This window comes from uncultured Sneathiella sp. (assembly GCF_963973085.1).
Taxonomy (GTDB): domain Bacteria; phylum Pseudomonadota; class Alphaproteobacteria; order Sneathiellales; family Sneathiellaceae; genus Sneathiella.
Genome location: NZ_CAXAXA010000003.1, coordinates 1 through 113,174, shown reverse-complemented (window position 1 = coordinate 113,174; position 113,174 = coordinate 1). Strand labels below are relative to the sequence as shown.

General features: G+C 52.8%; 115 protein-coding genes and 1 pseudogene (1 of these 116 running past the window's edge). 75 read left to right on the top strand and 41 right to left on the bottom strand.

Translation table 11 applies throughout. The features are described from left to right. The 4 genes from AACZ19_RS08510 to AACZ19_RS08495 all read right to left on the bottom strand — a co-directional run. Positions 1-604 carry the 5' end (the start) of a long-chain fatty acid--CoA ligase gene (locus AACZ19_RS08510; RefSeq protein WP_339632949.1) on the bottom strand. The gene continues 923 nt to the left of window position 1, outside the view, so only the first 604 of its 1,527 coding nucleotides appear in the window; its start codon is at positions 602-604; its stop codon lies off the left edge, out of view. Between the two features lie 4 nt (positions 605-608). Continuing rightward, positions 609-1,919 carry an MFS transporter gene (locus AACZ19_RS08505; protein WP_339632947.1) on the bottom strand — a complete coding sequence of 437 codons (1,311 nt, stop codon included), beginning with the start codon at positions 1,917-1,919 and terminating at the stop codon, positions 609-611. Between the two features lie 66 nt (positions 1,920-1,985). Beyond that, positions 1,986-2,447 (bottom strand): cyclic nucleotide-binding domain-containing protein, encoded by a 462-nt coding sequence (locus AACZ19_RS08500; RefSeq protein ID WP_339632945.1) that lies wholly within the window; start codon positions 2,445-2,447, stop codon positions 1,986-1,988. Between the two features lie 19 nt (positions 2,448-2,466). Continuing rightward, the gene (locus AACZ19_RS08495; RefSeq protein WP_339632943.1) at positions 2,467-5,121 is read right to left on the bottom strand and encodes an ABC transporter transmembrane domain-containing protein; all 2,655 of its coding nucleotides are present in this window, start codon (positions 5,119-5,121) and stop codon (positions 2,467-2,469) included. A gap of 201 nt (positions 5,122-5,322) precedes the next feature. Between AACZ19_RS08495 and AACZ19_RS08490 the strand changes: the two genes are divergently transcribed. The 10 genes from AACZ19_RS08490 (at position 5,323) to AACZ19_RS08445 (ending at position 16,902) form a co-directional block, all read left to right on the top strand. Further along, positions 5,323-6,597, top strand: coding sequence for a glycosyltransferase family 4 protein (locus tag AACZ19_RS08490; RefSeq protein ID WP_339632940.1), 1,275 nt, complete (start codon positions 5,323-5,325; stop codon positions 6,595-6,597). Next, on the top strand, positions 6,594-7,721 hold the full coding sequence (locus AACZ19_RS08485) for a glycosyltransferase family 4 protein (RefSeq protein WP_339632938.1): 1,128 nt from the start codon (positions 6,594-6,596) through the stop codon (positions 7,719-7,721). The genes AACZ19_RS08490 and AACZ19_RS08485 overlap by 4 nt, the downstream gene beginning before the upstream one ends. After that, positions 7,721-8,302: a histidine phosphatase family protein gene (locus AACZ19_RS08480; RefSeq protein WP_339632936.1), complete on the top strand. Its 582-nt coding sequence runs from the start codon at positions 7,721-7,723 to the stop codon at positions 8,300-8,302. Before AACZ19_RS08485 ends, AACZ19_RS08480 begins: the two co-directional genes overlap by 1 nt. Then, positions 8,299-9,462 carry a glycosyltransferase gene (locus AACZ19_RS08475; protein WP_339632934.1) on the top strand — a complete coding sequence of 388 codons (1,164 nt, stop codon included), beginning with the start codon at positions 8,299-8,301 and terminating at the stop codon, positions 9,460-9,462. The genes AACZ19_RS08480 and AACZ19_RS08475 overlap by 4 nt, the downstream gene beginning before the upstream one ends. Further along, positions 9,459-10,265: a polysaccharide deacetylase family protein gene (locus tag AACZ19_RS08470; RefSeq protein ID WP_339632932.1), complete on the top strand. Its 807-nt coding sequence runs from the start codon at positions 9,459-9,461 to the stop codon at positions 10,263-10,265. Before AACZ19_RS08475 ends, AACZ19_RS08470 begins: the two co-directional genes overlap by 4 nt. Next, positions 10,262-10,783, top strand: a complete 522-nt coding sequence (locus tag AACZ19_RS08465; RefSeq protein WP_339632930.1) for a hypothetical protein — start codon at positions 10,262-10,264, stop codon at positions 10,781-10,783. The genes AACZ19_RS08470 and AACZ19_RS08465 overlap by 4 nt, the downstream gene beginning before the upstream one ends. Further along, positions 10,780-12,672, top strand: coding sequence for an ABC transporter ATP-binding protein (locus tag AACZ19_RS08460; protein WP_339632928.1), 1,893 nt, complete (start codon positions 10,780-10,782; stop codon positions 12,670-12,672). Before AACZ19_RS08465 ends, AACZ19_RS08460 begins: the two co-directional genes overlap by 4 nt. Further along, positions 12,669-14,567, top strand: coding sequence for an ABC transporter substrate-binding protein (locus AACZ19_RS08455; RefSeq protein ID WP_339632926.1), 1,899 nt, complete (start codon positions 12,669-12,671; stop codon positions 14,565-14,567). The genes AACZ19_RS08460 and AACZ19_RS08455 overlap by 4 nt, the downstream gene beginning before the upstream one ends. A 125-nt stretch (positions 14,568-14,692) precedes the next feature. After that, the gene (locus AACZ19_RS08450; RefSeq protein WP_339632924.1) at positions 14,693-15,721 is read left to right on the top strand and encodes an ABC transporter permease; all 1,029 of its coding nucleotides are present in this window, start codon (positions 14,693-14,695) and stop codon (positions 15,719-15,721) included. Then, positions 15,718-16,902, top strand: a complete 1,185-nt coding sequence (locus AACZ19_RS08445; protein WP_339632922.1) for an ABC transporter permease — start codon at positions 15,718-15,720, stop codon at positions 16,900-16,902. The genes AACZ19_RS08450 and AACZ19_RS08445 overlap by 4 nt, the downstream gene beginning before the upstream one ends. An 8-nt stretch (positions 16,903-16,910) precedes the next feature. Here the strand turns inward: AACZ19_RS08445 and AACZ19_RS08440 are convergent, their stop codons facing one another. Together AACZ19_RS08440 and AACZ19_RS08435 are read right to left on the bottom strand one after the other, a co-directional pair. Further along, positions 16,911-18,260: an adenylate/guanylate cyclase domain-containing protein gene (locus tag AACZ19_RS08440; protein WP_339632920.1), complete on the bottom strand. Its 1,350-nt coding sequence runs from the start codon at positions 18,258-18,260 to the stop codon at positions 16,911-16,913. A 46-nt stretch (positions 18,261-18,306) separates the two neighbouring features. Beyond that, entirely contained in the window at positions 18,307-19,158 is an 852-nt protein-coding gene (locus AACZ19_RS08435; protein ID WP_339632919.1) for a class I SAM-dependent methyltransferase, read from the bottom strand. Positions 19,159-19,265: 107 nt separating this feature from the next. Between AACZ19_RS08435 and AACZ19_RS08430 the strand changes: the two genes are divergently transcribed. After that, positions 19,266-20,021, top strand: a complete 756-nt coding sequence (locus AACZ19_RS08430) for an enoyl-CoA hydratase/isomerase family protein (RefSeq protein ID WP_339632917.1) — start codon at positions 19,266-19,268, stop codon at positions 20,019-20,021. 9 nt (positions 20,022-20,030) lie between these two features. Here the strand turns inward: AACZ19_RS08430 and hslU are convergent, their stop codons facing one another. Then, entirely contained in the window at positions 20,031-21,341 is a 1,311-nt protein-coding gene (gene hslU, locus AACZ19_RS08425) for an ATP-dependent protease ATPase subunit HslU (protein ID WP_339632915.1), read from the bottom strand. Next, the gene (gene hslV, locus AACZ19_RS08420) at positions 21,334-21,894 is read right to left on the bottom strand and encodes an ATP-dependent protease subunit HslV (protein WP_339632913.1); all 561 of its coding nucleotides are present in this window, start codon (positions 21,892-21,894) and stop codon (positions 21,334-21,336) included. Before hslV ends, hslU begins: the two co-directional genes overlap by 8 nt. Positions 21,895-22,066: 172 nt before the next feature. On the opposite strand from hslV, the gene AACZ19_RS08415 reads away from it, so the two are divergent. From AACZ19_RS08415 to AACZ19_RS08380, 8 genes are all read left to right on the top strand, one after another. Next, positions 22,067-22,333: a hypothetical protein gene (locus tag AACZ19_RS08415; protein ID WP_339632911.1), complete on the top strand. Its 267-nt coding sequence runs from the start codon at positions 22,067-22,069 to the stop codon at positions 22,331-22,333. 109 nt (positions 22,334-22,442) lie between these two features. Then, complete coding sequence (hisB, locus tag AACZ19_RS08410) at positions 22,443-23,042, top strand: imidazoleglycerol-phosphate dehydratase HisB (protein ID WP_339632909.1); 600 nt, start codon at positions 22,443-22,445, stop codon at positions 23,040-23,042. Positions 23,043-23,084: 42 nt separating this feature from the next. Next, a complete protein-coding gene (gene hisH / locus AACZ19_RS08405) occupies positions 23,085-23,726 on the top strand; it encodes an imidazole glycerol phosphate synthase subunit HisH (protein WP_339632907.1) in 642 nt (213 codons plus the stop codon). Next, positions 23,727-24,278, top strand: a complete 552-nt coding sequence (locus tag AACZ19_RS08400) for a GNAT family N-acetyltransferase (protein WP_339632905.1) — start codon at positions 23,727-23,729, stop codon at positions 24,276-24,278. Continuing rightward, positions 24,275-25,012, top strand: a complete 738-nt coding sequence (gene hisA, locus AACZ19_RS08395) for a 1-(5-phosphoribosyl)-5-[(5-phosphoribosylamino)methylideneamino]imidazole-4-carboxamide isomerase (RefSeq protein WP_339632903.1) — start codon at positions 24,275-24,277, stop codon at positions 25,010-25,012. Before AACZ19_RS08400 ends, hisA begins: the two co-directional genes overlap by 4 nt. Beyond that, on the top strand, positions 25,005-25,778 hold the full coding sequence (gene hisF, locus AACZ19_RS08390) for an imidazole glycerol phosphate synthase subunit HisF (RefSeq protein ID WP_339632901.1): 774 nt from the start codon (positions 25,005-25,007) through the stop codon (positions 25,776-25,778). Before hisA ends, hisF begins: the two co-directional genes overlap by 8 nt. Then, a complete protein-coding gene (locus tag AACZ19_RS08385; protein WP_339632899.1) occupies positions 25,775-26,119 on the top strand; it encodes a phosphoribosyl-ATP diphosphatase in 345 nt (114 codons plus the stop codon). The genes hisF and AACZ19_RS08385 overlap by 4 nt, the downstream gene beginning before the upstream one ends. Beyond that, positions 26,119-26,487 (top strand): histidine triad nucleotide-binding protein, encoded by a 369-nt coding sequence (locus AACZ19_RS08380; protein ID WP_339632897.1) that lies wholly within the window; start codon positions 26,119-26,121, stop codon positions 26,485-26,487. The genes AACZ19_RS08385 and AACZ19_RS08380 overlap by 1 nt, the downstream gene beginning before the upstream one ends. Before the next feature lie 12 nt (positions 26,488-26,499). Here AACZ19_RS08380 and AACZ19_RS08375 read toward each other — a convergent pair whose 3' ends face one another. Together AACZ19_RS08375 and AACZ19_RS08370 are read right to left on the bottom strand one after the other, a co-directional pair. After that, the gene (locus tag AACZ19_RS08375; RefSeq protein WP_339632895.1) at positions 26,500-28,212 is read right to left on the bottom strand and encodes an adenylate/guanylate cyclase domain-containing protein; all 1,713 of its coding nucleotides are present in this window, start codon (positions 28,210-28,212) and stop codon (positions 26,500-26,502) included. A 25-nt stretch (positions 28,213-28,237) separates the two neighbouring features. Beyond that, complete coding sequence (locus AACZ19_RS08370) at positions 28,238-29,251, bottom strand: adenosine kinase (protein WP_339632893.1); 1,014 nt, start codon at positions 29,249-29,251, stop codon at positions 28,238-28,240. 102 nt (positions 29,252-29,353) lie between these two features. Here AACZ19_RS08370 and AACZ19_RS08365 point away from each other — a divergent pair, with 102 nt between their 5' ends. The 3 genes from AACZ19_RS08365 (at position 29,354) to AACZ19_RS08355 (ending at position 32,017) form a co-directional block, all read left to right on the top strand. Then, positions 29,354-30,757, top strand: coding sequence for an amidase family protein (locus tag AACZ19_RS08365; RefSeq protein ID WP_339632892.1), 1,404 nt, complete (start codon positions 29,354-29,356; stop codon positions 30,755-30,757). Between the two features lie 80 nt (positions 30,758-30,837). Continuing rightward, complete coding sequence (locus tag AACZ19_RS08360) at positions 30,838-31,530, top strand: EI24 domain-containing protein (protein ID WP_339632891.1); 693 nt, start codon at positions 30,838-30,840, stop codon at positions 31,528-31,530. Continuing rightward, positions 31,523-32,017, top strand: coding sequence for a hypothetical protein (locus AACZ19_RS08355; RefSeq protein ID WP_339632890.1), 495 nt, complete (start codon positions 31,523-31,525; stop codon positions 32,015-32,017). The genes AACZ19_RS08360 and AACZ19_RS08355 overlap by 8 nt, the downstream gene beginning before the upstream one ends. Positions 32,018-32,032: 15 nt before the next feature. On the opposite strand, the gene nth is transcribed toward AACZ19_RS08355, so the two are convergent. After that, entirely contained in the window at positions 32,033-32,668 is a 636-nt protein-coding gene (gene nth / locus AACZ19_RS08350) for an endonuclease III (RefSeq protein ID WP_339632889.1), read from the bottom strand. A gap of 58 nt (positions 32,669-32,726) precedes the next feature. On the opposite strand from nth, the gene AACZ19_RS08345 reads away from it, so the two are divergent. After that, complete coding sequence (locus AACZ19_RS08345) at positions 32,727-33,263, top strand: DUF2244 domain-containing protein (protein WP_339632888.1); 537 nt, start codon at positions 32,727-32,729, stop codon at positions 33,261-33,263. Here the strand turns inward: AACZ19_RS08345 and dapB are convergent. The 5 genes from dapB to hrcA all read right to left on the bottom strand — a co-directional run bounded on the left by dapB (position 33,227) and on the right by hrcA (position 39,275). Continuing rightward, positions 33,227-34,039 (bottom strand): 4-hydroxy-tetrahydrodipicolinate reductase, encoded by an 813-nt coding sequence (gene dapB, locus AACZ19_RS08340; protein ID WP_339632886.1) that lies wholly within the window; start codon positions 34,037-34,039, stop codon positions 33,227-33,229. The two genes, AACZ19_RS08345 and dapB, sit on opposite strands and share 37 nt — an antisense overlap. A 78-nt stretch (positions 34,040-34,117) precedes the next feature. Continuing rightward, positions 34,118-35,251 carry a molecular chaperone DnaJ gene (gene dnaJ / locus AACZ19_RS08335; RefSeq protein WP_339632884.1) on the bottom strand — a complete coding sequence of 378 codons (1,134 nt, stop codon included), beginning with the start codon at positions 35,249-35,251 and terminating at the stop codon, positions 34,118-34,120. Between the two features lie 101 nt (positions 35,252-35,352). After that, on the bottom strand, positions 35,353-37,272 hold the full coding sequence (gene dnaK / locus AACZ19_RS08330) for a molecular chaperone DnaK (protein ID WP_339632882.1): 1,920 nt from the start codon (positions 37,270-37,272) through the stop codon (positions 35,353-35,355). A 317-nt stretch (positions 37,273-37,589) separates the two neighbouring features. Next, positions 37,590-38,234, bottom strand: coding sequence for a nucleotide exchange factor GrpE (gene grpE / locus AACZ19_RS08325; protein WP_339632881.1), 645 nt, complete (start codon positions 38,232-38,234; stop codon positions 37,590-37,592). A gap of 12 nt (positions 38,235-38,246) precedes the next feature. Beyond that, the gene (gene hrcA / locus AACZ19_RS08320; protein ID WP_339632879.1) at positions 38,247-39,275 is read right to left on the bottom strand and encodes a heat-inducible transcriptional repressor HrcA; all 1,029 of its coding nucleotides are present in this window, start codon (positions 39,273-39,275) and stop codon (positions 38,247-38,249) included. Positions 39,276-39,403: 128 nt separating this feature from the next. On the opposite strand from hrcA, the gene rph reads away from it, so the two are divergent. From rph to hemW, 3 genes are read left to right on the top strand one after another with little or no spacing between them, the layout of a single operon-like run. Further along, on the top strand, positions 39,404-40,120 hold the full coding sequence (gene rph, locus AACZ19_RS08315) for a ribonuclease PH (RefSeq protein WP_339632878.1): 717 nt from the start codon (positions 39,404-39,406) through the stop codon (positions 40,118-40,120). Beyond that, positions 40,117-40,740, top strand: coding sequence for an RdgB/HAM1 family non-canonical purine NTP pyrophosphatase (rdgB, locus tag AACZ19_RS08310; protein WP_339632877.1), 624 nt, complete (start codon positions 40,117-40,119; stop codon positions 40,738-40,740). Before rph ends, rdgB begins: the two co-directional genes overlap by 4 nt. Then, positions 40,718-41,899, top strand: a complete 1,182-nt coding sequence (hemW, locus tag AACZ19_RS08305; RefSeq protein ID WP_339632875.1) for a radical SAM family heme chaperone HemW — start codon at positions 40,718-40,720, stop codon at positions 41,897-41,899. Before rdgB ends, hemW begins: the two co-directional genes overlap by 23 nt. On the opposite strand, the gene AACZ19_RS08300 is transcribed toward hemW, so the two are convergent. Next, the gene (locus AACZ19_RS08300) at positions 41,891-43,345 is read right to left on the bottom strand and encodes a penicillin-binding protein activator (RefSeq protein ID WP_339632873.1); all 1,455 of its coding nucleotides are present in this window, start codon (positions 43,343-43,345) and stop codon (positions 41,891-41,893) included. The two genes, hemW and AACZ19_RS08300, sit on opposite strands and share 9 nt — an antisense overlap. Positions 43,346-43,464: 119 nt before the next feature. Here AACZ19_RS08300 and AACZ19_RS08295 point away from each other — a divergent pair, with 119 nt between their 5' ends. The 4 genes from AACZ19_RS08295 to AACZ19_RS08280 all read left to right on the top strand — a co-directional run bounded on the left by AACZ19_RS08295 (position 43,465) and on the right by AACZ19_RS08280 (position 47,163). Continuing rightward, a complete protein-coding gene (locus tag AACZ19_RS08295; RefSeq protein ID WP_339632872.1) occupies positions 43,465-43,854 on the top strand; it encodes a YraN family protein in 390 nt (129 codons plus the stop codon). Positions 43,855-43,923: 69 nt separating this feature from the next. Further along, entirely contained in the window at positions 43,924-44,517 is a 594-nt protein-coding gene (locus AACZ19_RS08290) for a BON domain-containing protein (protein WP_339632871.1), read from the top strand. Between the two features lie 76 nt (positions 44,518-44,593). Further along, positions 44,594-45,550 (top strand): glutathione synthase, encoded by a 957-nt coding sequence (gene gshB, locus AACZ19_RS08285; RefSeq protein ID WP_339632869.1) that lies wholly within the window; start codon positions 44,594-44,596, stop codon positions 45,548-45,550. Positions 45,551-45,660: 110 nt separating this feature from the next. Then, complete coding sequence (locus AACZ19_RS08280) at positions 45,661-47,163, top strand: YifB family Mg chelatase-like AAA ATPase (protein ID WP_339632867.1); 1,503 nt, start codon at positions 45,661-45,663, stop codon at positions 47,161-47,163. A gap of 5 nt (positions 47,164-47,168) precedes the next feature. On the opposite strand, the gene AACZ19_RS08275 is transcribed toward AACZ19_RS08280, so the two are convergent. Continuing rightward, the gene (locus AACZ19_RS08275) at positions 47,169-47,951 is read right to left on the bottom strand and encodes a hypothetical protein (RefSeq protein ID WP_339632865.1); all 783 of its coding nucleotides are present in this window, start codon (positions 47,949-47,951) and stop codon (positions 47,169-47,171) included. Positions 47,952-48,023: 72 nt separating this feature from the next. On the opposite strand from AACZ19_RS08275, the gene AACZ19_RS08270 reads away from it, so the two are divergent. From AACZ19_RS08270 to AACZ19_RS08255, 4 genes are read left to right on the top strand one after another with little or no spacing between them, the layout of a single operon-like run. Further along, positions 48,024-48,749, top strand: a complete 726-nt coding sequence (locus AACZ19_RS08270) for an SIMPL domain-containing protein (RefSeq protein WP_339632864.1) — start codon at positions 48,024-48,026, stop codon at positions 48,747-48,749. A gap of 1 nt (position 48,750) precedes the next feature. After that, positions 48,751-49,617: an SDR family oxidoreductase gene (locus AACZ19_RS08265; protein ID WP_339632862.1), complete on the top strand. Its 867-nt coding sequence runs from the start codon at positions 48,751-48,753 to the stop codon at positions 49,615-49,617. 42 nt (positions 49,618-49,659) lie between these two features. Then, positions 49,660-50,244: a TetR/AcrR family transcriptional regulator gene (locus AACZ19_RS08260; RefSeq protein WP_339632861.1), complete on the top strand. Its 585-nt coding sequence runs from the start codon at positions 49,660-49,662 to the stop codon at positions 50,242-50,244. Beyond that, complete coding sequence (locus tag AACZ19_RS08255; protein ID WP_339632859.1) at positions 50,241-50,555, top strand: hypothetical protein; 315 nt, start codon at positions 50,241-50,243, stop codon at positions 50,553-50,555. The genes AACZ19_RS08260 and AACZ19_RS08255 overlap by 4 nt, the downstream gene beginning before the upstream one ends. Here AACZ19_RS08255 and AACZ19_RS08250 read toward each other — a convergent pair. After that, positions 50,550-51,107 (bottom strand): TlpA disulfide reductase family protein, encoded by a 558-nt coding sequence (locus AACZ19_RS08250; RefSeq protein ID WP_339632857.1) that lies wholly within the window; start codon positions 51,105-51,107, stop codon positions 50,550-50,552. The two genes, AACZ19_RS08255 and AACZ19_RS08250, sit on opposite strands and share 6 nt — an antisense overlap. Positions 51,108-51,161: 54 nt before the next feature. On the opposite strand from AACZ19_RS08250, the gene argH reads away from it, so the two are divergent. Genes argH through AACZ19_RS08225 form a run of 5 tightly spaced genes read left to right on the top strand, consistent with a single transcriptional unit; the run spans position 51,162 to position 57,529 of the window. Beyond that, entirely contained in the window at positions 51,162-52,562 is a 1,401-nt protein-coding gene (gene argH / locus AACZ19_RS08245) for an argininosuccinate lyase (RefSeq protein ID WP_339632855.1), read from the top strand. Next, positions 52,559-52,684, top strand: coding sequence for a lipoprotein (locus AACZ19_RS08240; protein ID WP_339632853.1), 126 nt, complete (start codon positions 52,559-52,561; stop codon positions 52,682-52,684). The genes argH and AACZ19_RS08240 overlap by 4 nt, the downstream gene beginning before the upstream one ends. A gap of 21 nt (positions 52,685-52,705) precedes the next feature. Next, positions 52,706-53,971, top strand: a complete 1,266-nt coding sequence (gene lysA, locus AACZ19_RS08235; RefSeq protein WP_339632851.1) for a diaminopimelate decarboxylase — start codon at positions 52,706-52,708, stop codon at positions 53,969-53,971. An 11-nt stretch (positions 53,972-53,982) separates the two neighbouring features. Beyond that, positions 53,983-56,499, top strand: coding sequence for a TIGR02302 family protein (locus AACZ19_RS08230; protein WP_339632849.1), 2,517 nt, complete (start codon positions 53,983-53,985; stop codon positions 56,497-56,499). A gap of 31 nt (positions 56,500-56,530) precedes the next feature. Beyond that, entirely contained in the window at positions 56,531-57,529 is a 999-nt protein-coding gene (locus tag AACZ19_RS08225) for a glycosyl transferase family protein (RefSeq protein ID WP_339632847.1), read from the top strand. Positions 57,530-57,550: 21 nt separating this feature from the next. Here AACZ19_RS08225 and AACZ19_RS08220 read toward each other — a convergent pair whose 3' ends face one another. Together AACZ19_RS08220 and AACZ19_RS08215 are read right to left on the bottom strand one after the other, a co-directional pair. Then, complete coding sequence (locus AACZ19_RS08220; RefSeq protein ID WP_339632845.1) at positions 57,551-59,332, bottom strand: extracellular solute-binding protein; 1,782 nt, start codon at positions 59,330-59,332, stop codon at positions 57,551-57,553. A 6-nt stretch (positions 59,333-59,338) separates the two neighbouring features. Continuing rightward, the gene (locus AACZ19_RS08215; protein ID WP_339632843.1) at positions 59,339-60,823 is read right to left on the bottom strand and encodes a PLP-dependent aminotransferase family protein; all 1,485 of its coding nucleotides are present in this window, start codon (positions 60,821-60,823) and stop codon (positions 59,339-59,341) included. 175 nt (positions 60,824-60,998) lie between these two features. On the opposite strand from AACZ19_RS08215, the gene msrA reads away from it, so the two are divergent. After that, positions 60,999-61,481 (top strand): peptide-methionine (S)-S-oxide reductase MsrA, encoded by a 483-nt coding sequence (msrA, locus tag AACZ19_RS08210; RefSeq protein ID WP_339632841.1) that lies wholly within the window; start codon positions 60,999-61,001, stop codon positions 61,479-61,481. A gap of 17 nt (positions 61,482-61,498) precedes the next feature. Here the strand turns inward: msrA and AACZ19_RS08205 are convergent, their stop codons facing one another. Both AACZ19_RS08205 and phaR read right to left on the bottom strand, forming a co-directional pair. Beyond that, positions 61,499-61,930, bottom strand: coding sequence for a hypothetical protein (locus AACZ19_RS08205; RefSeq protein ID WP_339632839.1), 432 nt, complete (start codon positions 61,928-61,930; stop codon positions 61,499-61,501). 226 nt (positions 61,931-62,156) lie between these two features. Next, positions 62,157-62,771: a polyhydroxyalkanoate synthesis repressor PhaR gene (phaR, locus tag AACZ19_RS08200; RefSeq protein WP_339632837.1), complete on the bottom strand. Its 615-nt coding sequence runs from the start codon at positions 62,769-62,771 to the stop codon at positions 62,157-62,159. Positions 62,772-63,011: 240 nt separating this feature from the next. On the opposite strand from phaR, the gene AACZ19_RS08195 reads away from it, so the two are divergent. The 4 genes from AACZ19_RS08195 to AACZ19_RS08180 all read left to right on the top strand — a co-directional run bounded on the left by AACZ19_RS08195 (position 63,012) and on the right by AACZ19_RS08180 (position 67,317). Then, positions 63,012-64,247 carry an alpha/beta fold hydrolase gene (locus tag AACZ19_RS08195; RefSeq protein ID WP_339632835.1) on the top strand — a complete coding sequence of 412 codons (1,236 nt, stop codon included), beginning with the start codon at positions 63,012-63,014 and terminating at the stop codon, positions 64,245-64,247. A gap of 146 nt (positions 64,248-64,393) precedes the next feature. Continuing rightward, on the top strand, positions 64,394-65,563 hold the full coding sequence (locus AACZ19_RS08190; RefSeq protein ID WP_339632833.1) for an acetyl-CoA C-acetyltransferase: 1,170 nt from the start codon (positions 64,394-64,396) through the stop codon (positions 65,561-65,563). 30 nt (positions 65,564-65,593) lie between these two features. Beyond that, on the top strand, positions 65,594-66,316 hold the full coding sequence (gene phbB / locus AACZ19_RS08185) for an acetoacetyl-CoA reductase (RefSeq protein ID WP_339632831.1): 723 nt from the start codon (positions 65,594-65,596) through the stop codon (positions 66,314-66,316). Between the two features lie 92 nt (positions 66,317-66,408). Continuing rightward, positions 66,409-67,317, top strand: a complete 909-nt coding sequence (locus AACZ19_RS08180; protein ID WP_339632829.1) for an EamA family transporter — start codon at positions 66,409-66,411, stop codon at positions 67,315-67,317. Here the strand turns inward: AACZ19_RS08180 and AACZ19_RS08175 are convergent. Beyond that, positions 67,314-67,757 carry a cupin domain-containing protein gene (locus AACZ19_RS08175; RefSeq protein ID WP_339632827.1) on the bottom strand — a complete coding sequence of 148 codons (444 nt, stop codon included), beginning with the start codon at positions 67,755-67,757 and terminating at the stop codon, positions 67,314-67,316. The two genes, AACZ19_RS08180 and AACZ19_RS08175, sit on opposite strands and share 4 nt — an antisense overlap. 3 nt (positions 67,758-67,760) lie before the next feature. Further along, positions 67,761-68,531, bottom strand: coding sequence for a hydroxyacylglutathione hydrolase (gloB, locus tag AACZ19_RS08170; RefSeq protein WP_339632826.1), 771 nt, complete (start codon positions 68,529-68,531; stop codon positions 67,761-67,763). Positions 68,532-68,600: 69 nt separating this feature from the next. Between gloB and AACZ19_RS08165 the strand changes: the two genes are divergently transcribed. After that, a complete protein-coding gene (locus AACZ19_RS08165) occupies positions 68,601-69,365 on the top strand; it encodes a methyltransferase domain-containing protein (RefSeq protein WP_339632824.1) in 765 nt (254 codons plus the stop codon). Here AACZ19_RS08165 and metW read toward each other — a convergent pair. Together metW and AACZ19_RS08155 are read right to left on the bottom strand one after the other, a co-directional pair. Next, positions 69,362-70,000 (bottom strand): methionine biosynthesis protein MetW, encoded by a 639-nt coding sequence (metW, locus tag AACZ19_RS08160; protein ID WP_339632822.1) that lies wholly within the window; start codon positions 69,998-70,000, stop codon positions 69,362-69,364. The two genes, AACZ19_RS08165 and metW, sit on opposite strands and share 4 nt — an antisense overlap. Continuing rightward, positions 69,997-71,142, bottom strand: coding sequence for a homoserine O-acetyltransferase (locus AACZ19_RS08155; RefSeq protein ID WP_339632820.1), 1,146 nt, complete (start codon positions 71,140-71,142; stop codon positions 69,997-69,999). The genes metW and AACZ19_RS08155 overlap by 4 nt, the downstream gene beginning before the upstream one ends. A 164-nt stretch (positions 71,143-71,306) precedes the next feature. On the opposite strand from AACZ19_RS08155, the gene AACZ19_RS08150 reads away from it, so the two are divergent. From AACZ19_RS08150 to AACZ19_RS08140, 3 genes are read left to right on the top strand one after another with little or no spacing between them, the layout of a single operon-like run. After that, the gene (locus tag AACZ19_RS08150; protein WP_339632818.1) at positions 71,307-72,173 is read left to right on the top strand and encodes a chorismate mutase; all 867 of its coding nucleotides are present in this window, start codon (positions 71,307-71,309) and stop codon (positions 72,171-72,173) included. A gap of 20 nt (positions 72,174-72,193) precedes the next feature. Further along, the gene (hisC, locus tag AACZ19_RS08145; protein ID WP_339632817.1) at positions 72,194-73,282 is read left to right on the top strand and encodes a histidinol-phosphate transaminase; all 1,089 of its coding nucleotides are present in this window, start codon (positions 72,194-72,196) and stop codon (positions 73,280-73,282) included. Positions 73,283-73,285: 3 nt separating this feature from the next. After that, complete coding sequence (locus tag AACZ19_RS08140; RefSeq protein WP_339632816.1) at positions 73,286-74,227, top strand: prephenate/arogenate dehydrogenase family protein; 942 nt, start codon at positions 73,286-73,288, stop codon at positions 74,225-74,227. A 5-nt stretch (positions 74,228-74,232) separates the two neighbouring features. Here AACZ19_RS08140 and AACZ19_RS08135 read toward each other — a convergent pair whose 3' ends face one another. Further along, complete coding sequence (locus AACZ19_RS08135; RefSeq protein ID WP_339632815.1) at positions 74,233-75,279, bottom strand: DUF2125 domain-containing protein; 1,047 nt, start codon at positions 75,277-75,279, stop codon at positions 74,233-74,235. Positions 75,280-75,378: 99 nt separating this feature from the next. Here AACZ19_RS08135 and AACZ19_RS08130 point away from each other — a divergent pair, with 99 nt between their 5' ends. Both AACZ19_RS08130 and AACZ19_RS08125 read left to right on the top strand, forming a co-directional pair. Then, positions 75,379-76,287: a DMT family transporter gene (locus tag AACZ19_RS08130; protein WP_339632812.1), complete on the top strand. Its 909-nt coding sequence runs from the start codon at positions 75,379-75,381 to the stop codon at positions 76,285-76,287. Then, positions 76,284-76,886 (top strand): gamma-glutamylcyclotransferase, encoded by a 603-nt coding sequence (locus tag AACZ19_RS08125; RefSeq protein ID WP_339632810.1) that lies wholly within the window; start codon positions 76,284-76,286, stop codon positions 76,884-76,886. Before AACZ19_RS08130 ends, AACZ19_RS08125 begins: the two co-directional genes overlap by 4 nt. Positions 76,887-76,909: 23 nt before the next feature. On the opposite strand, the gene AACZ19_RS08120 is transcribed toward AACZ19_RS08125, so the two are convergent. The 7 genes from AACZ19_RS08120 to ftsE all read right to left on the bottom strand — a co-directional run bounded on the left by AACZ19_RS08120 (position 76,910) and on the right by ftsE (position 83,249). Beyond that, the gene (locus AACZ19_RS08120) at positions 76,910-77,338 is read right to left on the bottom strand and encodes a VOC family protein (RefSeq protein ID WP_339632808.1); all 429 of its coding nucleotides are present in this window, start codon (positions 77,336-77,338) and stop codon (positions 76,910-76,912) included. A 28-nt stretch (positions 77,339-77,366) separates the two neighbouring features. Beyond that, positions 77,367-79,697 carry an adenosylcobalamin-dependent ribonucleoside-diphosphate reductase gene (locus tag AACZ19_RS08115; protein WP_339632806.1) on the bottom strand — a complete coding sequence of 777 codons (2,331 nt, stop codon included), beginning with the start codon at positions 79,695-79,697 and terminating at the stop codon, positions 77,367-77,369. Between the two features lie 87 nt (positions 79,698-79,784). After that, positions 79,785-80,513, bottom strand: coding sequence for a lysophospholipid acyltransferase family protein (locus AACZ19_RS08110; RefSeq protein ID WP_339632804.1), 729 nt, complete (start codon positions 80,511-80,513; stop codon positions 79,785-79,787). 21 nt (positions 80,514-80,534) lie between these two features. Beyond that, the gene (locus AACZ19_RS08105) at positions 80,535-81,116 is read right to left on the bottom strand and encodes a YdcF family protein (protein WP_339632802.1); all 582 of its coding nucleotides are present in this window, start codon (positions 81,114-81,116) and stop codon (positions 80,535-80,537) included. Positions 81,117-81,119: 3 nt separating this feature from the next. After that, positions 81,120-81,665: an HAD-IIIA family hydrolase gene (locus AACZ19_RS08100; RefSeq protein WP_339632800.1), complete on the bottom strand. Its 546-nt coding sequence runs from the start codon at positions 81,663-81,665 to the stop codon at positions 81,120-81,122. Between the two features lies 1 nt (position 81,666). Further along, entirely contained in the window at positions 81,667-82,554 is an 888-nt protein-coding gene (locus AACZ19_RS08095) for a hypothetical protein (protein ID WP_339632798.1), read from the bottom strand. Further along, positions 82,551-83,249 carry a cell division ATP-binding protein FtsE gene (gene ftsE / locus AACZ19_RS08090; RefSeq protein ID WP_339632796.1) on the bottom strand — a complete coding sequence of 233 codons (699 nt, stop codon included), beginning with the start codon at positions 83,247-83,249 and terminating at the stop codon, positions 82,551-82,553. The genes AACZ19_RS08095 and ftsE overlap by 4 nt, the downstream gene beginning before the upstream one ends. 124 nt (positions 83,250-83,373) lie before the next feature. Here ftsE and AACZ19_RS08085 point away from each other — a divergent pair, with 124 nt between their 5' ends. Genes AACZ19_RS08085 through AACZ19_RS08075 form a run of 3 tightly spaced genes read left to right on the top strand, consistent with a single transcriptional unit; the run spans position 83,374 to position 85,115 of the window. Beyond that, positions 83,374-84,081: a DUF3426 domain-containing protein gene (locus tag AACZ19_RS08085; RefSeq protein ID WP_339632794.1), complete on the top strand. Its 708-nt coding sequence runs from the start codon at positions 83,374-83,376 to the stop codon at positions 84,079-84,081. A 53-nt stretch (positions 84,082-84,134) separates the two neighbouring features. Continuing rightward, the gene (hpt, locus tag AACZ19_RS08080; protein ID WP_339632792.1) at positions 84,135-84,674 is read left to right on the top strand and encodes a hypoxanthine phosphoribosyltransferase; all 540 of its coding nucleotides are present in this window, start codon (positions 84,135-84,137) and stop codon (positions 84,672-84,674) included. A gap of 12 nt (positions 84,675-84,686) precedes the next feature. Beyond that, positions 84,687-85,115 carry a response regulator gene (locus tag AACZ19_RS08075; protein ID WP_339632790.1) on the top strand — a complete coding sequence of 143 codons (429 nt, stop codon included), beginning with the start codon at positions 84,687-84,689 and terminating at the stop codon, positions 85,113-85,115. A gap of 11 nt (positions 85,116-85,126) precedes the next feature. Here AACZ19_RS08075 and AACZ19_RS08070 read toward each other — a convergent pair whose 3' ends face one another. Next, complete coding sequence (locus tag AACZ19_RS08070) at positions 85,127-85,648, bottom strand: prepilin peptidase (RefSeq protein ID WP_339632788.1); 522 nt, start codon at positions 85,646-85,648, stop codon at positions 85,127-85,129. Between the two features lie 295 nt (positions 85,649-85,943). Here AACZ19_RS08070 and AACZ19_RS08065 point away from each other — a divergent pair, with 295 nt between their 5' ends. The 6 genes from AACZ19_RS08065 (at position 85,944) to AACZ19_RS08040 (ending at position 94,115) form a co-directional block, all read left to right on the top strand. Then, positions 85,944-87,083 carry an integrase arm-type DNA-binding domain-containing protein gene (locus AACZ19_RS08065; protein ID WP_339632785.1) on the top strand — a complete coding sequence of 380 codons (1,140 nt, stop codon included), beginning with the start codon at positions 85,944-85,946 and terminating at the stop codon, positions 87,081-87,083. A 199-nt stretch (positions 87,084-87,282) separates the two neighbouring features. Further along, entirely contained in the window at positions 87,283-88,545 is a 1,263-nt protein-coding gene (gene dcm / locus AACZ19_RS08060) for a DNA (cytosine-5-)-methyltransferase (RefSeq protein ID WP_339632783.1), read from the top strand. 12 nt (positions 88,546-88,557) lie between these two features. Continuing rightward, positions 88,558-89,016, top strand: coding sequence for a DNA mismatch endonuclease Vsr (gene vsr, locus AACZ19_RS08055; protein WP_339632781.1), 459 nt, complete (start codon positions 88,558-88,560; stop codon positions 89,014-89,016). Then, complete coding sequence (locus AACZ19_RS08050) at positions 89,013-90,410, top strand: MvaI/BcnI family restriction endonuclease (protein WP_339632779.1); 1,398 nt, start codon at positions 89,013-89,015, stop codon at positions 90,408-90,410. The genes vsr and AACZ19_RS08050 overlap by 4 nt, the downstream gene beginning before the upstream one ends. Positions 90,411-90,575: 165 nt before the next feature. Beyond that, on the top strand, positions 90,576-92,735 hold the full coding sequence (locus AACZ19_RS08045; protein ID WP_339632777.1) for an ATP-binding protein: 2,160 nt from the start codon (positions 90,576-90,578) through the stop codon (positions 92,733-92,735). A 3-nt stretch (positions 92,736-92,738) separates the two neighbouring features. Then, on the top strand, positions 92,739-94,115 hold the full coding sequence (locus AACZ19_RS08040; protein ID WP_339632776.1) for a hypothetical protein: 1,377 nt from the start codon (positions 92,739-92,741) through the stop codon (positions 94,113-94,115). 67 nt (positions 94,116-94,182) lie between these two features. On the opposite strand, the gene AACZ19_RS08035 is transcribed toward AACZ19_RS08040, so the two are convergent. Next, on the bottom strand, positions 94,183-95,397 hold the full coding sequence (locus tag AACZ19_RS08035) for a type IV secretion system DNA-binding domain-containing protein (RefSeq protein WP_339632774.1): 1,215 nt from the start codon (positions 95,395-95,397) through the stop codon (positions 94,183-94,185). 109 nt (positions 95,398-95,506) lie between these two features. Between AACZ19_RS08035 and AACZ19_RS08030 the strand changes: the two genes are divergently transcribed. The 6 genes from AACZ19_RS08030 (at position 95,507) to AACZ19_RS08005 (ending at position 100,842) form a co-directional block, all read left to right on the top strand. Next, positions 95,507-95,677: a hypothetical protein gene (locus tag AACZ19_RS08030; protein ID WP_339632772.1), complete on the top strand. Its 171-nt coding sequence runs from the start codon at positions 95,507-95,509 to the stop codon at positions 95,675-95,677. 1,209 nt (positions 95,678-96,886) lie between these two features. After that, a complete protein-coding gene (locus tag AACZ19_RS08025; protein ID WP_339632770.1) occupies positions 96,887-97,363 on the top strand; it encodes a hypothetical protein in 477 nt (158 codons plus the stop codon). Positions 97,364-97,596: 233 nt separating this feature from the next. Next, positions 97,597-98,268 carry a hypothetical protein gene (locus AACZ19_RS08020; RefSeq protein ID WP_339632768.1) on the top strand — a complete coding sequence of 224 codons (672 nt, stop codon included), beginning with the start codon at positions 97,597-97,599 and terminating at the stop codon, positions 98,266-98,268. An 85-nt stretch (positions 98,269-98,353) separates the two neighbouring features. Next, positions 98,354-98,902, top strand: a complete 549-nt coding sequence (locus tag AACZ19_RS08015) for a hypothetical protein (RefSeq protein WP_339632766.1) — start codon at positions 98,354-98,356, stop codon at positions 98,900-98,902. A 304-nt stretch (positions 98,903-99,206) separates the two neighbouring features. Next, complete coding sequence (locus tag AACZ19_RS08010; protein WP_339632764.1) at positions 99,207-99,926, top strand: hypothetical protein; 720 nt, start codon at positions 99,207-99,209, stop codon at positions 99,924-99,926. 250 nt (positions 99,927-100,176) lie between these two features. Further along, positions 100,177-100,842: a hypothetical protein gene (locus tag AACZ19_RS08005; protein WP_339632761.1), complete on the top strand. Its 666-nt coding sequence runs from the start codon at positions 100,177-100,179 to the stop codon at positions 100,840-100,842. 14 nt (positions 100,843-100,856) lie between these two features. Here AACZ19_RS08005 and AACZ19_RS08000 read toward each other — a convergent pair whose 3' ends face one another. After that, on the bottom strand, positions 100,857-102,362 hold the full coding sequence (locus tag AACZ19_RS08000) for a recombinase family protein (RefSeq protein WP_339632759.1): 1,506 nt from the start codon (positions 102,360-102,362) through the stop codon (positions 100,857-100,859). A 370-nt stretch (positions 102,363-102,732) separates the two neighbouring features. Here AACZ19_RS08000 and AACZ19_RS07995 point away from each other — a divergent pair, with 370 nt between their 5' ends. The 4 genes from AACZ19_RS07995 to AACZ19_RS07980 all read left to right on the top strand — a co-directional run bounded on the left by AACZ19_RS07995 (position 102,733) and on the right by AACZ19_RS07980 (position 105,477). Continuing rightward, positions 102,733-104,067, top strand: a complete 1,335-nt coding sequence (locus tag AACZ19_RS07995; protein ID WP_339632757.1) for a hypothetical protein — start codon at positions 102,733-102,735, stop codon at positions 104,065-104,067. A 224-nt stretch (positions 104,068-104,291) separates the two neighbouring features. Further along, positions 104,292-104,570 (top strand): helix-turn-helix transcriptional regulator, encoded by a 279-nt coding sequence (locus AACZ19_RS07990; protein ID WP_339632755.1) that lies wholly within the window; start codon positions 104,292-104,294, stop codon positions 104,568-104,570. After that, complete coding sequence (locus AACZ19_RS07985; protein WP_339632753.1) at positions 104,567-105,067, top strand: hypothetical protein; 501 nt, start codon at positions 104,567-104,569, stop codon at positions 105,065-105,067. Before AACZ19_RS07990 ends, AACZ19_RS07985 begins: the two co-directional genes overlap by 4 nt. A 74-nt stretch (positions 105,068-105,141) precedes the next feature. Further along, the gene (locus AACZ19_RS07980; protein WP_339632751.1) at positions 105,142-105,477 is read left to right on the top strand and encodes a DUF3768 domain-containing protein; all 336 of its coding nucleotides are present in this window, start codon (positions 105,142-105,144) and stop codon (positions 105,475-105,477) included. A 62-nt stretch (positions 105,478-105,539) separates the two neighbouring features. On the opposite strand, the gene AACZ19_RS07975 is transcribed toward AACZ19_RS07980, so the two are convergent. Next, positions 105,540-106,112 carry a plasmid pRiA4b ORF-3 family protein gene (locus AACZ19_RS07975; RefSeq protein ID WP_339632750.1) on the bottom strand — a complete coding sequence of 191 codons (573 nt, stop codon included), beginning with the start codon at positions 106,110-106,112 and terminating at the stop codon, positions 105,540-105,542. Between the two features lie 368 nt (positions 106,113-106,480). Here AACZ19_RS07975 and AACZ19_RS07970 point away from each other — a divergent pair, with 368 nt between their 5' ends. From AACZ19_RS07970 to AACZ19_RS07960, 3 genes are read left to right on the top strand one after another with little or no spacing between them, the layout of a single operon-like run. Then, positions 106,481-106,996, top strand: a complete 516-nt coding sequence (locus AACZ19_RS07970; protein ID WP_339632749.1) for a hypothetical protein — start codon at positions 106,481-106,483, stop codon at positions 106,994-106,996. Between the two features lie 3 nt (positions 106,997-106,999). Continuing rightward, positions 107,000-109,150, top strand: coding sequence for a type IV secretory system conjugative DNA transfer family protein (locus AACZ19_RS07965; protein WP_339632748.1), 2,151 nt, complete (start codon positions 107,000-107,002; stop codon positions 109,148-109,150). Between the two features lie 9 nt (positions 109,151-109,159). Next, positions 109,160-110,143 carry a replication-relaxation family protein gene (locus AACZ19_RS07960; RefSeq protein WP_339632746.1) on the top strand — a complete coding sequence of 328 codons (984 nt, stop codon included), beginning with the start codon at positions 109,160-109,162 and terminating at the stop codon, positions 110,141-110,143. A gap of 63 nt (positions 110,144-110,206) precedes the next feature. Here the strand turns inward: AACZ19_RS07960 and AACZ19_RS07955 are convergent, their stop codons facing one another. Beyond that, the gene (locus AACZ19_RS07955; RefSeq protein ID WP_339632744.1) at positions 110,207-110,383 is read right to left on the bottom strand and encodes an AlpA family phage regulatory protein; all 177 of its coding nucleotides are present in this window, start codon (positions 110,381-110,383) and stop codon (positions 110,207-110,209) included. A gap of 231 nt (positions 110,384-110,614) precedes the next feature. Between AACZ19_RS07955 and dcm (AACZ19_RS07950) the strand changes: the two are divergent. Both dcm (AACZ19_RS07950) and AACZ19_RS07945 read left to right on the top strand, forming a co-directional pair. Further along, positions 110,615-111,199 (top strand): annotated as a pseudogene (dcm, locus tag AACZ19_RS07950) (DNA (cytosine-5-)-methyltransferase); the annotation flags it as partial. A gap of 99 nt (positions 111,200-111,298) precedes the next feature. After that, positions 111,299-111,574, top strand: coding sequence for a DNA cytosine methyltransferase (locus AACZ19_RS07945; protein ID WP_339633725.1), 276 nt, complete (start codon positions 111,299-111,301; stop codon positions 111,572-111,574). 272 nt (positions 111,575-111,846) lie between these two features. Here AACZ19_RS07945 and AACZ19_RS07940 read toward each other — a convergent pair whose 3' ends face one another. Next, a complete protein-coding gene (locus AACZ19_RS07940) occupies positions 111,847-112,656 on the bottom strand; it encodes a hypothetical protein (RefSeq protein WP_339632742.1) in 810 nt (269 codons plus the stop codon). A gap of 204 nt (positions 112,657-112,860) precedes the next feature. On the opposite strand from AACZ19_RS07940, the gene AACZ19_RS07935 reads away from it, so the two are divergent. Continuing rightward, on the top strand, positions 112,861-113,174 hold a 314-nt coding region (locus AACZ19_RS07935), incomplete at its 3' end, for a tyrosine-type recombinase/integrase (RefSeq protein WP_339632740.1).

Here is a 113,174-nt window from a genome sequence, read left to right as displayed (position 1 = left end):
GCGCCGCATGGATAACCGCGTCGCCCGGCGACAGCGCCGTCACATCGGCAAAATAGCTGAGGACGGAGACGAGCAGGTTGCGATGGCTGAGCATGGCGCCCTTGGGTTTGCCCGTGGTGCCGGAAGTGTAGAAGAGCCACGCCAGATCATCGGGAGCAGCGTCCTGCAGTGCGAGGGGAGACTCTTTCTTGAGCGCCTGATACTCCTTATCATGAACGGAAACGACGGTTTCCAAGGCTGGAAGGTCCGGTATCAGCGGGGCCAGTTCATCGGCAAGCTCTGCTGTTGCGAAGGCGAGGCGGCTTTCGGAGTTTTCCAGAATATAGCGAAATTCATTAATATGCAGCTTGGCGTTGACCGGAACGGCGACAAGCCCGGCCCGCCAGACAGCAAAGAGAGCGACCCAATACTCTGGGTGGTTCTTCATGATCAGCGCCACGCGGTCCCCGGCGTCAAGGCCGAGCTTTTCCCGCAACGCGCCCGCGAGTCCCGCCACTTGTTCAGCGTATTCGCGGTAGGTGGCAACAATGTCCTTGCCATAGGCGAGGGCCGGTAAATCCGGATAGGTTTCTGCCGTCCTGGCAAGCAGCTTTGCTATATTCATTTTCTCATTCCACGGGGGCTGAACGTGCCCCTTCTTGTTGTTCTATCGGTTGACGATAGGAGAGATACCAGAGCAGGCCCAATCCGGGAAGGGCCGCCGCCGTGGTGATCAGGAAAAATTCGACCCAGCCGACCTGCTCCACTAGCCAGCCCGCGGGTGAGACCAGAACTGTCCGCGCCACCGCCATCAGGGAAGTGAGGAGCGCATATTGTGTTGCTGTATAGGCAACATTGCAAAGGCTGGAAAGATAGGCGACAAAGACGGCGGTTCCCATGCCACTGGCGACATTCTCAAGCCCGATTGTGAGAGCGAGGAAAGTGAGGTCGGGTCCGATAACAGCCTGCGCGGCAAACATCAGGTTGGACACCATTTGTAATATGCCGCTGATCCAGAGTGCGCGATACATTGTCGTGGCCGCCAGCAGCCAACCGCCCAGAAACAACCCGCCAAATATCGCAACGGTCCCGAGGGTTTTGACGATTTCGGCAATTTCAGTCAGCGTAAAGCCGGTTTGCAGGTAAAACGGGTTCGACATCGCGCCTGCCAGGCTGTCCCCGAATTTATACAGAACGGTAAATAACAGGATGATCAGCCAGTCCGGTTTCTGCATGAAATTGAGGAAGGGGTCGATGACCGAGGTTTTCAGCCAATCGAGATAAGCATTTTCCGGTGCAGGGCCTTCCGGTTCCAACGCTTGTTCGTCGATTTGGGGTTCCCGGGTTAGCAGCACGGTTATCGTCCCGATCAGGATATAGGCGGCCATCACCATATAACTGATCGTCCAGCCAAAGAAATCGGCAATGACAAAGCTGGAAAAGCCGGTCAGCCACATCGCGATGCGATAGCCGTAAACATAGGTCGCGGCGCCGGCGGCCATGTTCTTCTCATCACAAATCTCGATCCGGAAGGCATCGACAATAATATCATAGGATGCGGACGCGAACGCCACGACCAGCGCCGCGACGGCGACATGGAAAAGATCGCCTTTCGGGTCGCTGAAGGCGAGGGACAAGGTCGCCGCGATCAGGAAGGCCTGCAACAGGAGAAGCCAGCTCCGTCGCCGTCCAAACAGGTTTGTCAGGAGAGGAATTCGGATATTGTCGATCAGCGGCGCCCAGAGGAATTTCAGCGTATAAGGAAGCCCGACCAGCGTAAACAATCCAATGGATGTCAGGTCAACCTGTTCCTGGGTAAGCCAGGCCTGAAGAATACTGGCCGTCAGAAGCAGCGGAACGCCGGAAGAAAACCCGAGCAGGGTGATGCTCAGGATGCGTTTGTCGCGATAAACGGACAGAGCGGACATCCAGCCGGTCATAATGCGTTTTCCAATACTCGACTAAACCTTGGACTATTTACTGTCTCAGGCAGGAACCGTCGCCTGTCAGTCACCATTTCGAATGGTTTCCTTGGCCTTTTGCAGGTCATCCGTCGTGCGAACCAGCCGTTCGGCAAGAACACGCATCATCTCGACCGCCATTTCCGGAAATTCCGTTACCATGCGGAAGAAGACATCCTTGGTGATTTTCAACGTCGTCAGCTCGGTTTTTGCCTTGATTGTCGCCGTTCTCGGTACATCAATCAGGATGGCAATTTCACCAACCACATCGTTTTTTCCAAGGCTTGCCACAGTAAGGGGTCCCGAATGAGTCTCGACAATAACATCGGCTTCACCGGCCATGATGAAGTAGGCAGCGTCCCCATTGTCTCCCTGTTTGCACACAATGTCGTCCGGCTGGAATGTCAACCGTTCAGACGTGAAGGCCAGCAGTTTGATCTTGGACGGCTCAATTTTCGCGAACAGGGGTATCTGCCGGAGAATCTCAACTTCTTCTTTCAAACTCACGGATTGTCTCCTTCTGTTTCTAGGATGCCGACAGCATTTCTTTATACAGGTCGCTTCCCTCTTTCAGCTTGTCCGGCCGACCCTGATCCGCAATTCTTCCCCCCCGCATAATCAGGACATAATCAAATTCGGCTGTTTTTTCTGCATGGTCAAGTGACCAGATAAGGCTGCGTCCCTCAAACTCCTTAAGGATATTCTTCATCAGGCGCGTCTGGGTCGACAAATCAAATCCGGACGTTGCCTGGTTGAGGATCAGCACATCGGGTTTCTTGATGATCGCCCGGGCGATACAGAGTTTCTGGCGCTGCGTTGCATTCAGACGTGCGCCAGCAGTCCCAACCGTGAAATTCAGACCAACGGCGATAATCGTACTCCTCAGTGACAACTCCTCCACAACCTGCGCCAGGGCAGCCCCGATTTTTTCGGCAGCCTGGGCAAAGCCAAAGGCAATTTTGCCAAACAGAATATTGTCCTGCAAATTTGTTGCCGGATTATACGCGTCGGCATCAAAAAATGCGACGCTGTCTTTCAGTTCAGGGGGCAGTTCATCGGCAAATTTATGCCGCGCCTGAACTATCTTTTCCTGAATTTCATCGGTCAGAACACCAAGCCGGTGGCGGGAGGCGATGACCTTGAAGGGAAGGGACATAAAGCGAAGGCGGTCTTCCTCGCGGAGGGTGTCCAGCTGATCGGCGCTGATACGGCTGATCATGGCCTGATATTCCGGCAAATCTTCCGAAGAAATAAAGCCATATAACTGGAAAAACTCGTGATCCGGCGGCAGATCGGCAAAGAGCTCTATCATCAATGTGGCCACCTGATAGCCCATCTTGAGGAAGGTTTCTGTCAAATCCGCCTCTTCAATGATTTTCAGCACATAGGGATTTTCCGCCATCCGGTTGAGGTCAAAGTCGTCGCCGACGGGCGTGCCGAACAGCAGGTTTTCTGCGACCGATGCGTTGGTATTGAACTTGTCCTGCTCAAAGGCTTCAATCATGTTTTTCAGGCTTGTATCGGTCTCGATTTTCTCAAAAAACCGCCGACGGGCCGTCAGAATCAAATCCGCCGTTTCCGGCGCGGCTTCCGGGTCAATCGTGCTTCTAAGGCCAAGGCGATAGACGTCTTCGCTTAAATCCACCATTTCAAGGACTTCAAGCGCGCGGTCATTCAACCCGTCACTGCCCTCAACTCCGGCAAGGGTGTAGTCGTGCCAATCCGCATCGATATCATCGCTTGAATTTCCGGTCAGGCCGGCATTCGCAATATAGGTATTGCGTAAGGCTTCCTCTTCGCCGGTATAGGTTTTTTCATGCAGAGGTCGATGCTTGAGGCCATAGAAAAGATTCTCCCCGAGGGTCGAGTTAAAGACATAACCATGCTGTCCAACATAGGATATCCTGCGGCCGACGATGGCTTCCGGGGCTGTCACCAGATTGACGTCTCCCGCCATCAGACGTCCACGGTCCGGATCAATTAGCCGTGCGAGAATATGGGTGAGCGCTTCGCGGCCGGAGCCTGCCGGTCCGATGATCGCAATCCGTTCATTGAGCTTGAAACGGGTACTGAGCCCTTCAATGATTCTTGAGCCGGTATCGTCGGAAAGTTCAAGATTGCTGGCGACAAGTTCGCCCGTCAGGTTGGGAATTTCGTCCGGCTCAATCAGTTGGTTGTCCGCGTCGCGCATGCCGGCGGGCTCGAACTGTTCAACGACCTGTTCATACTTGATACGGGCATCTTCGCGCCGCTGGTAGTAGGCGAGCAGTTCTTTCCAGGGCGCGGCCATTTCCTTATGCGCCCCGATCGCCGCGACAAGCGTACCAACCTCCAGCGTGCCATTGATGACCATAGTGCCGCCAATCGCATAGAAGAAGAACGGACCCAATTGCTGGATAAAATTGTTCAGGAACTTGATAATGAATTTCAGCAGATAGATGCGATAGCGGACGGTGTATATCTTGTCGAGCTGGTTGGAGAACAGCGCCCGCATGAAGCCGGAACCGTCATGGGCGTGCACTTCCTCGACGCCGCTGACCGCTTCGCCAAGCTGGTCTGAAAGCACACGAACCAGCCGCACCCGAGTTTTTCCCAGCAGATTGACCTTCTTTTGTAGCTTCGGAATGAAATAGGCCTGCAGCGGGTAAAGCGCGATGGCGGCTATGGCCATCATCCAGTTCTGGACAACCAGAAAGCTGATGATAACGAGAAGGTACCCGCCCTGAAAAATCGGGACGGCGAAGGCTTCGCCGATAAACCCGCCGAGGGGCTCCACTTCGGACGTTATCATTGGAATGATCTCACCGGGGCTCTTCTTCTTGAAGGTCAGCATGGGAAAGCGCAGGATGCGGCAGTAAAGCTCGTAGCGCAGGCGTCGCAGCATCTGCTCCCCGGAAATTCCCTGATACACGTTGATGATATATTTGAATGTCTGGTTTACAATGACCATCAGCAGGAACAGTCCAACCATCAGATAGAGATAAGCTATCTGGTCAAACTCGAGGCCGAAATACTCAACCGGGAAAGAGATGCCGTTCGCCTGAATGGCCTCATTAATAATCAGCTTTGGCAGTTCGAGATAAAAGTAGAGAAAGGGAAAGGAGAGGATCGATAACAGGGTCAGTATAATCTGCTGCTTTTTGCTGTACCGCAGAATATACTTATAAATATTGTGTTCCATTGAACGCGACCTGCCCACTTCCCATTGACCCCGGATCATGCGCGGGTCCGGCGCCGGGCTAGTTTTTCACAGTTTTGTCCCCTGCCGCAAGGAGGAAATTTTTCACAATCGGCGTGATCCGTGATCATTGCCGCATTGCAGGTTGAATTTTTCACAATCTGCCCTTAACAATGCCGGAACATCAATCCTAGCCGGAGCGCCATGCCGATCCCAGAAAATGAGAGCTCAACCGTCATCGTGGTGCTGAAAGGCTACCCGCGCCTGTCGGAAACCTTTATCGCGCAGGAATTGCTTGCCCTCGAACAGCGCGGGCTGAACCTTTCTTTGGTGTCGCTCCGCCATCCGACGGATAAATCAACCCATCCGGTGCATGAGGAGATTTCCGCTCCCGTCAACTACCTTCCTGAGTATCTCTATCAGGAACCGTTGCGTGTTCTGAAATCCTGGTGGAAAGTGCGGCATCGTCCAGGCTATCGAGAGGCTTGGGCCGTCTGGCGTAAAGATCTGCGCCGGGATCTTACCTCGAACCGCATTCGACGCTTCGGTCAGGCACTTGTGCTCGCAGCGGAAATGCCGGAAGCCGCGAAGACGATTTACGCCCATTTCCTGCATACGCCCGCCTCTGTCGCCCGCTACGCAAGTATGATCGCAGGAATGGGGTGGAGCTGTTCCGCCCATGCGAAGGATATCTGGACAACACCTGAATGGGAGCTGCGCGAGAAACTGGCCGATCTTGACTGGCTTGTGACCTGCACGTCGGTGAATGCCAAGTATCTTGGGGAGTTGTCGGCAGATAACTCGAAGGTGGAGCTAATGTATCACGGCCTAGATCTCACCCGGTTTCCGGAGTATGTCAGTCGGTCGTATGACCGAGATGGAACTGACCTGAAGGCTCCGGTCGAAATTCTCTCTGTCGGCCGTGCCGTGGCCAAGAAAGGCTATGATGATCTTCTGACGGCGCTTGCGGCTCTTCCTCAAGAGCTGAACTGGCGCTTCGTCCATATTGGGGGCGGCCCGCTGCTTGGAGATTTGAAAGCCGTGGCAACCAAGTTGGGTATCGCCGACCGGATAGACTGGCGCGGGGCTTTACCGCAGCGGGAAGTGCTTGCCGCGCTGCAATCGGCCGATATCTTCGTACTGGCAAGCCGGATCGCCGACGATGGTGACCGGGATGGCCTGCCAAATGTCCTGATGGAGGCGCAAAGTCAGAAGCTCCCCGTTGTCGCAACGAATGTTTCCGCTATACCGGAACTGGTCATTGACGGGGAGACCGGTCTGCTTGTCCCGGAACGGAACCTGGCAGCCATGACAGCGGCATTGATGCGGCTCTGCGCTGAACCGGCCCTGCGCGAGCAATTTGCGGAAAAAGGCAACAAACGGCTACGGGAATTATTCGATGCAAACGACCTGATCGGGAAATTGTACAAGAAACTGCATGCCCCGTCCGATGAAACCAGAGGCGGGCGCAAGACATGAAGCTGGCTTTCTATGCGCCCATGAAATCGCCCGATCATCCGGTTCCCTCCGGCGACCGGCGGATGGGGCGGCTGCTCTGGACGGCGTTGGAGCAAGCAGGATTTGCGATGGAACTTGCCTCGGGCCTGCGCAGTTTTGATAGACGAGGAGATCCGGACTTCCAACAATCGGTTAAGAGGCAAGGAGAAGTGGAGGCGGCGCGCCTGATCGAAAAATGGCGAGAGGCGCCGGACACAGCGCCGGACGGCTGGTTCACCTATCACCTATACCATAAGGCGCCGGACTGGATTGGTCCTGAAGTCTGCCGTGCACTTCAAATCCCCTATTTTGTTGCCGAAGCGAGCCATGCGCCGAAGCGCGCCAAGGGTGACTGGCGAACGGGATATGAGGCCGCCGTGAACGCTATTGGCTTTGCGCGCGTCGTTTTTCATATGACAGTGCTAGACGGGGCTTGCCTGAAGCCTTTGGTTTCAGCTGAAAACAGGCTTATTTTGCTGCCGCCCTTTCTTGATATCGAGAGCTTTCGCGAAAAGGCGGTTTCCGTTGACATTGGCAATGTGCTTGAGAAGAGGGGCGGGCGGCAGGATGTCAAAACCCTTCTCGCGGTGGCAATGATGCGCGGCGGCGATAAGATGATGTCCTATCAGCAGCTTGGGCAGGCACTGTCTCTAGTGACGGAGACCGGCTGGCAGCTTCTGGTGATTGGCGACGGGGAAAGACGACGGGACGTGGAGGCAGCGCTCGCGCCAATTGGTGAACGGGCCATCTGTCTTGGCGTCATGACGCCGGAAGAACTGCCAGCCTGGTATGAATTTGCGGATATCTACACCTGGCCCGCTCATGGTGAGGCCTACGGCATGGCATTTCTTGAGGCAGAAGGCTGCGGCCTTCCCGTTATCGCGGGAAATATCCGCGGGGTGCCGGATGTTGTCCGCAATGGGGAAACCGGGATATTGACACCGGCAGGCGATCCGGCTGCGTTCGCTCGTGCGGTTGACGAATTGCTCCAAAATGATGAATTGCGGCTTACCATGGGGAAGCGAGCAAGGGCATTTGTCGAGACGGAGAGAACCCTGTCTGCCGCGGCGGATATCCTCAAAAAAGCGATTGAAGGGGCGGTTTGATGGTCAAGCTGTTGGTGATCCGGCATGGCAAGACAGACTGGAACCTGAACAAGAAAATTCAGGGCCGGACGGATATAGCTTTGAGCCAGCTTGGACGCGAGGAGCTTGCAGGGCGGCGGGTGCCAGATGAGTTTTCAGGATTCGACTGGGTTGCAAGCCCGCTTAAAAGAACACAGGAAACGGCAGAACTGCTGGGAGCATCAGATCTGAAGCTGGAACCGGCGCTCATTGAAATGAGCTGGGGCGAGTGGGAAGGGGAGACATTAAAGGCTCTTCACGAAAAATATGGCGCGGAGTTCCGGTATAACGAGGCACGGGGCCTGCAAATGACGCCACCGGGCGGGGAAAGCCCGGCGGATGTTGTGGAACGCCTTCAGCCGTGGCTTAAAAGCCTAGCGTCGGATACGATCGCCGTCACCCATAAGGGAGTGATCCGGGCGATTAAATCCCTGGCTTATAACTGGGATATGACCGACAAGGCGCCTGTCAGTTTCGATTGGGCGACGGGTCATCTTTTTGAAGTAAGCGCAAGTGGCGATATCCGCCCACTCCGCATCAATATCAGTATGGAAGACGCATGACAGACCAATCAAATCCGCTCAAAATACTGTTCTATGTCCAGCATCTGCTCGGTATCGGACATCTGAAGCGGACGGCAACGCTGGCCCGCAACATGATGCGCACGGGCTTCGATGTGACGGTCGTCTCCGGCGGGCATGAAATTGATGTCGATCTCGGCGGTGCGCGGCTGATCCAGCTTCCCGCGACGCGGGCGACGGACCTTTATTTCAAGGTGCTGGTCGATGAGGAAGGGCAGCAGATTGACGATGAATGGCGTCAGAAACGGGCAAATATGCTGCTCGATATCTATCATGAGCAAAAACCCGATATACTGATTACGGAGCTGTTCCCTTTCGGCCGACGGCAGATGCGGTTCGAACTCCTCCCCATGCTGGAAGCGGCAAGCAAGGACAGCCCCCGCCCGCTCATTATCTCTTCCGTCCGGGATATCCTGGTGGCGCAGAAAAAGCCGGGCCGGAATGACGAGATGCTGGGTCTGGTGGAGACTTATTTCGATTATGTGATGGTGCATGGCGACCCGGAGTTGATCTCCCTCGACAAGACCTTCCCCCATACGGAGCGGATCAGGGACAAGATCTTCTATACCGGCTATGTGGTCGACCATACAGGCGTCAAGGGCGGACCGGAGGCCCCGGGCGCGGGGGAAGTGATCGTTTCCAGCGGCGGCGGTGCGGTCGGCACCAATCTTCTGAAATCGGCGATGAAGGCGCGGACCCTTTCCTCTGCAAAAGATCTGACTTGGCGGATGATGGTTGGTGCGACGGTCGAAACAGAGATATTCGATGAGCTTGCTGCGCTCGCCCCCGATGGTGTGATCGTCCAGCGTGCCCGTCCCGATTTCACGACGCTTTTGATGAATTGTGCACTATCTATCAGTCAGGGAGGCTATAATACGGTGATGGAAACGCTCCATGCGAAATGTCGCGCCGTGATTGTGCCTTACGCAGGTGGGCTGGAGACAGAACAGACATTGCGCGCCCGGCTGCTGGCCGAGAAAGGCGTTCTGCAAATCGCCGATGAAGAGGGGCTGACCCCTGAAATTCTCGCTGCAAAGGTGGATGACGCTCTGAATGGCCCCCCAGCACGCGCCGAAATTGATGTTAATGGTGGGGCGAAAACGATAGAATTGCTGCAAAAATGGACAGATAAGGGCATATGAGTGATTGGGACAGCCTGAAAAGAGAGCTCGACCTCTGGAGGACAGAAGGGAAGGTTGCGACGTTCTGGTGGCGCGATGATGATCTGACTGCGCCGACGCCTGCGCTTGACCGGCTATTGCATCTCAAAGAACATTTCGACCTACCGCTCGCGCTTGCTGTTATTCCGGCGAATGTAGATGCGGAGCTTGTCAATCATCTTGAGCATTGTGCGATCCTCCAGCATGGGTTCGCTCATGAGAATTTCGCTGGCAAGGGGCAGAAGAAATCGGAATTCCCCGAAAATCGCCCTGCCGGGGAAGTGAAAGCAGCCCTAGCAGAGGGAAAGGAAGTGCTTACGCGAATTTTCACCGACCAGTTTGTGCCCATACTGGTGCCACCCTGGAACCGGATCTCAGAAAACCATCTTGGTGTGTTGTCGGATCTTGGTTTCGTCGGCATTTCCCGCTACAAGGCCCGGAAAGCGGCGCTTCTCCATCCAATGCTCGCCGAAGTTAACACCCATGTCGATCCCATTAACTGGCGCGGCGATCGGAGCGTACTGCCGGAATCGGATTTCCTGGAGATGGTCACCGGGCATCTGGCGGTGCGGCGCCAGGGAAAGGCGGATCCGATAGAACCGACTGGTCTGCTCACCCACCATCTCGTGCATGATGAGGAAATCTGGGCGGCGCTCTATAAGTTGTTGTCGGCGCTGACGGAGCATCCGGCGGTGCGGTTTGTCACCATTGAAGGGGCCCTTGCCCTGATCGACGATCTGCCGGATGAGGCATTCCATAAGGAGGCAGCGCAGGAGCTGGAATGACAGCGGTCTTCACATATCCCTTCAAAAGCCTGCTTGGTAGTTATCTGCGCAGCTTTTTTGGCATTGTCCTGACGCTGGTTCCGCTCTTGTTGTTAAACCCGATATCTGTCATTGTTTACATGCTGGTATTTTTGCTTTGTGCCTTTTTGGCTTATGGCCTGCGCACAGTTCTCCGGCATTTTACTCGCTTCGAGGTTAGCGGGACAGGCATTGTCATGTCCGGCCCTGTAAACCGGCGGATTGAGTGGAAAGAACTAGAAGGATTCAGCCTGAACTATTACTCTACCCGGCGGGACAGGGAAGCGGGGTGGATGAACCTGAAGCTGAAAGGGGGAGGCGCGAGATTGAGCATCGATTCAACGATTGACGATTTTGAGGAGTTGGTAAGGCACGCCTTCCGGGCCGCTGTCCGGAACGGTATTGTATTGGATGCAAGCACCGGAATGAATTTGCAGGCGCTTGGCATCACCGTTCCCCAAAGTGACGGTTCATTAGAGTATAGAACGGCGGGCCGATGACGAATGTTTTGCTTGTCAGGGACCTGAAAGTCGAGTTCAGAGTTGCGGAAGGCACGATCAAGGCGGTAGAGGGGGTCAGTTTTCGCGTGCCAGACGGTAAAACCGTCGCATTGGTGGGTGAATCCGGTTCTGGAAAGTCCGTGATCAGTCAGGCGATTATGTCTATCCTCCCCAAGCCTGCCCATATCACCAGCGGTGAAATCCTGTTTTTTGACCCCGAGAAGCCGGGGGTTTTTTATGATATTGCGAAACTGAAACCCGACAGCAAGGAAATACGCAATATCCGCGGCGGACGGATTTCCATCATCTTTCAGGAGCCAATGACATCGCTGTCGCCGCTTCATACTATTGGTGACCAGATATCCGAGGCATTGCACCTGCATCATAAGAAAACCAAGCAGGAAGGCATTCAAACCACGGTGGATATGCTTCGTCTGGTCGGGTTTCCGGATCCGGATGCAGCCTTCCATACCTATCCGTTCGAACTTTCGGGCGGCCTGCGTCAACGGGCGATGATTGCAATGGCCATGATCTGTCATCCGGCGCTGCTCATCGCCGATGAGCCGACAACCGCGCTGGATGTGACCATACAGGCCCAAATCCTGGACTTGATGCAGCGGCTTCAGAAACAGCTCGGCATGGCTATTTTGCTGATTACCCATGATCTTGGAGTTGTCGCCAGCATGGCCGACGAGATCGTGGTGATGTATCATGGGAAGGTGATGGAACAGGGAACCATAGACGACATTTTCGAAAACCCGGAGCATCCTTATTTGAAGGCACTGATGCGGGCGATACCGCGCTTTAATATGAAGCGGGGCGAGCGCCTGACTCCGATCCGTGAAATCAAGCGTGATGCCAACAGCAAGTTTCTTGAGCAGGCGAACCCGCGGCCGATTGCCACGGGAGATGAAAAGCCGATCCTGGACGTGCGCAACCTGACAAAAAGATTCACGACGCGCAAATCCTCGCTGTTTGGCGCGAAGCCGGGCGGTGAAGTATTGGCAGTGGATAATGTCAGCTTCTTTATCAAACCCGGTGAGTGCCTTGGCCTTGTGGGAGAGAGCGGGTGCGGCAAGACAACTCTTTCCAAATTGATTCTGCGGGCCCTTACGGCAACGGACGGCGAGGTAACCTATAACGATCGCGGGCGCGATATTGATGTCCTCGGGCTTTCCGGCGGCGCCCTGTTTGATTATCGCAACAAGGTGCAGTTTATTTTCCAGGATCCCTTTTCATCGCTGAATCCGCGTATGACGGTTTACGATATAATTTGCGAACCGCTGATTATTCATAACGTCGGCACACCGGAAGAGCGAGCGGAGACTGTACGCGAGTTGATGACGCTTGTTGGGCTGGATATCCGGTTTTTGCGGCGCTATCCGCATTCCTTCTCGGGTGGCCAGCGCCAGAGAATTGGCATTGCGCGGGCGCTCGCCCTCAAGCCCGACCTGTTGATCTGCGATGAACCTGTTTCTGCACTCGATGTATCCATTCAGGCGCAAATCCTTAACCTTTTAAAGGACTTGCAGGCCGAGCTCGGGCTGACATACCTCTTTATCTCCCACAATCTCGCGGTGGTGGATTATATTGCGGACCGCATTGCCGTTATGTGCAAAGGGCGTCTGGTGGAAACGGCCCCGAAGGAGGCATTGTTCAACAATCCGGTGCACCCATATACAAAACGGTTGCTAGCGGCAGTCCCGGAACCCGATCCTAACCACCGGCTCAATTTTTCTGATCTGGTGGAAGAAAAAGCCTCAAATCCGGAACTATGGCCCGCGCCGTTTACAGCGGATATTCACACCAGCCCTATTATGATGGATATTGGTGGCGGCCATTATGTCCGGGTACATGAGAATACGGATGTGAAGGAGTTGCGGCTATGAGGATAGCGTGGCATCAAATCTGTCTGAACGGTCTGTGGATAGCGGGCTTGGCGTTGATGATGACCAATATTGCCAAGGCGGAAGTCCCGTTTTTTAAAGCCTCTGTCAGCGCCGGCACCATGCCGCCGGTGGAAGAGCGATTGCCGAAAACCCCGCTCGTTGTGACACCCATGGAAGAGCAGACCATTGGCGAATATGGGGGAGACCTAAGAACATTGATCGGCGGCCCGTCCGACGTGAAGCTCATGTTTGTCAATGGGTATGCACGTCTTGTCGGGTTTACACCGGAGTTGGAAATCGAGCCGGATATCCTCGAGGCCATGGATGTCGAGGAAGGGCGAATTTTCACCATGACCTTGCGCGAAGGGCATAAATGGTCCGATGGCGCGCCCTTTACGTCCGAGGATTTTCGCTACTGGTGGGAAGATATAGCCCAGAACCCGAAGCTGTCTCCTGCCGGCCCCCCGGCGTCACTGCTGATCGATGGCGAAATGCCGAAAGTTGAATTTCCGGATGAGCGGACGGTCATTTATTCCTGGTCCAAGCCGAACCCGAATTTCCTTTCAGATCTTGCGGGCGCGGCACCCTTGCTGATCTATCGACCGTCCAGTTATCTGAAAAACCATCATGTGGATCATATAGATAAATCAAAGCTGACGCCGAAGCAGAAAATCATGCTCAAAAGCTGGGCGGCACAGCATAACCGTCTTGATAATCTCTATAAGTTCGACAACCCAGACTTGCCGACATTGCAGCCATGGCGGAACACGACGGCCTCGCCCGCTACCCGCTTTGTGGGCGAGCGTAACCCGTATTTTCACCGGGTCGATCCGGAAGGGCGCCAGTTGCCCTATATTGACCGGTTGATTTTCACCGTATCGGAAGGTCGGCTGATCCCGGCGAAAGCGGCATCGGGGGATGTTGATTTGCAGGCTCGCGGCCTTCGTTTACAGGACGCCACCTTCCTGAAAGAGAATGAGAAAAGGTCCCATTATGAAGTCCGACTATGGGAGACGGCGCGCGGTTCGCATTTCACCCTGTATCCGAACCTCAACAGCGAAGATCCGGTTTGGCGCAAGCTCATGCGGGATGTCCGATTTCGCCGCGCGCTCTCGCTTGCCATAGATCGGGAGGAGATCAATGACATCCTGTTCTTCGGCCTTGCGGTCGAGGGAAACAACGCTGTGCAGAAGATAAGCCCCTTTTATACGGAAGAGTTGCGAACGAAATGGGCGACGGTTGATTATGGAAAATCCAATGCACTTCTTGATGAGATGGGGTTGACGGAGCGCAACAATGACGGGATTCGATTGCTGCCCAATGGGGAGCCGCTCATCATTATCGTTGAAACCGCCGGCGAAGAGACGGAGCAGTCGGATATTCTGGAATTGATACATGAATCCTGGGAGAAGGTGGGCGTGGAAGTATTCACCAAACCGTCGCAGCGGGCGGTCTTCCGCAATCGCATTTTTTCCGGTGAAACGGTGATGTCGGTCTGGTCCGGTTATGAGAATGGTATTCCGAATGCGCAATCAAGCCCGGCGGATCGCGCCCCGACCAGCCAGACAAGCTATCAATGGCCGAAATGGGGACAGTATTTCGAGACGAAGGGCAAGTCGGGGGAACCCATTGACATGCCGGAGGCACAACGGCTTTTTGATCTGTACCAGCAATGGCTGGCCTCTACAGATGATGATGAAAAGGCCCAAATCTGGCGGGAAATGCTTGATATTCATGCAGAACAGCAGTTTACGATTGGCGTAGTAGGCGCCATTCTTCAGCCTGTAGTCGTCGCGGAGACGTTGCGGAATGTCCCCGAGGAAGGGTTTTACAACTGGGATCCCGGAGCGCAGTTTGGAATGTACCATCCAGACCTGTTCTGGTTCGAAAAATAGGATTTCCGTGAAGATGAAGGCATATTTCGGAGGTCCAGTTGACGTCGATCGGCTTTTAGGCGAACAATGCAAGAATTGTATGAGGCGGAGCCGATGAAGTTCGAGGCCGCGCGGGGCAAAGTTGAATGTTAACTTATTTTGTACACAGAGTACTGATCATGATTCCCACATTGCTGGTAATCAGTATTCTGACATTCATCATCATTCAGCTACCGCCGGGAGATTATCTTTCCAACCATATGGAAGAGCTGAAATCACAGGGTGAATCCGCTTCGGCAATGGCGAAAATTGCTTTTTACCGGGAGCAATATGCCCTTGATAAGTCTCCGCTGGAACAATATGCGCGCTGGATGGGATTCTGGCCGGGGCCGGACGGGTTTTCAGGTTTGATACAGGGAAACTGGGGACAGTCTTTCGCCTATGACCTTCCGGTGAAAGAAGTTGTCGGCGATCGGCTTGGCCTGACTTTCCTGATTAATTTCTCGACAATCCTTTTCATTTATATTGTGGCTTTTCCGATTGGGGTTTATTCGGCCACCCGTCAGTATTCCATAGGGGACTATGGGTTTACGCTTATTGGTTATCTCGGGTTGGCGACGCCTAATTTCCTGCTCGCCATGGTGTTGCTTTATTACGCCAACGTCTATTTCGGCATTTCAATCGGCGGGTTGATGGACGATCAGTATATCAATCAGCCTTGGAGCTGGGACAAGGCCGTCTCTGTGTTCAACCATATGCTGGTGCCGGTGGTCGTCATCGGGACAAGCGGAACGGCGGCCATGATCCGGCGGCTCAGGGCGAATTTGCTCGATGAATTGCAAAAACAGTATGTGACGACGGCGCGGGCGAAGGGCGTGCCACGGCTGAAAACGCTCATTAAATATCCGATCCGGATGTCTCTCAATCCCTTTATTGCCGACATCGGAAACCTTCTGCCCGATGTAATTTCCGGCTCGGTGATCGTCAGCATGGTTCTGAGCTTGCCAACCGTTGGCCCGCTCCTGCTTGAGGCGCTGCAGAATCAGGATCAGTATATGGCAGGGTCGCTTCTTATGTTTCTGGCGCTTTTAACAGTCGTCGGCATGTTCATCTCCGATGTCCTGCTCGCCGTGCTTGACCCACGTATTCGATTAAGCGGAGGGGCGACGAAATGACCGACACGTCTGGACCCAACAAGGAACCACCACTCGAACACTGGTATTCGCGCGAGCCCTTTGATCCTTATTCGGTTGAGAAATTCACGCCCGAACAGGAACGCTTCTACATGGCGTCGCAATGGCAGATGATGTGGTGGAAGTTCCGTCGTCACCGGATTGCGGTGATTAGCGGTATCATCCTGCTGCTGTTTTATTTTTCGATCCTGATCTCGGAGTTTCTTGCGCCCTATGATCTGCAGACGCGGCACACGAAATATATCTTCGCGCCGCCGCAATCGATCCATCTTTTCCATGATGGAGAGTTTGTCGGCCCGTTTGTCTATGGCTATAAGCAACGGCTTAACCGGGAAACGCTCAAGCGTGAGTATGAAGTCAACACCAACAAACCCTATCCCTTGCGGTTCTTCTGCGCCGGGGACGAGTATGAGTTCTGGGGCCTGTTCAAGGCGAACCTGCATCTGGTCTGCCCGGATGACAAGAAGCTCGCGAGCTTTTTCTGGCTGGGAACAGATCGGCTCGGGCGGGATATCCTTTCTCGTATTATCTACGGGGCGCGGATTTCCCTCTCCATCGGCCTGATCGGCATTGCCATCAGCTTCACCCTCGGGATCATTCTGGGCGGTATTTCCGGCTATTATGGCGGCTGGATCGACAATGTCATCCAGCGGACGATTGAGCTGTTGAAATCCCTGCCACAACTGCCACTCTGGCTGGCGCTCTCGGCGGCGCTGCCGGTGACCTGGTCGCCGATCCTTGTCTTCTTCGGGCTTACTGTCATTCTCGGACTGCTTGATTGGCCGGGGCTTGCCCGTGCGGTGAGATCAAAATTCCTCTCGCTTCGGGAGGAAGATTTCTGTACCGCCGCGCAGCTTATGGGGGCTAAACCCAAGCGGATTATCGGGCGGCACCTGCTGCCGTCCTTTGCGAGCCATCTGATCGCCAGCGCCAGCCTCGCTATCCCAAGCATGATATTGGGCGAAACCGCGCTCTCCTTCCTCGGGCTGGGATTGCGCCCGCCGATCACGTCATGGGGAGTTCTCCTGAACGAGACAACCAATATCAATGCGGTTGCAACGACTCCTTGGCTGATCTATCCGGTTCTTCCGGTAATTATCGTCGTGCTGGCGTTTAATTTCCTCGGTGATGGGCTGCGCGATGCCGCGGATCCTTACAAGTAAGTCTGGGATCAGGCGCGGAAAATAGCGAGATCGACTGTTCCCGAGACTCCGTCAACATGGCGGCCTTCGCGAAGCTCAAGCCGGGTTTGCGGTGCATAACCCTGTTCCCTGGCAAGCTCCAGCATGTCGCGAGTAGTGACGCCCGTCGCCTTTTCATCCTTCGCATGCTTGTCGAGCTTGGCGGCGAGATTGACTGGCTCCCCGATCACCGTATATTCCAGACGGCTGCTGTCGCCGACCGCGCCGAAGATGATCGGTCCGACGGCGGACACAAAGCGGACCGTCATCGGGTCTTCCCCCCCCTCCATCCGTTCTTTTGACCATGCCGCCGCCTCCTTATCCAGGTCTTCCATTGCCCGGAGGCAGTCCGCCGCGTAATGATCCGTTGGCACTGCCGCGCCGAACGTGGCGAGGATACCGTCACCGAGAAACTTGTCGATGGTGCCGCCATGTTTTTGGATCACCGGGACCATGCGCGATTGATATTCAGCAAGAAGCGAGATGACCTCATTCGCGGGCCGTTCCATCGAAAGCTTCGTGAACCCCTGCAGGTCACAATGAAGGATAGCGGCCTCTCGGCCTTCCCCGGTGCCAGGTTCGATCCAGCTTTCCGAATGGGTTATCTGCGCGGCAATCTCCGGTGAGAAGAAGCGGGAGAGGTCTTCCGCGGCTGATGCTTGGGCAACCGAGTTAATCAGAAGCCGCCGCGCCCGGACAATGACGAGAGCGACAATAAGGGTCACGACAATAATACTGATCACCTTGTCGAACTCGGCCCCCAGCAGGATTTTGTGGGACATGGTAAATTCCACATAATCCCGGGTTATCTGCGCCATGCCGCCATCCAGATGGACAGCATAGCCAAGCAGGATGAGCCAGCCGATCGCCGCCGAGGCACCGGCGAGCAGGACATAGGTCGCCTCGAACCGGAGGGCGCGAAGGGCGATAAAGATAAAGACATAGAGCAGAGTTGGGGCTTTCAGGTAGAAAGACGGCGGTTGCTGATACTGAATATGAAAGCTCCAGATCAGGAACATCAGAAGCGCCATGTCAGCGATAACAGAAAGCGCAATAAACCAGGCCGGAACCTTTCCCCAGTATGCCAGCGCAAGCCGGAGAAGCGTGAACAACCCATAAACCAGCAAGGCATAGGGAACAGGCGCGAACATGGCGTCGGCCGAGAAGGTTTTCGGCGAGAGCGCATAAAGGGTCGAGAAGGTAATGACGATAAAGACCTGTACCCAGGCGATCAGGATTTCCGACTGAATTTGTTGCCGCGCGATGGCCGCCTGCACCCGGGCGGGCAGCTTGCCGTCTATTTTTTCACCAAGAATGGTTCTCTTAATTCCCGTCCACATCCCGATCATATGCCCCTAAATTCCGCCGAAATAAAAGCACAAATCTTCATTTTCCCGTGAGGCTGCGCTTCTGGAGCCAGAGGCTGGTTTCTAACGCCCCTTCAGGCAGCGGCAAATTAGCGATAACAGACTGCGCCAGAGCGTCTTTCATGCGGGTAGTGACATAGTTGGAGGAGAAAATGATCCTGTAGCCCCCCCCCAGAAACAACGGTGCCGCTGCCTGCTGTTCATTATAGCCCCGCCAGTCCCATGATACAGGATAGTCGTCGGGCAGAAATATATCATGGATATGCACATACACACCGGCGGGGAGGGATGGCAGGATTTCAAGGAATAATCGGTCGACATCACTTCCCGGCATGGCGATATGGCTGCTGTCGATAAAGAGAAAATCTCCGGCGGAAAGGGTCTCAAACAGTGCCTCACCGGCGTTATGCAGGGTTTTATGGATCACCTCGATCGGGAGTGTCTCGATTGTGGCTCGCGGGGCTGGATCGATTGCGGTGAAAGCTGTCTCAAGCTTTCCGTCCCTGATCGCGCGGGCCATAAAGCGAGTGGAATGGCCGGATCCGACCTCAATGATCCGGGCCGGCTTCTTGCTGCGCACCATGGCGTAGGCGATAGCGGCATCCAGCCGTGGAAGCCAGTCCTGTTCCCAGCGAGGCTCCGGCGGTGGTTCCTGTCCGAAACCCGCAAACTCCGTTTTGAAGGACGACAAGCCCTTAATTAATTCTTCGAAATCCTCCTCATAGGCCCGCATATGTGTTTCAATAGCGTGGTAGGTACCGCGTTCCACCGCTTCAGGCAGGCAGGCCGCATAGCGATAGGGGATAAAAAATCCTTCCTTTTGAAGACCCAGGATGGTTTTCAATCCCATATGAAGTCGGCGAAAATTCATCAAGATATGATCCAAAAAATAGAGGCGGGTTCATTTACCATGGCGTGTCTGACGCTATCCGTTTATTGTCGGGGCAATACAGAAAAGCAAAAAAAGGAAACTCGATTATGGGCGCATCTTTTCATATCACGGTTGAAAATACCACTCTTAGAGTGCGCCTTGATAACCCGGCACAGCATAACAAGCTTTCTCCCGCGACGATGAAGTCCCTCAGGGAAGGACTTGTGGAGAAAGCAGAGGACAAATCGCTTCGGGTCATGGTCCTGACGGGAACCGGCAAGAGCTTTTGCGCGGGTGCTGATCTTGGTGAGCTTGGCCGCTATAATTTTGATGAAAATCCGTTGGAGCAGCTGACGGATGTTGTCGAGCGGCTTCCTTTCCCGACCATTTGCGCGTTGAATGGCGGTGTTTACGGCGGCGGGGCAGATCTCGCCCTTTCTTGCGACTTCCGGATCGGAATCAAGACCATGAGCTCCTTCATTCCTCCGGCTCGGATTGGCATTCACTATCCCCCTGCAGGGCTTGCGCGCGCTGTTGCCCGCCTCGGGCTTGGGCCGGCGAAACGCCTTTTCCTCGCCTGTGAGAAAATGTCGGCGGAGGAACTGAAATCGATCGGCTTCCTGGATTATCTTGTAGAACCTGAAGAACTGGCAGAGCGAACGGATGCCCTGGTTCAGGATATTGGCGCCCTGGCGCCTCTCAGCCTTCGCGGCATGAAAGAAACCCTTAATGACATCGCGCGCGGGGAGCTGGACGTCGCCAAGGCGCGCCAATTCCAGCTCACCTGTCTGCAATCGGAAGATTTCACCGAAGGCAAACAGGCCCTTGCGGAAAAACGACCGGCGAATTTCAAAGGGGCATAGGCTCTAAGGCTAAAGGATGAACTTGGAAAGATCCGTGTTCGTCGCCAGTTCGCCGAGATGCTCCTTGACGTACTCCTCGTCGATATCGACCACGGAACCCCCCTTGTCGGAGGCTTGAAAGCTGATATCCTCAAGGACACGTTCCAGCACTGTATGCAGCCGCCGCGCGCCGATATTCTCGACGGTTGCATTCACATCGGCAGAAATGGAGGCAATGGCCTCAATCGCGTCATCGGTGAAATTGAGCTGCACCTCTTCCGTATTCATCAGAGCAATATACTGCTTGATCAGGCTGGCTTCCGGCTCGGTCAGGATGCGCTTGAAATCGTCTTTGGTCAGCGCCTTCAATTCGACCCGGATCGGCAAGCGGCCCTGGAGTTCCGGCAACAGGTCGGACGGTTTGGCGATATGAAAAGCACCGGAGGCAATGAACAGGATATGGTCCGTCCGTACCGTGCCATATTTAGTGCTGACAATCGTCCCTTCGATCAGCGGGAGCAGGTCACGCTGAACACCTTCGCGGCTTATGTCTGCCCCCTGTCGATCACTCCGTGCGCAGATCTTGTCAATTTCATCAAGAAAGACGATGCCGTTGTTTTCCACCAGCTTGATGGCTTCACGAACGACGGCATCTTCATCAAGAAGTTTGTCGCTTTCTTCGTTGATTAGCACCTTGTAGCTTTCCTTGACTTTCATCTTGCGCGGCTTGGTGCGCTGGCCGCCAAGCTTGCCGAGCATGTCATTGAGATTGAGCATGCCCATCTGCGCGCCCGGCATGCCCGGAATATCAAAAGTCGGCATACCGGAATTGCCGGTATCGACGAGTTCCAGCTCGACTTCTTTGTCGTCGAGCTCGCCTTCGCGCAGCATCTTGCGGAATTTCTGCCGGGTATCGGGAGAGGATTTCGGGCCCACCAACGCATCCAGGACCCGTTCTTCCGCTGCAAGCTCGGCCTTGGCCAGGACTTGTTGACGCTGGTCTTCCCGCACCATAGTAAGCGCGATTTCCATCAGATCACGGATTATCTGCTCTACGTCGCGGCCAACGTATCCGACTTCTGTAAACTTCGTCGCTTCCACCTTCATAAAGGGCGCATGGGCAAGCTTGGCAAGTCTGCGGGAAATTTCCGTCTTACCGATACCGGTCGGGCCGATCATCAGGATATTTTTGGGCAATACTTCCTCGCGCAGATCTTCAGGCAGTTGCTGGCGCCGCCAGCGGTTCCGGAGCGCAATGGCGACGGATTTCTTGGCGTCCGCCTGACCGATGATATGGCGGTCAAGTTCATATACAATTTCACGTGGCGATAAATTAGTCATTTTTACCGATACTTTCGATGGTAACGCTTTCGTTGGTATAGACACAAATCTGCGCCGCAATGGCCATTGCCTTTTTGGCGATATCCTCGGCTTCCATATCATCGCGATCAATGAGCGCGCGCGCAGCGGACAGCGCATAGTTGCCGCCGGAACCAATTGCGATAATGCCGTCTTCCGGCTCCAGCACGTCGCCGGTGCCTGTCAGGATGAGGGAAACCTCTTCATTGGCAACCGCCATCATGGCTTCCAGACGGCGAAGGTATTTATCCGTCCGCCAGTCTTTAGCCAGTTCCACACAGGCGCGGGTGAGGTTGCCCGGATGCTTTTCAAGCTTTCCTTCCAGCCGCTCAAACAGGGTGAAGGCATCTGCTGTCGCGCCGGCAAACCCGACAATGACGTCATTCCCTGCGCCAATGCGGCGTACCTTGCGGGCGTTGGATTTGATAACCGTCTGGCCAAGGGACACCTGACCGTCCCCGGCAACGACGACGACACCGTTTTTTCGCACGGACAGAATGGTTGTACCGTGCCAGCTTTCGATTTTTTCGGACATTTTGGCTCTTTGTTGTTGGACTTGCCCTGACGATGTAACCATTTTGGCGCAGGGGTCAAGGTGCAATGGGCCTTATCCCTGATGATCCTTGTATTTTTGCGGCTCTATCCGTTCACAATTCTCAGTACTGCCCGTCATTAACGCAAACCGATTGTCAAGACAGGAAAGACAAATGGCGGGTGCGGGTGATACTCAGACTTCAGGTGATGAAAAGGCGTCAAATCTTCGGGCTATCTTCGAGATCTTAAGCTATATCCATGTAGATGCTCAGCGAGATAATTACACGGAACTGGCAGAACGTATTGATTTCGCGCTTAACCTCGCCGAAAGAATGATCAAAAGCAGCGACAATGGAACCGTCTTGAAGCCGGAACAAGCGCAGGAACAGGCGGTGGCGGCTCCGGCTACCTCCAGCCCGACGACAGATGGAACCCGATAGCGGCATATTTTGTCGATGCCCATGCTCTAAGGCTTGGTTTTCCGCGTTGTTCCTGCTATATCCTCGCCTGGATCAAAAGCGGTAAAGTGCCAGGCCGGAAGGATATTTCATGCGTGTAGGAACGGTTAAGCGAAAGACGAAGGAAACCGATATCGAGGTTGAGATCAATCTCGACGGCTCCGGCACATATGATGTCCAGACAGGTATCGGCTTTCTGGACCACATGATGGAGCAACTCTCTCGCCATAGTCTGATGGATCTGAAGGTCCGCGCCAAAGGCGACCTGCATATCGATTTTCATCATACCACCGAAGACACAGGCATTGCGATTGGCGAGGCCTTTGCCGAGGCACTTGGAGACCTGAAGGGTATCCGGAGATATGCGTCCGCCCACATCCCGATGGATGAAACTTTGACCCGGGTCGCACTGGATATTTCCAATCGTCCCTATCTGATCTGGAAAGTAGAGTTCAGTCGGGACAAGCTCGGCGAAATGGATACGGAACTCTTCAAGGAATGGTTTCAGGCCTTTGCACAGGCCGCGGGAATTACGCTTCACGTCGAGAATCTCTACGGAACGAATAACCATCATATCGTGGAAAGCTGTTTCAAGGCCCTGGCGCGGTCATTGCGGGACGCCATCGAAATTGACCCGCGCCGCGCCGATGCCGTGCCGTCCACCAAAGGCGTGCTGGGCGGAAGCCTGTAACTTTAGCAACCTTTTCTCCTAGGTGGAGTAGTTGTATCGATTATGGAAACAGTCATCATTGATTATGGGTCGGGCAATCTCCGCTCGGCCGCGAAAGCGTTCGAGCGGTGCTGCCGGGAGGCTGGCCTTGCAATGTCGATCAATGTCACCAGTGACCCCAATAAGGTTGCAGGGGCGGATCACGTTGTCCTTCCCGGCGTTGGGGCGTTTCGGGCCTGCAAGAACGGGCTAACGGCAATTGAGGGCATGGTAGATGCGCTGACTGAAGCCGTTATCGAAAAAGGCCGCCCCTTTCTTGGGATATGTGTTGGTATGCAACTGATGGCGAGCCGTGGACTTGAGCATGGTACGACAGACGGGCTTGGCTGGATTGCCGGTGATGTTGTAAAACTAACCCCGGATGATCCGGAGCTGAAAATTCCGCATATGGGATGGAACGATCTGGACGTGAAGCTGGCCCATCCGCTTTTTGACGGGATCGAGACCGGGCAGCATGCGTATTTCGTCCATAGCTATCAGCTGGCGGCGGCAAACCCGGCGCATGTTCTGGCGACAGTGGATTACGGCGGCCCCATTACCGCGATTGTCGGTCGCGATAATATGGTTGGAACCCAGTTTCACCCGGAAAAAAGCCAGGCCACAGGCCTCCGGTTGATCGAGAATTTTTTGAAATGGAAGCCCTGAATGGCGGACAATAGCAGGAGTATTCAACAACCGGTGATCGAAGCGATTACCGAGTTTGATTCGGCCGATCTCGGAGATCTCTGTGAGGCCGCGGAAGAGGCAATTCTTGACGGCAACGGCTTTGGCTGGCTGTCTCCGCCCCCCCGCTCGGTGCAGGAGAATTTCTGGAAAGGAGTGCTGATGGTGCCTGTGCGGGAGCTTTATTGCGCCCGCTTCGAAGGACGAATTGTCGGTTCAGGGCAACTTGTGAAACCGTTTGCGAACAATGAGGCTGGTGGCCATATAGCGCAGGTTGCCACCTTCTTTATCGCCCCCTATGCCCGCGGGTATGGATTGGCGATCGGCTTGCTGGCGGTACTCGAAAATAGTGCGAAAGAGCAGGGTTTCAAAATCCTTGAAGTGGATGTGCGCGAGACTCAGCTCGCGGCTATTTCCCTGCTTGAGGCCAGCGGATATGAAAAATGGGCTGTGAAAAAGAACTACGCCTGGAATGGCGAGCGCTATGTCGATGGATATTATTTTAAAAAAGAAATTGCGGAACTGGGGAAATGATGAACCTTTACCCTGCGATTGACCTCAAGGACGGAAACTGCGTTCGTCTGCTGCGCGGCGAGATGGACGCGGCGACGGTGTTTAATAATGACCCCGCCGATCAGGCGCGCAGTTTCAGGGAGGCCGGGTTTAATCGCCTGCATCTTGTGGACCTAAATGGCGCCTTTGCCGGAAAGCCGGTCAATGCGGCAGCTGTCGAGGGTATCCTGGGCGCGACGGATGTGCCGGTTCAGCTTGGGGGCGGTATCCGGGATCTTGCGACAATTGAAATGTGGCTTGAAAAAGGATTGAGCCGTGTGATTCTCGGGACGATCGCGCTTCGCGATCCGGCGCTGGTGAAGGAGGCTTGCCAGAAATTTCCGGGCCATATCGCGATTGGCATCGATGCCCGAGATGGCATGGTCGCGGTGGAAGGCTGGGCAGAAACAAGCGAGACATCCGCCCTTGAGCTTGCCCGCAAGTTTGAGGATGCCGGTGTCGAAGCCATTATTTATACGGATATCGATCGGGATGGTGCGCTTCAGGGTGTGAATGTCGAAGCCACGCGCGATCTCGCGGCAGCCATCAGCATTCCGGTAATCGCTTCGGGCGGTGTTGCCTCGATCCTGGATATTGAGAAACTGCTGGCCGTACAATCGAGCGGAATTGAGGGCGTGATTATTGGCCGCGCCTTGTATGACGGGCGTATTGATCCGGCTGAGGCGATTGACCTTGTGAGGAGGGAGAATGCTTAAAGCTCGTATTATTCCCTGCCTCGATGTGAAGGATGGCCGTGTCGTCAAGGGTGTCAATTTCGTCGATTTGATCGATGCCGGTGATCCCGTGGAGCAGGCGCGCATTTATGATGAGCAGGGTGCGGACGAGCTCTGCTTTCTGGATATCACCGCAACATCGGACAACCGCGAGACAATCTATGATGTCGTACGCCGCACGGCGGAGCAATGCTTTATGCCGCTGACTGTTGGCGGGGGCGTGCGGCAGGTGGAGGATGTGCGGAAACTGTTGCTTGCGGGGGCGGACAAGGTCTCGATCAACAGCGCAGCTGTCAAACGGCCCGAATTTGTCCGTGAAGCGGCGGAGCAGTTCGGTAGCCAATGTATTGTGGTTGCCATAGATGCCAAGCAGACGGGTCCCGGCAAGTTCGAGATTTTCACCCACGGTGGCCGGGAGCCGACGGGTATTGATGCGGTGGAATGGGCGAAGCGGATGACGGAATATGGCGCGGGCGAAATCCTGCTGACCTCCATGGATCGGGACGGGACGCGATCCGGCTTTAATATCCCCCTTACACGGTCCATTGCGGATGCCATTCCTGTGCCGGTGATCGCTTCGGGCGGCGTTGGTACGCTTGATCATCTGGCAGAAGGAATCCGCGACGGACATGCGACAGCGGTGCTTGCGGCGTCCATTTTCCATTTCGGGGAATATACGATCCGGGAAGCCAAAGAGGCAATGTTTGAAGCCGGTATAGCGGTTCGCCGGGAAACGGAGGCAGCATGACCGATGCAAAACTGAATGGACTGGACAAACTTTATGCGACGGTTGCATCCCGAAAGGGTGCAGATCTGAAAAGTTCCTACACGGCATCTCTTTACAGCAAGGGAAGCGCGAAAATAGCCCAGAAAGTCGGGGAGGAGGCTGTTGAGCTTGCCATCGCCGCGACCCTTGAAGATCGCGATGAAATTATTTCAGAGAGCGCTGACCTTCTTTATCACCTGTCAGTGCTTTGGGCGAACGCAGGTATTGTTCCCGCTGATATTTATGACAAGTTATCGAAGCGGGAAGGGCAGTCGGGCCTGACGGAGAAGGCAGCCCGCAATTCGAACGGAGAGGTAGAATAATGTCGTATGATAATGACAATGTTTTTGCAAAAATACTGAGGGGCGAGCTTCCCAACACGACCGTTTATGAGGATGAAAGCGTGCTGGCGTTCAATGACATCTCCCCGCGGACACCTGTTCATGTACTGGTTATTCCGAAGCGCCCCTATGTCGACATGGATGATTTTGCGGCGAATGGATCGATGGAAGAGATCGGCAATTTCTTTGCCAAGGTAGGTGAGATTGCGCGTCTCGTCGGACTGCAGGAGGATGGCTATCGCCTGGTTGCCAATAACGGCAAAAATTCCGGTCAGCTCGTCCCGCATTTTCATGTTCACATCATGGGAGGGCGTCCCCTCACCGAAGACGGCATGACCGCGGCTATGTAGGCAACAGACCGGTCAGGTTTCCAGACGGCTCAAGGTTCTCGCATCCTCGACAATATAGATGCCAAGGGGTTCAACCCGGCCCCTGATCTCCACACTCTCCTGCTGGAGGGAGGTAAAATCTCCGTCGGCGCGCTCGGCAACTCTTTGGGAAAAGATAAGCTGGCTTGAATATTCTTTCGTCATCGCCTCCAACCGGCTTGCGGTATTGACGGGATCTCCGATTGCAGTGATGGAGGTGGCGCTGCCATAGCCCATCCGCCCGACAATCACTTGCCCGAGATGGATGCCGATGCCGATTTTAAGTGGGCTTGGTAAATCTGAGGCAAGGTTCCGGTTCATGATATCGAGTTCTTCCGCCATCGCACGGGCCGCGTTCAGCGCTTTGCGGCTGGCGTCCTTGCTATCCTCTTCCAGCCCGAAGAGCGCCATGACGCCATCGCCGATAAACTTGTCCAGATGTCCGCCGTTGGCCTCAATAGCTTCGCCCATATGCCGGAAATACTGATTGATCACGAAAACGACGTCATAGGGCAGTTTCTGCTCGGAGAATTTGGTGAAGGCCCGCAAGTCCGCAAACAGGATCGCGATCTCCCGTTCCTGTCCCTGAAGGTATCCGGGTTGATTAAAAGCCTGCCTCACTGTCGCCGTCGCCGGGAGGAGCGGGATAACCGAGACATTGCCCGTTGGAATGCTCTGACAAGCGAGACGGGTGCCAACCGGGGCGCCGACCCGGCGCAAGACGGCAATCTCTTTGTCGCTTGGAGGGTTCAGATGGTCCGATCCTTCGACAATGCGGACCCGGCAGGTTGAACAACGCCCGCGACCGCCGCAAACGGCAGCATGGGGGATATTTCCATACTGACTTGATTCCAGAATTGTCAGGCCGGGTGTGGCCATGACGGTTTTCTCATTCGGATAGGAAATAACGTTCACATGGCGCTGCCTGTAAACAATCATCCAGTAGATCCGGCTAAGAACAAGCAGGCCGAGAGCTGCAAATATCACCACATAGCCAATATCACGGGTCGTATAAGCCCAGTTCACCATATCCGGCGGGAGATTGAGACGGGCAAAAAAAGCATTCCGCCATTCAGCATTGGCAAACAGAACCTCGACTTCATTGGCACCGTTTATAAAACCGCTGAGGGAGAGGACAGGCAGGACCAACGCAAGGCTGTAAATAAGCGGAAATGCCTTTTCATACCAGGGCTTCAGCCGGAGCCAAAAATGAAGCCCGAGACAGCCGTGAATCCAGGCAATAGCCAGCGCCAGGCTTTGCAGCAATGCCTGGAGCGGGGTCGCAACCCAAAGGCTGAACAGGACATATGTATAACTGTCTTCAATGCCATATATTTCATGTGCAACCCGGGTCCCGATGATATGCAGAATGATAAACGGCGGGATCGCAAGGCCCAGCGTAATTTGAAGAATGTCACGCCCTGCAAGCCTGCGATAGGCACGGTGACGCAACAGCTTGAGAAAAACCAGCAGGATATGAAGGACAATTGCGCCGAGAAGCAGGGTGGTGCCCGGCACGCTCCGCCAGATGGCGAGAAAGATGTCGCGGCCCGCTTCCATCGCGTTGAGCGAGATGAGGCCAAGGGCGTGATTGATAAGATGCCCTGCCAGAAACACCATCAGCACGATACCGCTCGCCAGCCGTATCCGGTCTGGCCGGAGGCCAGAGCGGAGCCAATGCTGTTTCTGTTCTATGCCTTTTGCCAAATGTATTCAGGCTCCCGAGTACATGTCATGCGACTGCGAGTTTTTGCGTCAAGAAACCCTTCAGATTTACCGCAGGCCGGGCCCCGTAATGGCTGATGACCTCTGCGGCGGCCATGGCGCCGATACGCCCGCTCGTTGCAAGGTCGTGGCCATTGGTAAAACCATAGAGAAATCCCGCAGCATACAGGTCGCCCGCGCCGGTCGTATCAACAAGTTCGATATTTGTATCAGCCGGAATCGCGTGAATTTCTGACTGGGTGACAATAAGCGACCCCTTTTCGCTGCGGGTCAGACAGGCAATCTCGACCTGACCGCGAATGGCATCGAGGGCGGTATCAAAATCATCGGTTTCAAAGAGCGATTTAATCTCGTCCTCGTTGGCGAACAGGATATCGACACCGCCTGAGATAAAATCTCTGAACTCCGCCCGGTACCGATCGACACAAAAGCTGTCGGAAAGCGTGAGTGAGACCCGCTGACCTGCGTCATGGGAAATTTCGGCGGCCTTGCGAAATGCCTGTTTGCCGTTTTCCGGATCCCACAAATATCCTTCCATATAAGTAACCTTGGATGCCGCGATCATCTCCGGGTCAATATCTTCCGGCCCCAGCTCGATACAGGCACCGAGATAGGTGTTCATGGTCCGGTGGGCATCCGGGGTCACCAGGATAAGGCAACGCGCCGTTGCCGCGCCGTCTGTTGATTTGTCGGTCTCGAACGTCACGCCGCTAGCGCGAATGTCATGGGTGAAAATTCCGCCGAGCTGGTCGTCGCGGACCTTGCCGATATAGGCACTATTTCCACCAAGCGAGGCAATGCCTGCAGCCGTATTTCCGGCCGAGCCGCCGGACATTTCAACCCCTGCCGCCATTTTCGCATAAAGATCTTCGGCCCGCTCCATATCAATTAGCGTCATGGCGCTTTTTGTAAGGTTCTCAGCCTTCAGAAAAGCGTCATCCGCCTTGCTGATAACGTCGACAATGGCATTGCCGATACAGGTTGTGTCAAACATCCGCTCTGTCATAATAGTCCTACTCATTACTTTGGCTTGCGCGAGTATAGTCGTTGCGGGCACTGGGGCAAGAACGCTTTAATAAGGCGCGAGGGATTTTGGGGTAATATGATGACGGATTTAATAAATATGATAGCGACGGCTGTTGTCGGATTACTGAAGTCCGGCGAGGTGTCTCCAAGCGAACTTCTCGATGCCTCGGAAAAGCGGATTGCGGAAACAAATGAGGCGGTGAATGCGATCCCGACGCTGTGTTTTGGTCGCGCCCGCGCCCATGCGGCCCGGCTGGAGAGAGAAAAGCCCGCTGACCGCCCGGAAATGCACCTGCACGGCCTTCCAATCGCCGTCAAGGACCTGACTCCGGTCAAGGGGGTCCGTTTTACCTCTGGATCGCCGATTTTTGCGGACCGGATCGCCGATTATTCGGATGTCATGGTCGAGCGACTGGAAGAGCGGGGCGGAATTGTCGTCGGGAAATCGAACACGCCGGAATTCGGCGCGGGCGGACAGACCTTTAACGAAGTTTTCGGAACGACGACCAATCCCTGGAACACTAACCTCACACCGGGGGGATCTTCCGGCGGCGCCGCCTCTGCGCTGGCGGCCGGTCAGGTCTGGCTCGCGCAAGGGAGCGATCTTGGCGGCAGTTTACGCACGCCCGCAAGCTTTACTGGTATTGTCGGCCTTCGCCCGTCTCCGAAGCGGATCGCCCATGGGCCGCTCGGCTTGCCTTTCTCGACCTATCCTGTGGAAGGACCCATGGCTCGGAATGTGCCGGATACGGCGCTGTTCCTTGATATGATGTCGGGCGCGCATATTCTCGATCCCAGCAGCCTGCCAGCGCCGGAAACAAGCTATGTGGATTGCCTGAAAGACATCCCGAAGTTCGGCCGGATTGCCTACAGCCCGGACCTCGGCCATTGCCCGGTTGACCCTGAAGTCGCTGAAATATGCGCAAAGGCGGCGGAGGATTTCGCGCGCTATTGTGCGGGTGTTGATGAAACCTGTCCGGACCTTCACGATGCGGAGGAGATTTTCCAGACGCTGAGAGCGCAGCATTTCATTGCCAGCCATGCCCCGCTGCTGGCCCAGCATCGCGACAAGCTCAAACCTGAGATGATCTGGAATATCGAGAAAGGCGCAAAACTGAATGCCGATGATATTGGCGCCGCACTGCGCGCACAAGGCGCCCTTTACCAGCGGATCGTTGCGTTCTTCTCCGATTATGACTTTCTGCTCGCGCCGACGGCAATCGTGCCGCCGTTCAGTCATAGCATGCGGTATGTCGAGGAAGTATCCGGCGTCAAGTTTGACAACTATATGTCATGGCTGGCGCTGCCGTCCATGCTGACGGTGACAAACTGCCCCGTCATTTCAATACCTTGCGGCTTTACAAAAAGCGGCCTGCCTGTCGGGTTGCAGATCATGGGTCCGAATGCCCGTGAAGACCGTGTGCTGCAGGCGGCCTATGCGTTCGAACGCGATCATGATTTTGCATCACGGGTGCCCATCGACCCGATCACACCGGCATGACTCGTAAATTTCTTGCACAGGCGCACGGAAAGACCTACATGAAACAGGTATTTCTGATCGAATAAAGTGAAGGGCGTACATTGTTTTCTGCAATCAGCAAAGCCGTCGGACAGCTCGGTGATCCGGCATTTCGTTCGGTTCTCATAAAAGCGCTCGCACTGACAGCGGGCATATTTATTCTGGTCGGTTTTGGCGCGGCAGAGGCATTCTCCCTCGTTCCCGAATTTGAATATGGCTGGGTGAATACCGTCATCAGTTTTCTGGCGGGGCTTGGCTTCCTTCTTGGCGGCTTTTTCCTGTTTCCTCTTGTGATCAGCGCCCTCATTGGATTGTTTCTGGATGATATTTCCGATGCTGTGGAAAAAGAGTATTATCCCAACGATAAACCGGCCCATGATGTTCCGCTCCTGTCCAGTATTTGGGATGCAGTCAAATTCCTGGCACTTGTCATTGCCTGTAACATCATCGTGTTGCCGCTCTATTTCATTCCGGTGATCAATCTTTTCGTCTATTATTTGCTGAACGGGTACCTGATCTCGCGTGAATATTTCCAGATGGTCGCAGTCCGCCATCATGATATGGACGAGGTTTCCCGCCTTCGGAAAACCAATGCGTCGGAACTGTTTCTGATGGGGATTGTGATTGCCTTCGCCTTGACCATACCGATTCTCAACCTTGTTGCCCCGATTATTGCGACGGCAGCGATGGTTCATCTTTACAAGAAGCGGGTTGGCAGCACCCCGAGAGGCAGGAGCCTGACAACGAATGCTTAAGTCCGTCGCGGTTTTTGCCGCTCTGTTGTTTATCGTGGCGGGTTGCGCGAAGGGCCCCGAAATTACCACCCTTCCAAAAGACGGGAAAAAGTCGGCGCCGGTTTCCGCTGTATCCGGGTCGGCGCCTGCGTCGATACCGTCACAAAAAAAACCGGATCCGCCCGTTATTGCCGCTAAGCCTCCTGCTGTGCTGGAGCCGACGATCGTGGTTGGCAAGACAACGTCCGAGATAGGGTCGGCGTTTGGCGATCCGAACATGCGGCGCAAGGACAGCCCGGCAGAAGTCTGGCAATATCTCGCGCCGGACTGCGCGCTTCATCTGTTCTTTTATCCTGCCTCCTCTGGCGGCGAAATGATTGTCCGTCATATCGCCATCAATGGACGAAGCGTTGAGACATATTCCGAATTGGACCGCAAGAAATGCTTTAACGACTATCTGCGGGCGGTGGGGGCCGAGAACGCATTTGCCGCGCCCGGAGCGTCATAGCTGGCGTCCTGGCGACTAGATAACCGTTTTCTCCCTGAAGGCACAAAGATCGGCAACGATGCATCGATAGCATTCCGGCTTGCGGGCCTTGCAGATATAGCGCCCATGTAGGATCAGCCAGTGGTGAGCGTGGCGTAGAAACTCTTTCGGGATTCTCTTCTCGAGTTTTTTCTCGACTTCCAGCGGGGTTTTCCCGGAGGCGAGGCCGGTCCGGTTGCCGACGCGGAAAAGATGGGTATCCACGGCGATTGTCGGTTGCCCGAAGGCGATATTCAGAACCACATTGGCGGTTTTCCGGCCTACCCCGGCGAGTTTTTCCAATTCCTCACGGGTTTGCGGCACTTCGCCGTCATGGTCATGTATCAGGGCTTCACAGAGCTTGATGACATTCTTCGCCTTGGTTTTATAAAGCCCGATCGTCTTGATGTAGTCGCGTAAGTCCTCCTCTCCGAGATCAAGGATTTTCTCAGGTGTGTCGGCCACGGCAAAGAGCGGCCCTGTTGCCTTGTTTACCCCGACGTCTGTTGCCTGGGCGGAGAGGACGACGGCAACCAGCAGGGTGAAGGGATTGACATAGTTCAATTCCCCTTCCGGTTCCGGGTTGTTTTCTTCAAGACGGCGAAAAAATTCGCGAATATCGGCTTTTTTCATCCTATGTTATTGGCATAGGCGGAACTTCTGCGCAATAATCAATGTGGAAGGGTGAGCAATGCGTGAGAGAGCTGAAATGGAGGAAGACGATAGCATGCAGCCGGATGCTGCGGGCGAGTTTTCCCTGTCGCTTCATCCGAACCGCAGCCTGTCACAATCCGGGTTTGTTATCCTGATGGGCGCAGTTGCCTTGGTGAGTTTTGTCTCCGGGATGGTGTTCTTGTCCATGGGCGCCTGGCCGGTGTTTGGGTTTTTCGGCCTGGACGTCTTGTTGATATATATTGCCTTTCGGCTGAATTTCCGGGCGGCGCAGCGATATGAAACAATCCGTATCGCGCAGGATTATCTGACTATCACGCGGATGGCGCCGGATGGCCGGTCAGTCGTTGAGGAGTTTGAGGCCTATTGGGCCCGGGCCATGATCACCGGCGGGCAGCTCCTGATTACAAATCGCGGACGCGCCTACGAGGTCGGCAATTTCCTCGGTGAAGATGAAAAACTCGAAGTACAGGAAATGATTGCGGCGGCGCTCGATACCTACCGCAAAGGGGGCCTTCTTCACTCCCCAAGCCCGAGCACGTCCATCATATCATAATTACCGGCAGGCTTGTCTTTCGCCCAGAGAGCGGCCCGGACAGCCCCGCGGGCAAAAATCGATCGGTCCCCCGCCTTATGAGTCAGTTCAATCCGCTCGTTCTCGGCGGCAAAAATAACCGTATGATCGCCAACGACATTGCCGCCGCGCAGGACGGCATAGCCGATATCGCCGCGCTTGCGGGCACCCGTGATGCCGTCCCGACCGCGATCGGCGACGCTGTCATGATCGACATCGCGACCGGCCGCTGCGGCTTTGCCTAATAACAATGCTGTGCCTGATGGGGCATCGACTTTATGGTGGTGATGCATCTCCAGGATTTCGACATCAAACTCGTCATCAAGAATGGCGGCAACCTTGCGAGTGAGCTGCGCCAGCAGGTTGACGCCCAGGCTCATATTCGCTCCCTGGACGATGACGGCATTCTTCCCGCAATCAGTGATTTCGTCCTGTTGTTCGTTGGTGAGGCCCGTTGTCCCGATCACGAGTATTTTTCCGGCCTTGGCGGCGAGTTTCGCATGAGCAACCGAAGCGGCGGGCGCCGTGAAATCAATAACCGCATCGGCCTCGTCAAACAGCTTTGTTGTATCGTCGCCAATCAGGATGCCGGACGGTTCAAGTCCGGCGAGGGCATTTATGTCCTTGCCAATATTGTCGGAGCCCTCCGGTTCCGTTCCGCCGCAAATCACGCATCCGCCTGTTTCACTGACTTGCTTTACCAGCATCCGACCCATTCGGCCAGCCGCGCCAACAATTCCAATTTTCAAATCGCTCATGCTACAACACCCTATCTATCCTGACATGGGATGTAGCATAGTCAGCGAAATGTTGCGAGACGGGAATGAGGGTTCCGTTCAGTCTTTCAGATCAGCAAGGAAATCCTTCACGCGCGCGAAAAAGCCTTCCGATTCTGGACTGTGAGCGCCCTTGCCTTCTGACTCAAATTCTTTCAGAAGTTCTTTTTGACGCTTGCTGAGATTGACGGGAGTCTCGACGATGGTGTGAATATACATATCGCCATGGCTGTGGGAGTTCATAACGGGCATCCCCTTGCCACGCAGACGGAATTTTCTGCCCGACTGGGTTCCCGCAGTGATGCTGACCTTAGCCCGCGCGCCATCAAGTGTCGGCACCTCGATATCCCCGCCAAGCGCGGCGGTCGTCAGCGGGATGGGAACACGGCAATGGATATTCTGGCCATCTCGTTGGAAAATACGATGGTCCTGAACAGTGAGGAAAATATAGAGGTCGCCCGGCGCGCCACCGCGCATGCCGGCTTCCCCTTCACCGGAAAGACGAATGCGGTTGCCATCGTCGACACCGGCGGGAATATTGACGGAAAGGGTTTTTTCCAGGCCAACGCGGCCTTCGCCGCGGCAGGTCTTGCAGGGGTTCTTGATAACGCGACCTTGCCCCTGACAGGTTGGGCAGGTGCGCTCGATGGTGAAAAATCCCTGTTGCGCGCGAATCTTGCCCAGTCCCTGACAGCTGTCGCAGGTGGCGGGCTCCGATCCGGCTTCCGCGCCAGTTCCCTCACAGCTTTCGCACGGGGTCGTCGTCGGTATCTTGAGTTCCATTTTTTTGCCGTGGTAGGCATCTTCAAGAGAAATTTCAAGGTTATAGCGAAGATCGCTGCCGCGTGGGGCGCGGGTGCGGCCCCCTTGCTGACCGCCCATGAAGTCGCCAAAAAGATCTTCGAAAATGTCACTGAAGCCGCCACCCATACCACCGAAGCCTCGGGCGCCGCCGGGACCGCCACCGTTTTCAAAGGCGGCATGGCCATATTGGTCATAGGCGCTGCGTTTTTGCGGGTCTTTCAGTATCTCATAGGCTTCGTTGACTTGCTTGAAGGAGGCTTCTGCTTCGGCGTCACCGGGATTACGGTCCGGATGATATTGCATTGCCTTTTTGCGATAGGCAGACTTGAGGGTCGTTGCATCAACGTCGCGCTCTACCTCAAGAATTTCGTAGTAATCAATTTTGGCCATTTAGTTCTATCACTCAACGAATGCCGCCCCGACCGAGTTTTCCCAGGCCGGAGCGGTATGTTAGAAGATAGGATTCTAGCGGGTTTCCCCTAACAAAACCCTTATTTATCTTTCTTGTCGTCGTCGACTTCTTCGAAGTCGGCATCAACGACATCATCATCCGAAGAACTGCTCTCTTCCTGGCCTGAGCTTCCTTCGGCCCCGGCCTCAGCATCACCTTGCGACTGCGCATACAATGCTTCACCGAGTTTCATGGACGCAGCTTGGAGAGCTTCCATTTTCGCCTTGATAGCCTCGACATCGTCACCGTCCTTGGCTTCCTTCAGCTCCGTAAGCGCGCTTTCGATCGGGGCTTTCACGTCGTCACCGACTTTATCGCCCGCTTCCTCAAGCGTTTTCTCCGTTGCATGGACGAGGCTGTCGGCCTGATTGACAACTTCAACCTTCTCCTTGCGGGCTTTGTCTTCGGCGGCGTGCTCTTCCGCGTCCTTGACCATCTGGTCGATATCGGCTTCGCTCAAGCCACTGGAGGCCTGAATCTGGATTTTCTGCTCCCGGCCCGTGCCCTTATCCTTTGCCGAGACATTGACAATGCCGTTTGCATCGATATCGAAGGTGACTTCAATCTGCGGGACACCGCGCGGCGCACCCGGAATTTCTGTCAGGTCGAAGTTACCAAGCAACTTGTTGTCCGCGGCCATTTCACGTTCACCCTGGAACACCCGAATGGTCACAGCCTGCTGGTTGTCCTCGGCGGTCGAAAAAGTCTGACTCTTCTTCGTCGGGATCGTCGTATTACGGTCGATCAGACGGGTAAAGACACCCCCGAGCGTTTCAATACCCAGCGACAGCGGGGTTACGTCAAGCAGCAGAACATCTTTCACGTCACCTTGCAGCACACCGGCCTGAATAGCGGCACCGATGGCGACAACTTCGTCCGGGTTCACGCCCTTATGAGGTTCCCGGCCGAAGAAGTTTTTAACCGCGTCGATAACCTTGGGCATCCGGCTCATACCACCGACGAGAATGACTTCGTCGATTTCACCCTTTTGCAGGCCTGCATCTTTCAGAGCCTTTTCACACGGCGCGAGAGTGCGCTTGATCAGGTCTTCCACCAGATGCTCGAACTGCGACCGTGTCAGCTTCAGCTGCATATGCTTCGGCCCGGAGGCATCCGCTGTAATAAAGGGCAGGTTAATCTCCGTGGACTGGGAAGAGGAAAGCTCGATCTTCGCTTTTTCCGCAGCCTCTTTCAGGCGTTGCAGCGCCATCTTGTCAGAACGCAGGTCAATGCCCTGTTCCTTCTTGAACTCATCGGCGAGATAGTCGACCAGCTTGAGGTCGAAGTCCTCACCGCCGAGGAAGGTGTCACCGTTGGTTGAGCGCACTTCAAAGACGCCATCGCCGATTTCAAGGATGGACACGTCAAAGGTACCACCACCCAAGTCGTAAACAGCAACGGTCTGGTTCGCCTTGTCCATGCCATAGGCAAGGGCAGCGGCCGTCGGCTCGTTGATAATACGCAGGACTTCAAGCCCGGCAATTTTACCGGCGTCCTTCGTTGCCTGACGCTGGGCGTCGTTAAAGTAGGCCGGAACCGTGATCACAGCCTGAGTGACATTTTCGCCAAGATAGCTTTCTGCTGTTTCCTTCATTTTCTGAAGGATGAAAGCCGAGATTTGGCTCGGTGAGTATTTTTCGCCGCGGGACTCAACCCAGGCATCCCCGTTGTCCGCCTTGACGATCTCGTAAGGGACCATTTCCCGGTCTTTTTGGGTTGTCTTGTCATCAAACCGACGTCCGATGAGACGCTTGATTGCAAAAAAGGTGTTTTGCGGGTTGGTCACGCCTTGGCGTTTTGCCGACTGGCCGACGAGCTTTTCGCCGTCTTCCGTAAAGGCAACCATTGACGGCGTCGTGCGCGCGCCTTCCGAGTTTTCAATTACCTTCGCATTTTTGCCGTCCATAACGGCGATGCAGGAGTTGGTCGTTCCTAAGTCAATTCCAATTACTTTAGCCATCATATCCTCTTTGGTATTGGCAGATCATTGCAGCCACTTCATGCACCACAGTGATCCCCAGGATTTAAAACTGTGAAGTCTGTTGCCGCTTATATATGTTCGAAATAAATTCAGTGCAAGGGCTGGAATGGTCGCTCTTTGTCATTAACGCAGATTCGCTCGCGACATAATTGCGTGTGCCTTTGCATTGAAGCTGTGTTTTAACCATCTATATCTTGCTCTCCCCAGTGCGATCACCCGATCGGGGCAGTTTTTTTCAGTACTGATGGTTACCGGGGGAAGGGACGCCCCCGGGCACTATAGACTTCTATCTGGCGCTAAACCTTCTCATCAACACGGGCTTCGCTGCGCTTTTGTCCACCTTTTGCAACGCCTACCATCGCCGGGCGCAAAAGACGGTCAGCGATTACATAGCCCGATTGTGTCACTTGCAGAATGGTTCCGGGTTCCACTGACGGATCCTCAATTTCGTACATTGCCTGGTGAAGGTTCGGGTCGAATTTCTCGCCTTTCGGGTCAATCTTGCGGATCTGGTGCTTTTCCAGCGTGTTCAACAGCTCGGATTCGGTCATTTCAATGCCGGGCAGGACGTTTTTAACATCCTGATTTGCGCGCGATTCATCCGGAATACTCTCGATCGCCCGCCGCATATTGTCTGCCACACCCAAAATGTCCCGGGCGAATTTTGTGACGGCATAGCTATGTGCGTCCTGCTTTTCCCGTTCAGCACGACGGCGCATATTCTCGACATCTGCCATGGCACGAAGGAGCTTGTCCTTAAGCTCCGCGATTTCGGCATCTTTTATAGCAAGAATATCCTCTTGCTCCGTTCCTTCCGCCGCCTCGGCTTCAAGGGCTGCTTTTCCCCCGGCTTCCGCCGCCTGCACATCGGTCTCCGCTTCATTTGACATCTTCTTGCCGTCTTCCTGTTCATTCAGGGGCTGCTGTTTTGACTCATTCATTCCGTCTGTATCCTAATCCAGCAATTTACCAATCACTTTTGCCGTATAGTCCACCATCGGGACGATACGGGCGTAGTTCAATCTCGTCGGACCAATCACACCGATAGCGCCGACGACCTGATCCTGACTGTTCTGATAGGGAGAAATAATCATTGATGTCCCTGAAAGCGAGAAAAGATTGTTCTCGGAGCCAATAAATATTTTCACGCCGCGTCCGCTCTCGGCCAGTTCCAATAATTTAATCCGCTCTTTCTTGACTTCAAGAGTGTCAAACAGGTCCTTTATTTTCTCAAGATCTTCAAGGGCTTGCACATTCTGAAGGAGGTTGGAGTGGCCGCGGACAATCAATGTCTCCCGGCCGCCCCAACTCGCAATATCATGAGCGATCAGATCCTGTGTCAGTTCGTCGAGTTGTGCCTGATGGCTATCCAGTTCCCGCTGGATCTCGCTTTTAGTCGCCTGCAGTGTGCGTCCGGCCAAACGTGTCGTCAGGTAATTCGCCGCCTCGCGAAGGGCGGAGTCGGTGAGGCCAGGGGGCAATTCTATCGCCCGGTTCTCCACCATGCCATCCGCCGTGACGATGATGACCAATGCGCGATCGATGCCGAGACGGACGAACTCAATCTGTTTGACGGAGCTGTCACTTTTCGGCGCGATCACCAGCGAAGCGCAGTTCGACAGGCCGGACAGCATGGAGGAGGCTTCTGTCAACATTTCTTCGAAATTACGGCCATCCACGGCGCATCTGGCCTTGATGTCCGCGCGTTCGCTTTCCGTCAGGTTGCCAAGCTCAAGGATACCGTCCACAAAAAGCCTTAGCCCTTGCTGGGTTGGGAGCCGACCGGCAGAGGTATGGGGGGAGTATAAAAGTCCGCCGTCCACCAGGTCCGCCATTACATTGCGGATTGACGCCGCGGAGAGATCAAGGTCCGTGATACGTGACAGGGTACGCGAGCCGACAGGCTCCCCCGTTTGCATATAAGTTTCGACTATATGCCGGAAGACTGTGCGGCTCCGCTCGTTGAGTTCCTGAATTGTCATCTTGCTTTCACTATGAACCAGAATAGTCCAGTTATCCTGCATGAATGTAGTGACGCGGGAGGCTTGCGTCAATCTGGTGCAGCAGGTACAACAGGCGCCAAACTTGAATCCCAGATAAAGGAAGATTTATGCGCCCCTCCGGTCGAGACAACGATCAACTTCGCAACATCATCATGGAACCCGGCTATGCGAAGAATGCAGAAGGGTCCTGCTTCATCAAATGTGGGGATACCCATGTGTTATGCACCGCCAGTATCGAGGAGAGAGTTCCTCCATTTCTGCGCAATAGCGGCAAGGGATGGGTGACAGCGGAATATGGCATGCTGCCACGTTCCACCGGATCGCGCATGGGACGTGAGGCGGCGCGCGGAAAGCAGCAGGGCCGAACCGTTGAAATCCAGCGCCTTATCGGGCGGTCGCTTCGCGCGCTGGTGAATATAGAGGGCTTTGGCGAGCGGCAGATCACGGTCGATTGCGATGTTATCCAGGCTGACGGCGGTACACGCACGGCTTCCATCACCGGGGCATATGTTGCGCTTTATCAGGCATTCGAAACGCTGGTAGAGCAGGGGAAAATCCTTGAAGTTCCAATGAAGGGACAAGTCGCGGCGGTTTCCTGCGGCATTTACAAGGGCACGCCAGTGCTTGATCTTGATTATCCCGAAGACAGCAATGCGCAAGCGGATGCGAATTTTGTCCTCACATCAGACGGACAGATCATCGAGATACAGGGCACCGCAGAAGAGAATCCCTTCAGTGAAGCTGAATTTGCTTCCCTTTTCGCATTAGCAAAAAAAGGAGTGAAGGAACTTTGCACCCTGCAGCGCGAGGCTCTTGGTCTTTGAGGGAACGCCGGAAATTTGAGGGAGGCAAGCTCGTTGTCGCCAGTCATAATCCGGGTAAGTTGCGGGAAATTAGCGATTTGCTTGCGCCATTTGATGTAGAGCCAATTTCCGCAGGGAGTCTTGGCCTTCCCGAACCCGTGGAAGATGGCGACAGTTTCATTGCCAATGCGGAGATAAAGGCGCTTGCCTCTGCCCGCGGCGCCAATATGCTGGCGTTGAGCGATGATTCCGGTTTTGCACTGGAGGCGCTGGACGGCGCGCCCGGTATTTATTCTGCCCGCTGGGCGGGGCCGGGAAAAGATTTTTCCCTTGCGATGCGCAAAGTCGAAGACGAGCTTGAAAAGAAGGGCGCCATGACGCCAAAGGCACGGGCGGCCCAGTTCATCTGCGCGCTTACCCTTGCCTGGCCGGATGGGCATGTGGAAAGCTTTGAGGGCCGGGTGGAGGGGACGGCGATCTGGCCTCCGCGCGGTAACAAAGGTTTTGGTTATGACCCAATGTTCGTTCCAAATGGCTATGACATGACGTTTGCGGAGATGGAGCCTGAGGCGAAACATGCCATGAGCCATCGGGCGGATGCGTTTCGGCAGTTGATAGATGCCTGCTTCAAACAAAAATAGGGCACCTGATCCCGGTTTTGGTCTCTACTTTCACTGGCCGTTTTGCCGAAAAAAATGCCCCTATTGTGATTTTAACAGCCATGTCCGCGAAGCTGTCAACCAAAAACGCTGGACGGCGGCGTTGCTGGCAGAACTCGACTGGTTTGCGACGCGGGTTTCGCCAAAAAAACTGACAAGCATTTTCTTCGGGGGCGGCACCCCCTCCCTTATGGAGCCGGAAACGGTCTCGGCACTCATAGATGGCGCAAGGCGGCATTTTATTTTTGCTGACGACATTGAGATTACATTGGAAGCAAACCCGACCTCCGTCGAGGCGGCGTCCTTCGCGGCCTATCGGCAGGCCGGGGTGATGCGATTATCCCTCGGGGTGCAGTCGATGCGTGACGATGCGCTCAAATTCCTCGGAAGGGAGCATTCGGTGAGTGAGGCGCTGAACGCCATAGAGCTTGCCCGTGCGCATTTCTCGAATATTTCTTTCGATCTTATTTATGCCCTGCCGGGACAGACGCCAAAAGGATGGCGGGCGGACCTTGAACAGGCGTTGTCATTGGCGGGCAATCACTTATCCCTCTATCAGTTGACGATAGAGCCGAATACGGGCTTTGCCGGGGCAGTGCGCCGCGGCGAATTTCAAATTCCGCCGGAAGAAAAGGCAGAGACACTCTTTGAAATAACCCAGTCCGTCTGCGCTGAGGCGGGGTGGCCGGCCTATGAAATTTCAAATCATGCGCGTCCGGGATTTGAATGCCGCCACAACCTGACCTATTGGCGCTACGGCGAATATCTGGGGATTGGGCCGGGCGCTCACGGGCGTGTCATAGAGGCGGGGGTGCGCACTGCCTATCAACAAAAAAAACGGCCGGAGAGATGGCTTGCGGCTGTTGAGACAGCCGGACAAGGCGCGGAAACCGTTATCCCGCTTCCTTCACCTGAGGAGCGGGCGGAGGAAATGCTGCTGATGGGATTGCGCCTTGAAGAGGGTGTTTGGTACGAGAATTTCGACGCCGCCATCGGCATGCCTATGGCGCATTTCCTGAGGCGTGACCGGCTTGATCAGCTTGTTGAGGCCGGATTGATGATCGAGGATGACCACCGAATCCGCGCGACGAAGAAAGGTCGTCTCGTCCTTAACAGCCTGCTTCCGGAAATTCTAGTTTAAGACCGGGGTAAAGCTGGTTGGTGCAGGCTCCAGAACCCTCTGGCTTTTTGGCCCAACCTCGAGAACGGCAAGGCCTCTTTCCGCGATACCATTTTCAGGAAAGCGGAAAATTCCGTCATATCCGGTGTAGCCACTTGGATTCTCGATAGCTTCGCGCGTAAAACGAATATCGTTTGGATCCGTGGCCATGACGCCCGCCAGCGCCATGGCATCATAGGCCAGGCTGGCGATCCGGGAGGGCTGATATCCATACAAACTATTGAACCGCTCCCTGAAGGCAGCGGCGCTACTAGGTGAGGGCGCGGAAAACCAGCCGCCGACAAGCGCGGGTTCTGCGGACAAGGACGGATCCTCCCAAAGGCCGGTGCCGATAAACTGCACTATCTCGGGGTCAATGTCATAATAGGACACCAGAGAAGCCAATTCCTTTAGCCGTGCGCCACCTTCCGGGATGATAAGGGCGTCAAAAGATACTTCACCGAACGTATCCAGTTTCTCCAATCGTTTGACAAGTGCCTTGGACTCTTCATCTTCGCGGTTTTCATAGAGTGCGATCTCTTTCGCAAGCTGCCGTTGCCGGAGTTCGTAATCGCCCAGTATTTTTGCGATTTCATGCAGCTCCTGCGAGCCAGAGGCGACATTGACCGGGTAGCGAACCGTCCGGTCGAGGGAGAGGCCAAGGGCGGCGGTGGTTTCGCCCACATTCCTGACGACGGCATCTCCATATGGTGAATCCGGTGCGAGTACAGCGAAATTGAAAAGCCCCTGACGATAGGCAAACTCCATGGCCCGTTTTATCTGCTGCCCGACTGTCAAGCCCATCACATAGACGCCGTCACCGGCAACGGTGGTATCCGTTGAAAAGGTTATGACATTGACGCCGCGTTCCTGCGCGAGGGCACGAACAGGGCCGACGGAAGACGAGAAAAGCGGACCGAGAATCAATTGCGCCCCTGCGACCAGTGCTTCAGCCGCGGCGCTTTCCGCGCCGCGCGGCGTTCCTTTGGTGTCGAAAGGTAGGAGCTGCAGTTCCGTATTGGCGAGGTCAAAGAGTGCGATATTGGCGGCGTGCAACAGGTCATTACCGATTGCAGCTGTCGATCCTGAGAGAGGGAGCAAAATGGCAATCTTGACTGGCTCTGCGCCCGTCAGCTGCGGTGCCCTAAGGCCAGTTACTGGCGGTGCGGGGTCAATCAGCCGTGTTAGCGGGTCAACTGTCGGGGTGTCCGATAGATCTTCTGTCGAGGGTGTCTGTTCGGGCGGAAGCAAGTCTTCTAATTCTTGGGACGGTGGTGTCTTTGTGCTATCATCTTGTCCCGTATCCAGTGTCCTTGCGGGTTGGCAGGCAGATATGATGAGGGCAAGCAGGCCCACAAGAATGACATGCGTCAGCGATTTCCAATTCAGCTTGGGAGGTGACGCCATCGTGGTGTTTTGGGAAATCAAATTTCCGCTCCGTTGGTGTTTTTTCTGGAGTTCCTGACCAGAAAGACTAGGTAACGTCCGGCAGACGGGCAAGTAAATTATTAAGCGCAACATTATAATCCGCTTTATGGGGCGACATTTTGGCACATAGTTCAATGGAGGCATCGAAGCGCAAACGGCAACGCGCCTATATCCGTGGGCGCGTTTCGGAAATGCTGGCGGCAAACATGCTGCGTCTCAAGGGTTACCATATTGTGGCGAGAGGCTATCGCAAACCCGTTGGTGAAATAGACATTATCGCGCGGCGCGGTTCGCTGTTGGTTGCCATTGAGGTGAAATCACGTTCGCGAATCAATGAAGCCGCAGAGGCCATTAGCAACCGACAAAAACGCCGCATTGCCCGCGCTCTCGAAGCTTTCGTCATGGAAAGGCCAAAATTCCGTGAGTATTCTCTGCGCTTCGATGTGTTGCTTGTTACCTCCTTCTGGCGATGGCCCCGTCATATTGAAGGTGCATGGGAAATCACCTGAACAGGGCCTTTCAACCAGATGAAATTGGTTTTATAGTAGTTGTATAATCATAGTTAAAGGCGTACCGGAATGAAATATGTTGCTTCTGCTTTTCTCACTCTCTTTGCACTCACTTTCCTGAGCGGCTGTACCCCGACTGTAATTCTGGGCGGCGCGGCGATTGGCGGCGTTGCAGTTGCGGAAGAACGTTCCGTCGGCACCGTGGTAGATGATGCTACCATCAAGGTGCAGATCGCCAATGCCATATTCCAAAAGAGCGAGCCGATCTTCACCTCGACATCGACGACCGTCATCGACGGGACGGTATTAATAACCGGAGAAGTGCCGACGCCGGAAGACCGGCTGATGCTCACAAAACTTGTCTGGGGCGTGAAAGGTGTAAAGGAGGTTCATAACGATGTGACGGTAGCCGGAAGCGAGTCACTCTCGAACTTCGCATCCGATAGCCTGATTACGACCAAACTGAAGCTAAAGCTTTTGCGTGACGCGGAAATTCTCAACATCAACTATTCCGTCGAAACCGTAAACGGAACGGTATATCTGATGGGGATTGCCCAGAATGAGGCGGAGTTGCAGCGTGTTAAAAACCACGCCAAGGAAATCTCCGGCGTTCGTCATATTGTCAGCTATGTAAAAATGAAATCGGAACTTAACTCGGCTTGATGAATGGGCGCGGGCAGGATAACTTCCTGCTATCAATAGAAAAGCGGCGCATAAATTTAACAAGAAAGTCGGGAAAATGAGTCTTGCCGTAGCCATACAGATGGACCCCATTGAGAGTATTGATATTAAAGGGGACAGCAGCTTCGTTCTCGGGCTCGAGGCGCAGGCGCGCGGCCATGGCCTGTTTCACTATGGACCGCAGGACATGTCTTTCTCGCAAGGGCGGATCGTGGCCAATGTCCGCCCAATAACCCTGCGCCGTGAGCCGGGTAATCATTTTACGGCGGGAACTATTGAGCGGGTTGACCTCGCAACCATGGATGTGGTGTTGATGCGGCAGGATCCGCCGTTTGACATGTCCTATATCACGGCGACCCACCTGCTGGAGCATATCCATCCGCAAACGTTAGTTGTCAATGATCCGGTGAGCGTCCGCAACGCGCCTGAGAAACTGTTTGTCACGCATTTTGACGGCATCATGCCGCCAACGCTGATTTCTTCCAACCTTGCAGAAATCAAGGAGTTTCGGTCCGAATTCAAGGACATAATCGTCAAGCCTCTCTATGGCAATGGCGGTGCAGGCGTCTTTCATATCAAGCCGGATGATGAGAACCTGACGGCTCTCTGTGAGATGTTCACCCAATTCTACCGAGAGCCGATGATTGTCCAGAAATATCTTCCCGAAGTGCGAGTAGGCGACAAGCGGATCATTCTTGTTGATGGGGAACCGGTCGGCGCCATCAACCGCGTACCGCAGGCAGGGGAGGTTCGCTCCAACATGCATGTCGGGGGCAAGGCCGTGAAATCCGTTCTCACCACGCGTGAGACAGAAATCTGCCGTGCGATTGGCCCGGCGCTGAAGGAACAGGGTCTCATTTTTGTCGGAATTGATGTCATCGGCGACTATCTGACGGAGATCAATGTCACGTCCCCAACCGGCCTTCAGGAGATAAACCGTTTCGATGATGTGAGGCTGGAGGCAACGATATGGGATTGTCTCGAAGAAAAGGTGAGCAATAACTCCCTCCGCTGACCTTCCGTCCTCCCTGAATTTTAACCATGAATATTCTTTAAACGCGTGATAACGTTTAACGCATGAAATTTTAACGTGCGAAAGTTGACATGCAGGCAAGGATCAAGACCGTGGCCTTTCAAGGGCTTGAGGTGCGGGAGGTGGACGTCCAGGTGATGATGGCGTCAGGGCTCCCGGCATTCACCATCGTCGGTCTTGCCGATAAATCCGTTGCGGAGAGTAAGGAGCGGGTGCGTGCCGCGCTCACCTCCCTTGGCATCGGGTTGCCGCCTAAACGTATTACGATCAACCTTGCGCCCGCGGACCTGCCGAAAGAGGGCGCGCATTATGACCTTCCGATTGCGCTGGGGATCCTGACGGCAATGGGTATCCTTCCAGCCGATGAGCTGGAGGAATATTATGTGCTGGGGGAATTGTCGCTGGACGGCAGCTGCAATCCGGTAAGCGGGGTGCTGCCCGCCGCTGTCGCCGCCGTAGGCGAAGACAGGAATATCATCTGTCCGGCCGCGTCGGGTGCCGAGGCGGCGTGGGCGGGTGATCTGGAGGTGCTGGCCCCGTCCAATTTGCTGTCCCTGATTAATCATTTCAAGGGAAATCAGGTTCTTACGCCGCCGCAGCATGGGGAGATTATCGAGGAAGAGCTTTTCCTGAAACTTGAGGATATCAAGGGTCAGGAAACCGCCAAGCGGGCGCTGGAGGTTGCGGCGGCGGGCGGCCATAACCTGCTGATGACGGGGCCGCCCGGTTCCGGCAAGTCAATGCTGGCGGCGCGGATGCCTGGGCTTCTTCCACCGTTAGATGCTGCCGAGGCGTTGGAGGTGAACATGATTTCCAGCATCGCCGGGGAAATGAAAGAGGGGCGGCTCTCTCGCCGCCGTCCTTTTCGCGATCCGCATCATTCCGCCTCTGTCGCGGCGATGGTGGGCGGTGGCCGGGGGGCAAAGCCGGGGGAAGTCTCGCTTGCCCATCTCGGCGTTCTCTTTCTTGACGAACTGCCGGAATTCAACCGTCAGGTTCTGGAATCTCTTCGTCAGCCGGTCGAGGTTGGCAAGGCCGTTGTTGCCCGCGCCAATCTGCATGTGACGTACCCGGCGCGGATGCAGCTCATTGCGGCGATGAATCCCTGCCGCTGCGGTCATCTGGATGACCCGGCCCAGGCCTGTGCGCGTGTCCCGAAATGCGCCATGGAATATCGCTCCCGTATTTCCGGCCCCATGTTGGATCGTATTGATATCCATATTGACGTCCCTGCGGTCTCCGCGGCGGATTTGACGTTGCCGCCGCCGACGGAAACGTCGCAAATGGTTGCCGCCCGGGTCGCCAAGGCACGGGAGATACAGCGTCGGCGGTATCAGGATATTGATCATCCGACACCTCTTCGCACGAATGCAGATGCGGAAGGGGAGGTGTTGGAGCGGTTCGTAATCTTAGACACATCCGCGAAAGCGCTTCTACAGGATGCAATCGGTAAATTGAAGCTTTCTGCCCGTGGCTACCACCGTGTCCTGAAGGTTGCGCGGACCCTGGCGGATCTTGAAGACAGTGAAGCTGTCCTCCGTTCGCATATCGCGGAGGCGCTGGAATATCGGCGCCGGTTGGCGATGGGCGGTTAAAAGGTCTATTTATCTTTATTGACGTCGAGGGCTTCGAGATGGCGGCGGGCTTCGTCGCCGGCGGGGGTGTTGGTTGCCAACTCAAGCACTTGAAGCCAGTCCTTACGGGCAAGATCGGGTTTCCCGGCAGTCTGATAGAGAATACCGCGCTCGATCAGGGCATCGGGCAGGTCGGGGTTCAGGGACAGCGCAAGCTCCACATCTTCCAGAGCCCTTGCATTATCGCCAAGATGGCGCCATGCCGCTGCGCGGAAGGTCAATGCATCGCTGCGCGCTGGATTAAGCTTTAGCGCAATGTCCAGGTCATCGAAGGCTTTCTGATACTCACCGACTTTTGCATAAATGCGGCTCCGGTCGATCAACAGGTCAATATTCTCCGGATCAATTGTCAGCCCGGCAGTTGCCATTGCTTCCGCCCGCCCGTAATTCTCACCGAGCAGCCACACATTGGCAGCCTGCATCAGGACGGGGACAAGCAGTTCGGAGCCCGAAGACTGCATGTCTTCGGCCAGTTCTTCAAGCGTCATGGCGGCATGATTGTATTTTTTCATGGCCACCAGTGCCAGAGCGACGCAGTGACGGGCCGGAAACCCGCCACCGGAATCGCGCCAGGCAAGCGCCGATTCAAAGGCTTTTTGAGGTTCCCGGCGGGTTAGGGTCAGGCATGTTTCATACTCGCTTTCCTGGGTGCGCACGCCGTCGGACGCCGCTGCTTCCTGCGCAATAAGCGGGACAACCACGGCGGAGCACGCTAGAAAGAGATATACAGATAAAAAGCGTCTGAACATGAAATGCCTTAAATTGGTCGTGATTCGACCCTACATGCGAAAAATAAAATTGACTATATTAGGAGTTCTAGCATGAACAGACTGGTTATCGCCACTATCGCTTTTTTGAGTATCATTCCCCTCGCAGCGGCAGAAATGCCCCACAGATATCATAACCAGCAGGATCAGGTCGTGTTGAACCTGACGACTGAAGGATGGGTGAAAACCGATACGGCTCGGGTGTCAGTCTATGTAGAACTGGTGCAGCAGCAGGAAGATGCGGCGGAGCTTAAAAACCGGATTGATTCATCGCTAAATGCGCTGGCGTCCGACGTGGACTGGCGCATTACGTCGTCCCGTCAGCAACTTGACCAGACTGGCCTGAACCGCTGGTACGTCAGTGCGGAGGCCCGCATTCCGGAGGCGAAGCTCGCAGGGCTGCAGGACCGCGCGAAAGAGACGAGCAGCCCGGGCTATAAGGTAACGATTTCCGATGTCGACTTCACGCCGTCGCTTGAAGAGTTTGAGACGCTTCGGGCTGACCTGAGGGCGCAGATATATCAGCAGGCTCTCGATGAGGTCGCGAGGCTGAATAAGGTGATGCCGGGAGCCGACTACCATGTCCGCAATGTCGATTTTGTGCAGATATACCCGATGCAGACCATGGATGCGGTCTCTCGCCCCATGATGATGAAATCCGGTGCCGCAGAGTCTGCCCCGGCGCCGCAGGGTGGGGCGGAACTTCTGGTTTCCGTAAAGCAATCGGTTTCGGCGCGGGTTATGCTTGGCCGGTCGGATCAGTCCACTACACAGGAGTAAAATGACCCAGCAGCTTTTTTGTTTCGGCCTCGGCTTCACGGCGCGGCAGATTGCGGCAGACTATCCGGATTGGGAGGTGTTGGGCACAAGCCGAACGCCTCCCTTGGACGGAGAAACGAGTGAATTCTCGATTTTTCCATTTCGACGTGGATCGCCGATACCGGATTTCTCAAACCTGACAAAGGAAGTCAGCCATATTCTTCTCTCGATCCCGCCGGATGACCTTGGTGATCCAGTCTATGATGAAATGAGGGAGCAGATCGTAAGTCTACCGAACCTGAAATGGATCGGCTATCTCTCTACGACCGGGGTCTATGGCGATCTTGACGGCGGCTGGGTTGACGAGGAAAGCCCGTATAACCCCTCAGGCAAGCGCGGGGAGAGACGAATGCTGGCAGAAAAGGCCTGGCGCGGCCTGTATGAAACCCGTGGGTTGCCGCTGCATATTTTCCGGCTTCCGGGCATCTACGGCCCGGGCAGGAACCAGCTTGTGTCTTTAAAAAACGGGAAAGCCCGGCGTATTGAAAAACCCGGTCAGGTTTTCTCGCGCATTCATGTGGCCGATCTGGCGGCGATTCTTGTCGCATCGATGAAAAAACCTAATCCGGGCGCAATTTATAACGTGGCGGATGACGAACCGGCGCCGCCACAGGAAGTTGTCAGCCATGCAGCGGAATTGCTTGGCATAACGCCGCCGCCGCTGGTTGATTTCGATGTGGCTGATTTAAGCCCGATGGCGCGGAGCTTCTATTCGGACAGCAAGCGTGTCGGAAATAGCAAAATCAAGTCGGAACTTGGGATTTCCCTCAAATTTCCTACATATAGGGAAGGGTTGGCGGCTTTGCTTCCCGGGGAAACCCGTATATAATTATTCTTCAGACTGTAATCAGGTCGCCGGACGGATCGGTATATGGCACGAACAAAATGCTTCAATCGCGAAGAAGCGCTGGATAAGGCGATGCAAGCTTTCTGGGCGAAAGGCTATGAGGCGACGTCCATTCAGGACCTTGTCGATTGCATGGGCATTAATCGCGGCAGCCTTTATGACACGTTTGGTGACAAGCACAGCCTGTATCTCGCAGCGCTGGACCAGTATGGTACCGGCGCGTTGCTTCGTACGGATGTGCTGCGGCAAAAAGGCGATCCGCGCGAGATTCTTTCCAAATTCATGTATGTTTTTACGCAAAAGCAAGTCATGGACCCCAAACGCCGGGGCTGCTTCATGACGAATGCGGCAGTTGAGCTCTGTTCCCGCGATGACGAATGTGCGGACAGGGTCCGTATTTTCTTCGAGGATATGGAAACGGCCCTGAAAGAGTTGATAGAGCGCGGACAGCGGGAAGGTGAGTTCAAGTCAAAACGGGACGCAGCCTCGCTTGCCGCCTTTTTTGTGGGCGTCATGCAAGGAATTCGCGTTATCGGCAAGGTCAATCCGAATGAGGCACTGCTTCGTCCGATGGTCGATGTGGCGTTGACGGTTCTTGACAGCGAATGACAGAACTCGGTGTTGATCTTTGGGCGGCAGTATTTCAGGCGGCGACTTTCCTGTGCCTGATGGCGGTACCCTGGACAGATGGGAAACTGCGGCTGCTGGTCGGATCGATTGCCGGTGCGGGCCTCTTCCTTATATTGGCCTTCCAGTTTTATATCGGTGTTGAGAAGCAAGATTACGGGCTTGGCGCTGATCTGATGATTGTGACGCTTGCAAATGCGGCACTATATCTGGCGATCAGTTGGGGTGTGGAGCGGGTGTTCCGGCTTTATCTGATCAAACGCCGGAAAGACGGTCCGCCGCCGTCTTCATGACTCGGCAATAACATGCCTGATTAAGGCCATCGCCTCCGGTGTATCCCACTCCGCCGGGCCGACAAGACGTCCGATTTCCTCTCCCTCCCGGTTCAAGAGGATGCTGGCGGGCAAACCGAACACGCCGGCCCCTCGACCTGATTTGACCGTCTTGTCATTCAGGGCCACCAGATTCTGGATGCCGAGCTTGGTGAAGAAATCCGTCACTTTCCCCATTCCCTGAAGATCCTGTCCGATCGCGAGAACTTCAAAGTCATCGCCGCCAAGCGTTCCCTGTAAACGATCCAGACTTGGCATTTCCTTACGGCAGGGCGCGCACCATGTCGCCCAGAAATTCAGCAGTATGACTTTGCCCTGATAGTCTGAAATACGTTCCTGTTCACCATCAGCATTCAGAAAAGTAAAATCCTTGAACGGGCGCGGCGTGTCGTAAGGGGCGAAATTCTGCATCTCGCCAGTGAGTAATCCATCCATATTTTCAGAGAAAGCTGTTGATGTTCCCGCTACAAGCCCTGTAAATGTAAGCAAGAACAGCAGGCTTGTGAATTTCATGGGTCTGATCATTTTAATTGTCTTACGTCCAATTGTTACAAAGCGAGCCCGAAAATGAGCGCAAATGAGCTTTGGGGCGGCAGGTTTGCCAAAGGCCCCGCCGAAATTATGGAACGGATCAATGCCTCCATTGACTTTGACCGTCGGCTCTACGCCCAAGATATAATGGGTTCGATGGCGCATTCCAGTATGCTGATCGATTGCAATATCATTTCCAAGGAAGATGGCCAGAAAATTCAGGACGGGTTGCAGACAATTCTTCGTGAGATCGAGGCAGGAAATTTCAAGACGGACCCGGCGCTTGAGGATATCCACATGCATGTGGAGGCGCGCCTTCGCGAACTGATCGGCGATGCAGCAGGAAGACTGCATACGGCGCGTTCACGCAACGATCAGGTGGCGACGGATTTCCGGCTCTGGGTGCGCGATACCATGGACCATCTGGATGGGGAACTTGCTGATCTGCTGGACGCGCTACTCGATCAGGCAGAAGCGGAGGCGGATACCGTCATGCCGGGCTTCACCCATTTGCAAGCGGCGCAGCCCGTCACTTTTGGACATCACATGCTGGCCTATGTCGAAATGTTCGCACGTGATCGTGGGCGGCTTGCAGATGCCCGCGCGCGCTTAAATGAAAGCCCGCTCGGCTCGGCGGCGCTGGCCGGTACTTCCTTCCCCATCGATCGGGAACAGACGGCGAAAGCGCTGGGGTTCGACCGGCCGACGGCCAATTCCCTTGACGGTGTATCGGATCGGGATTTTGCGTTGGAATTCCTGAGCTTCGCGTCCATCTGTTCCATGCATCTTTCCCGGCTCGCCGAGGAGATCGTTATCTGGTCGAGCGCGCAGTTCCGTTTCGTTGAATGTTCCGATAGCTTCTCGACCGGTTCCTCCATCATGCCGCAGAAGAAAAATCCGGATGCGGCGGAGCTGATCCGTGGCAAGGCTGGACGAAGCGCGGGCGCCTTCACCACTCTTCTGATGATGATGAAGGGGTTGCCCATGACTTACGGCAAGGACATGCAGGAGGATAAAGAGCCGGTCTTTGATGCCGCCGATAACCTGCAGCTTTGCCTTGCCGCTATGAGCGGGATGATCCGTGACATCAAGGTCAATGGCGAGATCATGACCGCAGCGTCCGGTGCCGGTTTCACAACGGCAACCGATCTTGCGGACTGGCTGGTGCAGAAGCTCGACATGCCGTTCCGTCGGGCTCACCATGTTACCGGCACTCTTGTAAAGCTGGCCGAAGACAACAAATGTGGTCTGGAAGATTTATCGATTGACCAGATGCAGTCGGTGGAAAGCGAGATCACGGATGATATATATAAGGTGCTCGGCGTCCAGAATTCTGTTGCCAGTCGGGTGAGTTATGGTGGCACGGCGCCGTCGAATGTGCGTGAGCAGATTGCCCGCTGGCGAAAAGTCCGGACAAAGGAAAGGGGGGCGAAATGAAACGGGCATTCTTGACGATGCTTGTCATCCTGTTGACGGCCCTTTCCGTTGCTGCCTGTGGTGTGAAAAGCCCGCCCAAATATTCACCGGACGCGCCGAAGTCCGAGCCCAAGAAGAGCTGATTTTTTACAGATTGTCGGAAAATGGATCATTTTACCTATAAGAATGGCGAGCTCTATGCCGAGGGTGTTCCCTTGCGCGTCATTGCCGAGGCAGTGGGCACGCCGTTTTATTGTTATTCCACCGCAACATTGGAGCGGCACTACAAAGTATTCTCCGGCGCGTTCGATGGCGCGAATGCCCTCGTTTGCTATGCGCTGAAGGCCAATTCCAATCAGGCGGTGATCCGCACGCTTGCCAATCTCGGATCGGGCGCGGATGTGGTCTCCGAAGGCGAACTTCGCCGCGCGTTGCAGGCAGGTATTCCACCTGAAAAGATCGTTTTTTCCGGGGTTGGCAAGAAGCCCGAAGAAATGCGCTATGCGCTTAAAGTCGGCATCCATCAGTTCAATGTGGAATCGGAACCTGAAGTTCACTTGCTGAACGAGGTCGCGAGTGGCATGGGGGTGAAGGCGCCCATCACTTTCCGCGTGAATCCGGATGTGGATGCGAAGACCCACGCCAAGATTTCCACCGGCAAGGCGGAGAATAAATTCGGTGTGCCCTGGCAGGATGCCTCGCGCATCTATGCCGAAGCGGCCGCGCTGCCGGGGATTGAGATCAAAGGCGTTGATGTGCACATCGGCTCTCAATTGACGGATCTCGAACCTTACAGGAATGCGTTTAACCGGGTGCGAGAACTTGTCCAGCAGCTTCGCAGCGAAGGTCATGATATCAGCCGTGTCGACCTTGGTGGCGGGCTCGGTATCCCCTATGATGCCAATATTCCGCCTGACCCGATAGCTTATGCCGCCGTTGCGCTGGAGGCGATTGGCAACCTGGGCTGCCAGATTGTTTTTGAGCCAGGACGATTGATCGTCGGGAATGCCGGTGTACTGGTGTCGGAGGTTATCTATGTGAAGCAGGCGACGCAGCGGAAGTTTGTCATTCTGGATGCGGCGATGAACGACCTGATCCGGCCAGCAATGTATGACGGTTATCACCATATCGACCCGATTCGCGAGGATCGGAAAAATGGCCCCTATGCGCCTGCGGATGTTGTCGGACCGGTGTGCGAGACGGGAGATACCTTCGCCCGGGAACGCGAAATGCCGGATCTGGCACGCGGGGATCTCGTGGCCTTCCGAAGTGCGGGGGCCTATGGCGCTGTGATGGCCTCCACCTACAATACGAGGCCGCTGGTACCCGAGGTTCTGGTGAAGGGGGATCAATATGAAGTGATCAGGGCGCGTCCGAGCTTGGAGGAACTGTTGAAACTTGATATACTGCCAACGTGGCTCGAGGGGTGAATCGAGGATGAATGCAGCGTCGCGACGACACGAGTGACAGCGGATATGGATTAGCGTTTGAAATCCGTATTCTGCTGGCGAAAGCCAACCTTCTTCTGGAGGGCTTATGGCGACATGGTCGGCTGTTCTTTTGCGTCGTAGGTTTGTTCATTGGCCTGTCGCTCCTTGATATCTGGTCTTATACGTCCAACTGGCTTCATATTCTGGCGCTTGTGCTGTTTGCGGCGGCCACTCTCTACACCCTGTATTATGCGGTAAGACGGTTCGAACGGCCGACGCGCGCTCGGGCGCTCCGTTATCTGGAGCGGCGCAATCAACTGGGCCATCGTCCCCTGCAATCTCTGGGGGTGACTTCAGAAGCCGAAAAAATCAACAATACATCGTCCAACTTGATGTGGCGGATTTACCAGAAGACACTCCGGCGGAGTTTGGCGGGTCTGAAGGTCGGTGGTCCCCGCCTCGATATGGGAGTTGAAGATAACTATGGCTTTCGGGCTATCGTTATCCTTCTGCTCGTTGCCGCCTTTATCATTGCCGGTCCTCGCTCGACGGAACGACTTTATGCCGCTGTGACACCGCAGGTTGTTACCCCGGCTGCTCCCACCAATGTCACCGCCTGGATTACACCGCCAGCCTATACCGCCCAGGCGCCAATTCTGCTTTCCCTCCCGGAAAATAGGGATGGGGCGGTGAAAGAATATGTGGTTCCAACCCAGAGCAGTTTCATTGCGCATGTTTTCGGCGGTGAGGGTGAGGCGCCTCTCCTGATTATTGGAGAGGACCGACAGGAATTCTCTCAGACCGATGCGCGAAACTTCCAGATTGAAACGTCCTTTGAACAGTCGGCAAAGGTAAAAATCGAAAAGGACGGAGAAATAATTGCAAATTGGCAGTTAAATATTATAGCCGACGAAATTCCGACGGTGAGCATAATTGATGAGCCGAAAATGACGGAGAGATCGGCCTTTAATCTGCAATATCAGGCATTGGATGATTATGGCGTGCAAAATATCGGCGGAGAGATTACCCGGGAGAACTCAGGGGACAAGATTGACCTCGCCCTGCCAACGCCCGGGCGCGGCTCCAAACGGATTGTGGGCAAGAGTTATCACGAATTGACATCACATCCCTGGGCAGGGCTCCCTGTGACGCTGATATTGTTTGCGGAAGACCAGCTTGGTCAGAGGGGGTCCTCAGACGCGCTGGATTTCGTCCTGCCGGAGAGAATATTTACTCATCCAGTGGCAAAGGCGCTGATCGAGCAACGCAAGAGGTTGGTGACCGAGCCGGAAGCCAGCAGAATGGAGGTTGCGCTGGTGCTGCATACACTCGCTGACCTGCCCGAGAGCTTCAATAACGACATGACAGTGCAACTGTCACTCTCCACGGCGCGGGCTATGCTTGTCAACGGTGAAAGCCAGAAGTCGATTGATGAGGTCGTGGACATACTCTGGGATACGGCGCTTCATCTTGAAAATGGTGATCTCTCGATGGCTGAAGCGGCGCTTAGAGAGGCGCAGGAAGCCTTGATGGAGGCGCTGAACAGTGACGCCAGCGATGCAGAGATCAAGCGGCTTGTAGAAGAATTGCGCGCGGCCATGGAAAATTTCCTTCAGGCGCTGGCGGAACAGGCCCAGCCGATGGATAATCAGGCGACGGGCGACCCAAATAGTCAGGACCAGCTTATCGAATCGCAAGACCTGCAGAAGCTGCTGGACCGTATTGACCAATTTGCGCGCGGCGGTGCGCGGGATGCGGCGCGGCAATTGCTGAGTGAGCTTCAGAATATCATGGAGAATTTGAAAGCGGCGGAAGCCCGCCCGCCCTCCGCCAGCCAGCAGGAAGCCCAGCAAATGCTCAATGAGCTTGGGCAACTGATGCAGAAGCAACAGGATTTGCTGGATCAGACGTTCCGCAAGTCGCAAGGCCGACAACCTCAGCAAGGCGACCAACCCGGCCAGAACGGCCAGCCGCGGCAGAATGGTCAGCAACCGGGACAACAAGGCCAGCAAGGTCAACAGGGTCAGTCTGATCAGCGCGGAAATCTTCAGGATCTTGCCGAAGTACAGGAAGCAATTCGTCAGATGCTCGGCGAGCTGATGGGACGGATCGGGGAAAATGGCGAAATCCCCGAAGCCTTGGGCCGCGCGGAGCGATCCATGAACGATGCGCGCGGCGCGCTTGAGCAGGGTCAGGGGCAATCGGCCCTGCAATCAGAGGGTGAGGCCCTTGAAAGCCTCCGTCAGGGAACTGAATCGATGGCCCAGCAAATGATGGAAAACGGACAAGGGCAAGGGCCGCAGTCCGCCGGACCCGGCCAACCCGGTCAGGGACGTGATCCGCTCGGCCGGCCTCTGAATGAAGAGGGCAACCAGGGCCGAAATGCCGGCAACGCCACGATGCGCAGTGAGGGAGAGAGTTTGAACAAAAGCCGTTCGATCCGCGATGAAGTGCAACGGCGGCTGTCTGATCCTGCCCGTAGTATGCTGGAACGGGACTATCTCAAGCGCCTGCTCGATATTTTCTAAACCACTGACAAATTCTGTTAAAGTCCCGCACATGACCCAAGATCATCCGTTCGCTCAGTATGTCCGCATTCTCGGCAAGGGCCCGAAGATGTGGCGTGACATGACATTTGACGAAGCCCGGGCCGCCATGAACATGGTGCTGTCAAACGAGGTGGAGCCGTTGCAACTCGGCGCTTTTCTTCTTCTGCTGCGCCGCAAGGGTGAAACGGGGAAGGAATTGGCCGGGATGGTCGCGGCGGCTCGGGATCATTTTCTTGAAAAAGATATCACGGCGAAAGTTGATTTCGACTGGCCGTCCTATGCCGATCGGCATCGTCAGCAACCCTGGTTTATTCTCTCCGCAATTCTTCTGGCCGATCAGGGATATAAAATCCTGATGCATGGGATTGAAGGGTACGCCGAGGGGTATGCGCCCACTCGCCCGGCACTGGAGATTTTCGGCGTTCCGCAGACAGGCTCTTTATCTGATGCTGAGACGGTTCTAGGGAATTGCAATCTTGCTTATCTTGGGCTCGAGAATTTCTGTCCGTCCGTCCAGTCGTTGTTTGAGCTGCGCCCCTATCTAGGCGTCCGCACGGCGGTGAATACCTTTGGGCGCGATCTCAACCCCTTTGCTGCGCCATATCAGCTTCAAGGCGTTTTTCACCCGCCCTATCAGGAACTCCATCTTGAGACAATCAAGGCCCTCGCGCAGCCGAATGGCTATATCTTCAAGGGCGGCGGCGGTGAAGTGCAACGCAACCCGATGAAACCGGCCTTGGTTGACGCTCTTGTGGAGGGCCGGGCGGAGGTACAGGAGTGGCCCGCGATGACGGACCAGAGTGTCTATAAGTGGCGCGAGGAAGAGCTTTCACCTATCGTATTGCTGCAAATGTGGCAGGGAAAGCTCGATCTTCCTGTGCCGGAACTTGCCATCATCGGTACGCTCGCCTTTGCCCTCAAGCTAGCTGACCCATCTCTTGATTTCGCGCGCGCTGAAGATCGTAGCCGGGAAATTTGGCGCAGCCGCGACAAGAAGCGGTTTGGTTAACTCATTGCCTGATTATAATGATTATTCGTACCACCAGAGATCTGGAGATGTTCCCCAGAAAGACGGAGTTACCGGCAGCTTTATTTCCGGCCAATGGGCGAGCCATTGTCGATCCGTGAAATAGAGCGGGATGACATAGTAGCCCCAGAGCAGGACCCGGTCGAGGGCGCGCGTGGCGGTGACAAGTGTATCTCGCGTGGTTGCCGTTGCGATTTTTTCTATCAGCATGTCAACGGATGCGAGACGAATACCCGGATAATTGCGCGTACCGGGGGTCGCGGCGGCGTCACGGCTCCAATAGAAAGCCTGTTCGTTTCCTGGCGAAAGGGATTGGCCCCAGCTGTTGATGATCATGTCGAAATCATAATTAGTCAGCCGGTTCTGGTAACTTGCCGTATCGATCTGGCGGATCGTGCTTTGAATACCAAGGGTGTCGAGGTTTCGTTGAAAGGGTGCGATCAGCTTTATATAGTCGCTGTTGTTTACGAGAAACTCGATCGTAAAGGCCTTGCCTGTTTCCTGGTGGCGGAGAGTGCCTGCGTCGACAACATAGCCCGCCTCCGCAAGTAACTCTTGCGCGCGGCGTAAGTTTTCCCGCGACCGGCCCGATTCGTCCGTTTCGGGAAGGTAAAAAACGTCATTAAAGACAGCGTCCGGAAGTTCCGGTTTGAACGGACTGAGCAGGTCCCGTACTACGGCAGGGATAGAGCCGCGTGCTGCGAGCGGGGAGTTCTCAAAAAAGCTTTCGGTCCGCTGATACAGACCATACAGGATGTTGGCGTTGACCCATTCGAAATCGAAGGCGAGGGTGAGCGCCTGGCGCACGCAGCGATCGCTGAATTTCTCCCGGCGGGTGTTGAAAACGAACGCCAGCATTGGCGCCGGGATCTGGAGCTTGGGAGTAGTCATTTTATAACCGGTGTGGAGGTCGGAAGTATCATATGCATTGGCCCATTTGGCAGCGCTATGCTCGAACCGGGCGTCAATATTGTGGGATTTGAAGGCCTCAAGCGCCACATCGTCATCACGGAAATAATCGTAGATTATTCTCTCAAAGTTAAACCGGCCCTTGTATTGCGGCAGGTGCCAACCCCAGAAATTGTCATCGCGTCGGTAGACGATACGCCGCCCGGCCTCGATCTTCTCAATAAGATACGGGCCGGAGCCGGGAATCGGGGTCAGTGAGGATTTGGTGAAATCCGGGTTCGTAACGGCGGGTTTTGGTAAAATACTCATTAATCCGATGATAAGGGGCATTTCATACCGCCCGTCTTCTTCAAACTCAAACCGGATTGCGAGGGTTCCCAGAATCTCTACCTTTGTCACCTTGCGATAGTAGCCTTGAACGTTGGGACGGCCTTCGTCGCGGAGCACTTCGAAGGACGCAAGCACATCCTCAGCTGTGATAGCGCGTCTATCGGAAAACCGGGCTCTGGGATCAATATGGAAGATGATCCAGCTCCGGTCCGGCGCAACGTCTATCGACCTTGCGATATTGGCGTAGAGGGTAAATGGTTCGTCACGGGAACGGTATAGCAAGGATTGGTAAACATCGCCAATCCCGCGCGGGCTGACCCCTTTCAGAAGAAATGGGTTCAGGCTGTCAAAGCTGCCGATCGCACTGAGGCGGAGGGTTCCGCCGAGAGGGGCTTCAGGATTGACATAGTCGAAACTGCGGAAGCCGGCAGCGTATTTGGGGGTGCCATGCATTGCGATGGCATGTTGTTCCTCCGCAGAGGGGCTTCTTTTTGCACCTATAAACAGGACCAGAACAAGTAGAAGAAAAAGCGGGAGTTGTCTCATAAAGATTTATGCAGCCTTACTACGTATTATACCTGAGAGTTTATCCACCAAATATGGCATTTTTTCTTCCGGTGTGCCCGCAAAGCCAAGGATCAGGCCAGTCTGTTTTGTCGGCATGTTATAAAACCCGGAGAGCGCCTTGATCAGCATCCCGTTTTCCAAAGCGGCGCGCTCGATATCCCTGTCTTTGATTTCCGGCGGCAGATAGGCGACCAGATGCATGCCGGATACTTGAGCGTCCACATGAAGGATGTCTCCGAGTTTTTCCTTCAACAGCCTAACGAGAGTTTTTTGACGGGCATCATACAGCAGCCGCATCCGGCGAATATGGGCGGCAAGATAGCCCTCGTTTATAAAATCGGCGAGGGCTGCTTCAGGCACGGCGGGCGAATGGCTGTCAATCGAGCGGCGAAGTGCAAGGAACACGTCTATAAGGTCTTCCGGCACCACCATATAGCCCACCCGCAGCCCGGAAAACATGACCTTGCTCATGGTGCCGACATAGATGACCCGGTTATCGTCATCAAGCCCCTGAAGGGAAGAAAGCGGGCGTCCGGTATAGCGATATTCGCTGTCATAGTCGTCTTCCAGAATAAAGCGTCTCTCTTCCTTCGCCCAATGGAGAAGATCGAGGCGCCGGGCGAGGGACATGGTTTGACCGAGAGGATATTGATGTGACGGCGAGATACAGGCCAGGCGTGCATCCGGCGCGAGTTCGCGGGCCGCATCAAGGGAAAAACCTTCCGCATCGACGGGTACGGATACCGGATGCGCCCCGGCCCCAAGGATGGATTCGCGGATGCCCGGATATCCCGGCTCCTCCATCCAGATGGGTTCGCCAGGCTCCGCAAAGGCGCGGACGACCAGATGGATCGCCTGTTGGGAGCCGGAAAGAACAATGACCTGATCGGCATGACATCGTACCGCCCGCGTCTGGCCGAGATGGGAGGCAATGGCTTCACGCAGGACAGTTGCCCCGCCAATGGGGTTGTCGACAAGAAACTCCCGGCCGGGGCGTCGCCAGTGACGTGCAAGCAATCGGGCCCAGTCTTCAAAGGGAAAGGCTTCCAATGCGGGCAGGCCCGGGGAGAAGGGAAGGCCCCGATACTGTCCTTTCAAGGGAATCCCTTTAAATGGCGCCGCCATTTTTGATAGATATACATCCCGCGCCCGAACATCCGAGTCAACTTCGCCCCCCTTGCGCTGTAAAAGATCGTCGGGGAGTTGATCGGAAACGTAGGATCCGGCACCAACCCGGCTAACCAGATAACCTTCTGCCATCAACTGGTCATAGGCACTGAGAACCGTATTCCGTGAAACCCCAAGGTCGGACGCAAGCGACCGGCTGGAGGGCAATCGTGTATCCGGTCTTAACCGGCCTTCGAGGATCGCCTGACGCAACGCGAGGAAAAGCTGTTGGTGCAGGGGCACATTGCTGTTGCTGTCGAGTGAGATCGTGTGCAACTGCGCATTTTTAAGCCGTCGGGGCATTGCTTTGACCAAAATGGTTTGAAAATACTGGAAATTCTATGAAAAGAGGGGGCCAATACCAAGGTTTATTTCACTGATCCGATCTTTGTGATCAAGTTTTCTTGTGCGCTGTTGTATTCTGAAGGAAATGCGCAAAATATAAAACAGCGCTGATCGAGATTGAGAGGAAACAAGAATGACAGCTACAACAGATATCGCCTATTTCGCGGCAGGTTGCTTTTGGGGCGTGGAGGCGGCTTTTCGTCAGGTAAAGGGGGTTCGGGAGACGGTCGTCGGCTATCAGGGAGGAGTGACCTCCAATCCTAACTATCAGGATGTGTGCACCGGCCAAACCCAGCATGCCGAGGTCGTCAAAGTTGTCTTTGACCCGGACGTCGTGAGCTATGACGACCTTCTCAATATTTTCTGGCAAAACCATGATCCGACGACACTCAACCGTCAGGGGCCGGATGTCGGCACTCAATATCGCTCTGCCATATTTTACAGAGATGAGGAACAAAAGGCGATTGCGGAAGCTTCCAAGCAGTCGCAGGGTCGGCGCGGGCTTTTCCGCCGTCCGATTGTTACGGAGATTTCACCGGCTCTCGATTTCTATCCAGCGGAAGATTACCATCAGCAGTATCTGGAAAAACGGGGTCTCGCAACCTGTCATATCTGAAGGAACAGTAACTTTGTTCAGGCCAGTCGCTCTGCGCGGCCTTCAAAGCCGAGGACGGTTGCTGTCAGGCTAAGACTGTTATCATAAGCAGATGCCGCCCGGCTATGTGCACGTACCGGATCGGGACTGGCAATACCATCTTCCTGTTGGGCGAGCTGTTGCGTCAGAAATTGTGCAGAGTAGGGGAAATGCTCGATCTCTTTCATCTCGCGCGAGGAAATGAAAGTCGGCTGAATATCCCGAAACTGGATCGGGGCCGTATTGGAGTTCTGCGCGGTTTCAGGGTTTGGCCGGGACTGCTGGCGTTCGGTCGCAAGATCCCGCTCTGCTTCCACACGATCGGGGTCACGCCGTGATGCGGCGTTGTTACGACTGTGAAAAGAGGCGTTGCTATCGTCCCGCTTGGGTGGCAACGGGACTATACTTGCAATGGGCCGCGAAATGTCCATCAATATCCGATCCGGGATCCGGTTGCAATTTAGGGGCCTTCGGCCTTCATTCTGAGGCCGTTTGACATTGGGGGATGGTTCGAATTCTCGATCATCCCTGAATTTTACCAATTACTATTACTGAAAACTCGACAATATTTCCTTAACAAGAAATAAAATAACGCGAAAAAATTAGCACAAAATTACATGGAATACAATTCTTGGTGAAATGTAGCCGGTGTAGTCGCTATTTTTTTGTGCTCATTTCATCTATGCGCTTTTGCATGGAATGCAATTGGTCTTTCAATTCCTGCATCATTTCGGCTGTGTGATCAGCTTCAGTTTCCTTGGGGGCAGCAGGTTTTTCACCTGGCGTTTCACTGTCTGTCCCACCAAAGATGGTAGGTGGGGCGAACATCCGGACGGCCTGGCTGAACATCTCCATATTTTTACGGCCCATTTCCTCGAACTGCTTGAACATGGGGTTTGCAGTCAGATTATCGGGCAAGACATCGCGCATTTTATCCTGATTGTCGGTAAAGGACCGCATGGACATTTCCAGATAATCCGGCACCACCGTTTGCAGCCGATCGCCATAAAAGCTGATCAACTGGCGCAGGAAACTAATGGGGAGAAGGTTCTGCCCCTTGGCTTCTTCCTCGAAAATAATCTGTGTGAGCACCGAGCGTGTAATCTCCTCATTCGTCTTGGCGTCGAATACCACAAACTCCGTCCCCTCTTTGACCATCCGGCTCAAATGATCCAGCGTGACATAGGAAGAGGTGGCAGTATTGTAAAGCCTGCGGTTCGCATATTTTTTTATGACAATGGGCTTTTTGCCATCTGACGTTTTATCAACCACTGTTTCTCCTAACTTCTGTTGGAAGAGTCATTATATACTATTTTCGCCTGTTACTGTTGCAGTGCGCAAGTTTATTGTGCAATGCCGTTCGTAAAAAACCTCTAAAAATTGAAAAATACCTTTCTGTTCTGTGGATTAGCGCATTTCTTGGGTGTATATAGGCACAATGATATGCAATAATAGGCAGAATAATCAGGCTATGGCCTTTGATTGCCCGCCAGAAAACCTAATTGGCAGTTTATGACAAGCACATTGCAATTGACAACGCCGCGCCTTGGCCCACGGCCACTGGCTTTGCATCTGGGGTTGGCAACAACAACCGTGGCAAGTTCCCTTGCGAGTCTGCCGTTACGCCACCAGGAGGAAACTTCCTCCCTGCCACAGCTTCCCGACTCTTTTGATAGTGCTCTGAATGCCGCCGCCACAAACGGCGATGCCGAAATGTTGCAAACGCTGGCGGATCAGGGCAGCGGACTTGTTCAGGATATGATTGACGGAATTCGTTTGTATCATCTTCATCCTTATCGGCGCGTTTCCCGTGATCGCCCGGTCATCTGGCAGGCTGGTTCAACCGTGATTCTGGATGGTGCACCGGATGCACCAGTGACGGCGCCGACAGTTCTTCTGGTGCCGTCCCTTGTAAATCGTGCTTATGTTCTGGATTTGATGCCTGGGCGAAGCCTTGTTGATTACTTGGCGGAATGTGGTATCCGGCCACTCGTCCTCGACTGGCAAGCTCCTGGTATGCAGGAGCGAGAATTTGATGTATCTGACTATGTAACGCAACGCATATGTCCGGCAATCGAGTTTGTCGCGAAAACGTATCCCAAAACCCCGCTGCACCTTGCAGGCTATTGTATGGGGGGCACCTTGGCTGTAGCGGCGGCGTTCCGGCAACAGGGGAAAATCCGGAGCTTCATTGCCATTGCTTCCCCCTGGGATTTTCATGCGGAGATTGGCGGGCAGGCGAAGATTCTGCTGGGTCAGCGGGAAATGTGGGCGAATATCCTTGCCGGCTTCGGTGAATTACCGGTGGACCTGCTGCAAACCCTGTTTGCCAGCCTTGATCCCAATCTCGGACTAAGAAAATTTAGTAAGTTTGCAAAAATGGATATGTCATCTGAACAGGCGCAAGAGTTTGTCGCGATCGAAGACTGGTTGAACGACGGATATCCTTTGGTGAAAGGAGTAGCCGCGGATGTATTCAATAAATGGTATGATCAGAATGAGCCCGAAATTGGTAGCTGGATGGTTGACGGATCAATCGTTCGTCCGCAGGATATAAGAGTTCCATCGCTTATTGCAGTTCCAAGAACAGATAAGATCGTGCCGCGCCCTTCGGCTCTTGCGCTGGCGTCGGTTTTGCCGTCGGCGACCGTGATTACGCCGCCTTCCGGGCATGTTGGCATGATGACGGGCCGTCAGGCGAAGGACGGTTTGTGGTGGCATATGGGAGAATGGATCTTAGCGAATTGAATTTTTTGCTCGGGAAAACAGAAAAAGGTTGCGAATGAAGACAACTAACGTTATTTCGTATGAGTCCTTTAAAAAGATTTAAAATTTCTCATGCGAGGTGATTTTTGAATTATAATTACAAAATCGGTATATAGGAGAAATAAATCATGGACGTTGTCATTACCAGTGCTGTGCGGACGCCTGTCGGTTCCTTCAATGGTGCGCTGTCTCCGCTTTCGGCTCATCAGTTAGGTGAAATTGTTATCAAGGAGTCGTTGTCACGATCCCAGATTGAGGCGTCTGAAGTCTCCGAGGTTATCCTCGGCCAGATATTGAGCGCCGGTGAAGGTCAGAATCCGGCGCGGCAAGCGTCCGTCAACGCGGGTGTTCCCTATGAGGTGCCGGCATGGGGAGTAAACCAGCTTTGCGGTTCAGGCCTCAGGGCAGTGGCCCTTGGATATCAGGCCATACTCAATGGCGATTCGCAAATTGTGATCGCCGGAGGTCAGGAAAGCATGAGCCGGGCACCACATTGCGCGCATTTGCGAAATGGTCAGAAAATGGGCCCGCTTGAATTTACCGACACAATGCTCAAAGATGGTTTGATCGACGCTTTCCACGGCTACCATATGGGTAATACAGCGGAAAATGTAGCGGCGAAATGGCAGATCACCCGCGATGCACAAGATGAATTTGCGGCGAACTCACAGAGGAAAGCATCAGAGGCACAGGCATCCGGGCGATTCAAGGACGAAATTGTGCCGGTTACAATATCAACCCGCAAGGGGGATGTGGTTGTTGACCAGGATGAATATATTCGCGGCGGAACAACCGTTGAAAAACTGAGCGGTTTGCGTCCAGCTTTCGCGAAGGATGGCTCGGTTACGGCAGGGAATGCCTCCGGCATCAATGATGGTGCGGCAGCCGTTGTCCTGATGACGGCAGAAGCGGCCGAAGCCAAGGGACTCAAACCCCTTGTGCGGATTGTTTCCTGGGCACAAAGCGGCGTTGATCCTGCCATCATGGGGACGGGCCCAATTCCGGCAAGTCGCGCGGCCCTCGAAAAAGCGGGCTGGACGAAAGATGACCTTGATCTCGTCGAAGCGAATGAGGCCTTCGCCGCGCAAGCCTGTGCAGTGAATAAGGATCTTGGCTGGGACACAGACAAGGTCAATGTGAACGGTGGCGCAATCGCCATCGGTCATCCTATCGGGGCATCGGGTGCCCGGGTTCTGGTGACATTGTTGCATGAGATGCAGAAACGTGACGCACACAAGGGCCTTGCAACCCTATGTATTGGTGGTGGCATGGGCATTGCCATGTGCGTCGAGCGGTAGACTTACTTAGATATCTAAAGGGAGCAGATAATGTCGAGAGTAGCAATTGTAACAGGTGGAACAAGAGGGATTGGGGAGGCAATCTCCATCATGTTGCATGAGAAAGGCTATAAGGTTGCGGCAAACTATGGCGGAAATGACGAGCGGGCCAGGGACTTCTCAAACCGGACCGGTATCTCCGCCTATAAATGGGACGTCTCTGATTTTGATGCCTGTATGGAAGGCGTTGCCAAGGTCAAGGCGGAACTTGGACCCATCGAGATTGTTGTCAATAATGCCGGGATCACCCGCGATGGCACGCTGCATCGGATGGATCCTGAAAACTGGCAAAAGGTCATCGACACCAATCTCGGCTCCTGCTTCAATATGTGCCGGGCGACGATTGAGGACATGCGGGCCAGCAAGTTCGGTCGTGTGATCAATATCGGGTCCATCAATGGCCAGGCCGGACAATATGGCCAGGTCAATTATGCTGCGGCGAAATCCGGCATCCATGGCTTCACAAAGGCCATGGCACAGGAAGGGGCTGCGCAGGGCATCACCGTCAACGCGATCGCGCCGGGATATATCGACACGGATATGGTTGCTGCCGTTCCGGAAAATGTGCTGGCGAAAATTGTCGCCGGTATTCCGGTCGGGCGTCTTGGCCAGGCGTCGGAAATTGCCCGTGGTGTCTGCTTCCTCGCGGCGGATGATGCCGGCTTTATTACCGGCTCGACCCTGTCCATCAACGGCGGACAGCATATGTACTGATAGTCACGGCTTTACGGCGAATTACAGGAGTGGCATGATGCGGCGCGGTCGATCATGCCATTTCTTTTTGTCAGGATTCTCGCGGTAAAATCATGAACAAGCAGGTTGAAAGAAGTACGGTTGCGAGCCTTTGCGGACTCGGCGCAATCCTGCTCTGGGCATTGCTGGCACTGTTTACGGCGGGTACAGCGCAAATTCCACCTTTTCAGCTTACAGCGATGACGTTCCTGATCGCTTTTTGCGGCGTGTCCCTGAAATGGGTGTTCTACCGGCAGAATGTGCGGAGATTCTTTCGTATCCCGCCGTCTCTCTGGGTGCTCGGCGTTGCCGGATTGTTTGGCTACCATTTCTTCTACTTTCTGGCCCTTAAAAATGCCCCGGCAGCGGAGGCGAGCCTGATCGCATATTTATGGCCGTTGTTGATCGTGCTTTTTTCCACCCTGCTCCCGGATGAGAGGTTTTACTGGTTCCATTTTGTGGGCGCTTTGATCAGTCTGGCGGGCGCGGGTTTGCTGATCACCAAAGGCGCGGCGTTCGAGCTTCAATCAGAATACACAATCGGCTATCTTGCAGCCATCTGCTGTGCCTTTATATGGTCCGGCTATTCGGTTCTGAGCCGTCGATATGCGGCTGTTTCCTCCGACGTCATTGGGCTATTTTGCGGCATTACCGCCATTTTGTCATGCGGCGCCCATCTCCTGTTTGAGGCGACGTTATGGCCCCAGGATGCATTGCAATGGATTTCCGTTTTGGGTTTGGGGCTCGGGCCCGTGGGGGCCGCTTTCTTCCTGTGGGATCGGGGCATGAAGCATGGGGATATCCAGTCCCTCGGCGTTCTGTCCTATCTCTCGCCCTTGTTATCGACTTTGATTTTGCTGGCGATGGGCGTTGCAACCTTCTCCTGGTCGCTGATCTTCGGGTGTCTTCTTATTACAATTGGCGCGCTTGTGGGCTCCCTGAATTTGCTGCGTTCCCTGTTGTCGAGTGGCACACCCGACTAGCTATCGCCTGGCGACCAGCTTTTTGGCGCCATCTCGAAGCCTTCAAACTCGAATCCGGGTGCAACGGTACAGCCAACAAGGGTCCACGACCCTCGCGATCGGGCCGACTGCCAATACCCGCGCGGGATAACAAGCTGTGGCCGCTCCCCCGCCACCATATCGGTTCCCAAAATCCACTCATCCGCCGGCGCGTCGTCTGCGGCGATTGTCAGCGTAAGCGGGGCACCTGCGTAATGGTGCCAGATTTCGACGGCATCAACCCGGTGCCAGTGTGAATAGTCTCCCTTCTCCAACAGATAATAGATTGCGGTGGAAATTGCCCGGTTCTGATCCGGTAATGTCATCTCGTCACGAAAGGTTTCCACGAAATGGCCGCCTTCCGGGTGCGGCTGCATCCCGAGGCGCTGTATGATATCCGCTGCTGTCTGTTCACGGGCCATCGGTCAGAAATTATCCTTCCTGCGACGGGTTTCGGCGAAGACCTCCACCGGATCGGCGCCCAACAATGCGAGTTCGGTCTGCAGGCCCGGATCATCGGCGCGCATAAAAGGGTTGGTTTGCTTTTCCTCGCCGAGGGTGGAAGGAACAGTCGGGAGCTTTTTTTTCCGCAATTCGAGGATCTCGTTGAATCGCCGCTTAAGCGCTGCGTTCTTGGGGTCGACAGAGAGGGCAAACCGGCCATTGGCCTCGGTATATTCATGGGCGCAATAGACTTTCGTGTCATCCGGCAAGGCACGGAATTTACCGATGCTGTCCCACATCTGCGCCGGAGTTCCTTCAAACAGACGACCGCATCCAAGGGCAAAGAGAGTATCGCCGCAAAATAACGCGTCAGACTCCTCGAACCAGTAGGCGATATGCCCGACGGTATGTCCGGGAACCTCGTAGACTTCTGCGCGTTGACTGCCAAACTCGAAAATATCGCCTTCCTCCACCTGGACATCGATGCCCGGAATGCGCGCGGCGTCATTCTTTGCGCCGACGATGGTGCAGCCGGTTTTTTCTTTCAGTTCCAGATTGGCGCCCGTGTGGTCCGGATGGTGGTGGGTGTTGATGATATGGGTAAGCTTCCAGCCAAGCTCCTTTAGCTTTTTCAGAACCGGTTCACTGACCGCCGGATCAACGACACCGACTTGGTCGCTGACGGGGTCGCGGAAGAGATAAACATAATTGTCGCTCAGAACAGGAATTTGGTGAATTTCCAGCTTGCTCATAATGTGCTCTTTCGGAATTTCGTGTTTTTGTTAAGTGTCCATTCTCATAATTTATGGCAGTATAACACTATGATAAGACCTGATGTTATTGATTTGCGGAATTTTTACCACAGCCCTCTCGGACAGGTGGTGCGGCGGACGATTGGCCGTAAAATCAGACTGATGTGGCCGGACCTGAAGAATTTTCGTGTTCTCGGTGTTGGATATGCCACTCCCTATCTTAATTCCTTCCGGTCTGAGACGGAGCGGGTAATCTCCTTCATGCCGCTACAACAGGGCGTGATCCAGTGGCCGCGGGAAGGGGGCAGTCTTGTCAGTCTTGTCGATGAGCGGACATTGCCGCTGCCTGATTCGTCGATCGACCGGATCATCTGGGTGCATGGCCTCGAAAATACGACGGATGTCGATCCAATTATGCAGGAGCTCTGGCGCGTGCTGACGTCAACGGGCAAGCTTCTGGTCGTAGTGCCGGGGCGGCGTGGGTTGTGGGCGCGGACGGAGAATACGCCGTTTGGCTATGGCCATCCTTATAGCGATAAACAGCTCAACCGGCTGCTGCGCGATAACAGCTTTACGCCCGGGGAGCTTCAAGGCGCGCTATACATGCCGCCAAGCAAATGGCGAATTAACTTACGGCTCGCACAAGCCTGGGAAAATATCGGCGAGAAATGGTGGGGCCATTTCAGTGGCGTTCGGCTGATGGAGGCGGAGAAGCAGGTATATGCCCTAACGGCACTGCCAGAACGGAAGGTGCGACAGCGCCCGGTAATTTTGCCTGCGGCACGGCCAGTAATCGCCAGACGTGAGGCTGGAAATATTATAAAAGACAGCTAGTCTTTCTTGGACAACATGAAGATACAGTCCGCGCCGAAGAAATTGGCAAATTTGCCGTAGGAGGCACGCGTCATGACCTTGCCGGAGGCCTTGACGATGACAGATTGCTCAATCTTCACATCCATCTGTTCGCAAAGCGCTGTGAAATCTTTTAGAGTACAAAAATGGATATTCGGGGTTTCATACCAGGGAATATCAAGTGAATTGGTCATCGGCATGCGCCCCTTGACCGTCAGATATGCCCGGCATCGCCAATAGGCAAAGTTGGGAAAGGACACGATAGCCCGCCTGCCGATGCGCAAGAGCTGTTCCAGGACGACATGTGGCTGATGGGTGGTTTGCAGTGTTTTACTTAAAATAGCGTAATCGAAACTGTCATCAGGGTAATAGACCAGATCAGTATCCGCGTTTCCCTGCACCACGGAAAGACCATTGGAAACGCATATGTTCACGCCGTGCTGGCTAAGCTCAAGTCCGCGTCCGTCAACATCTTTTGTCTCTGCAAGATGCGCAAGCAGCTGTCCGTCATCGCACCCAACGTCAAGAACCCGGCTTCCCGGTTCAACCATATCGGCAATAAGCTGCCAGTCGACACGGATATCCCGTTTCGGGATAAACTTAATCGGATCGTTCATGATGGCAAGCCCCGACTCTTGGCAGATGATCGCAGAAAGCCGTCAATGGTTTTGAACATCTCTGGCGTATCCAGCAGAAAGGCGTCATGCCCCTTGTCCGTCTCAACCTCGACAAAACTCACATTCGCCGCCGCGGCAATCAGCGCATGAACGATCTCCTTATTCTCTGATGTCGGGAACAACCAGTCGCTGGTGAAGGAAACAATACAGAAGCGTGTATTTGTTCCTTCAAATGCATTGGCGAGGGAGCCGCCGTGATCTTCCACCAGGTCGAAATAGTCCATGGCACGGGTAATGTAGAGATAGGAGTTCGCATCAAACCGATCGACAAAATTAATGCCCTGATAGCGGAGGTAGCTCTCTACCTGAAAATCCGCGTCAAAGCCGTATGTCAGATTATCCCGGTCCTGTAAATTCCGGCCAAATTTACGATGCAAAGCCGCTTCTGACAAATAGGTTACATGTGCCGCCATGCGGGCGACGGCGAGGCCGGCTGTCGGTTTTTCTTCGCTTGCGTAATAATTGCCGCTCTGCCAGTTCGGGTCGGCCATGACAGCCTGCCGCCCGACTTCATGAAACGCAATGTTCTGCGCAGAATGCCGGGCGGCACAGGCGATGGGAATGGCGCTGAAAACCCGATCGGGATAGGTGCTTGCCCATTGCAAGGCCTGCATGCCGCCCATGGATCCGCCGATGACGCAGAACCAGCTTTCTATTTCAAGATAATCCTGCAAAAGGGCCTGCGCCCGCACCATATCTGCAATCGTGATGATCGGGAAGTTCAGACCGTAGGGTTTGCCGGTTTTGGGATCCGTATCCTTCGGGCCGGTTGTGCCCATGCACCCCCCCAACACATTGCTGCAGACGATGAAATATTTATCGGTATCCAGAACTTTCCCCGGACCGATCATAAGGTCCCACCAGCCATTTTTGCCGGTCAACGGCTGGCGGCTGGCGGCAAACTGATCGCCTGTCAGCGCATGGCAGATCAGGATAGCATTTGACTTGTCCGCATTTAATTTTCCATAGGTGCAATAGGCTATGCTGACGGCCTCCAACGAGATGCCACAATCAAGCGGTAAGGGTGTTTCCGTTGCGAGAACAACGGAATGATTACCGGAATGTGGTGGATTTGCGGACACGTTTATTTCTCTTTTTGCCTAAATTGGATTAGAAAAATCTTTGTTTTGCATGACTTTGCTGTTAGCTAGTGCGGCGAGGCGAGGTCTGTCAATATATTCTTTGCCAATTAACGGGCTTTGTGGTCCAATTTTGACGAAATGGTCTGTTTATTCAGGTAACTAAAGTGACAATAACAAATACTAAACTGGAAGCACTTCGGGCTGAAATCGATCGGCTGGATGCGGAACTTCTTTCGGTTCTGGAGAAGCGCATTGCCATCGTTGAGGATATCGCCGCGGCAAAGAAGGATGATGGCAAGGCAATTGCCTTTCGTCCGGGCAGAGAGGCATCCATTCTTCGAAACATTCTGAAGACTCATTCCAGCAAGCTCTCCGATACGGTTATCGCCGCGATCTGGCGGGAGCTTATTTCCGCTGTAGGTGCGATGCAGCGGCCCTATTCCGTTTCCATTACAGCGCCGGATAAATCCGTCGGCTATTGGGATCTCGCACGATTTCACTTTGGCTCTGCCACACCGATGAAGCTTTATCAGCTCCCGACGGTGGTTCTCCGTGAAGTATACGAAAATCCGACGACACTGGGTGTCCTGCCTTGGCTCTCCCGGGAGCGGGATATCTGGTGGATGCAGCTTGCGCAGGGCGGGGAAAATGTTCCCAAGATTCTTGCGGCATTGCCGTTTCTGGACAATCCCTCTGGCGGTTTTGAAGACCTGAACTCATTGGTTATCGGGCAGGCGGAGCCGGAACCCTCCGGTGATGACGTGACCTTGATGGTGGTTGCCACCCGTGATGAAGTAAGCCGCGCCCGCCTTAATGAAAATCTCGTCAAGGCAGGCCTTAAGGGCTATTGCGCTGACTCCCGTTCACCGGACACGGGCGATGGTGACTGGCTACATCTTATTGAAATGCCGGAATTTGTGGCGAAAAATGACCCGCGTCTTGAGGAACTTGGCAAGATAAACGGAGACGGGTTTATCAAGGCGGTTATCCTCGGTGCTTATGCCGTTCCCATTCAGCAGTCAATTACGTAATCCCAGTTGAAAGAAGTGCTATGACGACACCGGTCCCACAGCCAGGTATTATGACCATTTCACCCTATGTTGGCGGTAAATCAAAGGCAGGTGAGAGGCAGACGGTTGCGAAGCTCTCTTCGAACGAGTCTCCACTCGGACCGAGCCCCAAAGCTGTGGCTGCGATTGAGGCTGTGCTGACCGATGGACATCGCTATCCGGATGGTGGCTCCAGACTCCTGATCGAAGCAATTGCCGAGGTTCATAATATTGACCCGGCGCGCATTGTTTGTGGCAACGGATCTGATGAACTGATTTCCCTGCTGAATACCGCCTATGTCGGGCCGGATGACGAGGTGTTGTTCCCGGAGTATGGATTTCTGATGTATGCCATTTCAGCGACTGTTTCCGGGGCCACTCCGGTCAAGGCGCCGGAGGTGAACCGGACAACCGACGTTGACAGCCTGCTCGCGGCGGTGACGGAACAAACGAAGATTGTGTTCCTTGCCAATCCGAATAACCCGACAGGAACCTATATACCGCAGTCGGAGGTCGAGCGCTTGAGGGATGGGCTGCGCGACGACATTCTGCTGGTTCTTGATGCTGCTTATGCGGAATATGTGACACGGGAAGATTATCGGGCCGGTATAGAGATGGTGGAGGCTCATGACAATGTTGTCATGACCCGGACATTCTCGAAAATATACGGGCTTGCGGCGGTGCGCCTCGGCTGGGCATATTGCCCGCCTGCGATTGTTGATGTCCTTAATCGTGTGCGCGGACCGTTTAATGTCAACGCGCTGGCTCAGGCCGGAGGCGTTGAGGCGGTGCGGGATCAGGCGCATATTGAAAAAGCGCGGAAGCATAATGACAAGTGGTTGCCGATACTGACGCAAAGTTTCCGTGGAATGGGCCTGGAAGTGACTCCGAGCGTTGGAAATTTTTTGCTTCTCGATTTCGATGGCAGCGGTAAGTCGGCGGTGGATGCCGAGGCGTATCTGGCGGATCAGGGATTGTTGCTGCGGGCTGTGGCCGGATATGGCCTGCCCAATTGCCTGCGCATGACGATCGGGCAGGACGATGAGAACCACGCAGTGATAGAGGCGCTCCGGGCGTTTCTCGGGAAATAGATTATGACGGAAGTGAAATTCAAACGACTGGCTCTTGTCGGGATCGGCTTGATCGGCTCTTCGATCGCCCGGTCGGCACGCAAGAACGGTCTCGCCGATGAAATCGTCTGTGCGGCCCGCACGGCGGACAGCCGCCGCGTCGCCAAGGAGCTGGGGATTGTCGATGTGGCGTATGAGAATCCGATTGACGCAGTCAAGGGCGCGGATCTGGTGATTTTCTGCACCCCGCTTGGCACCTATGGCAAGCTGGCGGAACAGGTTGCGCCGGTGCTTGAGAAAGGCGCCATTCTCTCCGATGTGGGCTCGGTTAAAAGTGCAGTGGTCGACGCCATCGGACCCCATGTGCCGGAGGGTGTCGACTTTATCCCGGGCCATCCGGTTGCGGGGACGGAAAAGTCAGGCCCGGCGGCGGGGTTTGCGGAGCTCTTTATCAATCGTTGGCTTATTTTGACACCTTGCGGAAAAGCAAGCGAGGCGGCAGTCGAGAAATTGACAGCTTTCTGGTCGGCGATGGGTAGCAAGGTGGAAATTATGGACCCCGAGCATCATGACCTGGTGCTGGCCATTACCTCGCATATTCCGCATTTGATTGCATATAATATTGTCGGCACGGCGGACGATCTGGAAGATGTCACCCAGTCAGAAGTCATTAAATATTCCGCCGGTGGTTTCCGGGACTTTACCCGTATCGCGGCGTCCGATCCAACCATGTGGCGGGATGTTTTCCTGCACAACAAGGAGGCTGTACTGGAGATGCTGGGTCGTTTTACCGAAGATCTGACCGCGTTACAGCGAGCTATCCGGCGCGATGATGGTGAGACACTGTTTAATATCTTTTCGCGCACGCGGGCGATCCGGCGGCAGATTATCGATGCAGGCCAGGAAACGCCGGAGCCTGATTTTGGCCGTGCGCATAAAGCGGAAGAGTTGCCCAAGAAATCCTGAAGCGGTTAGTTGCTTCCGATGACGGAGCCGAGCCGCATCAGGAAAACCGGGCCGAGATACATCCCGCCATCCTGCGCGGACAAGGGCAGGGCAATATAACGCTTGCCGTCCTTATCTTCACGCGAGAGCAGGTTTAGTCCAAACCCGATTGTGCGGGCTGTCTGGGCATCAAGTTGTCGAGAGTCGGTCAGGGCCGCGAGTATTGCCCCGTAACCGGAAATGCGGGTCTCGAGCTTGCCGATTGGGCGCATCCTGTCATCAAGGGCAATTGCGCCTTCTCCCGTCATGGCGCTTTCGCCCCATTTGATATTCAGCGCCTCAATATCGACATAACCCCCATTGTCTTGCCAGATGGCAAGCGTATCCGCCGCAGGCAGGCGTGGAATCTTTCCATGTAAAATGGTGGAAATGGAAAAGTCCTCTATATGCTCACCAAGCGGAAAATCCGCCATGCCGTCGACGGTTATGTCATCAGCGCGAAGAACAATCTGTTGCGCGGCAAGCTGCGGTTTTTTGTCTTCGGCTTCATTGTCCCGGGGCGGCGTTGGCCGTCCATGAAGCTGTACTCTTTGTGCGGTAACCGGAGGGCGCCAGGACGGCAGGGCATCAAGCTCCTTGATATCGAGAGCAAGGGTTTGCAGGCGTCCCTGAAGGCTGAATGTCGCACTCCCCAATGCGGATGTTGACGAAAAATTGAGTGTCCTTTCTTCTCCATTCTCCTGCCAACGGGCCTTTCCATCTCCATCAGCGCCAAAAATAACATGATTAATCTGCCACGGCTGAACCACCGCCCAGAACTCAGGAATTTTAATCGAGGGAGCCTGTATATGTGTCGGATTAGTGAGAGTGAGATTCTCTGCCGTTACTTTTATCCGATAGGGAAAGCCGGACGTCACCAGAGGATCATGGGTGACATCATATCCCTCACTGATACGCTGCTCTCGCCAGTTGTTGGCGAGATCCACCAACCGGTCAGCGACATAATGCCACCAATAGACATAGCTGCCCGAAATAACGATCAGTGCCAAAATTCCGCTGTACAGGATACGCATTTAAAGTCCGGGTTGATTGCTTGTGAAACTGCATGGCACTCTATATAGAAAGGACAGTAACTGTCACTGAATTTTCGGCCTCCGGAGCCTTCGTATCTTATGACAAACCCCAATGCTCCCCTGCATGAAACGCTATATCTGAAAGCGATGCCTTTCGTTTTTGTGTTTCTATGGAGTACGGGCTTTATCGGCGCGAAATTGGGCCTTCCCTATATCGAGCCCTTGAACTTTCTCTCAATCCGGTTCGCCATCAGCTTTTTGTTGATGGTGCCAGTCGTCCTGTTCACGCGGACCCATTGGCCCGCCCGCGGGCAGGATTATTTCCATATCTCTGTTGGCGGCCTTCTGATGCATGGCGGATATCTTGGCTTCGTCTTTCTGTCCATCAGCTATGGGACACCAGCAGGTATCTCTGCGCTTATTGTCGGGATACAACCCCTGATCGTAGCGGCTCTTGCAGGATTTTTGTTGAATGAGAATGTGACCCTTCAGAAATGGATCGGATTGTTACTGGGTCTCGCCGGTGTCTTCCTCGTTGTTTTCAATAAACTTTCTTTGGGGGAAGGAACCTACTTCGCGATGAGTTTCTCCTTCATCGCGCTTTTCTGTATTGCGGCCGGGACCCTGTATCAGAAGCGATTCTGCTCAAATATGAACATCAAAAGTGGCAATATGATCCAGTTCGCCGTGGCAGGGGTGTATTTTTTCATCACCTCCCATATTTTCGAGACGGGACATATTGTCTGGTCCGGTGAGCTAATCTTTGCGCTGCTTTGGCTGGTGTTCGTTCTGTCGCTTGGCGCCATGACGCTGTTGTATCTGTTGCTGCGGAGCGGGGCCGCGGCAAATGTTTCCAGCCTGTTTTACCTGACCCCGCCCTGTACGGCGGTGGTTGCCTATTTCCTTTTCGACGAACAATTGGGAATTCTTTCTCTGATCGGCATGGCGGTTGCGGCAGTTGGTGTCGCGTTGGTCAACTATCAACGGAAGAAGACGAGCGCTATATGACACGGAAATTTGACTTGGAACTGGAACCGGACCTCCCTCCCGTCGATTATCCCTTGCCAGACTTACCGGACGGAGAGGATCTCTGGATTTTTGGATATGGGTCTCTGATGTGGCGGCCGGGATTTGATCATCTGGGGATCCGTGATGCGCGGCTATTCGGGTATCACCGGGCGTTCTGCGTATCGTCGGTTGTCCATCGCGGCACACCCGAAAATCCGGGTCTTGTACTTGGCCTTGATCGGGGAGGTTCGTGCCGCGGGAAAGGCATTCTCTGCCCTGCCGATATACGTGAACCCGTCATCGACTATCTTTACCGGCGTGAAATGGTCACCAGTGTTTACCGGCCGAAAATGGTCAGGATCAAGCTGTTGGCTGAAGGCGTCATGGCGCCAGCGCTGACTTTTGTTGCCGATCCATCTCACGCGCAATATTGCGGCAAACCCGCATTGGAAGAGGCCGCGAGAATTATTGCCCGCGCCCATGGCCGCGGTGGTCCCAATGTAGATTATTTAAAAAGCACGCTGGAGCATCTTGATGAATTCGGCATCGCAGATGGACCCCTTCATCGCATTCTGAATCTGATTGAACGCGAGATGTAGGGGCATGTTGCCGGCAATTTTCGCTACTTGGCGAAGAGTTGATCCAGGTTTCTGAATGCCTTCAACTCGATGGCATTGCCCGCCGGGTCGGTAAAGAACATTGTTGCCTGCTCGCCCGGCTCTCCTTTGAAGCGGATATAGGGTTCAATTACAAATTCAACGCCCGCGCCGGTAAGGCGGTCCGCGGCTTCCTGCCAGTTTTCCATGTCCATGACCAGGCCGAAATGACGGCAGGGTACGCCATGCCCGTCGACGGCACTGGTCTTGGCTGTACCAATTTCCTCCGGTGCAAGATGCGCAACGATTTGATGGCCATAAAAATCAAAGTCTACCCAATCTGCAGAACTGCGCCCTTCGCCGCAACCGAGGAGGCCTTTATAGAATGTACGCGCTGCCTCAAGGTCATCGACAGGAAAGGCCAGATGAAAGGGGCGGATGGTTTTTTCCGTCATGTGTATCTCCGTTAAAGAATATCCGCCATTAGCTGCATTTGGAATAACCGCAAGCCGTGCAGGTATCGCAGCCTTCAATTTTCAGCAAGCCCGCTTCCCCGCATTGCGGGCATTGACGCAACAGACCCTCTTTTGGCTTGCTTTCCCCGTCAACCACGACTTTTGAGACTGCCTCGCTCGCCTTGTCCTTTATCTCTCCGGCGGGAGGTAAGAAGCCGATCTGAATCATATGGGTTTCGATGACCTCGCCAATCGCCGCGAGAAGAGAGGGAACATATTTCCCTTTCACCCAGGCCCCGCCGCGCGGATCGAAAACGGCCTTCAACTCCCCGACAACAAAACTGACATCGCCGCCCCGGCGGAAAACAGCGGAGATCATCCGGGTGAGGGCGACGGTCCAGGCAAAATGTTCGACATTCTTGGAGTTGATGAAAATCTCGAAAGGACGTCGCCGTCCGTCCTGAATAATGTCATTCAGTGTTATATATATGGCGTGATTGCTCTCCGGCCAGCGCAGCTTATAGGTCTGTCCCGGAAGTGTGCCGGGGCGGTCCAGCGGCTTGGTCATATAGACTATTCCGCCCGCCTCAAAGCTGTCATCGGGTGTGGAGAATGGTTCTTGCAGTGGCAAGTCCGGCTGAGCGGTGATATCGCTTTCCTTCTTCACCTCAAGGACGGCTCCGGTAATATCGTTGGGCCGATAGGTTGTGCAGCCCTTGCAGCCCTGCTCATAGGCCTGAAGATAAATATCCTTGAAATTTTCGAAGCTGATGTCCTCGGGGCAGTTAATGGTTTTGGAAATGGAACTGTCGATATAGTCCTGCACGGCTGCCTGCATACGCACATGGTCCGGCGGCGTTAGAACCTGCGCATCCACGAAGTAGTCGGGCAGCGGAGCATCTTCGCCTTTCAATCGCCGGAAAAGCCGAAGCGCATAATCGGTTACTTCCTCCGTCTTGCGGCTATCATCGGGCATCAGCACGTTGCGCGTGTAGGAAAAACTGAAGACCGGTTCGATCCCGCTTGAGACGTTGTCAGCCAGCAATGAAATGGTTCCCGTCGGCGCGACCGAGGTCACAAGGGCGTTTCGTATTCCATTTTCAGCGATGGCTTTCTGTACATCCTTGTCGAGTTTCTGGATTGTCTCGCCAGCAAGATATTTTTCCTTGTCATAGAGCGGGAACGCTCCCTTTTCCTTCGCAAGTTCGGTGGAGGCAAGATAGGCGGAACGCTGGATCTGCGTCATCCACTTGCGGGAGAGATCGAGAGATTTTTCAGAGCCATAGCGTACGCCGCACATGATCAGCGCGTCGGCGAGCCCGGTAATCCCCAGTCCGATCCGTCGTTTTGTCCGGGCTTCGTTTACTTGCTCGGACAGGGGATAACCGGACACATCGATCACATTGTCCATCAAGCGGATGGCGTCTCTCACCACGCCATCAAGTTTATCCATATCGATAGTGGCTTTTTTCTCAAATGGCTTCGTCACCATTTTGGTCAGGTTGACAGATCCCAAAAGGCAGGCGCCATAAGGAGGTAGCGGCTGTTCCCCGCATGGATTGGTGCCGGTTATGGTCTCGCAATAATATAAATTGTTCCGGGCGTTGATGCGGTCGATAAAGATGACGCCCGGCTCCGCGAAGGCGTAGGTTGCGCGCATAATCTCGTTCCAAAGATCGCGGGCCTGAACTGTATTGTACACCGTTCCGTCAAAGCGGAGTTCCCACGCGTCATCCTTCTTGACCGCCTCCATAAACGCATCCGTTACCAGAACCGAGAGATTGAACATCCGGAGGCGTCCGGGGTCTTGCTTTGCCTTGATAAAGTCGAGGATATCCGGGTGGTCACACCGAATCGTTGCCATCATGGCACCGCGGCGGGAGCCCGCGCTCATGATCGTGCGGCACATGCTGTCCCACACATCCATAAAGCTGAGCGGGCCAGAGGCATCCGATCCCATGCCGTGCACAGGGGCGCCTTTCGGTCTTAGGGTCGAGAAATTATAGCCAATCCCCCCGCCCTGCTGCATGGTCAGCGCGGCTTCCTTCAGGTTATCGAAGATGGAAGACATGTCATCGCCAATGTCACCCATGACGAAGCAGTTAAACAGGGTGACTTTCCGCTTCGTCCCCGCGCCTGACAAGATACGCCCTGCGGGCAGGAATTTATAGTCTTCGAGAAGAGCGTAAAAACGGTCTTCCCATTTTTTGCGGGATTCGGCCGGCTCAACTTCGGCCATGGCTTTGGCAACGCGCCGCCAGCTATCGTCGATTGAGCGTTCCTTGTTACTGTCGTCGGCGGATCTGTGCCGGTATTTCATATCCCAGATCTGTTGGGAAATGGGCGCAACGGGTGGCATGAGGCACCTCGTATTCTGTAAATTCAATCTATCTTTAAATATAGTCTCAAAGGAACATTGCGCAAAATTTAAAGTGCGTGATTAGCGTTACGAAAGATACTTCTCGCGCCCTTCGGCAACAAGCGCTTGGGTTTTTGTCTCGATACGTTCCTTCAGCTCTTTCATAAAGACTTTGCGATCAAGGCCCGCTTCGATTGGCGGAAGAAATTCGATGACCATTACGCCGGGTCGGCAGAAGAAGCTTTTCCGTGGCCAGAAAAGCCCGGTGTTAAGAGCGATCGGGGTGACCGGTTGTTGCAATTTCGTATATAGCGCAGCAATGCCGGGCTGAAACGGCAAGTCCTCATCCAAAGGTGAACGGGTACCTTCGGGGAAGATGATGATAGGCCGCTCATCTTCGATCGCCTGCTGTGCCTGCGTTAGCATCGATTTTAACGCCGCGGCATGGCCCTTGCGATCGACGGCAATCATCTTCGTTTTGCGGCAGTACCAGCCATAAACCGGGATGTTCAGGAGCTCTTTTTTGAGAACAACAGCGGGATCATCCGTAATCCGGTGAAAAATCATGGTTTCAAAGGCGGACTGGTGTTTTGCTGCCAGTAGCGCGGCGCCCTTGGGTAAATATTCCGCCCCGCGGATTTCCAGGCGAAGACCGCAAATACTCTGAAGCAGAAAAACAATTCCATTGGTCCAGATACGCTGCCCGAGGACAATCCATTTCCGGTCAAAGGGCAGAGCGGGCAGGAAGGCCAGGTTCATGACGACCGACCAGGCAAAAAAGCAAATGAAAAAGCCAAGGGAACGCAGTTGTGTCACAAAACTCTCTTTCGGCAGAGGTTAATCGAGCCGGGCCCGGACAAGACTGAAAACATATTTGTTAAACTCACCGGCAACCACCATAAAGGCTCGCGGGTTTTTCCACCAGCCGGTTAGTTCGAGCGTATCACTTGCCACCGGATACGCAATAAGTTTGACGTCCGGCATCTCCCGTTTCAATTCAACGAGGCTACGCGGCATGTGATAGGCGCTGGTGACAATCGCCAAGCTGTTGAAGTTGTGGGATTTTGCCCAAAGTGATGCTTCATAGGCGTTGCCGACTGTGTTCCGGGCGAGCCGCCCCAGATCAACGCAGCAATTCATAAGTTCCTGACTCTGCCCTGTCGCCTGACGTAATGTTTCACGTGTAACTTTGGAATTTACACCGGAGACGAGCAATCTTGCCCCTTCATTGTCCTTAAGCAGGTCAAATCCGGCCGTCAGCCGGGCGGGGGTGCCCGTCAATATGACTATGCCGCTAACCTTTTGCGGTGGCGTTGGCATCACATCGCTGACTTCTGCCATAAAAGTCAGAAAGGCACCCAGCCAGAGGCAGAGTAAAATGAACAGGGTTGCTAAAACACCTCTTATACCGAAGGGCATGCTCTAGAACCTTCCTTCAAGAATGAAATTCGCCGCTTCGTCCAAATCAGCTGCGATATGGACTGGCATCAAATGACGCTTCAGGCCATCCGCCAGGGTTTTTCTCCCCTTTCCCGTTTGCACGAGAATTCGGTGGCAGCTAGCGGATTTAGCCGCCTCAATGTCCCGTTCGCTATCGCCAATTAAAACAGTTTCGGCAGGAAGCATATTGAATTTCCGCATCGCCTCTATCAGCATTCCCGGACCCGGTTTTCGCCGCTCCGTTGCCGCCCAGGGGGCATCCGGTGCGATGATTATATCATCAAGCCGCCCGGCCACTTTCGCCAGGGCATCGCGCAGCTTTCCGTGAATAGAATCAAGTTGATCTTCATTGATGATGCCGCGCCCGATACAGGACTGGTTGGTAACAACAGCCAGTTTATGCCCGTGGCCATTAAGCCGTGCAATTGCTTCCAGAGCTTTCGGAATAAAAATCAGTTCGGCCGGGGATTTGACGAAATCTGCCCGGTCCTCATTAATTACGCCATCCCTGTCCAGCAAAACCAGCATCCTACATCATCCGGCCAAGCGATTTCAGGACGACCAACCGCACCGTATATTTAGTGAGCAGGGCAACAAGGATGGGGAGCAATAACAAGGCAATTATCCCTTCAATACCAACAGACAAGGGCGGCAACATCGAGGCCTCAAGCGAACCGACCAGAAAATTGAAAACAAACATGACAATGATGGCGACGATAAGGCCGGGCAGGGCACCGAGAAAACTGAGTCGTGAAAAATAGTTCTGGAACTGCTCCGCAATATAGTTGTCTCGCGCGCCAATCAGGTGAAGAACCTGTATGACTTCTGAATGCATGATAAGGCCGGTGCGCACGGCAAATATGACGATAATCACTGTCACGCCACCAATCAGTAGCATGATGGCGGCGGCAAGCAGCTGTATGGAACGTCCAAGTAGAACCATCTTGTCCAGCCAGGGACGATGTATGTCAAGGCGCGCACCGGGAACCGACTCGGACAGCTTTTCATTGAGTGCGGCAAGGTCAATGGCGCTTTCCTGCGCAATAATCACCTCTATCAGCCGGGGCACGGGCAAATCGCCCAAGGCTGTATTCTTGCCAAGGAACGGCTCCAGCAGCTTGAGGGTTTCATGGCGTTCAATGGCGCGGGCGGCGGCAACTCCCGGCGTATTGGTGAGAAGCTTGACGGCATCCTCGACCTTTTGGTCCAGATCTGCCTTCGGGTCAAAGGCGATTTCCACGGTGAGGTTTCCGGTGAGGGTCTCCGACCAGTCGTTGATGGCATTGTTTAGCGAGAAAAGGCCGCCGATTGACAGTGCCGCCAGGAAGATCATGGCGGATATCACAACGGGCAGATATCGCGTTGAGACATCTTTTTCGAGCTGTAATTCAGCCGATTTTCCAAAAATCTGCATCATGTATCGGCCTTGCTGGACTGAGCCGGTGTCTGATTTGGGCCGCTGGTTGTCAGCATACCGTCCTTCAGATACATGACCGGGTTGCCGAATCGCTTGATGAGTTCAAGATCATGGGTTGCAACGACGACAGTTGTGCCGATCTTGTTGAGTTCCTGAAACAGATACATCAATCGAAGGCCCATTTCCGCATCCATGCTGCCGGTTGGTTCATCCGCGATCAGGAGTTGGGGACGGTTTATGACGGCGCGGGCAATCGCGACCCGCTGTTTTTCGCCACCGGAAAGTGTTGGCGGTTTGGCGTCGACCTGGCGGCCAAGCCCCACCCATTCAAGCAGTTCGGCGACATGCTGGTAAATCTGGACATTTTTTGCGCCTGCAATTTTCAGAGGCAAGGCGACATTCTCAAGAGCGGAAAGATGATCAAGCAGGCGAAAATCCTGAAAAACAACGCCGATTTTCCGGCGCATGGCGGGCAGGTCATCCCGGGCGAGGCCCGAGACTTCCTTATTGAAAAGCGTGATCAGCCCCCGGCTTGGACGATGGGAGAGAGCCAGCAGTTTCAGCAGGGAGCTTTTGCCGGCACCTGTCGGACCTGTCAGGAAATGAAAAGACCCCGGACGCAGGTGAAAGTTGATATCACGCAACACTTCCGGTCCGAGACCATAGCGCATGCCGACATTTTCAAACCTGACCAATCCGTCCTCCTAAAAATACGCGACGAAAGATAAACTATGATAGATTTATCAGCCAGTCTTGTGCATGTCCAAGCAAACGCCTATAAAAAAGAAACTTTAATTCGTGAGCTGGTGTTTCTGGCCGATGATTCTAACTTGTCCGAGTTGCTCAACCCGTTATTCGATTGACCCGATTACCGTCGGCCCGGAAGGGCGTGCGGTAAAATGTGCCAAATGTGGCCATAAGTGGCGGGAATTTCAACCCGGCGACACGCCGAAACCTGTCGCGCCCGACGCTCTGGAAAAAGAAAACGTTAAACCGGAGGACGCGGGACAAGCACAGTCCGGCATGAGCATTGAGCAGATGACAAAGGCTCAATCGCGAAATGCTTCCCCGGCAAATAGCGGTAAAAAGCGGCGTTGGCTTGCTTGGCTCCTCCTCCTTCTGATATTGGGCGCTCTTGTTTGCGGCGCCTATTTTGGACGGAACGCCGTGGTGCAGGTCTGGCCGGGTTCGGCTGAATATTACCAGTATGTGCGTATAGATGTTGAAACGCAGAATATGCTCGGCTTGGAAATACATGACCTCAAGACCAGATCCGTCTTGAAGGATGGTGTTACGACCTTGACCGTTTCCGGCATTATCAAGAATATTACGGACAGCCCGCAGGCCTTGCCGAGAATCAAGGTCGCGCTTATCGATGAGACGGGGCAAAGCGTTTATAGCTGGACCACCACCGTTGAAGAATCCGAGGTTATGCCCTGGGGTCAGGTGGATTTCTCTACCAGCATGAATCAGCCGCCGGAAGAAGCGAAGAATGTCAAAGTTGATTTGATCGACCCGGAAAATTAGATGCAACTGGATCGGCAGGTTTTCATCTGCAAGTGTTGGGGAATTTGAAGAACATGGCAGAAGCTAGGCCCGAGATTGAAATTCTGTTCGCCAGTGCGGATATCGCCAAGCGCAATGACGAACTGGCGGAGGAAATCGCGGCAACCATGGGATCGGATATTCTGGTTATTGCGGTGTTGAAGGGGAGTTTTGTCTTCGCGGCGGATCTCATTCGCGCCCTGCATCATGCTGGCGTTAACCCGCAAATCGACTTTATGGCGTTGTCGTCTTACGGAGATAAAACGATCAGTAGCGGAACTGTGGTTATCACCCGTGATATTGTCGATACGGTAAAGGGCCGCAAGGTTTTACTGATTGATGATATCCTGGAATCCGGCCGCACCATGGCTTTTGCGACAAAGGAGCTCCTTTCCCGGGGCGCAGAAACGGTGAAAACCTGTCTGATGCTTGATAAAAAGGGAAAGCGGACTTCTGATTTCGAAGCTGATTTTGTCGGGTTCGACTGTCCGGATTTGTTTGTCGTCGGGTACGGGTTGGATTTTGCTCATTACTATCGGGAACTTCCCTATATCGGTCATATCATCAAGCATTGAACGGAATTTCATATGGCGCGTATTCTAGTTGCAGAAGATGAAGCCGCTCTTCGGGAATTTATCACTCGCGCTCTGACGCATCACGGTCATGAGGTCGTTGCTGTGGCGGATGGAGCGGAAGCGTTGACCATCCTGCAAAGTTCCAAACCATTCGACTTGTTGCTCACCGATATTGTCATGCCGGTCATGGATGGTATTGCGCTGGCCCTTAAAGTCACCAAGGAATTCCCGGGTGTCAGGATATTGATGATGACCGGTTATGCGGCGGAACGGCAACGGGCCTACAATCTCGAAATGCTGATTCATGACGTGATTGCAAAACCGTTCACCCTTGATGAAATATGTGAGAAGGTGGCCGAAGCGATGGTGAGTGACCGCAGCGTTCTAAAGCATGCAACGACATCGGATGAAGGGTTGCTTGCAAAAGACAGAGATAACTAGGGTCGCGGCCCCTACATAACCCGGAAGAACTGATAGAAAACAACGAAACCCGCAATGGCAATGGCGACGCCATAAGGGAGTTGTAGACCGAGTGTTTTGCCGGCCTGTAAATGTGGCGCCGGTTTTTTCAGGACAGATATGAAAAACCAGTCAATCAGCCCGGATATAGCGGGTATTCGGTAAAGGATGATTGGCAGGACATAAACGACAGCCAATGCCCCTCCGGCAAGGCATGTCATCAGCAAGAGCAGGAGAAGCTGGTCCGGTCCTGCCCAAAGGGCGAGCGCGGCGAGAAGTTTCACGTCGCCGCCGCCAAGCCAACCGAACGAGAAAATGACAATCCCCACAACAAGAACACCGGCGCCGCAGAGCAAATGCCAGGGAAGCGCCGCCCAGTCACCGGCAATTCCAGCCTGCAACAAATAAAGAGCGGCAATGATCAGGGGGAGCAGGTTTGGTATCCGGCGCGAAAAGACATCCCAGATCGCTGCGAGAAGGACCAGACCACCGGCCGACATCATCAGGACAGGCATTTTATGTAACCTCAACAGTCAAGAAACCAGCATTATTCTCCGGAATCCTAACGGCCAGATCTTAGCATATCGTTAAGAATTTCTGTTTGGATAAGTCAACACGAGGAAAACTCGATGGTGCCCCTGGCCCGCACGAGTTGGAAAAGTCATAGCTGCTCATAGTGTAACTAAATACATGTTTTAAATCAATAATATGGATATGCTCCTGATCATGGTGTAACATAGGATTTCACTGCTTCACAAGGCCAAAGGGGGACTGAACGGGGGGCCAAAAGAGGCTAAAAAAGGTGGACTGATGATCTATAAAACGCTGAATCAAATGAAAGCCAGGAACCTTTCTGCCGGAAAATATGCCGATGGACAAGGTTTATGGCTGATAAAGCGGTCCAAGGAATTCGGCAAATGGGTGCTGCGATTGTCGGTATCGGGAAAGCGCAGGGAAATGGGGCTGGGATCCTGGCCCGATGTTTCTATTGCTGAAGCCCGGGAGCGAGCCTCTGCTGCCCGCAAGCAATTGTGGGAGGGTATTGATCCCATCGAAGAACGACAGAGGGTGCGACAGCCAATTGAGAAGGTAACCGTCAAGGAAGCAGTCATGAGTTGCTTTGAGGCCAGACAGGCGGAATTGAAGGATGATGGCAAGGCGGGCAGATGGCTCTCGCCCTTGTCGATGCATATCCTGCCGAAGCTTGGCAAGAAGCCAATCGAATCCATTGACCAGCATATCCTGAAAAAACATTTGGAGCCCATCTGGCATGACAAGCCGGTCGCTGCTCGCAAAGCCCTGAACCGCATGAACCTTACCTTGAAGCATGCGGCCGCCCTTGGGCTGGATGTGGATTTGCAGGCGGTGATGAAGGCACAGGCGCTTTTAGGCAAACAACGCCATACGCCGTCTCATATTCCGTCCCTCCCCTATGAGGAAGCCCCGAAGTTTTATAAATGGCTCAAAACAAAGGATCTGCAATCCTGCTACGCTCTTCGCTTTTTGATGCTCACAGCGGCACGGACAAGCGAAATACGGTTTGCGACGTTTGACGAGATAGAGGGGGATGTCTGGTCACTGCCGCCAGAACGAACTAAAACCGGCAAAGCCCACCGTATCCCTCTAACGACAGAAGCATTAGCGGTCATCAAGCAAGCGAAGCAAAGTGATAGTCAAAAGCTGCTGTTTCCGTCTATCAGCGGAAAACCAATGTCCGACGCCACCATGTCCCGCTTTATGGAGCGCGAAGGCTATGATGCCCGCCCTCACGGCTTCAGAGCGACATTCCGGACCTGGGTGGAAGAACAAACCGATGCTGAGTTTGATGTGAAGGAGGCTGCCTTGGGGCATCAGGTGGATTCTAGCATCGTACGGGCTTATCAGCGGTCTGATAGGTTTGAGAAGCGGAAAAGACTGATGGGGAAGTGGGAGTTCTTTTTGGTAAATTAATTGGAGAAGCATTCATTGGTGTCACGAAGATGCTGCCAATGACTGAAAATTGTAACGGCTTTGCTCTGAAAGTGCCGGTTTGAAATTACCTGCCAAAATAGAACAAAATCAGAACAATCAGACTTTACACTCTAACTTCTGGGTGTTAATCTCCCCAAAATGTCAAAATATGTCCCAGCAAGAAATTCAGAGAGAGACGATGCAAGAGTTGGATTTTCGTGAGTTGCGTGAGCAGAATGCCTTGTCTGTTGAGGAGGTTGCTCACCTGTTAGGCGTAAATGTAAAGACCATCTATCGCTGGGAAAATGGTGAGATCGAGCCAAAGAAACATTGCTTTGAAATTCTCCGAGACAAACTCGAATACAAAAAGAGTTTTCGCAACCCGCATCCTGATTTCAGGTTCATTGACCTGTTTGCAGGAATTGGCGGTATCCGCCGCGGTTTTGAGGCAGTTGGCGGTAAATGCATCTATACATGCGAATGGGATGAATATGCGCAGCGTACATATCGCGCAAATTTCCATGACGATCATCATATCACAGGAGACATCACAAAGGTTAATCCCGCTGATATCCCCAAACACGAAGTCCTGCTTGCAGGCTTCCCTTGCCAACCTTTCAGCATTGCTGGCGTCTCGAAAAAGAAGGCACTCGGTCGTGCGCATGGATTCGAGGACAAAACTCAAGGCACCCTGTTCTATGATGTCCTGAGAATTCTGGAATACCATGAGCCCAGGGCATTTCTTCTGGAAAATGTGAAAAATTTGAAAAATCACAATAAGGGTGACACCTTCAAGACCATCATGGATGCCCTTCATGCACTTGGCTACCATACCTCAGTTAAAATTATTGACGCCAAGGGATATGTGCCCCAACACCGCGAGCGTATTTTCATTGTAGGCTTCAGAAACAAAAGCGGTTTCAACTTTGATAAGCTGAATTTTGTCAATCCTCAGAGTGGTCCGGCTTTGGGCTCAATCCTGCATGACGAGAGCGAAGAACCGGAAGGCGACTATACACTTCCTGCGATCGATGTCGGTAGCAACACCAGATCTTTCGTAAACCCTAAGTACACCCTGACTGACAAATTGTGGGAGTATCTCCAGAATTATGCCAAGAAACACAAGGCAGCGGGTAACGGATTCGGATATGGCCTAAATGGACCAGAGGACAAGGCAAGAACCCTATCGGCACGATATTACAAGGATGGCAGCGAAATTCTGATCAGGCAGGATGGTATGAATCCAAGACGGCTTACTCCGCGAGAGTGTGCTCGCCTTATGGGATATGACAAGGGGCGCAAGTCGGAAATGATCATACCGGTATCCGACACACGGGCTTACAAACAGTTTGGAAACTCGGTTGTTGTCCCGGTTATAGAAGCAATAGCCCGACACATGAAACCTTTTATCGTGGATGAAAGCCCTGAGCAGTCAAAGCTATTACCAGACGCTGCAGAATAACTGGAACCCGCAATGACCGATATCGTCTCGCCCGGGAAAAGAAGCAGTATGATGGCAGGTATAGGCGCGAAAGATACGAAACCTGAAATAATAATTAGAAAACTTCTGTATAGAGCGGGTTTCCGGTATCGCCTGCACGTGAAGGAACTTCCCGGCAAACCCGACCTGGTATTTCCGAAATACCGTGCAGTAATATTCGTCAACGGATGTTTCTGGCACGGCCATTCATGTCACCTGTTCAAATGGCCTAAATCCAGAGAGGAATTCTGGAGTAATAAGATTAAAGGCAATATTGCACGTGACAGGCGAAAAATTGATGATCTTCTTGATAAAAAATTGCGAGTAATGACAATATGGGAATGCGCGTTAAAAGGAAAATCCCGTATTGATCTGGATGAACTTCTAGGCCGGATAACTGTGTGGATCAAAGGCGATGAGGTTGAGGGCGAGATCTCAGGAGAACAGATGTGAGTGATCAGGGCGAGCTGCCGATGGGAGACCAATCGAAATCAAGGCATAATAGTGAAGGACCTTTACCGGATTTTACGTTAGATGAACTGCGCCACAGAATGAAAGTGCTTGACGTAAAAAGATTACTGATCAAAGAGCTCGCGCCAAACGACAATTCAAAGAACCAACCATACCTTTCTGGAAGTATGGACGTAGCAAACATCCTGCCATCAGGAACTGCTTATGTAGATGTCACCCCCAAAGGTAACCGGGTTATGAAAGCACCTCTTCCACTCGAATGGCTCCAACCCGACGGCGAAAGCGTTCCGGCTCCAGATGCGAAACTAATCCTCTATCCACAGTACCCGGAAGTGCGTTTTTCAGGCTTTCTCAATCGTGCTCGCAACGCGCCATCTCATCTCCTCACGACACGAATGCCCGGACGAATTCTGTTTTTCGGGATAACCAGAGATCGCAGGATCATTGGCTGGTGTGTCGGACCGGACAGCAAGATTGCCCGTGAAATCGCATCACTTGGAGAGCTGGAAACCGAGGGTGTATTCCGCATTATCCCACTAGAAGCTCGCAAGGCCTCAACGCGGGACATCCTGTTCAGGGAACTGCGACGCATCCACGAGTTGGACTGGATAGTATCGAAAGCACTGAGGCAGGATGGATCGATAGTACCCTGCCGCTCGTCTAACTGCATTGGCTACACACTCGAAGCTGAGCTGGGTGTTGCTCGAAACGGCCTGGCTGAACCCGATTTCGAAGGTTGGGAGGTCAAAGCCAATCAGGTCGGCAATTTCACAAGGCCTCCGCCACCAGGCAAAGCCATTACGCTTATGACACCTGAACCGACTGGCGGATTCTACAGAAAAGCAGGCGTGGAAGACTTCATTCGCACTTACGGCTATGAAGACAAGATGGGCCGCAAAGACAGGCTCAACTTCGGAGGTGTGCATCGCGTTGGAGTGCGCCATGACAGCACGCACTTGACGCTGGTTCTGGACGGGTACGACTTGGCGAATGGACAGATAACCAACCCGGAAGGCTCATTGAACTTGCTTGATGATCGCGGCGAAGTAGCTGCGGCCTGGAGCTTCACTGGCCTGCTGAACATCTGGAACCGTAAGCACGCAAAAGCCGTATATGTGCCGGGAGAAGTAAGGACAGACGCTGAGCGTAGCTATCGATACGGCGCCACTGTCAGAATAGGCGAAGGAACCAGTTTCAATCATCTTGTCAGAGCCTTGGCCAAAGGCGATGTGTACTATGATCCGGGCATCAAGCTTGAAAATGCATCCTCAGCAAAGCCAGGCATCAAGCGTCGGAGCCAGTTTCGGATAAAATCAGGCGACATGGAGGACTTGTATGACCGATTTGAAGTAGTATCAAGCTTTACAGATGCATAGATTTCTTGATTTGGGTTCGGCAAGCGCATGTTAATGCAGTTTTTTGAAAGGCACGACGATGTTCAAAATGATGGATTTTCCACAGCGGCTGAGGTCCAATGTTCGTGCCGCCTTAGATTTTGGCGTGAGTGCTTCTTGCCTCGCGGGACCGCTTGGAAACACTGAATGAGTGACGTTGATCAACAATATAGCTTCAAGTCACGAGCGCGCATACTTCAGCACTTGGGCGACCAGCTCATTGGGACTCCTAGGCTTGCTGTCTTCGAACTCGTGAAGAACGCCTACGATGCAGATGCTTCGTATTTGAATGTAGAAATTTTGGGAATTGGCACTGACGAACCCATTATCGTTGTTTCCGATGACGGAATCGGTATGTCTCTGGATACAATAAAGAATATCTGGCTGATTATCGCTCACGATCACAAAGAGAAAGAGCTGAAAGCTCGCAAACGAACCCCGAAAGGGCGACTGCCACTTGGGTCAAAGGGTCTTGGGCGACTGTCTGTTCATAAGCTCGGCGATCAGATCAAGCTTGTAACGCGGGCAGATGGGCACGACGAGGTTGTCGTGAAAATCAACTGGACCGAACTCATGACACATGAGTTTCTTGAAGATGCGCATATAAACATCACGACGCGCAAACCCGAGGTCTTTTCGGGAGATCAAACCGGAACGGAGATCACAATTTCCGAGCTTCGGGAGAAGCGCTGGACGCGAGGGGAGATCAGGCGCCTGTACCGCCAGATTACTTCAATATCATCCCCATTCGGTAAAGATACCAAGGACGATTTTGTAGCGTCGCTTAAAGTGCCGGAATATCCGCAGTGGATCGAGAGGCTTCCTGATCCGACAGAGATACTTAAGCGAGCTCCTTGGAAATACACGTTCCATTTTGACGGCAAGAATTTCAGCTACAGGTACAGCTTCCAGAAGATACCGGGGATAGCGCGAGAGCCCCGGGAAGTTATCCAGGAAGAAGGCCGACTCCTGGTGCCGCCGGCAGAAATCGATGACGATGATCCACTGTTTAGCCGCAAGTCGCAAAGCCCCACAATGAAAAAGGTCATTGCTGATGAAGAGATGCTCGAAGGTGTCGGGCCAATCGTTGGTGAGATATATGCCTTTGATCTTTCAGCTAGAATCACAAGCCGGATGGGTGAAATCCGTCTGATCCGCGATTTCCTCGAAGAAAACGGTGGCATTCGCGTTTATCGAGATGGCATTCGCGTCTATGACTATGGAGAACGAAGCAATGATTGGCTTGGTCTTGATCTTCGAAGAGTGAACAACCCGACCAAAGGACTGAGTCGTAACATTATCGTTGGGCATATCTCGCTCACACAGCAACAAAACACCGAGCTAGTCGAAAAATCAAACCGTGAAGGCTTTATCGAAAATGCGGCCTATGAACGTTTTCGAAGAGCCGTCATAGGAGCTATTGAGCCCTTGCAACGAGAACGGGAAGTTGACCGGAAGGCGATACGGGAAATCCTTGGTGATATACAGGATCCGGAAACCCGAAGCATCATGGAACCAGTTTCCCGGATTCGTGAAATTGCCCGAAAGAACAACTTAACGGGTCAGGTCGATCCGCTTCTCGATAGAATTGAGAATGAATACGTCAGCATGAAAGAAAGATTATTATCTGCGGGTATTTCAGGCACAAGCCTTGCCGTAGTCTTTCATGAAATCGAACAAGGCGTACGTTCCCTCTATAAGAATATCGAGGGCAATCCGGAGCTTGAGGGGATCGCAGAGCAAGTAAGGGAGATGATGCGCCTTCTCGACGGCTTCTCTGACCTACTGCGCAAGAAAGATCGCAAGCCCGTTGATCTAAAGGTTCTAGTGAAACGCGCCCGCGACCTCAGCTTGATACGCTTCCGACACCACAACGTTAAACTTGATTGCCCAGCCCTCAAGGATGACTTCCCAAGTGTGATGGTTTCATGTTCATTTGGTTTGACTTTGGGTGCGCTTACTAACCTGATCGATAACGCTATCTACTGGCTACGTACCCGGTGGCCGGAGGACGAAAATGACGAGAGCGGTCGCAGAATCTATCTAAACATCGATGAGGGGTTCGAAGGTGGACCAGCAATAATTGTTGCTGACAACGGTCCGGGCTTTCAGGATTCACCTTCGGAGATAGTGAGGCCTTTCTATTCGCGAAGACCTGAAGGCATGGGTATGGGCCTTTACTACGCGAATATGGTTATGGAGTTGAATGATGGCTCGCTCATCTTTCCTGATCCCGCTGAAGCCGATGTTCCCGACGAATTTGACGGCGCATTAGTGGCGCTGAGATTTCCTAAGCTCGGAGAATAGCATATGTTTTTGAAATCAAGGTTTGTAGTGATCGACGACAAGAAAAGTCATCTTAAAGGCATCAAAGATACATTGAATGAACTTAGGCTCGATTGCCATGCAAAGCACTACACCGATGAAAGCGTTAGTGAGTGGCAGAAGCTACCAAGCGCTAGAATCCTTTTTATGGATCAAAATCTGACAACTGGATCGACGTTTGGAACGGGAAATAAAGTTGCCTTTACGGCAATTGCTGATGTCATTCAGAAACTTATTTGTCCTGACAGCGGTCCCTATGGAATTGTATTGTGGGCCGAGAAACCTGAAGTTGAAAATCTTAAAGAGTTTTTGTTCGAACGATTTACTGGTGCGGATGCGAAGTTGCTTCCGGTATTTATGACCGAACTCCAGAAGGGTATGTATATAGATACACAAACCGGAGATGTTCGAAATGCCGATAAACTCCAAATTGACCTTCGAGATCGAATGTCGACCAGCCCTCAGATGAAGGCTCTTTTTGCTTGGGAGGCGGATGTCTTTGCTGCGGCTGACGCAGTACTGAGGTCTATTGTAAACCTTGTCCCACTAGAGAAGCGCGCATCCACTGAATTTGAACAGGAACTTGGCAGAGTTTTCTACCGACTGGCTCAAGCGGGGGCAGGAGCCAATCGTGCGCGCGAGAATCCCCGGGAAGCCGTAAACCGTGTTCTGGGCCCGATCCTTGCGGACCGGATTGCTGAACATGACCCGGAGGGTGGGGCAGGAGACGAGTGGAACGTCGCCTTGGTCGATCCGCTTCAAAATGAGAGACACGCCTCCGTTTCCGTGCAAGCCGCCGTGAATTCCGCCATTCACCAGTCTTTTGCACGAGCAGAAAGAAGCGCCCCTATTCAACCCGCCGACTTGGGCGCTGTGTTGGAGTTTCCCTTCGAGAATGTCGATGATTCTTTGAACGAGTACTTCGGCATTGACAGGGATGTGATCGCATCCGACAAATTTTTCGGGCTTCAAGAAGCGGACTGGGACAACTGTTTCTTGAGATTGGTGCAGATTGGAGCTGCATGTGATCATGCCCAACCCAAGAAGGGTCCGCTCTTATACCTTCTAGCTCTGGAATGGGCATTCTGCAATGACGACGGCTCCAAGACCGACGGCGTCACGTTTCACTCTGGAAAATCAATGAAATCGGGTCTCGAATGGCGCTCACCCACATTATTGGTAGGCCCTGAATCGAGCGCGGGTAAGCTTTCGGCGTTTCTGAATTGCACGCACAGCGCCTCCCGCGAAGCGGTTAAAGATTGGAAGCCGGTATACAGACTACGTGAAGAACTGATTTCAACTATCACTCAGGAATATGCTAGGCATATTTCACGTCCTGGCATAGTTACGCTGGGTCCGTAGAGCTGATATATCCAAATTTTTGACAGATGAAAAACGGATGGTTGCTGCTCCTTTTATTCCGCTATGGCTAGTTAGTGCGTAGTACTTGGAGCATACCGCTGCCTTGGGGCATCGGCAGCGTATCAGCGCTAAATGGTCTGCTGGGCATCCCATCGACCATCAGTTTCAGATACATATTATAATTAGGTAGGTTAATCAGATCCTGCGCAGTAAAGACGGATTGGCATTCTTTTGCGAGAAAGCCTGCATCCTCCGCACCGACACGAAAGGAGATCAGCGTTCCGCTATTCCCAAGCACCGCATGCCGGATGTCTGGCTCAAGCTGATGCAGATACTGATGCGCCATGCACATCCCGATGTTCATCTTACGAATTTCTGAAAGCATGGTTGCCATTGAGAGAGTGGTAAACGACTGAAACTCATCGAGATACAGCCAATGAGGCCGTCGCTGTTGTTGCGGCGTATCAGCCCGGCTCATCCCTGCCAGTCCGAGGGTGGTGACCAACAAACCTCCAAGCAGGGCAGCGCTATCTGTTCCAATCTGTCCAACACTGAGATTAACCAGCAGGATCTTCCCCTGATCCATAATGCTGCGCAGTGAGAGCGGCCGCTTCGGTTCAACAAGGATGCGATACAACCTGGGATCCGAGAGAAACGCGCCAATCTTGCTCTGGATTGGGGCGATGGCTTCGGCGCGATAGCGATAGGAATAACCTTTGAATTCCTTCAGCCAGAAATCCCGTACCGGTGGATGCTCAACATTGCGGGCGATGTGCTCCCGAAACGATTTATCCGTGAGTACCCGCTGGATATGGGTAAGGTCAGATGCAGGTTGATCCAGGAGTGCCAAAAGAGCATTGCGAAGGATATACTCCATCCGCTGTCCCCAGGCCTTCTCACCCCAGAGCTTGCGGAAGACCTCCATCATGCCGGACGCCGCCATTGGACGACGTTCTCTTGGAACGCGTTTGAGTGGATTGTATCCATAGGGCTGATGCCAATTCGTAACATCGAAATAGATCACATCGTCTTTTCGATGCTCAGGAATAGTGGCGGCAATGCCCGCAATAAGATCACCATGCGGATCCAGTAGCGTTACCCCCTCACCTTTTGCGATATCCTGTTGGATCATGTTTTCTAGCAAGGTCGATTTTCCAACACCAGTCCGCCCGATTATGTACATGTGGCTCAGACGATCCCGCATTTGGATGCCAAAGCGTCGATAAGGCTGCCTGGCATTGGTCTGGCCGAGAAGGATGCTGCTGTTATAGTTTCGTCTCACATAGGCAGTGTGACCTTTAATGGGACGTCAGGTAAGTAGGTAAGAATTGTCGTGTTCGTCAAGTTTCCTCATCTAAGCCACTTGCTGCTTTCGCCGTACATTTATGGGTATGGCACCGACAGATTTGTCCCTAGAAGCATTTATCCGAATTTACAAAGAGAAATTCAATGAAGATATTTCTCCTGAAGAAGCCCGTATTATGGCAGCAGAATTTCTGTCATTATATGAGCTGTTGTATGTGCGTCTTGACCAACTGTCGAAGGATCCGGGCGGTAGATAATTGTACTTATACCAAATCTTAACCATATCCGAGTACATAAAGTAATGGATGTTTGAATACTTATCTCATATTTTGTATGCGTGCAAACGGATCCATACTATATGTTGATAAATTTTTTTAAGTTTGTCCTTGAATTTGCGATTCGGCGGTACTAGGTTAGGTAATAAGGAGTAGGGCAGTTCTTCTTCGATATGAAGCCAGTCAATAATGATTGGATGCATATGGGTGTTAATGTCAGAGGGGATCACCTTGAGTTTAGCCAGAGATATTCTGGGTAAAAAGCGGGGGGTAATAGAAGTCAGATACGGTAACAGTATGAGGACGTATCCAATATTATCAAACGCATTTAATCCACACCACGTTCTTTGCCATATCAATACCTATATGGTATGGTACAAAATGGAAGGAAAGGGAGTGTCATGACCGACACCCCACTCCCAGAACAAAGCAGTGTTCAACTAGCTCTTTCCAACCCTCTTCTTTATCCACTCGTACAATCTAACGAGCGCGTGCACCGCGACGATCATAGTGAATATTGGCAAAAAAGGTGCAAGAAGTATATTCACGCTATCCATTGCCGTGCACATACTTTCAGGCGCATATTGGTCAATATGAAAATATTGCCAGGTTTCCGCGCACGCACCGACTTCATGGATGGCGTGCGATATTTTGTTCGAGGTTTTTTGAGAAGACATTCTTCTCCCTCCCTAAGTTATCGGAATTGGGATCCAAGCTACAACTAGACCCAATTCCGGGGTTGAAATTTTTGGAGGATTTGAAGAAGGGGCGGCTTGAAAAAGTCGCCCTTTTTTCCTCCGTGGACGTATTTTTTTCATCTATTTCATAAGACTCTCCTTAGTTGCTTATTGTACCACACGAAAAAAAAGCAGCTATGAACCGTAGCCCATGCTGCCAAAAGCGCCATTTTCGCTCGTCGCGAGGAATGTTGCGGACGAACGAAGCAAATAATTTTTTGAGGCATTTTCACGACGGCCCCTCGCGTATAAATGACATGCTATACTCCTCAAGGTTGCTGTTCGTTGTTCATACTTGGAACATCATATTTTATTCATATAATTGCGTAATGCTGGCTTTTCAACCAAACATGCGAAAAAAAAAGCAGCAGAAACGTAATTTTTGCAAATCTATAATCTTTTTAGTTTAAAAAAAACCTAAGTTGCATGAATTGGAAGCATAAGGTGATATAAGATGGATAAGCAAATCGAAAACGTAAATCCGCAGAGTCTTTGTGATCTTATCAATGAGGTCGTTCAAAAACGCTTTGCAGGAAACATTTCTGAAGCGGCCGCAACTTTTGACAAGGCACGAAATAAGAAACGAATGCAATTCGAATTTTCGAGAAATGCTCTTACTCAGATAATTGAAAATAAACAAAAAATAACGTATTTGCACCTTGAGATGATTGCTGACTATCTTCAGATACCAGCAGGTGTATTTTTATTGTTTTCCAGAATTCGAGCAGATAAGCGAGACGAGACAGCGATTGAAGCGATTGAAGCACGAACAGATATCTTGGCTTTGCAGGAGCTTCTAAAATGGATATCAGCTGAGGAAATTTCGGGCGACTTGATTACCTTGGATGATTTGAATTTTACATACCTTGATAGTTGGGCCCGGAAGTTCCGATTGGCAAAAAAAAGAATTAGCATGAAAGGTGATACTTAACTTGAGTGTATAAGAGCCATCATTCCTCTGTAAGGGTTCGAACGTCCTGCATTACTGCCCGCCATTACAAAAAACTTACAATTGTATTACACTGTCGAAATGCGTGTGATTTTAGGCGCATTTTGTTTGATGCAACAGACAGGTTTTCGTGTCATTGAGTAATCCAGCGCGAAAGTTCGAACCTCATATGCAATTTTACGTTCGAGAACAGATTGAAAAGGTTAGAATAAGCTATGCCGAAAAAATCTATCCGTTTTGGAGTGGTTGATGGATGCGGTTTTCGAGCCGCTACGTGGAACCTCACAGTGTCTGCGGGTGAAGGGCCATCGGAAGTTTATTTATCATGCCGCGAGTTAAAGGGTGCGATTCATACTAGTTTTCATCCATCCGGAAAATGGCATGCTACGTTTACTCAAAAAACATTTGATGAAGATATCAAAGACGTTAGTCCTCCTGACGCAAATCGATTTATCCAAAAGTGGCAACGGCCACCGGAAGTTAAGCCGGGCATTACCTTGGCACTCAAAATTATTACTCCCTGGAACGCGGTGCAAACAGAAATTGTACCTGGCAGCAAAAAATTCAGTGAAATCAAGAGTGCACAAGAGCCTAAAGCTAACCAAGTGCTTATAGTGTTTTTAAATCCGAACGAAAAAATCGAAATCACAAACTTTGATGAGATCGGAAGGTTAGAACTTAACACTGGTGAAATAGTGGTTGTTCTACATCATGAAATCCAGATACCTAAACCAAACATTCCAAAGGAGAGCAAAGGTACTCTTGTGAAGGGGCGAAGCAAAGAGGATTTAGAAAGTGATAATGTCAAGGGCTTGATTTTCGCTGATGAACCTAATGGAACCAGAGTACTTTGGGATTGTGCAGTAGAAAGTAAGAAAACCTCTTGAAAGGAAGGACATATAACTCCACTGCAAAGGCTCCGATGTCCTTCATATTCTGCCGCTTAATCGTGCTAGTATGAGATCGTTAGATATGACTAAAACTGCTATCAAAGCAAAAACAGTTTTTGAAGACGCATTCAAAATATTCCTCGAAAAAGAGGGAGAAAATATCCTCAACGATGTGGCAGAGCGTAATCTGTGTGCGAGGCTTTCTTTTTATATAGAAACCATCTTAAGTAAGAACGGTTTAGATAATTATTTTTCCGACCCAGAATACAATAGAAAACAGAACGGGAAGGTGAAAACTATTTTAGATAGTGAGATGCATGTTATTCCCATACAATGTGACATTGTTGTTCATACCAGAGGAAAGGAAGTGCAATATGATAATCTTATTGCTATTGAGATGAAGAAAGCGCACCGGCCGCAGTTGGAAAAAACTAATGATCAAAATCGGCTAAGAGCATTAACAAAAGATAGCTATGATGGCGTTTGGTCTGCAGACGGGGAAACCCATCCCGAACACGTCTGTGGGTATGCACTAGGGGTATATATAGAAATAAATTTAAACCAAAAGACGAGCCTGCTAGAATATTACCAAAAAGGTGAAAAAGTCTCCGAAAATTCTTGTAGTTTCTAGCTTAAAAATGGACGCTTGAGAGAAACCTCAATTACAACAAATTTATAATCGCATTACAGTTCCAGAACACACGTTATTTCAGGCCCATTTTGATTGGCGTAACTGGACAGGTTCTAATGTCCTCTATTGCCCCCCGCAATTACACAACATTTCACAAAAAAATCTAGACGGGTGAATTTGATAAAATAACCAAGTGCGAATAGCTCTAAGAAAGTTGCCTCTAGTTATTTTCTAGCTTCTTTCCTCTATAAGAACTCTAACGTCCCTCAACAACTTTTTCCAACCCATGCTTCTACGAAGCACTATGTCTTATGCCAGTCTTGTATATAATAAGACAATGTTTTTGAATGATTTGATAGAGAACTGGAAAAATAAGCGAGCCGAGAAACGAGCAGAGGAAGCTAGAGTCAATGCTTTGTTTGAGGAATTCTTGGAGGAAACCAAGCCACATACGCCAAGAGCAACAAAACACCCGCAGGCTGCATTGTATAGACATGCTTGGAAACGTGCTGTTATTCTCAGCTTTCTATTTAAAGATATTCCAAACTCAGATAGGCACTATTTGTTTGAAAAGTTTGCAAAGATTGCTGCTAAAAAATATTACCGCGTAGCTCCCTCTAATGCTTATGGCACGGTACAATTAAAAATGTCACCCGAAGCCGCGAGTAAGTTATTTGACAAAGAAAAAGATATTTTGTTCCCAGTCGAGAAGAAGATTGAGAAGACAAGCAAATTTGCCTGCATTTATATTGGTGTAGATGATAATAGGAGGTACTACATCGGCCAAACTATGGGCGCACCTGAGTTTAGATGGGTTCAGCATCGGGCTCATAATACTGGACCATTCAAACAAGGTGCTGAATATATAAAGTGGGACGTGTTAGAGAGAAATGTCGAATTAGCGGATTTGAATCAAAAGGAATCTTATTTCATTGGCTTCTACAATTCGTTTGAGAATGGATACAATGATACGCGGGGCAACGACTTTCAAGCCTATCAGCAAGGTTTAAACGACAAGCATTAGCGATGCAACGGATGCGACCTTCAAATCGATATAAAAATTGTAAGTCGTACTCCCTCAGTTCTAATTTATAAGCTCGCCCACTTTCTCTCATCACTAAAACAATTAAAAGTCTCTGTCACTCTTCTGTAAGGGTTCTAACGTCCTTCAGTACTGCCCGCAATTACACAACATTTCACAAGAATATCTAGACGGGTGAATTTGATATAATAACTACCTTCTGCATTATTATGTCAGCATAAAAAGCTTACACATGGCTAAGAAAATCAATAATAACTACAGTAAATATGACTGGCCGGTTGCTTTCGCTCAGAGCTACCTTTTGATTGCAAAGCTCGCTTGTCAAGAGTTACTAAGTGACTCTGAGGATAAACGACACAAGGCAGAGGATATCTTTGTTTATGGTGTTCCAGATCTGTATGTTCCCATTGTTTTTAATATTAAGCATGGAATCGAGGTCTTTATAAAATCTCTTAGTATTTTTATTGATGAAACTTATGACGAAAGAACCCATGACATCAAAAAGCTATTCCAAGACGTTAAGCCACGTATATTGAAAGGGCTGCATCCAACAGATAGACCTTATTATGATAATCTTACACAGGACGGAGTTAACGAAATCAAAAACGCACTGAGTCAAATTGAGACCTTAATTAATGAATTTTATCATCTTGATTTTCTAAAATCTAAAATCAATCAAAACTATACGTTTAGTGATATACAGAATGATTTTTTTAGGTATCCTGAAAATAAAACAGGGATTCAGATTAATTGGGAGCCAGTACTTAGGGATTTGTCGAAAGAAGACGTGGAGCAAATTTTATCCAAGGTTAATGAATTGTATGAAAATTTCAATAAAGTTAGTGCTGCACTGTCTATCCTTTCTCGAAGTACTAATAAGCAAGAATCTGAAGATTAAGAAAGATATTATTGTCATTCATCTGTAAGGGTTCTAACGTCCTTCAGTACTGCCCGCAGTAAGAGATTCCGAGGCATTTGTGGTCTTATGCGATATGGTTTTTTGGCTTGAACAGTGACTTTTTGACCTTTCAAGCTGGGGTTCGAACATAGTTTTTGAATGATGTGGCGGCGAGTCGCTTCATCGCCTTGTTCAAACTCAAATCTGGCTTGTTTTAAGAACGAAATGGCCTCTTTGACGGGTTCGAACATATTCTGACTTGGAGCCTGCTCCAACTGTTGCTGAAGCCGTAATCGCTCCATTTCCAACGCCGCTTGTTTTTTAGTAAAAGTTGCATCGTCAATTAATGATGAGATGCGAAGATCAGTCAGGCCATCCAGCTTCTTCTCAACGCTCCTGAGCGCTTTTTCTTTGCTTTGCCGAGCTTTCTCAACGTTCGCTGAAATATTTGTGCGCAGCGCCTCAAGCTCCAGCAGCGCCCAGTCATGAAATTCCTGGCTTATTTCTATCTGCTTGAGATGCTCCTGGAACTGTTGGTCTAATTCTCTGGCTTCTATGGATTTTTCAAGGCATTTTGGCTGCCTGCGTCTGGTGCAATGGTAATAAACATACCGCGAGCCAAAGCGGTTAGCCTTATGCTCCGCAGTGACGGAGAGACCACATGCGCCGCAGGTAAGAAGGCCCTTATAGACAAACTCATACTTCTTGGGACGGGGATTGCTCGATTTATGCAGGATCTTTTGCGCATACTCAAACTGATCCAGAGTGATCATGGGTTTATGCTTTCCAGGATATAGCCGACCATTCCATTGGATGACGCCTGCATAGAATTTGCTACCAAATATCCTGTAGACATTACTCAACGAGATTATACGACCACCACGCGTTTTTCTGAGCCGTGTCGTCAGAGCCCAATCATTTTGAGCAATGCGGGCAATCTCGCTGGGTCGCATGTTTTCCTCAATCAATTTCTCCCACATGCATTGCACGAGCTTAAAGCGCTCGGGATCTGGTTCGATTTCTCCGGTTTCCCTGTTGTTGACATATCCAATGGGCGCGGAGTTCGGCCAGCCTCCCTTGCTGACTTTTGTACGGTTGCCGCGTTTGACATTTTCACTGAGGCTGTCGACATAATATTTGGAATAGCCGAATGTGATGGAGAGCATGAATTTGCCCTGGCTGTTATTCTCGAAGGTGAAAGTGGCAAAGCGGAGATCCTTCAAATACCCTTGGTCGAGGAGATAGATAATGCGCCCGCCATCCATGGAGTTGCGGGCCAGGCGGTCGGGATGCCAGGCAAGGATACCGTCTGCCTCTCCTGCCTCGATGCGGGTCAGCATTTCGTTGAATACAGGCCTGCCCGGCGCTTTGGCGCTCATGGCCTCTTCAAAGTTCTGAACGATCTCCAGGCCGGTATCGGCGGTGATGAGTTTGGCCAGTTCCTGTCGTTGCGACTCAATAGAGAGGATCTGACGATCCTCAGCTTCCGATGATTTGCGGCAATACAGGAAATACCTCATAGAACGTGATCGTATCTTAACGTTAACTTCCTATTTTTTCGAATCCCGCTCCCATGGATTCCTACCCTTCCTCGCGAGATCACGCCAGACTTCGCCGCAACGTTTCAGAAATCCCTGCAGGTTGCGACGCGCGCGCCGTTTATCCTTTGCACTCAGGTTTTTATAGGCTGTCCTAGGAAGCTTCAGGTTCTTGTGGTGTTTATGTTTCATGGGTACAGCTTAGCGCTGAACCTGAATTGCTGTAGAGGAGCGGACCTGGCGTGCGCGGCAAGGGGGCCTGTCTTTGTCTTCCGTGCCCGGCCTCTATGCTGTCGGGATGACAGATAAACAACAAACACAAAGGAATAAAAATCAGGCACAGGGCGAGCCCGTGATCTCACTGGTGACCGAAGGGGGTATGCTTGCGGAACTGCTCTATGACAGCGCAGAGGGCAAAACAGGATTCGCCGTTTGGCGGAACGGAAAATGCGAGTTTAAAAACACCGTCACAGTGGCTGGTCAGGCCTATTGCCCCTATAGCCCCGGCAATAATATTCTCAAACACAAGGTCGTGCTGTTGCCCTCGGATGTGCAGGATTATGGATCTGACGACAGCCTGATCAGGGAGATCGAAGCCTTCCTTGATCGCTATGTCGACCTGTCACCTGAATTCAAGCGACTAACCTGCCGCTATATCCTGCTGACGTGGCTGCATGACCGGTTTAACGAACTGCCCTATCTACGCCTGCGGGGTGATTATGGTACAGGCAAGACGCGGTTCCTGCTGGTCGTGGGCGCGCTGTGCTATAAGCCGATCTTCGCCAATGGGGCATCAACGATCTCACCGCTGTTTCATCTGCTTGATGCCTTCAAGGGAACGCTTATCCTCGATGAAGCGGATTTTCGTTTCTCTGACGAGAAAGCCGATATGATCAAGATCCTGAACGCCGGAAATGTGCGCGGTATCCCGATCCTCCGCACCATGATGACGAACAAGAAGGAGTTTGATCCACGCGCCTTCTCCGTGTTTGGCCCGAAGATTATTGCAGGTCGTGGACGCTATGAGGATCCTGCGCTTGAAAGCCGCTGCATCACTGAAGAGACGGCACCCAAAAAGCTGAGACCCGATATCCCGTTGAACCTGCCGGGGGACTATGAGCGGGAGGCACTTACCCTACGGAACAAGCTACTGATGTACCGGTTCCGGAACTTTCATACAACCAGCATCGATCCAGCCCTCGCGAACCCTGAGATCGATAACCGGCTGAACCAGATTTACCTGCCGCTCCTGAGCGTGGCCAGGGATCCACTCGTGCAAGCAGAGATCGCATCGCGCCAGCGACAGGGTCAGAAGGACCTTGCAGCGGGCCGTTGTCCTTCAATGGATATACAGGTACTGGAAATCACACGACACCTGATAGCGGACCGTCCCTTGCCGTTAAAGGAGATCGCCGATGCGTTCCAGGTAAAGTACGGCGAAACTTATCCTGCCGTTGTTAGCAGCCGCGCCATCGGATCCCTGCTCCGCACCCGCTTTAATCTCAGAACCAGCAAAAGCCACGGCAATTATGCCCTTCCCGTTTCTGAACAGGCAAAACTCCGTCAGCTGTTCATCCGCCATGGCCTGATATCTGTCGACGATGCTTCGTCAGATGATGATATCAGGATAATTCCCCTGGAGAACGGGGAGTTGGGGGAGGCGGACATGATGCCCACAATCCATTAACTGTTAGCGGTGTCGTCTCGATAATAGGGCGTAAGGAGCAATCTGATGTCCCCTATATCCCCAGCCTCCTGCAAGGAGTGTCCGACAGGGAATTGCAAGCTTGTTATCCTATACTGGCTGTTCCGCCCCGACTTGTCATTTCTGCCAGCTTACCCCGTCTGCCCTGTTCTTTGAAATTCCTTACACTCTTTGTTGTCGGCGGAACGTCTGTTCTCTGACGGCCTATGAACAAGAAACTTCCCTGTTATCTCAAGACCTACCGCAAACGCGCGGGACTTACGCAGAAGGAACTTGCGCACCTGCTGGGGATTTCGGATGACACCGTGATCTCGAAGCTTGAGCACCGGAGACGGAAGCCGAGCCTCAAGATAGTCATAGGCTGCCAGCTCCTGTTTGGAGAAAAAGCGGAAAATATCTTTCCAGACGCCCTTTCGGAAATTAAGGCAGATGTCAGGAAACGCATCCGCCGCCACGATTTGTCAGATAAAAATCCATCTTTATGAAGAATGACCAGGTTGATGATCACCGCATTTTGGCACTCACCGTGGCCTCACAGCGGATGGGTTATGTGGTTCTGGAGGGCAGCAACTTTCTCGTGGAATGGGGATGCCAGGATCTGCGGCATCTCTCACATCAAAAACAGCTGGAGAAGGCCTGCAAGACGATGGCCTGGTATCTTCCGGACCTGATTGTACTGGAAGATGTCCAGATGGCAGGCTGCCGCAAGGGAGCCGCTTCAAGACGGCTGGTGACAGATATCAGGAAGGAAGCCGTCCGCCGCAGGATTGGCATCACCTTCGTCAGCCGCCTCGAAGTCCGCCGGCATTTTGCAGATCAGGGTGGGGCGAACAAGGATCTGGTTGCACGGATTGTCTGCAATCATCTGCCGGAATTGATCCGCCTCCTTCCCGAGCCGCGCCGGACCTGGCAGCCGGAGCAGCATTGCATGCCGGTTTTTGAAGCGGCGAGCATGGCTATTGTCTGCCGGCAGAAGGCATGAAGGCAACCTTCGCGACCGTCCTCCTTTGACCGCTGCGCCTGAATGATCGGGCACAGCATGCACAGGAGGACAAGATGAACACAAAGACCAAAACCAAACAGATCCGTATCCTGAATGATAACCTGCGCCGTACGCGTACGGGTGGGCAAGTCGTCATCACTTCAGGCCTCCATGGCCTGGGCCAGCAGCGGGTCCGCCAGATCCTCAAGGAGGTTGCGGCGTTCGAAAACTTCAATGCGTATAATGATCCCCACAGTGAGCATGATTGCGCCGTCCAGCAAATTGATGGACAGAAAATCATCTGGAAGATCGATTACTATGATCTCAGCCTACGCTATCACTCGGAGGATCCGGCAGATCCCAGCAAGACCTGCCGCGTGCTCACGGTCATGTTGGCGCATGAGTATTAGGATGGTCGTCACTTACACTCCACGAAATCGTGGAGTGTTTTTTTGACTGCTATCCGTACTATTTATCCCCGAATTTGATAAATGGTACGGATAGCAGTTATCATATGAGTTGCTTGAGAAGGACTAAAACATGAAGGGTCATAAGGACCTGACCAAACCATCATTTCATCATGCCTGGGATGTTCTGGATTCGTAATCGCGTCCACATACTCCAAATATCCACTCACTCCGCCGCAATCTTCTGGTGGACAGGCCCTTTCCCCGGCCACACATACTGGGGCCTTCATGTGCAATTCCAAATCAGTATATGATTCCTCAACATCAATTTCGTGACACCAATTATCACCAAAATCGTAATAATATGAAAATCGGGAAACACCGTTTAAAACGTCACCAATTGTATAATTGCGCTCATCCAAACTGTCGGTCTCGCCGATTTCTTCTTCATCATCTGGCATGTGATATTCTCTACCATCAATCAAAAAGGAATGAAGATGGCAATCCGACCACTCCATGGCTCCCTGAAGGACGCCGTGTAACTCTGGTAACGTCAGTTCGTGCGAAACAATCACCTGTCTCCAGATTACCGGAGTAATATCTTTCAGTGCTATCTTTAGCTTTATTTTTCTATTCATTTCCAGATCATTTCATGTCTTGTTTAAAAGACAATCAGTTTTTTAATATGGGGACAGGAGTGCTTCGCCTGTATCCCCATATTTGGAGATTTCCTATCTGCAACCATAGTGATCCTGTATAAAAAATACTGTCACCTTTTCATGAAACCGTATTTCCTGACTTCATAAGAATAGTGCCCAGATTCTTATTCCTCACCCCGAGCCTTTTCACTTCCTTAAACTTCTCCCAAGCCAGCCATTTTCCTGTCTGCTTTGGTATCACTCGCATTAGGTATATTCATGATATTTGGATTCGTTATTTAGGAGTGTTTTTTCTATTAGTTTATGGTAGTGAAGAATAAGGATGTATTCTTGGTTTGGGGGTGAAGATGAATCTGTTATTCCGACGGAGTCAGGCTTGGGGAAAGATGGGCGGTGCCAAATTCAAGCTCTGGGGAAAAGTAGAACTTAATGAGGACGAGCAGGAGATTGTAAAGAAATACCGCTTTGATAATGCCATGCTGATCGAAGCCATCCAGCCCAAACTGGTCCGTAACAGTGTCGCTATAGGTGTTCTCGTGTTCCTGGCGGCGGCGGGCATTAGTGCGTCTCTGTTTGGAACACCGGTCGGTGTTACCGTAGGAGTAGTGGCGGCTTGTGCTGCCGGTTACGGATATTTCCATGAGAAGCGCGAAACCATCTATGTGAAAGACCTGATCCATGGCCGCCACTTTACGTGCGACAGTGTTATCGATCTCGCGCGTAAAGAAGCGTGGCTGGAAACCATTACCGCCTTCCTGCGTCAGGTGATGGAAAGCGCCAAGCATTGGGATGGAACCGAACGATATCCGATCGAGGCTCTACCGAAGGACGAAGCCCGTCAGGTGATCATCAGGGGCCTTTGATTGATGCTGGAGATCGCCGCCCGTCTCCACGCTTTTCTGCATGGGTTGTTCCGTCCGACGGATGAAGCCGAGACCAGAATGCTCTTTGACAAGGTGGAGCGGCTCTTCGTCCGGACAAAATTGGATGAGCCGAGAGGGCGTGAGCTGCTCATTGAGACATTGACGGAGCATGTGCTTGATAGCTTCGGATGCCGGGCAGATCATCCACAAAGGGCGGTTGTCTCATCCTTTATCTCGCAAATCTTCGACTATGAAGGATTGTTTATCCTGCCACCTGTGGATTGGCGCGATAGACATACCATCACCGAGTATTGGGAAATCCGCGATCAACTCAATACGCAGCGAGCCCTGCTCGAAGATTTTGACGCAAGCTGCCACCTGTTACAGCGCGTTGTGATCGAGTGTCTGGAGCCTGTCTATACCGCCTGCCCCGCACTTCTCGCTGTAGCGGAGACCAGCCAGGATATCACGGTTCAAACTAACCTGATCCGCAGTATCGGGAATATCGCGGACGTCACTGAAAGACTGCTCACGATCCCGTTTGCCGAAGAGCTGGAAAAAGCAGGATTGCTGCCCCATCACCGCGAATGGCTGGATCGGAATTTGATCATTGCCTCTGGCGGAAATCCCGCTGACCCAAAGGGATTTAACCGATTGCTCAAGATGCCCGGTAAATCCGACATCAAAGATCCGGGCGACATGATAGAGACCTATCTTGGAGGAACACCCTTAAAGCGCCTTTTCGACCAGACAATCGACTTTACCATCCCCACAAAGACACGCTTCGAGCATCACCATATCATTGCAGGCTCCGGACATGGAAAGACACAGACCCTGCAATATCTGATTGCTAAAGATCTAGAGGCGGTAGCGGCAGGGGAACGGAGTGTGATCGTCCTCGATAGCCAGGGTGATCTGATCCGCAATATCTCCAAATTGGACGAGTTCGCCCCCGGCGGAAGCCTGCGTGAGCGTATTGTTATCATTGACCCCACAGATGTTGAATGGCCGGTATCGCTTAACCTGTTCGATGTCGGTATCGACCGCCTTAGGGAATACGAACCGTTGGAGCGGGAACGGCTGACCAACTCCATCCTGGAGCTGTATGATTTTGTTTTGGGCTCCCTTCTCTCTGCCGAGATGACCCAGAAGCAAAATGTCATCTTCCGCTATGTGACGCGCCTGATGCTGTATATCCCTGATGCCACCATCCATACCTTGCGGGAACTGATGGAACCGGGAAGCAAAGAGAAATTCCAAACTTATATTGATAAGCTGGAGGGGACCGCCAGGCATTTCTTTGAGACGGAATTTTCCTCAAGGGAGTTCGAGCAGACAAAAAAACAGGTGCTCCGCCGCCTCTGGGGAATATTGGAGAACCAGACCTTTGAGCGGATGTTTTCCCATCCCCGCTCGAAGCTTGATCTCTTTGCCGAGATGAATGCGGGCAAGATCATTCTCATCAACACTGCCAAGGACCTTTTGAAAGAACAGGGCACCGAAATCTTTGGGCGTTTCTTCATTGCCCTCATCGCCCAGGCTGCGCAGGAACGGGCCACCTTATCGGAGGCCAAACGCATACCGACCTTCGTCTATATTGATGAGGCCGCCGACTATTTCGATCGCAATATCGGCATCATCCTGAGCCAGGCGCGGAAATACTCAGTGGGCATGGTGCTTGCGCATCAATATCTCGGGCAGCTGGAGCCGAAGTTGCAGGAGGCCTTTGCCGCCAATACCTCGATCAAGTTTGCAGGTGGCGTCTCGGCCCGTGATGCCAGAACGCTTGCGCCCATGCTCTATTGTGACGCATCGCTCATTGAAGCTCAGCCCAAGGGGCATTTTGCCGCCTATATACGCGGCGTGACCAAGACGGCGCTCCCATTGAAGTTTCCGTTCGGATATCTCGAAGATAAGCCGCACATGACGCAGGAAGAACGAGCGGCCCTTCAGGAAGTAATGCGAGAACGTTATGCGGTTCATTATTCGAAGTTGACTACTGAGAGCGCACCTTTTGCGGCAGATAGCAAAGAAAATATCCCTGATAATAATCCGAACGAAGTATCGCCTGTAGATTCAGTCGGTATGTCAAAAAGCACAAACGTCGCAACGGAGCCTGACATTACTGATACGACGGCCAAGCCGCAATGGTAGGGCTTTAAGATGGATCGCCCGTCACAAGATAACTTCGATAGCCTGTCCCGGCGCAAGCGCACCCGCCCTTTTAGCAGCGGCAAACGGGTTACGCCGCAAGAACGAGATCTTCTATGGTTTGAAAAAATCCATCAGCATGGCCCTCTGCCCGCAAGTTACCTGCATGCCTTCTCCAAACATCTCCGTCGCAACGAGAAGCGGGCACAAGACCGCCTGACCGATCTCTTTAACGAAGATCGCACACCACATGGCGGACCGTATTTGGCTCGGCCGCTCCAGCAGTTCCGTACTCTCGATAGTCGCTATAACGAACTTGTATATGAGTTGACGCCCGCGTCAGAAAAAGCGTTGCGGGAGCATCGCCTCTATCACGAGGCGGCCACTCGGCAGGCAGGTCCCTGGCTGCATCGCTTCATGGTCAGCTGTATAACGGCTTCGATTGAGCTTTCAGCTCAGAAGCATGAAAATATTACCTACATACCCCAGCATGAAGTCCTGGAACGCGCCGGAACGGAACTCAGGTATCCCACTCGCATACAGGATCCGAAGACCGGCAAGTCCTACACTAAAGACCTGATCCCCGATGCGTTGTTCGGCCTGGCGTATTCTGTCAAAGGAAAAAGCTATTACCGCTTCTTCCTCCTCGAAGCCGACCGGAGCACGGAGCCTGCTACTTCCAGCAACTTTCATCGCAAGAGCCATCTTCGCAGCTTGTTACAGTACCGTGAGTATATCGGCAAAGGCCTGTACAAAAACCATCTCGGCCTTACCTCCAGTCTGATGGTGCTGAATGTCTTTACCGAAGAGGCAAAGCTGGACAGGATACTTAAACTCACGACCGAGCTGTCATGGCCGCACGGCAATTCATATATGCTGCATAGGACATGCGAACAGTTCGGGCTCATCTTCAAGCCACCCAAGGTAATGCCGGAATTACTTGAAGGAGCTTGGCAGCGGGGCGGTCAGAGTGATTTCCTCATCTCCAGTCCGTAACTGAAAAATAAGGGGGACGGTGGCCACCGTCCCCCTTGCTCCCGTTACGGGAGCGTCGTCAGGCTATCTTCTGGATGCCAGGTCCTCAAGATGCGACACAATCTCGTCATAGACCCAGCCGATCCGGTTATTGCCGAGTCTGACCCTCCTGGGCCACTTCCCGGCCTGCTCCAGCCGCAGGATATGCTGACGTGAATAGGGCTGCATGGTCTTGAGTTCCTTCCAATCGATGATCCTCATCGCGATCTCTCCTATAAAAGGGAGTACCGCGATACTCCGGGTTGACAAAACCCAGGGCGCGTTGAGGATAGCAAAATAATCCGATTACGGGCAAGAAAAGAGAATCAACACAGGCTCCGGCTGCCCATGGCCGTGGTTTACACCTCTGAATAAGCCCTGCAATGCCTCGCGCCAGAATAAAATTTGGAACATACGGGAACCTCTCACAAAGTTGATATGTGAACATACCGCATGCTGTGGCTCACAGAGTGGATTACAGTCATATCCTGCTCGGTGACAGCGGTCGTTACTTGGTTAGCTTGGGTGTCCTCTTTAACTCATGGAGGACACAATGACATGTACAAATATTTCTCACTCTTCTCAGGTATCGGCGGCTTCGAGCTCGGCATCGGAAACCGCGCGGAATGTGTTGGATTTTCCGAAATCGACAAGCATGCCGTCACTGTCTACGAACGGCATTTCCCAACACATCGAAACTTCGGGGACATCACCGCGATCAACCCTGCAGATCTGCCGGATTTCGACCTGCTGGTTGGGGGCTTCCCTTGCCAGGCTTTTTCAATCGCTGGAAAACAACAGGGATTTACCGATCCCCGTGGCGCCATCTTCTTTGATGTCCTCCGATTGCTTGACGCTAAGCGGCCTCAGCTTTTCCTGCTTGAAAACGTAAAAGGGCTTCTCGGTCACCAACAGGGGGAGACGTTCAAAGCCATCATCTAAGCGCTTGATGAGCTGGGGTATGACCTCCAATGGCAAGTGCTTAACAGCAAGGATTATGGTGTCCCGCAAAACCGGGAACGGGTATTCATTATCGGACATCTTGGAGGCACAGCCAGACCCGAGGTATTTCCTCTCGCCCCGTGCTATCAGGAAGGTGATGGCAACCCGCGGCATTGTGCCAATACCCTCACAACCATGTATCACAAATGGGTCACGTCGGGCACATATGTTCTGGAAGGTAAAGCCGATGGGCTGATACCAAGGGTTCGTCGCTTCACTCCGATGGAGTGTGAGCGGCTACAGGGCTTTCCCGACAGATGGACGGAAGGTATCGGTGATGCAGAACGCTACCGATGCCTTGGCAATGCCGTCACCGTCAATGTCATAGACGCCATCACTGACCGCCTCCTCCCAACCAAACCCCGCTTCGGCGGGGTTTCTTTCACGATAATTCTGCCGAGCGATAGTTGAATGCGCTGGAATTTGTATCGTGAGAACCTACTAAAACCTTTTGAAAGGCGACCCATATCATCTGCGACTGATTGAACCACATGGTTTTGGCTCTTAATGGCCTGAGCAACGAGTGAAATACTTCCGAGGCACCGCTTGGTTTCGGCAATCCCTTAATCGTCTTGCGTGATTTGGATGTACTGAAGCCATGGGGAAAGATGTAGCGTGCCGAAAACACTTGGGTTACTCCTTATAAGAACATCCCTGCATAACTAAAACAGTTCGACTCTTGTTCACAGATCACTTCCTAAGTAAAGTCGCTCGCTGCCGATTTGATTTTGCGCTCGCTCACGTATCCGTTGGCGCGCCCGCTTTACATAATTTGCGTCAATAAGCTCTTCTACACTGAGATCCAACAAACAACTCACTAATATTGCAACAGATTTATCAGAAAGCTTAAACTCAACGGGCAGTAGCGGTGGGTGGGCATCTTTTAGTTCTTCAAGGGATGTAAAAAATGCTCTCAAAAAATCCGCTTTTGATGTTCGCGACGTTTCAAGTGTTGCACTGGTCAAAGGATCTAAAGGTTGAACACATGCTTCTCCAGCAAAATGGGCTATAGCTCGTATGAGCTCATCCATTTCAGGCCAATACTTTAAATCGAACTGACCTTTCAGATTATCAATTTTTTCTTTCACAAACTTTTTGTAGAGATGATTTTGTTCCGTCGCTCTATCGAGCCATTTATGTATCGAATAATCCTCAGTTGAGAGGAAACCGCCATCACTTTCAAGTTTTGATCGTTTTCTCAACAAGCGCGCCAGTTTTTTTGCGGTATCAGCAATTTCATCATTAACCTCTTCCAAAGTATCCCGGATATTACGTAGTTCCGAAATTTGCTCAGGAGACCAGAATGCTGTTGTTGATAGTATCGTTGCTGCGAAATGTTTTTTCTGTTCAAAAGTCAGCTTCGAATCCAACTCTTCATTCACTGATCGCAGTTCATCCTGCCTATTCTGCAGTCTGTCTATAACCTTAACTTCGCTGCGCAGTATCTTATTTTCTACATAGTATTGGCGGGTTTCCTGTAAGATCTTTTCCATAGCACGTCACTCTTTCAAAAAGTTGATCTGGACAAAATCATAACTCTTTTGAATTCGGTTCTTGGTACCGGAATGGAATAAAGTTTCTGTAGCTACAGGTACCTATTATGTGGCCTTACTCTATCGTGTTAAAAGAAAACACCCTATAATATCAATGACTTGAACAGTATGGAACATAGTGTTCAAAATAGTAATTGATTGTCAATGAATAATTTACACTATACCGGGCGGCATGAAGGCATTTCATTTCTTTATGACCGGGAGGGGCGGCGGAAGTATTTGGGGCAGCAAGAGCGAGCAAGGCTTTTAGAGATCATCGATACCCTTCCCTCCTCCGAAGTTCGTATCTTTTGCCTGATGCTGGCCTATACGGGGGCAAGGCTTTCTGAAGTTCTGGCGCTAACAGCAAGCCAGATCGATTTTGATGCTGGTGTTGTCGTTATCCAGACCCTCAAGAAACGCCAACGGTTCGTCTATCGAGCCATTCCCCTTCCCCCGTCGCTGCTTAAAGATCTGAA

Bases quoted from the DNA above. Each gene is read 5' to 3' on its own strand.
- AACZ19_RS08130 (WP_339632812.1), top strand. From the start codon at position 75,379: ATGACAAACCCCAATGCTCCCCTGCATGAAACGCTATATCTGAAAGCG.
- AACZ19_RS08180 (WP_339632829.1), top strand. From the start codon at position 66,409: ATGAACAAGCAGGTTGAAAGAAGTACGGTTGCGAGCCTTTGCGGACTC.
- hisA (WP_339632903.1), top strand. From the start codon at position 24,275: ATGATGAACCTTTACCCTGCGATTGACCTCAAGGACGGAAACTGCGTT.
- gloB (WP_339632826.1), bottom strand. From the start codon at position 68,531: ATGAGCAAGCTGGAAATTCACCAAATTCCTGTTCTGAGCGACAATTAT.
- AACZ19_RS08000 (WP_339632759.1), bottom strand. From the start codon at position 102,362: ATGAGGTATTTCCTGTATTGCCGCAAATCATCGGAAGCTGAGGATCGT.
- AACZ19_RS08100 (WP_339632800.1), bottom strand. From the start codon at position 81,665: ATGCTGGTTTTGCTGGACAGGGATGGCGTAATTAATGAGGACCGGGCA.
- hslV (WP_339632913.1), bottom strand. From the start codon at position 21,894: ATGTCCGAAAAAATCGAAAGCTGGCACGGTACAACCATTCTGTCCGTG.
- phbB (WP_339632831.1), top strand. From the start codon at position 65,594: ATGTCGAGAGTAGCAATTGTAACAGGTGGAACAAGAGGGATTGGGGAG.
- dnaK (WP_339632882.1), bottom strand. From the start codon at position 37,272: ATGGCTAAAGTAATTGGAATTGACTTAGGAACGACCAACTCCTGCATC.
- hisH (WP_339632907.1), top strand. From the start codon at position 23,085: ATGGAAACAGTCATCATTGATTATGGGTCGGGCAATCTCCGCTCGGCC.
- AACZ19_RS08105 (WP_339632802.1), bottom strand. From the start codon at position 81,116: ATGCCCTTCGGTATAAGAGGTGTTTTAGCAACCCTGTTCATTTTACTC.
- AACZ19_RS08480 (WP_339632936.1), top strand. From the start codon at position 7,721: ATGGTCAAGCTGTTGGTGATCCGGCATGGCAAGACAGACTGGAACCTG.
- AACZ19_RS07945 (WP_339633725.1), top strand. From the start codon at position 111,299: ATGTATCACAAATGGGTCACGTCGGGCACATATGTTCTGGAAGGTAAA.
- AACZ19_RS08465 (WP_339632930.1), top strand. From the start codon at position 10,262: ATGACAGCGGTCTTCACATATCCCTTCAAAAGCCTGCTTGGTAGTTAT.
- AACZ19_RS07990 (WP_339632755.1), top strand. From the start codon at position 104,292: ATGAACAAGAAACTTCCCTGTTATCTCAAGACCTACCGCAAACGCGCG.
- AACZ19_RS08135 (WP_339632815.1), bottom strand. From the start codon at position 75,279: ATGCGTATCCTGTACAGCGGAATTTTGGCACTGATCGTTATTTCGGGC.
- AACZ19_RS08380 (WP_339632897.1), top strand. From the start codon at position 26,119: ATGTCGTATGATAATGACAATGTTTTTGCAAAAATACTGAGGGGCGAG.
- dcm (WP_339632783.1), top strand. From the start codon at position 87,283: ATGCAAGAGTTGGATTTTCGTGAGTTGCGTGAGCAGAATGCCTTGTCT.
- AACZ19_RS08435 (WP_339632919.1), bottom strand. From the start codon at position 19,158: ATGAATTTTCGCCGACTTCATATGGGATTGAAAACCATCCTGGGTCTT.
- AACZ19_RS08115 (WP_339632806.1), bottom strand. From the start codon at position 79,697: ATGCCACCCGTTGCGCCCATTTCCCAACAGATCTGGGATATGAAATAC.
- vsr (WP_339632781.1), top strand. From the start codon at position 88,558: ATGACCGATATCGTCTCGCCCGGGAAAAGAAGCAGTATGATGGCAGGT.
- AACZ19_RS08275 (WP_339632865.1), bottom strand. From the start codon at position 47,951: ATGTTCAGACGCTTTTTATCTGTATATCTCTTTCTAGCGTGCTCCGCC.
- AACZ19_RS08040 (WP_339632776.1), top strand. From the start codon at position 92,739: ATGTTTTTGAAATCAAGGTTTGTAGTGATCGACGACAAGAAAAGTCAT.
- AACZ19_RS08175 (WP_339632827.1), bottom strand. From the start codon at position 67,757: ATGGCCCGTGAACAGACAGCAGCGGATATCATACAGCGCCTCGGGATG.
- AACZ19_RS08400 (WP_339632905.1), top strand. From the start codon at position 23,727: ATGGCGGACAATAGCAGGAGTATTCAACAACCGGTGATCGAAGCGATT.
- AACZ19_RS08345 (WP_339632888.1), top strand. From the start codon at position 32,727: ATGCGTGAGAGAGCTGAAATGGAGGAAGACGATAGCATGCAGCCGGAT.
- AACZ19_RS07955 (WP_339632744.1), bottom strand. From the start codon at position 110,383: ATGAGGATCATCGATTGGAAGGAACTCAAGACCATGCAGCCCTATTCA.
- AACZ19_RS08010 (WP_339632764.1), top strand. From the start codon at position 99,207: ATGTCTTATGCCAGTCTTGTATATAATAAGACAATGTTTTTGAATGAT.
- AACZ19_RS08165 (WP_339632824.1), top strand. From the start codon at position 68,601: ATGATAAGACCTGATGTTATTGATTTGCGGAATTTTTACCACAGCCCT.
- nth (WP_339632889.1), bottom strand. From the start codon at position 32,668: ATGAAAAAAGCCGATATTCGCGAATTTTTTCGCCGTCTTGAAGAAAAC.
- AACZ19_RS08220 (WP_339632845.1), bottom strand. From the start codon at position 59,332: ATGAGACAACTCCCGCTTTTTCTTCTACTTGTTCTGGTCCTGTTTATA.
- AACZ19_RS08140 (WP_339632816.1), top strand. From the start codon at position 73,286: ATGACGGAAGTGAAATTCAAACGACTGGCTCTTGTCGGGATCGGCTTG.
- AACZ19_RS08255 (WP_339632859.1), top strand. From the start codon at position 50,241: ATGACAGAACTCGGTGTTGATCTTTGGGCGGCAGTATTTCAGGCGGCG.
- AACZ19_RS07980 (WP_339632751.1), top strand. From the start codon at position 105,142: ATGAACACAAAGACCAAAACCAAACAGATCCGTATCCTGAATGATAAC.
- rph (WP_339632878.1), top strand. From the start codon at position 39,404: ATGCGCCCCTCCGGTCGAGACAACGATCAACTTCGCAACATCATCATG.
- AACZ19_RS08415 (WP_339632911.1), top strand. From the start codon at position 22,067: ATGGCGGGTGCGGGTGATACTCAGACTTCAGGTGATGAAAAGGCGTCA.
- AACZ19_RS08505 (WP_339632947.1), bottom strand. From the start codon at position 1,919: ATGACCGGCTGGATGTCCGCTCTGTCCGTTTATCGCGACAAACGCATC.
- dnaJ (WP_339632884.1), bottom strand. From the start codon at position 35,251: ATGGCCAAAATTGATTACTACGAAATTCTTGAGGTAGAGCGCGACGTT.
- AACZ19_RS08270 (WP_339632864.1), top strand. From the start codon at position 48,024: ATGAACAGACTGGTTATCGCCACTATCGCTTTTTTGAGTATCATTCCC.
- AACZ19_RS08355 (WP_339632890.1), top strand. From the start codon at position 31,523: ATGCTTAAGTCCGTCGCGGTTTTTGCCGCTCTGTTGTTTATCGTGGCG.
- AACZ19_RS08075 (WP_339632790.1), top strand. From the start codon at position 84,687: ATGGCGCGTATTCTAGTTGCAGAAGATGAAGCCGCTCTTCGGGAATTT.
- AACZ19_RS08485 (WP_339632938.1), top strand. From the start codon at position 6,594: ATGAAGCTGGCTTTCTATGCGCCCATGAAATCGCCCGATCATCCGGTT.
- AACZ19_RS08125 (WP_339632810.1), top strand. From the start codon at position 76,284: ATGACACGGAAATTTGACTTGGAACTGGAACCGGACCTCCCTCCCGTC.
- metW (WP_339632822.1), bottom strand. From the start codon at position 70,000: ATGAACGATCCGATTAAGTTTATCCCGAAACGGGATATCCGTGTCGAC.
- AACZ19_RS08265 (WP_339632862.1), top strand. From the start codon at position 48,751: ATGACCCAGCAGCTTTTTTGTTTCGGCCTCGGCTTCACGGCGCGGCAG.
- AACZ19_RS08020 (WP_339632768.1), top strand. From the start codon at position 97,597: ATGCCGAAAAAATCTATCCGTTTTGGAGTGGTTGATGGATGCGGTTTT.
- AACZ19_RS08065 (WP_339632785.1), top strand. From the start codon at position 85,944: ATGATCTATAAAACGCTGAATCAAATGAAAGCCAGGAACCTTTCTGCC.
- argH (WP_339632855.1), top strand. From the start codon at position 51,162: ATGAGCGCAAATGAGCTTTGGGGCGGCAGGTTTGCCAAAGGCCCCGCC.
- AACZ19_RS08455 (WP_339632926.1), top strand. From the start codon at position 12,669: ATGAGGATAGCGTGGCATCAAATCTGTCTGAACGGTCTGTGGATAGCG.
- AACZ19_RS08445 (WP_339632922.1), top strand. From the start codon at position 15,718: ATGACCGACACGTCTGGACCCAACAAGGAACCACCACTCGAACACTGG.
- AACZ19_RS07975 (WP_339632750.1), bottom strand. From the start codon at position 106,112: ATGAATAGAAAAATAAAGCTAAAGATAGCACTGAAAGATATTACTCCG.
- AACZ19_RS08290 (WP_339632871.1), top strand. From the start codon at position 43,924: ATGAAATATGTTGCTTCTGCTTTTCTCACTCTCTTTGCACTCACTTTC.
- AACZ19_RS08030 (WP_339632772.1), top strand. From the start codon at position 95,507: ATGGCACCGACAGATTTGTCCCTAGAAGCATTTATCCGAATTTACAAA.
- hrcA (WP_339632879.1), bottom strand. From the start codon at position 39,275: ATGACAATTCAGGAACTCAACGAGCGGAGCCGCACAGTCTTCCGGCAT.
- AACZ19_RS08095 (WP_339632798.1), bottom strand. From the start codon at position 82,554: ATGATGCAGATTTTTGGAAAATCGGCTGAATTACAGCTCGAAAAAGAT.
- AACZ19_RS08440 (WP_339632920.1), bottom strand. From the start codon at position 18,260: ATGTGGACGGGAATTAAGAGAACCATTCTTGGTGAAAAAATAGACGGC.
- AACZ19_RS08005 (WP_339632761.1), top strand. From the start codon at position 100,177: ATGGCTAAGAAAATCAATAATAACTACAGTAAATATGACTGGCCGGTT.
- hslU (WP_339632915.1), bottom strand. From the start codon at position 21,341: ATGACTAATTTATCGCCACGTGAAATTGTATATGAACTTGACCGCCAT.
- AACZ19_RS07985 (WP_339632753.1), top strand. From the start codon at position 104,567: ATGAAGAATGACCAGGTTGATGATCACCGCATTTTGGCACTCACCGTG.
- AACZ19_RS08450 (WP_339632924.1), top strand. From the start codon at position 14,693: ATGTTAACTTATTTTGTACACAGAGTACTGATCATGATTCCCACATTG.
- AACZ19_RS07970 (WP_339632749.1), top strand. From the start codon at position 106,481: ATGAATCTGTTATTCCGACGGAGTCAGGCTTGGGGAAAGATGGGCGGT.
- AACZ19_RS08475 (WP_339632934.1), top strand. From the start codon at position 8,299: ATGACAGACCAATCAAATCCGCTCAAAATACTGTTCTATGTCCAGCAT.
- AACZ19_RS07965 (WP_339632748.1), top strand. From the start codon at position 107,000: ATGCTGGAGATCGCCGCCCGTCTCCACGCTTTTCTGCATGGGTTGTTC.
- AACZ19_RS08120 (WP_339632808.1), bottom strand. From the start codon at position 77,338: ATGACGGAAAAAACCATCCGCCCCTTTCATCTGGCCTTTCCTGTCGAT.
- hemW (WP_339632875.1), top strand. From the start codon at position 40,718: ATGCCTGCTTCAAACAAAAATAGGGCACCTGATCCCGGTTTTGGTCTC.
- AACZ19_RS08490 (WP_339632940.1), top strand. From the start codon at position 5,323: ATGCCGATCCCAGAAAATGAGAGCTCAACCGTCATCGTGGTGCTGAAA.
- AACZ19_RS08460 (WP_339632928.1), top strand. From the start codon at position 10,780: ATGACGAATGTTTTGCTTGTCAGGGACCTGAAAGTCGAGTTCAGAGTT.
- AACZ19_RS08015 (WP_339632766.1), top strand. From the start codon at position 98,354: ATGACTAAAACTGCTATCAAAGCAAAAACAGTTTTTGAAGACGCATTC.
- AACZ19_RS08225 (WP_339632847.1), top strand. From the start codon at position 56,531: ATGACCCAAGATCATCCGTTCGCTCAGTATGTCCGCATTCTCGGCAAG.
- lysA (WP_339632851.1), top strand. From the start codon at position 52,706: ATGGATCATTTTACCTATAAGAATGGCGAGCTCTATGCCGAGGGTGTT.
- AACZ19_RS08195 (WP_339632835.1), top strand. From the start codon at position 63,012: ATGACAAGCACATTGCAATTGACAACGCCGCGCCTTGGCCCACGGCCA.
- AACZ19_RS08385 (WP_339632899.1), top strand. From the start codon at position 25,775: ATGACCGATGCAAAACTGAATGGACTGGACAAACTTTATGCGACGGTT.
- hisC (WP_339632817.1), top strand. From the start codon at position 72,194: ATGACGACACCGGTCCCACAGCCAGGTATTATGACCATTTCACCCTAT.
- AACZ19_RS08370 (WP_339632893.1), bottom strand. From the start codon at position 29,251: ATGAGTAGGACTATTATGACAGAGCGGATGTTTGACACAACCTGTATC.
- AACZ19_RS08470 (WP_339632932.1), top strand. From the start codon at position 9,459: ATGAGTGATTGGGACAGCCTGAAAAGAGAGCTCGACCTCTGGAGGACA.
- AACZ19_RS08190 (WP_339632833.1), top strand. From the start codon at position 64,394: ATGGACGTTGTCATTACCAGTGCTGTGCGGACGCCTGTCGGTTCCTTC.
- AACZ19_RS07940 (WP_339632742.1), bottom strand. From the start codon at position 112,656: ATGGAAAAGATCTTACAGGAAACCCGCCAATACTATGTAGAAAATAAG.
- msrA (WP_339632841.1), top strand. From the start codon at position 60,999: ATGACAGCTACAACAGATATCGCCTATTTCGCGGCAGGTTGCTTTTGG.
- AACZ19_RS08215 (WP_339632843.1), bottom strand. From the start codon at position 60,823: ATGCCCCGACGGCTTAAAAATGCGCAGTTGCACACGATCTCACTCGAC.
- AACZ19_RS08250 (WP_339632857.1), bottom strand. From the start codon at position 51,107: ATGAAATTCACAAGCCTGCTGTTCTTGCTTACATTTACAGGGCTTGTA.
- AACZ19_RS08260 (WP_339632861.1), top strand. From the start codon at position 49,660: ATGGCACGAACAAAATGCTTCAATCGCGAAGAAGCGCTGGATAAGGCG.
- AACZ19_RS08070 (WP_339632788.1), bottom strand. From the start codon at position 85,648: ATGCCTGTCCTGATGATGTCGGCCGGTGGTCTGGTCCTTCTCGCAGCG.
- hisF (WP_339632901.1), top strand. From the start codon at position 25,005: ATGCTTAAAGCTCGTATTATTCCCTGCCTCGATGTGAAGGATGGCCGT.
- AACZ19_RS08495 (WP_339632943.1), bottom strand. From the start codon at position 5,121: ATGGAACACAATATTTATAAGTATATTCTGCGGTACAGCAAAAAGCAG.
- AACZ19_RS08025 (WP_339632770.1), top strand. From the start codon at position 96,887: ATGGATAAGCAAATCGAAAACGTAAATCCGCAGAGTCTTTGTGATCTT.
- AACZ19_RS08085 (WP_339632794.1), top strand. From the start codon at position 83,374: ATGATTCTAACTTGTCCGAGTTGCTCAACCCGTTATTCGATTGACCCG.
- gshB (WP_339632869.1), top strand. From the start codon at position 44,594: ATGAGTCTTGCCGTAGCCATACAGATGGACCCCATTGAGAGTATTGAT.
- hpt (WP_339632792.1), top strand. From the start codon at position 84,135: ATGGCAGAAGCTAGGCCCGAGATTGAAATTCTGTTCGCCAGTGCGGAT.
- AACZ19_RS08430 (WP_339632917.1), top strand. From the start codon at position 19,266: ATGGGCGCATCTTTTCATATCACGGTTGAAAATACCACTCTTAGAGTG.
- AACZ19_RS08230 (WP_339632849.1), top strand. From the start codon at position 53,983: ATGCAGCGTCGCGACGACACGAGTGACAGCGGATATGGATTAGCGTTT.
- grpE (WP_339632881.1), bottom strand. From the start codon at position 38,234: ATGAATGAGTCAAAACAGCAGCCCCTGAATGAACAGGAAGACGGCAAG.
- AACZ19_RS08240 (WP_339632853.1), top strand. From the start codon at position 52,559: ATGAAACGGGCATTCTTGACGATGCTTGTCATCCTGTTGACGGCCCTT.
- AACZ19_RS08365 (WP_339632892.1), top strand. From the start codon at position 29,354: ATGATAGCGACGGCTGTTGTCGGATTACTGAAGTCCGGCGAGGTGTCT.
- AACZ19_RS08205 (WP_339632839.1), bottom strand. From the start codon at position 61,930: ATGGACATTTCGCGGCCCATTGCAAGTATAGTCCCGTTGCCACCCAAG.
- AACZ19_RS08045 (WP_339632777.1), top strand. From the start codon at position 90,576: ATGAGTGACGTTGATCAACAATATAGCTTCAAGTCACGAGCGCGCATA.
- AACZ19_RS07960 (WP_339632746.1), top strand. From the start codon at position 109,160: ATGGATCGCCCGTCACAAGATAACTTCGATAGCCTGTCCCGGCGCAAG.
- dapB (WP_339632886.1), bottom strand. From the start codon at position 34,039: ATGAGCGATTTGAAAATTGGAATTGTTGGCGCGGCTGGCCGAATGGGT.
- hisB (WP_339632909.1), top strand. From the start codon at position 22,443: ATGCGTGTAGGAACGGTTAAGCGAAAGACGAAGGAAACCGATATCGAG.